The 112669-nt window shown below is 64.8% G+C and carries 102 protein-coding genes and 1 other RNA gene (1 of these 103 cut by a window edge); 38 read left to right on the plus strand and 65 right to left on the minus strand.

Annotated elements, in window-relative coordinates; all coding sequences use genetic code 11:
• Nucleotides 1–28: 28 nt before the first annotated feature.
• The 5 genes from ACR9YP_RS00005 to tolQ all read right to left on the minus strand — a co-directional run bounded on the left by ACR9YP_RS00005 (nucleotide 29) and on the right by tolQ (nucleotide 6172).
• Entirely contained in the window at nucleotides 29–2359 is a 2331-nt protein-coding gene (locus tag ACR9YP_RS00005; RefSeq protein ID WP_474218771.1) for a putative bifunctional diguanylate cyclase/phosphodiesterase, read from the minus strand.
• A 236-nt stretch (nucleotides 2360–2595) separates the two neighbouring features.
• Nucleotides 2596–3942, minus strand: coding sequence for a Tol-Pal system beta propeller repeat protein TolB (gene tolB, locus ACR9YP_RS00010; RefSeq protein ID WP_370990491.1), 1347 nt, complete (start codon nucleotides 3940–3942; stop codon nucleotides 2596–2598).
• Nucleotides 3943–3983: 41 nt separating this feature from the next.
• On the minus strand, nucleotides 3984–4943 hold the full coding sequence (locus tag ACR9YP_RS00015; protein ID WP_438104764.1) for a protein TolA: 960 nt from the start codon (nucleotides 4941–4943) through the stop codon (nucleotides 3984–3986).
• Between the two features lie 4 nt (nucleotides 4944–4947).
• Complete coding sequence (gene tolR, locus ACR9YP_RS00020) at nucleotides 4948–5400, minus strand: protein TolR (RefSeq protein ID WP_438104762.1); 453 nt, start codon at nucleotides 5398–5400, stop codon at nucleotides 4948–4950.
• A 55-nt stretch (nucleotides 5401–5455) separates the two neighbouring features.
• Complete coding sequence (gene tolQ, locus ACR9YP_RS00025; protein WP_028180156.1) at nucleotides 5456–6172, minus strand: protein TolQ; 717 nt, start codon at nucleotides 6170–6172, stop codon at nucleotides 5456–5458.
• Nucleotides 6173–6630: 458 nt separating this feature from the next.
• Between tolQ and ACR9YP_RS00030 the strand changes: the two genes are divergently transcribed.
• Both ACR9YP_RS00030 and ACR9YP_RS00035 read left to right on the plus strand, forming a co-directional pair.
• Entirely contained in the window at nucleotides 6631–7149 is a 519-nt protein-coding gene (locus ACR9YP_RS00030; protein ID WP_474218772.1) for a DUF2231 domain-containing protein, read from the plus strand.
• Nucleotides 7150–7401: 252 nt separating this feature from the next.
• Nucleotides 7402–8565, plus strand: a complete 1164-nt coding sequence (locus ACR9YP_RS00035; protein WP_438104757.1) for an acyl-CoA desaturase — start codon at nucleotides 7402–7404, stop codon at nucleotides 8563–8565.
• Between the two features lie 58 nt (nucleotides 8566–8623).
• Here the strand turns inward: ACR9YP_RS00035 and ACR9YP_RS00040 are convergent, their stop codons facing one another.
• From ACR9YP_RS00040 to ACR9YP_RS00070, 7 genes are all read right to left on the minus strand, one after another.
• The gene (locus tag ACR9YP_RS00040) at nucleotides 8624–10351 is read right to left on the minus strand and encodes an outer membrane protein (RefSeq protein ID WP_438104755.1); all 1728 of its coding nucleotides are present in this window, start codon (nucleotides 10349–10351) and stop codon (nucleotides 8624–8626) included.
• Between the two features lie 170 nt (nucleotides 10352–10521).
• Nucleotides 10522–11454, minus strand: a complete 933-nt coding sequence (locus ACR9YP_RS00045; protein WP_474218773.1) for an AraC family transcriptional regulator — start codon at nucleotides 11452–11454, stop codon at nucleotides 10522–10524.
• Between the two features lie 317 nt (nucleotides 11455–11771).
• The gene (locus ACR9YP_RS00050; protein ID WP_164934733.1) at nucleotides 11772–11948 is read right to left on the minus strand and encodes a hypothetical protein; all 177 of its coding nucleotides are present in this window, start codon (nucleotides 11946–11948) and stop codon (nucleotides 11772–11774) included.
• A 384-nt stretch (nucleotides 11949–12332) separates the two neighbouring features.
• Nucleotides 12333–12824 carry a DUF2852 domain-containing protein gene (locus ACR9YP_RS00055; RefSeq protein ID WP_091880452.1) on the minus strand — a complete coding sequence of 164 codons (492 nt, stop codon included), beginning with the start codon at nucleotides 12822–12824 and terminating at the stop codon, nucleotides 12333–12335.
• Nucleotides 12825–12944: 120 nt separating this feature from the next.
• The gene (locus ACR9YP_RS00060) at nucleotides 12945–13685 is read right to left on the minus strand and encodes a TetR/AcrR family transcriptional regulator (protein ID WP_091880455.1); all 741 of its coding nucleotides are present in this window, start codon (nucleotides 13683–13685) and stop codon (nucleotides 12945–12947) included.
• A 127-nt stretch (nucleotides 13686–13812) separates the two neighbouring features.
• Nucleotides 13813–14178, minus strand: a complete 366-nt coding sequence (locus ACR9YP_RS00065) for a YciI family protein (RefSeq protein ID WP_438104751.1) — start codon at nucleotides 14176–14178, stop codon at nucleotides 13813–13815.
• Nucleotides 14179–14238: 60 nt separating this feature from the next.
• A complete protein-coding gene (locus ACR9YP_RS00070) occupies nucleotides 14239–14643 on the minus strand; it encodes a YciI family protein (protein ID WP_438104749.1) in 405 nt (134 codons plus the stop codon).
• 263 nt (nucleotides 14644–14906) lie between these two features.
• On the opposite strand from ACR9YP_RS00070, the gene ACR9YP_RS00075 reads away from it, so the two are divergent.
• The 3 genes from ACR9YP_RS00075 to ACR9YP_RS00085 all read left to right on the plus strand — a co-directional run bounded on the left by ACR9YP_RS00075 (nucleotide 14907) and on the right by ACR9YP_RS00085 (nucleotide 17128).
• On the plus strand, nucleotides 14907–15695 hold the full coding sequence (locus ACR9YP_RS00075; protein ID WP_438104747.1) for an SDR family NAD(P)-dependent oxidoreductase: 789 nt from the start codon (nucleotides 14907–14909) through the stop codon (nucleotides 15693–15695).
• 129 nt (nucleotides 15696–15824) lie between these two features.
• The gene (locus ACR9YP_RS00080; protein WP_438104746.1) at nucleotides 15825–16262 is read left to right on the plus strand and encodes a hypothetical protein; all 438 of its coding nucleotides are present in this window, start codon (nucleotides 15825–15827) and stop codon (nucleotides 16260–16262) included.
• Between the two features lie 503 nt (nucleotides 16263–16765).
• Nucleotides 16766–17128: a hypothetical protein gene (locus ACR9YP_RS00085; protein WP_438110528.1), complete on the plus strand. Its 363-nt coding sequence runs from the start codon at nucleotides 16766–16768 to the stop codon at nucleotides 17126–17128.
• Nucleotides 17129–17257: 129 nt separating this feature from the next.
• Here ACR9YP_RS00085 and ACR9YP_RS00090 read toward each other — a convergent pair whose 3' ends face one another.
• The 4 genes from ACR9YP_RS00090 to ACR9YP_RS00105 form a co-directional block, all read right to left on the minus strand.
• Complete coding sequence (locus ACR9YP_RS00090; RefSeq protein WP_438104745.1) at nucleotides 17258–17668, minus strand: VOC family protein; 411 nt, start codon at nucleotides 17666–17668, stop codon at nucleotides 17258–17260.
• Nucleotides 17669–17698: 30 nt separating this feature from the next.
• The gene (locus ACR9YP_RS00095) at nucleotides 17699–18238 is read right to left on the minus strand and encodes an SRPBCC family protein (protein WP_438104743.1); all 540 of its coding nucleotides are present in this window, start codon (nucleotides 18236–18238) and stop codon (nucleotides 17699–17701) included.
• A 112-nt stretch (nucleotides 18239–18350) separates the two neighbouring features.
• Nucleotides 18351–19649 (minus strand): RNA polymerase sigma factor, encoded by a 1299-nt coding sequence (locus tag ACR9YP_RS00100; protein ID WP_474218774.1) that lies wholly within the window; start codon nucleotides 19647–19649, stop codon nucleotides 18351–18353.
• Complete coding sequence (locus tag ACR9YP_RS00105; RefSeq protein ID WP_024337611.1) at nucleotides 19646–20014, minus strand: YciI family protein; 369 nt, start codon at nucleotides 20012–20014, stop codon at nucleotides 19646–19648. Before ACR9YP_RS00105 ends, ACR9YP_RS00100 begins: the two co-directional genes overlap by 4 nt.
• A gap of 140 nt (nucleotides 20015–20154) precedes the next feature.
• Here ACR9YP_RS00105 and ACR9YP_RS00110 point away from each other — a divergent pair, with 140 nt between their 5' ends.
• Nucleotides 20155–21120, plus strand: coding sequence for a 2-hydroxyacid dehydrogenase (locus ACR9YP_RS00110; protein ID WP_474218775.1), 966 nt, complete (start codon nucleotides 20155–20157; stop codon nucleotides 21118–21120).
• A gap of 320 nt (nucleotides 21121–21440) precedes the next feature.
• Nucleotides 21441–23408 (plus strand): methyl-accepting chemotaxis protein, encoded by a 1968-nt coding sequence (locus ACR9YP_RS00115; protein WP_438104737.1) that lies wholly within the window; start codon nucleotides 21441–21443, stop codon nucleotides 23406–23408.
• Between the two features lie 305 nt (nucleotides 23409–23713).
• Here ACR9YP_RS00115 and ACR9YP_RS00120 read toward each other — a convergent pair whose 3' ends face one another.
• Nucleotides 23714–24358, minus strand: a complete 645-nt coding sequence (locus ACR9YP_RS00120) for a TetR/AcrR family transcriptional regulator (RefSeq protein WP_438104735.1) — start codon at nucleotides 24356–24358, stop codon at nucleotides 23714–23716.
• Nucleotides 24359–24463: 105 nt separating this feature from the next.
• Between ACR9YP_RS00120 and ACR9YP_RS00125 the strand changes: the two genes are divergently transcribed.
• A complete protein-coding gene (locus ACR9YP_RS00125) occupies nucleotides 24464–25108 on the plus strand; it encodes a glutathione binding-like protein (RefSeq protein WP_438104733.1) in 645 nt (214 codons plus the stop codon).
• Between the two features lie 51 nt (nucleotides 25109–25159).
• Here ACR9YP_RS00125 and ACR9YP_RS00130 read toward each other — a convergent pair whose 3' ends face one another.
• The 9 genes from ACR9YP_RS00130 to ACR9YP_RS00170 all read right to left on the minus strand — a co-directional run bounded on the left by ACR9YP_RS00130 (nucleotide 25160) and on the right by ACR9YP_RS00170 (nucleotide 37166).
• Entirely contained in the window at nucleotides 25160–26464 is a 1305-nt protein-coding gene (locus ACR9YP_RS00130) for a TRAP transporter large permease (RefSeq protein ID WP_438104732.1), read from the minus strand.
• A gap of 34 nt (nucleotides 26465–26498) precedes the next feature.
• Nucleotides 26499–27092, minus strand: a complete 594-nt coding sequence (locus tag ACR9YP_RS00135) for a TRAP transporter small permease subunit (protein ID WP_438110526.1) — start codon at nucleotides 27090–27092, stop codon at nucleotides 26499–26501.
• 10 nt (nucleotides 27093–27102) lie between these two features.
• Nucleotides 27103–28104: a TRAP transporter substrate-binding protein gene (locus ACR9YP_RS00140; RefSeq protein WP_474218776.1), complete on the minus strand. Its 1002-nt coding sequence runs from the start codon at nucleotides 28102–28104 to the stop codon at nucleotides 27103–27105.
• Nucleotides 28105–28137: 33 nt separating this feature from the next.
• The gene (locus tag ACR9YP_RS00145; RefSeq protein ID WP_438104730.1) at nucleotides 28138–29796 is read right to left on the minus strand and encodes a hydantoinase B/oxoprolinase family protein; all 1659 of its coding nucleotides are present in this window, start codon (nucleotides 29794–29796) and stop codon (nucleotides 28138–28140) included.
• Between the two features lie 2 nt (nucleotides 29797–29798).
• On the minus strand, nucleotides 29799–31883 hold the full coding sequence (locus ACR9YP_RS00150) for a hydantoinase/oxoprolinase family protein (protein ID WP_438104729.1): 2085 nt from the start codon (nucleotides 31881–31883) through the stop codon (nucleotides 29799–29801).
• 141 nt (nucleotides 31884–32024) lie between these two features.
• Nucleotides 32025–32846 carry an NAD-dependent protein deacetylase gene (locus ACR9YP_RS00155; protein ID WP_474218777.1) on the minus strand — a complete coding sequence of 274 codons (822 nt, stop codon included), beginning with the start codon at nucleotides 32844–32846 and terminating at the stop codon, nucleotides 32025–32027.
• Nucleotides 32847–32922: 76 nt separating this feature from the next.
• Nucleotides 32923–34722: a cation:proton antiporter domain-containing protein gene (locus ACR9YP_RS00160; protein WP_474218778.1), complete on the minus strand. Its 1800-nt coding sequence runs from the start codon at nucleotides 34720–34722 to the stop codon at nucleotides 32923–32925.
• Nucleotides 34723–34937: 215 nt separating this feature from the next.
• On the minus strand, nucleotides 34938–35774 hold the full coding sequence (locus ACR9YP_RS00165; protein WP_370990476.1) for an SDR family oxidoreductase: 837 nt from the start codon (nucleotides 35772–35774) through the stop codon (nucleotides 34938–34940).
• 72 nt (nucleotides 35775–35846) lie between these two features.
• Entirely contained in the window at nucleotides 35847–37166 is a 1320-nt protein-coding gene (locus tag ACR9YP_RS00170; RefSeq protein WP_438104726.1) for a solute carrier family 23 protein, read from the minus strand.
• A gap of 126 nt (nucleotides 37167–37292) precedes the next feature.
• Here ACR9YP_RS00170 and ACR9YP_RS00175 point away from each other — a divergent pair, with 126 nt between their 5' ends.
• Nucleotides 37293–38621 carry a dicarboxylate/amino acid:cation symporter gene (locus tag ACR9YP_RS00175; RefSeq protein ID WP_438104725.1) on the plus strand — a complete coding sequence of 443 codons (1329 nt, stop codon included), beginning with the start codon at nucleotides 37293–37295 and terminating at the stop codon, nucleotides 38619–38621.
• Between the two features lie 184 nt (nucleotides 38622–38805).
• Here the strand turns inward: ACR9YP_RS00175 and ACR9YP_RS00180 are convergent, their stop codons facing one another.
• The 10 genes from ACR9YP_RS00180 to ACR9YP_RS00225 all read right to left on the minus strand — a co-directional run bounded on the left by ACR9YP_RS00180 (nucleotide 38806) and on the right by ACR9YP_RS00225 (nucleotide 48739).
• Nucleotides 38806–40419: an ABC-F family ATP-binding cassette domain-containing protein gene (locus ACR9YP_RS00180; protein WP_438104723.1), complete on the minus strand. Its 1614-nt coding sequence runs from the start codon at nucleotides 40417–40419 to the stop codon at nucleotides 38806–38808.
• Nucleotides 40420–40589: 170 nt separating this feature from the next.
• Nucleotides 40590–40937, minus strand: coding sequence for a RidA family protein (locus tag ACR9YP_RS00185; RefSeq protein WP_438104721.1), 348 nt, complete (start codon nucleotides 40935–40937; stop codon nucleotides 40590–40592).
• 15 nt (nucleotides 40938–40952) lie between these two features.
• Entirely contained in the window at nucleotides 40953–42074 is a 1122-nt protein-coding gene (locus ACR9YP_RS00190) for an NAD(P)/FAD-dependent oxidoreductase (protein ID WP_438104720.1), read from the minus strand.
• Nucleotides 42071–43489, minus strand: a complete 1419-nt coding sequence (locus tag ACR9YP_RS00195) for an FAD/NAD(P)-dependent oxidoreductase (protein ID WP_474218779.1) — start codon at nucleotides 43487–43489, stop codon at nucleotides 42071–42073. Before ACR9YP_RS00195 ends, ACR9YP_RS00190 begins: the two co-directional genes overlap by 4 nt.
• On the minus strand, nucleotides 43486–43782 hold the full coding sequence (locus tag ACR9YP_RS00200; protein WP_438104716.1) for a (2Fe-2S)-binding protein: 297 nt from the start codon (nucleotides 43780–43782) through the stop codon (nucleotides 43486–43488). Before ACR9YP_RS00200 ends, ACR9YP_RS00195 begins: the two co-directional genes overlap by 4 nt.
• 31 nt (nucleotides 43783–43813) lie before the next feature.
• A complete protein-coding gene (locus ACR9YP_RS00205; protein ID WP_438104715.1) occupies nucleotides 43814–44950 on the minus strand; it encodes an NAD(P)/FAD-dependent oxidoreductase in 1137 nt (378 codons plus the stop codon).
• 12 nt (nucleotides 44951–44962) lie between these two features.
• Nucleotides 44963–45769 (minus strand): ABC transporter permease, encoded by an 807-nt coding sequence (locus ACR9YP_RS00210; protein ID WP_438104713.1) that lies wholly within the window; start codon nucleotides 45767–45769, stop codon nucleotides 44963–44965.
• Nucleotides 45766–46641: an ABC transporter permease gene (locus tag ACR9YP_RS00215; protein WP_474218780.1), complete on the minus strand. Its 876-nt coding sequence runs from the start codon at nucleotides 46639–46641 to the stop codon at nucleotides 45766–45768. Before ACR9YP_RS00215 ends, ACR9YP_RS00210 begins: the two co-directional genes overlap by 4 nt.
• Nucleotides 46638–47678, minus strand: a complete 1041-nt coding sequence (locus tag ACR9YP_RS00220; RefSeq protein ID WP_474218781.1) for an ABC transporter ATP-binding protein — start codon at nucleotides 47676–47678, stop codon at nucleotides 46638–46640. The genes ACR9YP_RS00215 and ACR9YP_RS00220 overlap by 4 nt, the downstream gene beginning before the upstream one ends.
• Before the next feature lie 26 nt (nucleotides 47679–47704).
• Nucleotides 47705–48739, minus strand: coding sequence for an ABC transporter substrate-binding protein (locus ACR9YP_RS00225; RefSeq protein WP_474218782.1), 1035 nt, complete (start codon nucleotides 48737–48739; stop codon nucleotides 47705–47707).
• Nucleotides 48740–49012: 273 nt separating this feature from the next.
• On the opposite strand from ACR9YP_RS00225, the gene ACR9YP_RS00230 reads away from it, so the two are divergent.
• The gene (locus ACR9YP_RS00230; protein WP_438104711.1) at nucleotides 49013–49939 is read left to right on the plus strand and encodes a LysR substrate-binding domain-containing protein; all 927 of its coding nucleotides are present in this window, start codon (nucleotides 49013–49015) and stop codon (nucleotides 49937–49939) included.
• Nucleotides 49940–49992: 53 nt separating this feature from the next.
• Complete coding sequence (locus ACR9YP_RS00235; RefSeq protein ID WP_438104710.1) at nucleotides 49993–50697, plus strand: type 1 glutamine amidotransferase; 705 nt, start codon at nucleotides 49993–49995, stop codon at nucleotides 50695–50697.
• 173 nt (nucleotides 50698–50870) lie between these two features.
• Here ACR9YP_RS00235 and ACR9YP_RS00240 read toward each other — a convergent pair whose 3' ends face one another.
• The 8 genes from ACR9YP_RS00240 to ACR9YP_RS00275 form a co-directional block, all read right to left on the minus strand.
• Complete coding sequence (locus ACR9YP_RS00240) at nucleotides 50871–51338, minus strand: nuclear transport factor 2 family protein (protein ID WP_091880555.1); 468 nt, start codon at nucleotides 51336–51338, stop codon at nucleotides 50871–50873.
• Between the two features lie 78 nt (nucleotides 51339–51416).
• Complete coding sequence (gene ybgC, locus ACR9YP_RS00245; RefSeq protein ID WP_438104709.1) at nucleotides 51417–51866, minus strand: tol-pal system-associated acyl-CoA thioesterase; 450 nt, start codon at nucleotides 51864–51866, stop codon at nucleotides 51417–51419.
• Between the two features lie 131 nt (nucleotides 51867–51997).
• Nucleotides 51998–52918 carry a metallophosphoesterase gene (locus ACR9YP_RS00250; protein WP_438104708.1) on the minus strand — a complete coding sequence of 307 codons (921 nt, stop codon included), beginning with the start codon at nucleotides 52916–52918 and terminating at the stop codon, nucleotides 51998–52000.
• Nucleotides 52919–53023: 105 nt separating this feature from the next.
• Nucleotides 53024–53173: a DUF6869 domain-containing protein gene (locus tag ACR9YP_RS00255; protein WP_438104707.1), complete on the minus strand. Its 150-nt coding sequence runs from the start codon at nucleotides 53171–53173 to the stop codon at nucleotides 53024–53026.
• A 239-nt stretch (nucleotides 53174–53412) separates the two neighbouring features.
• On the minus strand, nucleotides 53413–54447 hold the full coding sequence (gene ruvB, locus ACR9YP_RS00260) for a Holliday junction branch migration DNA helicase RuvB (RefSeq protein ID WP_438110524.1): 1035 nt from the start codon (nucleotides 54445–54447) through the stop codon (nucleotides 53413–53415).
• Between the two features lie 155 nt (nucleotides 54448–54602).
• Nucleotides 54603–55220: a Holliday junction branch migration protein RuvA gene (gene ruvA / locus ACR9YP_RS00265; protein ID WP_128940083.1), complete on the minus strand. Its 618-nt coding sequence runs from the start codon at nucleotides 55218–55220 to the stop codon at nucleotides 54603–54605.
• Nucleotides 55217–55744, minus strand: coding sequence for a crossover junction endodeoxyribonuclease RuvC (ruvC, locus tag ACR9YP_RS00270; RefSeq protein ID WP_438104705.1), 528 nt, complete (start codon nucleotides 55742–55744; stop codon nucleotides 55217–55219). Before ruvC ends, ruvA begins: the two co-directional genes overlap by 4 nt.
• Nucleotides 55745–55982: 238 nt before the next feature.
• A complete protein-coding gene (locus ACR9YP_RS00275) occupies nucleotides 55983–56729 on the minus strand; it encodes a YebC/PmpR family DNA-binding transcriptional regulator (protein WP_091881484.1) in 747 nt (248 codons plus the stop codon).
• Nucleotides 56730–56952: 223 nt separating this feature from the next.
• Between ACR9YP_RS00275 and ACR9YP_RS00280 the strand changes: the two genes are divergently transcribed.
• On the plus strand, nucleotides 56953–58692 hold the full coding sequence (locus tag ACR9YP_RS00280; RefSeq protein WP_474218783.1) for a methyl-accepting chemotaxis protein: 1740 nt from the start codon (nucleotides 56953–56955) through the stop codon (nucleotides 58690–58692).
• Nucleotides 58693–58879: 187 nt separating this feature from the next.
• Nucleotides 58880–60304, plus strand: coding sequence for a methyl-accepting chemotaxis protein (locus ACR9YP_RS00285; protein WP_438104702.1), 1425 nt, complete (start codon nucleotides 58880–58882; stop codon nucleotides 60302–60304).
• A 347-nt stretch (nucleotides 60305–60651) separates the two neighbouring features.
• Here the strand turns inward: ACR9YP_RS00285 and ACR9YP_RS00290 are convergent, their stop codons facing one another.
• From ACR9YP_RS00290 to ACR9YP_RS00320, 7 genes are all read right to left on the minus strand, one after another.
• Nucleotides 60652–61215: a hypothetical protein gene (locus tag ACR9YP_RS00290; protein ID WP_474218784.1), complete on the minus strand. Its 564-nt coding sequence runs from the start codon at nucleotides 61213–61215 to the stop codon at nucleotides 60652–60654.
• A 40-nt stretch (nucleotides 61216–61255) separates the two neighbouring features.
• Nucleotides 61256–62857: a tetratricopeptide repeat protein gene (locus tag ACR9YP_RS00295; protein WP_438104698.1), complete on the minus strand. Its 1602-nt coding sequence runs from the start codon at nucleotides 62855–62857 to the stop codon at nucleotides 61256–61258.
• Between the two features lie 358 nt (nucleotides 62858–63215).
• Nucleotides 63216–64040 carry a TIGR00282 family metallophosphoesterase gene (locus tag ACR9YP_RS00300; RefSeq protein WP_370990542.1) on the minus strand — a complete coding sequence of 275 codons (825 nt, stop codon included), beginning with the start codon at nucleotides 64038–64040 and terminating at the stop codon, nucleotides 63216–63218.
• The gene (locus tag ACR9YP_RS00305) at nucleotides 64018–64614 is read right to left on the minus strand and encodes a 5-formyltetrahydrofolate cyclo-ligase (protein WP_438104696.1); all 597 of its coding nucleotides are present in this window, start codon (nucleotides 64612–64614) and stop codon (nucleotides 64018–64020) included. The genes ACR9YP_RS00300 and ACR9YP_RS00305 overlap by 23 nt, the downstream gene beginning before the upstream one ends.
• A 172-nt stretch (nucleotides 64615–64786) precedes the next feature.
• A non-coding RNA gene (gene ssrS, locus ACR9YP_RS00310) (6S RNA) lies at nucleotides 64787–64947 on the minus strand.
• Nucleotides 64948–65225: 278 nt separating this feature from the next.
• Entirely contained in the window at nucleotides 65226–65609 is a 384-nt protein-coding gene (locus tag ACR9YP_RS00315; protein WP_091881461.1) for a cell division protein ZapA, read from the minus strand.
• Complete coding sequence (locus ACR9YP_RS00320; protein WP_014439722.1) at nucleotides 65606–65926, minus strand: DUF4164 domain-containing protein; 321 nt, start codon at nucleotides 65924–65926, stop codon at nucleotides 65606–65608. The genes ACR9YP_RS00315 and ACR9YP_RS00320 overlap by 4 nt, the downstream gene beginning before the upstream one ends.
• A gap of 299 nt (nucleotides 65927–66225) precedes the next feature.
• On the opposite strand from ACR9YP_RS00320, the gene tkt reads away from it, so the two are divergent.
• From tkt to ACR9YP_RS00360, 8 genes are all read left to right on the plus strand, one after another.
• Nucleotides 66226–68241, plus strand: a complete 2016-nt coding sequence (gene tkt / locus ACR9YP_RS00325; protein WP_370990539.1) for a transketolase — start codon at nucleotides 66226–66228, stop codon at nucleotides 68239–68241.
• Nucleotides 68242–68389: 148 nt separating this feature from the next.
• Nucleotides 68390–69397: a type I glyceraldehyde-3-phosphate dehydrogenase gene (gene gap / locus ACR9YP_RS00330; RefSeq protein WP_474218785.1), complete on the plus strand. Its 1008-nt coding sequence runs from the start codon at nucleotides 68390–68392 to the stop codon at nucleotides 69395–69397.
• Between the two features lie 167 nt (nucleotides 69398–69564).
• On the plus strand, nucleotides 69565–70758 hold the full coding sequence (locus tag ACR9YP_RS00335) for a phosphoglycerate kinase (RefSeq protein ID WP_438104693.1): 1194 nt from the start codon (nucleotides 69565–69567) through the stop codon (nucleotides 70756–70758).
• Nucleotides 70759–70814: 56 nt separating this feature from the next.
• On the plus strand, nucleotides 70815–71882 hold the full coding sequence (fba, locus tag ACR9YP_RS00340; RefSeq protein ID WP_438104692.1) for a class II fructose-bisphosphate aldolase: 1068 nt from the start codon (nucleotides 70815–70817) through the stop codon (nucleotides 71880–71882).
• A gap of 278 nt (nucleotides 71883–72160) precedes the next feature.
• Entirely contained in the window at nucleotides 72161–73186 is a 1026-nt protein-coding gene (locus ACR9YP_RS00345) for a class I fructose-bisphosphate aldolase (RefSeq protein WP_474218786.1), read from the plus strand.
• A gap of 3 nt (nucleotides 73187–73189) precedes the next feature.
• Entirely contained in the window at nucleotides 73190–73864 is a 675-nt protein-coding gene (locus ACR9YP_RS00350) for a thiamine phosphate synthase (protein ID WP_438104688.1), read from the plus strand.
• An 8-nt stretch (nucleotides 73865–73872) separates the two neighbouring features.
• Complete coding sequence (locus ACR9YP_RS00355) at nucleotides 73873–74955, plus strand: tetratricopeptide repeat protein (protein WP_474218787.1); 1083 nt, start codon at nucleotides 73873–73875, stop codon at nucleotides 74953–74955.
• Between the two features lie 83 nt (nucleotides 74956–75038).
• Nucleotides 75039–75830, plus strand: a complete 792-nt coding sequence (locus tag ACR9YP_RS00360) for an inositol monophosphatase family protein (protein ID WP_474218788.1) — start codon at nucleotides 75039–75041, stop codon at nucleotides 75828–75830.
• Nucleotides 75831–75985: 155 nt separating this feature from the next.
• Here ACR9YP_RS00360 and ACR9YP_RS00365 read toward each other — a convergent pair whose 3' ends face one another.
• The 3 genes from ACR9YP_RS00365 to ACR9YP_RS00375 form a co-directional block, all read right to left on the minus strand.
• Entirely contained in the window at nucleotides 75986–79138 is a 3153-nt protein-coding gene (locus ACR9YP_RS00365; RefSeq protein ID WP_474218789.1) for a multidrug efflux RND transporter permease subunit, read from the minus strand.
• A gap of 6 nt (nucleotides 79139–79144) precedes the next feature.
• Nucleotides 79145–80338, minus strand: a complete 1194-nt coding sequence (locus tag ACR9YP_RS00370) for an efflux RND transporter periplasmic adaptor subunit (RefSeq protein WP_128936579.1) — start codon at nucleotides 80336–80338, stop codon at nucleotides 79145–79147.
• Nucleotides 80339–80569: 231 nt separating this feature from the next.
• Entirely contained in the window at nucleotides 80570–81595 is a 1026-nt protein-coding gene (locus ACR9YP_RS00375; protein WP_474218790.1) for an SAM-dependent methyltransferase, read from the minus strand.
• A 165-nt stretch (nucleotides 81596–81760) separates the two neighbouring features.
• Here ACR9YP_RS00375 and ACR9YP_RS00380 point away from each other — a divergent pair, with 165 nt between their 5' ends.
• From ACR9YP_RS00380 to ACR9YP_RS00395, 4 genes are all read left to right on the plus strand, one after another.
• Nucleotides 81761–82777, plus strand: coding sequence for a flagellar motor protein MotA (locus ACR9YP_RS00380; protein ID WP_091882061.1), 1017 nt, complete (start codon nucleotides 81761–81763; stop codon nucleotides 82775–82777).
• A 157-nt stretch (nucleotides 82778–82934) separates the two neighbouring features.
• Nucleotides 82935–83963 (plus strand): peptidoglycan -binding protein, encoded by a 1029-nt coding sequence (locus ACR9YP_RS00385; protein WP_438104681.1) that lies wholly within the window; start codon nucleotides 82935–82937, stop codon nucleotides 83961–83963.
• Nucleotides 83963–84409, plus strand: a complete 447-nt coding sequence (locus tag ACR9YP_RS00390) for a GNAT family N-acetyltransferase (protein ID WP_438104679.1) — start codon at nucleotides 83963–83965, stop codon at nucleotides 84407–84409. The genes ACR9YP_RS00385 and ACR9YP_RS00390 overlap by 1 nt, the downstream gene beginning before the upstream one ends.
• Before the next feature lie 79 nt (nucleotides 84410–84488).
• Nucleotides 84489–84695, plus strand: coding sequence for a hypothetical protein (locus ACR9YP_RS00395; RefSeq protein WP_474218791.1), 207 nt, complete (start codon nucleotides 84489–84491; stop codon nucleotides 84693–84695).
• A 178-nt stretch (nucleotides 84696–84873) separates the two neighbouring features.
• Here ACR9YP_RS00395 and ACR9YP_RS00400 read toward each other — a convergent pair whose 3' ends face one another.
• Entirely contained in the window at nucleotides 84874–86733 is a 1860-nt protein-coding gene (locus ACR9YP_RS00400; protein ID WP_474218792.1) for an ABC transporter ATP-binding protein/permease, read from the minus strand.
• Between the two features lie 197 nt (nucleotides 86734–86930).
• Here ACR9YP_RS00400 and rpmE point away from each other — a divergent pair, with 197 nt between their 5' ends.
• Nucleotides 86931–87158, plus strand: coding sequence for a 50S ribosomal protein L31 (gene rpmE / locus ACR9YP_RS00405; RefSeq protein ID WP_025034016.1), 228 nt, complete (start codon nucleotides 86931–86933; stop codon nucleotides 87156–87158).
• A 162-nt stretch (nucleotides 87159–87320) separates the two neighbouring features.
• On the opposite strand, the gene rcdA is transcribed toward rpmE, so the two are convergent.
• Nucleotides 87321–87830: a protease adaptor protein RcdA gene (gene rcdA, locus ACR9YP_RS00410; protein WP_091881399.1), complete on the minus strand. Its 510-nt coding sequence runs from the start codon at nucleotides 87828–87830 to the stop codon at nucleotides 87321–87323.
• Nucleotides 87831–88349: 519 nt separating this feature from the next.
• Nucleotides 88350–88541, minus strand: a complete 192-nt coding sequence (locus ACR9YP_RS00415; protein ID WP_474218793.1) for a DUF1192 domain-containing protein — start codon at nucleotides 88539–88541, stop codon at nucleotides 88350–88352.
• A 110-nt stretch (nucleotides 88542–88651) separates the two neighbouring features.
• Here ACR9YP_RS00415 and ACR9YP_RS00420 point away from each other — a divergent pair, with 110 nt between their 5' ends.
• Nucleotides 88652–89650: an NAD(P)H-quinone oxidoreductase gene (locus ACR9YP_RS00420; RefSeq protein WP_474218794.1), complete on the plus strand. Its 999-nt coding sequence runs from the start codon at nucleotides 88652–88654 to the stop codon at nucleotides 89648–89650.
• Between the two features lie 140 nt (nucleotides 89651–89790).
• On the plus strand, nucleotides 89791–92667 hold the full coding sequence (locus ACR9YP_RS00425; protein WP_176945377.1) for an EAL domain-containing protein: 2877 nt from the start codon (nucleotides 89791–89793) through the stop codon (nucleotides 92665–92667).
• Between the two features lie 183 nt (nucleotides 92668–92850).
• Here ACR9YP_RS00425 and ACR9YP_RS00430 read toward each other — a convergent pair whose 3' ends face one another.
• Nucleotides 92851–93114: a DUF7662 domain-containing protein gene (locus tag ACR9YP_RS00430; RefSeq protein ID WP_474218795.1), complete on the minus strand. Its 264-nt coding sequence runs from the start codon at nucleotides 93112–93114 to the stop codon at nucleotides 92851–92853.
• A 142-nt stretch (nucleotides 93115–93256) separates the two neighbouring features.
• Here ACR9YP_RS00430 and ACR9YP_RS00435 point away from each other — a divergent pair, with 142 nt between their 5' ends.
• Nucleotides 93257–94753 carry a sensor domain-containing diguanylate cyclase gene (locus ACR9YP_RS00435; RefSeq protein WP_474218796.1) on the plus strand — a complete coding sequence of 499 codons (1497 nt, stop codon included), beginning with the start codon at nucleotides 93257–93259 and terminating at the stop codon, nucleotides 94751–94753.
• A gap of 202 nt (nucleotides 94754–94955) precedes the next feature.
• Here ACR9YP_RS00435 and ACR9YP_RS00440 read toward each other — a convergent pair whose 3' ends face one another.
• Nucleotides 94956–95831, minus strand: coding sequence for a UTP--glucose-1-phosphate uridylyltransferase (locus tag ACR9YP_RS00440; protein ID WP_128936592.1), 876 nt, complete (start codon nucleotides 95829–95831; stop codon nucleotides 94956–94958).
• Between the two features lie 200 nt (nucleotides 95832–96031).
• Here ACR9YP_RS00440 and ACR9YP_RS00445 point away from each other — a divergent pair, with 200 nt between their 5' ends.
• Nucleotides 96032–97417 (plus strand): lytic murein transglycosylase, encoded by a 1386-nt coding sequence (locus tag ACR9YP_RS00445; protein ID WP_474218797.1) that lies wholly within the window; start codon nucleotides 96032–96034, stop codon nucleotides 97415–97417.
• 169 nt (nucleotides 97418–97586) lie between these two features.
• Nucleotides 97587–99287 carry an SGNH/GDSL hydrolase family protein gene (locus tag ACR9YP_RS00450; RefSeq protein ID WP_438104669.1) on the plus strand — a complete coding sequence of 567 codons (1701 nt, stop codon included), beginning with the start codon at nucleotides 97587–97589 and terminating at the stop codon, nucleotides 99285–99287.
• Between the two features lie 70 nt (nucleotides 99288–99357).
• Here the strand turns inward: ACR9YP_RS00450 and ACR9YP_RS00455 are convergent, their stop codons facing one another.
• Nucleotides 99358–99732 carry a CsbD family protein gene (locus tag ACR9YP_RS00455; protein WP_091881369.1) on the minus strand — a complete coding sequence of 125 codons (375 nt, stop codon included), beginning with the start codon at nucleotides 99730–99732 and terminating at the stop codon, nucleotides 99358–99360.
• 151 nt (nucleotides 99733–99883) lie between these two features.
• The gene (locus ACR9YP_RS00460) at nucleotides 99884–100618 is read right to left on the minus strand and encodes an SDR family NAD(P)-dependent oxidoreductase (RefSeq protein ID WP_474218798.1); all 735 of its coding nucleotides are present in this window, start codon (nucleotides 100616–100618) and stop codon (nucleotides 99884–99886) included.
• A 96-nt stretch (nucleotides 100619–100714) separates the two neighbouring features.
• On the opposite strand from ACR9YP_RS00460, the gene ACR9YP_RS00465 reads away from it, so the two are divergent.
• From ACR9YP_RS00465 to ACR9YP_RS00480, 4 genes are all read left to right on the plus strand, one after another.
• Nucleotides 100715–101494 (plus strand): SDR family NAD(P)-dependent oxidoreductase, encoded by a 780-nt coding sequence (locus ACR9YP_RS00465; protein WP_438104667.1) that lies wholly within the window; start codon nucleotides 100715–100717, stop codon nucleotides 101492–101494.
• A gap of 96 nt (nucleotides 101495–101590) precedes the next feature.
• On the plus strand, nucleotides 101591–102481 hold the full coding sequence (locus ACR9YP_RS00470; RefSeq protein WP_474218799.1) for a TauD/TfdA dioxygenase family protein: 891 nt from the start codon (nucleotides 101591–101593) through the stop codon (nucleotides 102479–102481).
• Between the two features lie 232 nt (nucleotides 102482–102713).
• Nucleotides 102714–104084 carry an IS4 family transposase gene (locus ACR9YP_RS00475; protein ID WP_474218800.1) on the plus strand — a complete coding sequence of 457 codons (1371 nt, stop codon included), beginning with the start codon at nucleotides 102714–102716 and terminating at the stop codon, nucleotides 104082–104084.
• Between the two features lie 214 nt (nucleotides 104085–104298).
• Complete coding sequence (locus ACR9YP_RS00480; RefSeq protein ID WP_438103448.1) at nucleotides 104299–105588, plus strand: IS4 family transposase; 1290 nt, start codon at nucleotides 104299–104301, stop codon at nucleotides 105586–105588.
• Between the two features lie 198 nt (nucleotides 105589–105786).
• Here the strand turns inward: ACR9YP_RS00480 and ACR9YP_RS00485 are convergent, their stop codons facing one another.
• Nucleotides 105787–106431: a YqgE/AlgH family protein gene (locus ACR9YP_RS00485; protein WP_091881355.1), complete on the minus strand. Its 645-nt coding sequence runs from the start codon at nucleotides 106429–106431 to the stop codon at nucleotides 105787–105789.
• A gap of 141 nt (nucleotides 106432–106572) precedes the next feature.
• On the opposite strand from ACR9YP_RS00485, the gene ACR9YP_RS00490 reads away from it, so the two are divergent.
• From ACR9YP_RS00490 to ACR9YP_RS00500, 3 genes are all read left to right on the plus strand, one after another.
• Nucleotides 106573–107415: a protein-disulfide reductase DsbD domain-containing protein gene (locus ACR9YP_RS00490; protein WP_438104663.1), complete on the plus strand. Its 843-nt coding sequence runs from the start codon at nucleotides 106573–106575 to the stop codon at nucleotides 107413–107415.
• Nucleotides 107416–107699: 284 nt separating this feature from the next.
• Entirely contained in the window at nucleotides 107700–109067 is a 1368-nt protein-coding gene (locus tag ACR9YP_RS00495; RefSeq protein ID WP_474218801.1) for an oligosaccharide flippase family protein, read from the plus strand.
• Between the two features lie 187 nt (nucleotides 109068–109254).
• Nucleotides 109255–110079 (plus strand): sulfite exporter TauE/SafE family protein, encoded by an 825-nt coding sequence (locus tag ACR9YP_RS00500; protein ID WP_438104659.1) that lies wholly within the window; start codon nucleotides 109255–109257, stop codon nucleotides 110077–110079.
• Nucleotides 110080–110212: 133 nt separating this feature from the next.
• Here ACR9YP_RS00500 and ACR9YP_RS00505 read toward each other — a convergent pair whose 3' ends face one another.
• The 3 genes from ACR9YP_RS00505 to ACR9YP_RS00515 form a co-directional block, all read right to left on the minus strand.
• Nucleotides 110213–111001 carry a 3-hydroxybutyrate dehydrogenase gene (locus ACR9YP_RS00505; protein WP_438104658.1) on the minus strand — a complete coding sequence of 263 codons (789 nt, stop codon included), beginning with the start codon at nucleotides 110999–111001 and terminating at the stop codon, nucleotides 110213–110215.
• A gap of 1 nt (nucleotide 111002) precedes the next feature.
• Nucleotides 111003–112178 (minus strand): DUF3734 domain-containing protein, encoded by a 1176-nt coding sequence (locus ACR9YP_RS00510; protein WP_438104656.1) that lies wholly within the window; start codon nucleotides 112176–112178, stop codon nucleotides 111003–111005.
• 78 nt (nucleotides 112179–112256) lie between these two features.
• A protein-coding gene (locus tag ACR9YP_RS00515; RefSeq protein WP_128936603.1) for a CAP domain-containing protein crosses the window boundary here: on the minus strand, nucleotides 112257–112669 show its 3' portion. 91 nt of this gene lie beyond the right edge of the window; the window shows 413 of its 504 coding nt (coding positions 92–504); its start codon lies off the right edge, out of view; it ends in the stop codon at nucleotides 112257–112259.

Raw genomic sequence — 112669 nt, forward strand, 5'->3', positions numbered from 1 at the left:
TCGACAGGAAATTCTTTGAGAGGCGGTCTTAAGCGAAGGAGCGCGAGAAGGCGACCTGGAGCGCGCTGTCACCCCGGCGTCCATGCGAGGCGTTGAGGAGCTGGCGCATCCGCACCGCGGGCACCGGGCGGCTAAACAGATAGCCCTGCCCCTCGGAGACGGTGCCGTCGGCGCTGATCAGCTCGAGCTGCTCGTTGGTCTCGATGCCCTCGACCACGACGGACATGCCGAGGTCGGCGGACAGCCGCGCTACGCCGCGCAGCAGCGTCAGCGGCCGGTCGGTGTCGATGCCTTCGAGGAAGGAGCGGTCGATCTTCACCTTCTGCATCGGGAAATTGTGCAGATAGCTGAGGCTGGAATAGCCGGTGCCGAAATCGTCGAGCGAGATGCGCACGCCGAGCGCATGCAGTTGCGACAGGATGTCGTGCGTGAGCTGGGTGTTGCGCAGCAGCGAGGATTCCGTGATCTCGATCTCCAGGCGATGGGCCGGAAGCCCCGAGACCTCCAACGCGTAGCGGATTTCGCTCAGCACGTCGCGCTGGTGGAATTGCTGCGGCGAGAAGTTGACGGCGACGCTGACGCCCTCCGGCCACTTCATGCATTCCATGCAGGCGCGGCGCAGGATCCAGCGGCCGAGATCGACGATCAGGCCCATGTCCTCGGCGACCGGGATGATGTCGACCGGCGAGACGGTGCCGCGCACCGGATGATTCCAACGCAGCAGCGCTTCGCAGGTGGTGATCTTGCCGGACTTCAGATTGACCAGCGGCTGATAGAACAGCTCGAACTCCTCGTTGGCGAGCGCCTTGCGCAGGTCGAGCTCGAGGATGCGGCGGGCCTCGACGGTCGCCGCCATCTCGTCGCGGAAGAAGCAGAAGGTGCCGCGGCCGTCGGCCTTGGCGCGGTACAGCGCCATGTCGGCGTTCTTGAGCAGCGTAGCGGCGCTGGTGCCATCGGGCGAGGTCAGCGCGATGCCGACGCTGGCGCCGATCTCGACCAGATGATTGTCGATGCGATAGCGCTCGCTCAGCCGCTCGACGATGCGGCGGGCGAGACTAGCTGCGTCTTCGGGCGAGGAGATGTTCTGCTGGAACACGACGAATTCGTCGCCGCCGAAGCGGGCGACGAAATCCTCCGGCCGCAACATCTCGCGCAGGCGGTTGGCGACCGCACACAGCAGCTGGTCGCCGCAGGGATGGCCGAGCGTGTCGTTAACCTGCTTGAATTGATCGAGGTCGACGAACAGCAGCGCCGAGAGCCGTTCGGAATGACGCGAATGCGCCAGCAGCCGCTCGATCTCGTCGCGGAAGCTGACGCGGTTGGGCAGCGCCGTGAGCTCGTCATAGCGGGCGAGATGGCTGATCCGAGCTTCGGCGCTGGTGCGTTCGGTGATGTCTTCCAGCAGCAATACCGTGCCGCCGCCGGTCATCGGCTGGAACGTCCAGGCCAGCGTGCGGCCGCGCGCCTGATCCGGATCGGCGGTGACGATCTCGCAGATTCGCGCCTTCTCGATCTCGGACAAGATCTGATTGCCGCTCTCCGGCGAGATCGACCCGGCAGCGACGCAGGCCGAGGCGATGTCGGCGGCCGTGGCGCCGCGCTTGACGAGGTCCTCGGGCAGCGCCATCAGCTCGCTGAAGCGGTGGTTCATCACGGCGAGGCGCCGATCGGCGCGAAACATGCACAAGCCGTGCGGCATGTTGTTGAGCGCGGTGTCGAACTGGCTGGCCAGCGCGGATTCGCGGAAGCTCGAGGTCAGCGCCTTGACGAAGATCGCGTGCAGGCTGAGGTTGATGTTCTTCAGCGCGATGAAGAACAGCACGAGCAGGATCGCAAGTCCGATATAGTAGAATCCGCCGTGCAGCAGCAAGGCGAGCGACATCGGACCGCAGGCGAGCGCGACGTGCCACTGTACGACCCTGGGCTGGCCGTAATTGCGGGCGGCGCCGCCGGCGGTGTAGCCGACCGTGACGGCGACGCAGAGCATGTTCGCGACCGCGTCGTCGTTGTTGAAGATCACGACGAAGCACCACACGCCGATGACCGCGGCGTAGACGAGCGCGCCGAACCAATAGCGCGGCTCCAGATGCTTGGCCTGCTGGAACGTCAAGCCCGGCACGCGGTTTTCGTAGGGGCGCATCTGAAACGCGCGCCCGGTGCCGATGGCAATGATCAGAAACGCGATCGGCCACAGCAACACGTCGCCGGTCTTCAGCGCAGTCATCACCGCGGCCACGGCCGCGGAGGCCGAGCCGAGGAAGATCGCCCAGAAATTCTGCACCATAGAGTTGATGAGAGCGGCGTAGAGTATCGGCTCCAGCTCGTCTCGATCGCTCTGCTTCTGGTCGGCCAGCTGCATTGAGTTGCTACGCGTCCTGTTTGGCGCGTAGTCTTACCCAGACCAGATGAAGCCTTTCTGAGGGAACATCGTTAAAGTCGAGTTGTTTTTCGGCAATAGCGAATCTGTTTCTGCTGATATTTCAAGCAGCTAGGCAAGCCTTGCCGAGCGCAAGGTGAAGGAAAGCTTGCTTTCCTCACCGAACCCGAAAAAAACTGCACGCTTTTTCGATAACATCGCGCGTCCAGAGGCGCGATCTATTGACCTGCCGTCGAGGACAGTAGCGGCGACCATGCCGGGTCGGAGGCGAAGCCCGGCGTCGGCACCTTCAGCTCGTTGCGGCCGGAGATGTCGACGGTGTACAGCGACGGTCCGGCATTGCCGCCGGGATCACGGAAGAACATCAGCACGCGGCCGTTCGGCGAGAAGGTCGGCCCCTCGTTGTGGAACCCGGAGGTGAGCAGCCGCTCGCCGCTGCCGTCCGGCTTCATGACGCCGATCGAGAACTGCCCGCCGCCCTGCCTGGTGAAGGCGATGTAGTCGCCGCGCGGCGACCACACCGGCGTCGAATAGGTGGCGTTGGTGTCGTCCTTGGAGAACGAGATGCGCTGCGCCTGCCCACCACCCGCGGCCATCACGTAGATCTGCGACCTGCCGCCGCGATCGGATTCGAAGCAGATGCGGGCGCCATCTGGAGAATAAGAAGGAGAAGTGTCGATCGCCGGCGTGTCGGTGAGGCGCGTGGTCGAGCGCGAGCGCAGATCCATCACGAACAGGTTGGAATTGCCGCCCTGCTGCAAGCTCATGATGACGCGCTGGCCGTCCGGCGAGAACCGCGGCGCAAAGGTCATGCCCGGGAAATTGCCGACGATCTCGCGCTGGCCGGTCTCGATGTTGAACAGATAGACCTTCGGATCGCCCTGGCCGAACTCCATATAAGTGATCTCTTGCGAGTTCGGCGAGAAGCGCGGCGTCAGCACGAGGTCGGAGCCGCGCGTCAGATAGCGCACATTAGCGCCGTCCTGGTCCATCATCGCGAGCCGCTTGACGCGGCGCTCCTTCGGCCCGCTCTCGTCCACGAACACCACGCGGCTGTCGAAATAGCCCTTCTCGCCGGTCATCCGCTCGTAGATCTGGTCGGAGATGATGTGGGCGATGCGCCGCCAGTATTCCGGCGAGGTGAAATATTGCTGGCCGGCGAGCTGCTGGCCGGAGACCACGTCCCAGAGGCGAAATTCAGCCTTGAGGCGGCCGTCCGGCTGCCGCGTCATGCGACCGGTGACGAGGGCCTGCGCGTTGATGGTCTTCCAGTTCTGGAATTGCGGCGCGACGTCGATGTTGCTGATGCGCTCGATGAAGGCGGCCTGGTCGATCGGCGCGAACAGGCCTGAGCGCTTCAGATTGTTGGTGATCACTTGCGTGACGCCGTTGCCGACGTCGCCGTCGGACGGCGAGCCCGGCAGGAAATTGGTGATGGCGATCGGGACCGGCTGGAATTCGGTAGGATCGATGCGAAGCCGCGGCTGCCCCTGGGCCAAAGCGTGTCCACCCCCGAGCATCGCGAGTGCCGATCCGGTGACGGTCATGAAGCGGCGGCGGTTCATCGAACGGGCATCATTCATCGCAAAATTCTTTTGTTCGGATGTCACAACATATCTTTCAGACCGAAAGTCATCGGAATGAGCTTCCAGCTCTCGTACTGCTGCTTCGGCATGAACGAATAGACCTGGCACTGCACGATGGCGCGCTTGGCGCTCTCCGCCACCGCCTGGGCGATCGACCGCGACGGTCCTCGCACCGCGACGACGATCGGCTCGGCCGCCAGCGATCCGTCGATCTTCATGGGAATGTCGATGTCGGCTTCATACTGGTCGGCGTCTTGCCCGTTATAGGTCGGCGTGAAGCAGCGCTTGACCGCGCCCTGGAATGCACCGCGCCAGGTCGCGACGTTGTTTGCGGCGGTCCCGGTCGCCGCTCCTAGCGATGCCGACGCATTCAGGGCCGAGCCGGCGAGCTCATGCCGGGTCGCGGCGCGCTTGTCGAGATCGCGCTGGATCTGCGCGGGGTCGAAGGTACGCTCCTTCGGCTTCGGCTGCTGCTGAGGCTGCACCGCCGCGACCTTCTGCTCGACGGGCTTCGGCGGCGGCTTCTTCGTCTCCAGCTTCTTCTGGAGCTCGGCGATCGGATCTTCCTTGGCCGGATCAGGCTTCTTTTCCTGCGGCTTCGGCTCTTCCTTCGGCTTGGTCTCGGCCACGGGCTTGGGCGGCTCGGGCTTCTTCTCCACCGGTTTCTCGACCGGCTTCGGCGGCGGCTCCGGCTGCGAATTGGTCTTGATCAGCTCTTTCTTCTCGGTGACCTTGCCGACGGCGTCTTCCTCCGGCTTGGGCTCCGCGATCTTCTCGACCTTCGGCTTCAGCTCTTCCTTCTTGCCGGTCTTCTGCCCCGCCATCATCTTCGCGAGCTGATCGGTGGAGATGATGTCGACCGGAAGCGACTCCTCCGGCGCGATGTAGGCCTTGCTGCTAAAGGTGACGAGCCCCCATCCCAGCACGAGGACATGGAGGGCGATCGACGCAACGAGTGTCTTGTCGACGTTCACCTTCACTGGCCTAGGACCCCTGATCCGCTTCCGTGACGAGCGCCAGCTTCTTGAATCCGGCGCCGGACAACAGGCCCATCACCTTGGCCACCGTGCCGTAATCCGCTTTCTTGTCGGCACGCAGATAGATGCGTTCCTCGAGCCCGCCGCGGGCGTCCGTGATCGCCTTGAGCTTCGGCACAAGCTCGTTGATCGCGATCTCGGCGTCGTTGATGAACACCTTGCCCTTGATATCGACCGACATCTGGATCGGTTTCTGGTCGTTCTGCTCAAGGCTCTTGGCCTGGGTCTGCGGCAGATCGAGCGGCACGCCGACGGTGAGCAGCGGCGCCGACACCATGAAGATGATGAGCAGCACCAGCATCACGTCGACCATGGGGGTGACGTTGATCTCGGCCATGACCGGCTTGCGCCGGCTGCGGCGCCCGCCGCCTCCGGACGAACTCGCGACGTTCATGCCCATGGTCTGGTGCCCAAATTGCCCTTCACACTATACATGCCGTCATACATGCCCTCCGTCAGCCCCGCTCGTCGATCTGACGTGACAGAATGGCGGAAAATTCATCGGCGAAGCCTTCGAGCCGCTGGGCCTGCCGATTCACCTCGGACGTGAACTTATTGTAGAAAATAGTGGCAGGAATGGCGGCGATGAGACCGACGGCGGTCGCAAACAGGGCCTCCGCGATACCGGGGGCCACCACCGCCAGAGAGGTGTTTTTCGACGCCGCGATCGACTGGAAGCTCGACATGATGCCCCAGACGGTGCCGAACAGGCCGACGAAGGGGCCGGCGGAGCCGACGGTCGCGAGCACCAGCAGCCGGCGTTCCAGCCGCTCGACCTCGCGCGCGATCGAGACGTTCATCACCTTGTCGATGCGCATCTGCAAGCCCGCGACCGAGCGGGCATGGCTCTCGAAGGAACGCTTCCATTCGCGCATCGCCGCCACGAAGCAGGCCGCCATGGAATGGGTCGGCTTGGCCGAAAGCGTGCGATAGAGCTCCTCGATCGACTCGCCGGACCAGAAGGCCTGCTCGAAACGATCCATCGAGCGCCGTGTGCGCGCGTAAAGAAAGATCTTGTCGATGGCGATCGCCCAGACCCAGACCGAGCAGGACAGAAGTCCCAGCATCACCGCCTTCACGATCCAGTGAGCCTGCCAGAACAGCGCAATCAGCGACACGTCGGCGGAGGCAGCAACCGGAAGGGCTGACTGAGCCACGTCGGCCGGATTCATAAGCAGTATCCTCTCAAGGCGATCGTTACCTAATGTCCTTCGGCCAGCAAATGGCGGCCGGTGTCCTCTAACAGCCGCGCTAGAACCGGCGCGGCCGGCAAGCCCGCTCAAAGCCTTGGTTTTTTGGGGTGCAGGGCTCGTCCAAAAGGCTCTCCAAAGCCGGCCGCCTGCATTCCCCGCCAAGATGTCAAAACTATGGGCCTCGACACGGCTTCGGGCGCGACTGTCCGCAATTACCAGAGCCCGGCGTTGGTTAATGCGGGGTTACCGCGGACGAATTTGGCTGCGGGAAAGGCAGGCAGCGCAGGGGGATGGGGGTGGACAGGGTCCGCTGCGTCCGGGACACGAGAGTTCCGCTTCCTCCCCGCACATGGGATGAGGAGCGCCCCCGTGCCTGCAGGAACCAGCCCTCGCCCGGAAAAGTTGTCCCGGAAATTCATCTTTGGCGAGGTTTTGCCATGAGCATCAACCCCAAAACGACCGCCGCGATCGGCGATCACCCCCTGCACCCCATGCTGATTCCGTTCCCCGTCGCCTTCCTGGTCGCTGCGCCGATCGCCGACTTGGCCTTCATCGGAACCGGCGATGCCTTCTGGGCTCGCGCCGCGATCTGGCTGATCGGGGCCGGCATCGTCATGGCGCTCGTTGCTGCCGTAGCCGGTTTTACCGACTTCTTGAGCGAGCCCCGGATCCGCAGCCTCGAAGATGCCTGGTATCACATGGTCGGCAATCTCGCGGCGGTCGTGCTGGCGCTGGTCAACTTCTATCTCCGTTACGCGCAAGGCACTGAAGCTGCGGTCAAGCCGTGGGGTGTGGTGCTGTCGCTCATCGTCGTCGGCATCCTCCTGTTCACGGGGTGGAAGGGCTGGGAGATGGTGCACCGGTATCACGTCGCGGTGCTGGACGCGCCAGGCCAGACCAGCTCGGAGCCGGTCATGCCGCCTCATGGCGGCGAGAGCGACCGGCGGGCCGCCTGAGCGAGGCGCGCATCAAGCGGTCAGCGCCGCAGCGCCGCTTTCCGTGAGACTACGTGCTTGCATAGCAGGCATTCAGGACCATATGCTCAGTTATCGAGCTTCGGCCGACTGCTTTGGCCGAAATCTCCCGGCAAAGCATCTCATTCACGACCCCGCGGTGGCACGCCATCAGCGGGGTTTTTCGCAGGCGGCCGACTTCAGCTCCGCCGGAGCGAATCCCGCATCCTCTTGGTTCAAGGTCCTTCCGAAAACATGTCGCCCAATACCGCCGCCGACGACCAGCACGACGACATCATGTATCCCTCCGCCCTGCCGTTTCTCCTGGTCCATCTCGGCTGTGTTGCGGCGATCTGGTCAGGCATCGATTGGCAGGCCGTCGCGATCTGCGTCTCACTCTATTGCGTGCGGATGTTTGCGATCGGAGCCGGCTACCACCGCTACTTCTCACATCGGGCGTTTGCGACCAGCCGGGTGTTTCAGTTCATCCTGGCCTGCCTCGCGCAGAGCAGCGCGCAGAAGAGCGTTTTGTGGTGGGCGGCCAAGCATCGGCACCATCACCTGCATTCCGATACCGAGACCGACGTGCATTCGCCGCGTCACCGCGGCTTCCTCTACAGCCATCTCGGCTGGATTTTTTCGCGGCAACACGACACGACCGATCTCGTGAAGGTCGGCGATCTCGCCGCCTATCCGGAGCTGATGTGGCTGCATCGGCTGGAGCTGCTGCCGGCTTTCGCGCTTGCAACGCTCTGCTTCCTGGCGGCGGGCTGGTCCGGCCTGGTGGTTGGCTTCCTCTGGAGCACGGTGCTGCTCTATCACGCGACCTTCTGCATCAATTCCCTCGCCCATGTGCATGGACGCAAGCGGTATGTGACGGGCGATGACTCCCGCAACAACTGGCTGCTGGCGCTGTTCACGCTGGGTGAGGGCTGGCACAACAATCACCACGCCTACCAGAGCAGCGTGCGACAAGGCTTCCGCTGGTGGGAGATCGACGTGACCTATTACGTCCTGAAAGTCTTGTCGTGGATCGGCGTCGTCTGGAACATGAAGGCACCGCCCGAACAGGTGCTGCGCAACGAGCAGCCGCTCGGCGCACGGGTCATCAATCGGGCGGCCCGCGAGCTTGCCGGACGGTTCGATGCGCAGACGCTCGCGCATGCGATCTCGTCGGCGCGGCGCCGGGCCGACCTCGCCCAGCTGCAACTGCCGACCCTGCACGACATCCTCAATCGCGCGCATGAAGGCGTCGATGCGCTGACGCATCTGCATCTGCCGAAGATACCGACCCGGGACGAGTTTCTCGCCGAGGCCAAGGCGATGTTCGCGCGAACACGATCGCTCAACGAGATCGTGGACCACGCCTACGAACACTTCCTGGCGTCGGTGCGCGCGCAGCTCGCGACCACGACCTGAACGTCGCGGCTGACCGCCGCGCGCGTTGCATCCGCGCGGCGGAGATGTCTTGACGCTCTCAGTTGAACCTGTAAGCGATGCCGAACGTCGCCATGTGGCTCTGCAACCGTACGGAGTTTGTGGTGCTCTGGGTTCCTAAGCAATTGATGGTCGCCACACCGAAAGCGGGGTCGTTGATCGTGGCGCTTCCGGCGCAATCGCGGGTCTGCGAAAAACGAGCGGTTCCAAAGTCGGCATAGCGATACTCGCCGCGCAGTATCCAGTTGTCCGTGAGCTTCATCTCGCCGCCGCCGCCGACTGTGAAGCCGGAGCGGACCGTGGACTGCTTGATCACGGGCGGCGAGAGCAGACCGGGAGTACAGTTGCCGACTTCGGCACCGATAAAGCCGGGCGCCGGGAACAGCGGCTTCAAGGCCGTATCGCAGGTCGACGTCTGCTCCACGCTCATCCAGGCGGCGCCGCCGGTGAGATAAGCCAGGAAAGCGGGATTGACGACGTAGCCGACGCGGGCCCGGATGCTCGCATCCCATTTGGTACGGAGGCTGTAGCTGTCGTTCAATCCGCTGCTTCCGCCAACGATGCCGCCGGGGAGATACCTGCCAGACACCGAACTCTGACGATTGGCGATGCCGAAATCGCCTTCGAGACCCAGCAGCCATTTCGGATTGACCTGCCAATTGTAGCCGACATAGGGGCTGATCCGAGCAGCGGTCGTATCAAAATGGTCGTCCAAGAAGCAGTCGCCGCACCCGGCCAGGAAATTGATCGCCGAGAAGCCTGTCCGCGTAAACGAGGCTGCATCGACGCTGGAGCTGGCGTGGTTGGCGCGAATGCCTGCGCCAACGCCGAGATAGGCGCCGCTCCACGACGCAGTCGAGGGCGCCGCCGCATAGGCTGCCAGGGCGGCCACGCCCGGCGCGTTGGCATTGCCGAACTTGTAGGCTAGGCCGAACGTCGCCGTGTGGGTCTTTACCGACGTGTCGTAGCTTGCCGTCTGTATTCCCGTTGCGGCGGCCCGGATGTCGGTGTTGGAGAAATGTCCGTAGTCGGCAAAACGATACTCGGCCCGGGCAATCCAGTTCGGCCACAACATCGCCTCGATGCCACCACCGACCGTGTAGCCAAGCTGGGCTCGGCTGTTGCTTATGCTCGCGGGCGCAAATCCGAGGCCGGGCACGCAGCGGCCATCGGCGCTCAGAAGCGTGCTGCAGTTCGATGTAGTCTCGACATGGATCCAGGAGGGACCGGCCGTTCCATAGAGCAGCACGGCGGGATTGACCAGATAGCCGGCACGGCCGCGAATGCTCGCGTCCCACGTCGTCTTGAGCGCGAAGGAATTGGACGTCGAGGCGCCGCGGTCAAATGGCGTTGCCGGATAGGCGGCGCCAAAGATCGTCGTGGTCTGGTCGGCGAAGGCGAAATCGCCTTCCAGGCCAAGAACGGTATGCCCGATCTGCCAGTTGTAGCCGAGATAAGGGCTGATGCGGAACGCGGTGCCGTTGAAGGACCGTCCTGTCACACACGGAAAGCCCGCGAAGCAATCGACTGCGACGAACATGTTCTGAAGCACCGCAGGTGCCGTCGTGTCGGTCGCGGAATTGACATTGACGCTGGAGTCGCTGGCGCGAAACCCGAGGCCCGCCCCGATGTAGAAGCCGCCCCAGGCTTCGACCGCGGCGGGCGCCTTGAAGAGAGGCGCCTTGACCGGCAGATCGGCAGCATTGGCCGCAGCAACGACCAGCAGTCCCAGGGCAACAGACAGGGTCAGACGTAGAAGTCGTGTCATTGCATTCCTCATTCCGACGCGGGGCGTGAGACTCCGCATTGAAGCTGTACATGGACGGGGAAAGCAGGACTTGGAGAGGACAAGACTTCGCCCTGGGACTGGACGCGACTCGACGTGCTATTTTGAGCTGTGTTGCGCGCTTGACACAGCCGAGCCCCGGCCGGTCGCTTCTATTCGGCCGACGAATGTGTCCTGCGGTGCTCGGAGGGAGACAGGCCGTAGCGGCGCCGGAAGCAGCGATTGAAGTAGGAAATGTCGCCGAAGCCCGCGGCGAGCGCGAGACGGGCAATACTTTCATGAGCCCTGAGAGAACCCGTGAGACCGGCATGCACTTGTGCCAGCCGCTCCTCCAGGACGAAGTCGTGGAAGGACGTGCCCGCCTCGCGGAAAAGCTTCCGGATATAGTCGGCCGAGACCTGCTGCAGCGCTCCGATGCTTTCCGCCGACAGATCGCCGTGCCCGAGCCGCGATTTGATGGCGAGCTTGGCAAGCTTCAGGCGCGCCGCGCGCGGACCATCACCCTGGGCGGCAACCTCGTCCTCCGGCACCCCGCAGATCAAGGCGATGAGATCGCGCAGATGCTGGGCGGCCAGCCGCCGCATATCCGCGCCGACCGATTCACCCATCGCCATCGCGCCGAGCACATAGCCGCGCAGCAGGTTCATCGCGGGCGCGCCCGGATCGATCGGTTGCAGCAATCGATCTTCGAAATTGCGGACAAAGGGTGCGAGCGCCTGCCGGGGCAGTTGCACGCTGAGATGACGACCGCGGTCGAGCAGCGTATGACGGCCGACGTCGCAGGTCGTCATCAGCACGGCGCCGCCTTGCGGGACCTCCACCTCACGCCCGAGCTGGGAGGCCTCGGCGCGGCCGCGCAGAACCACCGCGAGGACAATGTTGTCAGAGGCAGTCGCGAGCAACGGGCGCGTGATGCGGAAATGCGCCGGCGTGCGCCAGCCCGACGACAGTCCAGCGTCCGGCAGGCGACGCAATTCGGTTCTTGCCTCGAAAGGGAAACCTGGGATCGGGTCGATCTCGATGTTGAACAACAGGCGACCATAGACCTCCCGCCAAACCGCAAGGCGATCGCGCTCGGGCAGCATCGCGGTGTCGAGCGAGAGGTGCTTGGGCTGGGACATTCGCAACGGGCATTTACGGGGGAAGCCGAAGTCTCTCTGTCGCCGGGTGCCGATGGGCGGTTCGGCGCGTCAAGGCTGAGTGCGCTATTTTGTCGCACACTACGCGCCATTGGGGGCCCGACGATCTGGCTCCGACAATCGCGGACCCGATGGCAGCTCTTGCGACAAGTTGCTGTAAGCACAGCTTCGTCCGCCCTGCTTCCCGGCATCGGTCATGGTGATACCTGCCCACGCGGAAAACGCGTTGTCAGGACTTGGTCGCGCCTCCCACGGCCCGGGTCCTACGGCACCTTCTGGTCCTGCACGTGCCCGTAGACCACACCGCAGAACGAGCGCTGGCCCGGACACCGGCCAAAATGGCAATCCGGATCAAGCGCGCAGCCGCCGTAGACGAGGCCGATATAGCCCAACACCGCGAACGCGGTGATGCCGAGCAGCAATCGGGTGTGGCGGTCCATGAACTTCGTCCTGGAATAACCTGCGCCCATCGGCGAAGCGACACATCTTAGTGTCGATAGACCCACCGTTCGAGGACCGGCGCTGACATTTTCGCAACGTCATGACCGGGCTTGGCGCCTTCGCTGAAGTTTCGGCGGCCGACCACGTTTGTGGGCCCGGCGCAGCCTTGGCGGACCTGAGTCCCGGCCGTTCACACCTTGCCCCGCGGTGCAAGAACGTGGATGCCAGGGGACAAGCCTGGGCATGACAATCCCTCGCAGGCCCGGCGGACGAGGAAGGTACCAAAAACCAAACCGCCCGCCTGCGGGTTGCGCAGGCGGGCGGCTCGGGCCATCAGGACTTTGGGGGCATGCGCCTGAAGGCTTTGAGAGGTGTCATCAGGATCAGCCCTGCTGCTGGTCGTTGGGCGGCGGGGTCGGACGCGTCTTGTGCTGCGCCATGAACTGGTCGAACTCTTCCTTGTCCTTGGCGTGACGCAGCCGGCTCAGGAAATCCTTGAACTCGCGCTGCTCTTCCTCGAGCCGCTGCAGCGTCTCGGCGCGATATTCGTCGAAGGCGCGGTTGCCGGATGACGGCGGGCCGAAGCCAAAACCGAAGCCACGGCGCTCCATGCGATCGCGCATGCGGTCCATCTTGTACTGCATCCTCTCCATCTTGTTCTGCCAGCGATCCTGGTGGCTCCAGCACGACATTCTTCTGCTCCCGAGTGTGAAAAAGAGAAGGGCAAGTCCGATCGGCCACCAGATGATGAAGCCGAGAATGGTCACGGCGATCCAGCCGGGATGCCAGGGCGTCTCGAGCATGTGAGGACGTTGGTACTGTTGGTATTGGTCCGAGGGGCCGCGCCATCGATTGACATCAGCGGTGTAGGCCATTTCCCATCTCCATCACGGCATCAGCGCCGTTGTGAATGTAAATAACATTTACATAGCTAGACCATCCCGCGATTTTGTCAAGCCGACCACAAGACAGGCCCGCGGAATATTTGCGCAATTTTATTTCGGCTTGCCCCAAGGACCGCCGGGCGGCACGCCAGAACCGGAGGACGCCTCCGGTGGTACCGGCGGTGGCTCGGCGCTCTTCGCTGGCGGACGGCGGTCGGTCGGGAAGCCGAGGCCACGCAGATAAATCAGCACCTCGGCTTCGAGCAGTTCGTCCGGCGACATCGGCAGTTTTCGCCGTGCGGCATCGCCGCGGGAAAACAAGGAGGCCACGCCGTGCGCCATCGACCAGATGTGCAGCGCCATCATCATCGCCGGCGGCCGCGGCGTGCCCGGCGGCGTTAGCGCCGCAAGCCGTTCGGCCGCGGCGCGAATGATGTTGAAGGCACGTTCGCTCGCGGCCTGAAGCGCCGGATTGGCATCGACCGGCACGCCCGATTCGAACATCGCATTATAGAAAGCGGGCTCCTCGCGGGCGAAGGCGAGATAGGTCTTGCCGACGCGCTCGAACGCGGTGACCGTATCAGGACGCCCGTCGTCCCAGGCCGCGGCCAAACGTGCCTCGAACTGCTCGAAGCCGCGCTGGGCGATCGAGGACAACAGCTCGTCGCGGTCGCGGAAATGCCGGTAGGGCGCCGCCGCGCTGACCCCGGCCATGCGCGCGGCATCGGCAAAGGTGAAGCCGGCCGCGCCCTTCTCGGCGATCAGGCCTAGAGCGGCCTGCAACAGGGCTTCTTTCAGATTGCCGTGGTGATAGCCGCGCTCGGCGCGGCGTTGCTCCTTGCGCCAGCTCATGTGAACGACTTTTACATGAGCCGGACGTGAAGGTCACTAGCGGCGATGCGGCGTAATTAACCCCCTACTTTCACGTCGTGCCGGGCCGATGCGTCGGCATCGAGCCCGGAAACGAGTTCGCCCGAGGCTACATCTGCGGAATCGGCAGCACGGGCATGACTTCGATCGCCTCGCCCGGGAAGATCGCAAAATGCGGATGGTTCTCGAACAGCTTGGCAGCTTCTTCTTGCGAGGCGGCCCGCACCACCGTGAAGCCGGTCAGCGCATTGCTGATCTCTGTAACGCCGCTTCCGTCGATCCTGCGGGTCTTGCCGAGCGGGCCGCCGATCTCGACGATGACGGCCTTGTGCTTCTCGACCCAGCCGTGCCAGGCGGCCATGCCCTGCTGTTCCCTTGCTTTCCGTTCGGCCTCGGGCAGCGCGCGCCAGGCCGCCATCTTCGGGCCGTTCATGCTGCCGAGATAGACGGCGAGGAATTTGTGTTCGGTATTCATCGGTTCTCTCCTTGTTGATCGATTGAACGTCAGCCACGATTTCATCGCGACCCGCCGTGGCTACCTCTTCAAGTCGTCGAATCCGGCGGCGGCCTGCTGCACATCGGGCGGAAAGTCGCCCATCTCCTGCACCTGCCGGATCTCGATGATTTCGTTGGGCGAAGCCGGGCACTTCTTCGCCCAGGCGATCGCCTCGGCGCGCGAGGTGACCTCGATCATCCAATAACCACCGAGGACCTCCTTGGCCTGAGGAAAGGGCCCGTCGGTCACGACAGGCACGCCGGTCGCAAACGAGACACGCGCGCCCATCGAGGGCGGATGCAGGCCGTCGAGCGTGATCAGCACGCCGGCATCCTTCAGCGCCTCGTTGTAGCGCATCATCGCGGCAACGCGTTCCGGATCGAGCTGCACATCCGGCGGCGCGCTCTCGTAACCGAGCGGAATCATGAGCATCATGAATCGCATGGGGTTCCTTGTTGCTCCTGGTCATTCCGGGGCGCGACGAAGTCCAGCCGGCCCGCATTCCCCTGTAAGACGAACGACCTCTCGCCGCCCCGACAGCGGCGCAGAAAATATTTGGAGGCCGCGCCAGTGCGGCTGCGGCAGGCGCATTCGGGCCGGATCGGGATCGATCGGTTCGGCCCGAGGCCTTTCTTGCCGGAACGAAAGCGAAGTAAAAGGAGCCCGCGCTCACGCGCCCCTCTCCCGGACACAGGACAGATCAGCCAATGCCGCAAGCCCCGCAAAAAGTCGCCCTCGTCACCGGAGCCGCGCGCGGCATCGGGCTTGCGACCGCGAAGAAGTTCCTCGCCGAGGGTTGGCGCGTGGCGCTGCTCGACATCGAGGGCGAGCTGCTCGGCCGCGCGGTCGCCGAGATCGGCCAAAGCGAGGCGACGCAGGCGCTGACCTGCGACGTCTCGGACAAGGCAGCGGTCGGCGCGGCGATGACCGCGGTCGAACGGCGGTTCGGCCGGCTGGATGCGCTGGTCAACAATGCCGGCATTGCCGTGTTCGCGCCGCTGATGGAGACGTCGGAGGCTGACTGGCGCCGCGTGCTCGAGGTCAACCTCACCGGCCCGTTCCTCTGCACCAAGGCTGCGGTGCCCTTGATGCGCGACGGCAATGGCGGCGCCATCGTCAACATCACCTCGATCTCGGCGGTGCGCGCCTCGACGCTGCGCTCGGCCTACGGCACCAGCAAGGCGGGGCTGGCGCACCTCACCAAGCAGCTCGCGGTCGAGCTCGCCTCGCTCAATATCCGCGTCAACGCGGTCGCGCCGGGGCCTGTCGACACCGCGATGGCGAAGCAGGTTCACAGCAAGGAGATCCGCGCCGACTATCACGACGCCATTCCGCTCAACCGTTACGGCCTGGAAGAGGAACTCGCGGAAGCGATCTACTTCCTGTGCTCGGCAAATGCGAGCTACATCACCGGCCAAATTTTGGCCGTTGATGGCGGCTTCGATGCGGCGGGTATCGGCCTGCCGACGCTGCGCGGCCAGCGGCGCAACGGGTAGGCGCGGATTTGTAGGGGTGGGCAAAGGCGCGAAAGCGCCGTGCCCATCATCGTTCCGGACCAGCGTTGCCAATGGTGGGCACGCTACGCTTTGCCCGCCCTACGATGTCAACCGTGCGGAGAGAGCACCATGCGACGCCTTGCTTTCGTCCAAGTCTTGATGCTCGCATCTGCGCTGCTCGCCACCGTACCGGTGCAAGCCGAAATCCGCATCATCCAGTCGCCGGGCGGAGCGGTCGGGCCGTTCCTCGACCTGTTCGAGAAGGTGCGCGAGAGCGGCGAGCGCGTGGTGATCGACGGTCCTTGCCTGTCAGCCTGCACGCTGGTCTTGAGCATCGTGCCGGGCGAGCGCATCTGTGTCACCAAACGTGCGGTGCTCGGCTTCCATGCCGCGCGCTCGGTCGACGGGCGCGGGCGCTTCTATGCCGAGCCGGAAGCATCGGTCGCGGTGCTTGCCGCCTATCCTGGCCCGGTGCGCGACTGGATCAGCCGCCGTGGCGGCCTCACCTCGCGGTTGCTCTTGCTGAAGGGGCGTGATCTCGCCGCGATCTATCCGCGCTGCCGCTGACGAACTTGGCAGCCGCCGCTCTAATGGCCTTTGGCTTGGCTGGTTCGAGGCCATACGGCGGGTTCCCTGTGCTCGCACGCTATGTGCGCACGGGGGTTATTCGCCATCACGCGCTGGCTGGCTTCAAAAGAGAGTCTGGATCACCGGCACCAGCTTCATGCTGGCGCAAATGAGCATCCCCCAAAGAGCAAAGTTGATCTGTAGCGCCGCCGCCATCGGTCGCTCCCCTTCCAAGTGACGTCCATCCCAGTTTGTAGTTTTTATGACTCACAAATACCGATTCTGGCGTGCAGATCACAGCCCAATATTGCGTCAATTGTTGTGCGATGCAGTCGGCATCGTTTCACGAAGCGGCCGCACTGCTCGCGCAGAGTGATGCGAATCGTAAGTTCATTGCTCGGCCATGCCGGCCAACTGGTTTGCCTTAAGTTCCATTTGACCGACGCGATGCAAGTTTCCCCACGCGGATCTTGCCCATCGCGCGCCGAACTTTGGGTCCCGGCATGATGCGACTTGGCTTGATCTTGCTCACTTTCTGCACAACGCTGCTTGGATGTGCAGTCGCACCGGCGCAGGAGCGTCGGCCGATCGCATGGGACGGCCTCGGCCAAGACCCCAACAAAGGCCCGAACCGCCCTCATGTCACGAAGCGGCGCGCAACGACCCTCGCGCCCGCGGCAAGTGATCCCAATCAGGAGCGGGAGCGAGTGCTCGGCACCCTGCGGCCGTACTCCGACGCGTGGTGGGCGATCCATGACGAGATCGAAGCGGAAAACGACAGGCAGCTCGGCACCAAGCTCGTGATCTGCCCTCGCTGCGTGCAACCGGCGCCGCCGGACGGGGACGTGACGGGATCAAGCCGGTGAGAGGCAAGCGGCCGATCCGCGCGTGACGGAACGACTCTACGCTCCGTACGAGTCATTATGTGTCCCCTCTCCCGCGGGTTTGGAGAGAGGGGATCACATTTCAATCAATCCTGTGGGCGGTCGCGCCCGTCACATTCCTTCCGGGCAGTTCACCATCCAGGGGATGCCGAACTTGTCGACGCACATGCCAAAGCCCTTGGCCCAGAACGTCTTGCTGAAGGGCATGGTGACGCTGCCGCCGTCGGCGAGCGCGTTGAACTTGCGCTCGCCATCCGCGGGATCCTTGACCGTGATCGAGATCGAGAAGCCCTGCGGCTTGTGAAAATGCTCGGGCGGCGCATCGGACCCCATCAATACGCTGCCGTCGGGCAGCGACATCCGCGCATGCATGATCATCTTCTCGCGGCCCGGCGAGGCCGGCATCTCCGGCGGCGCATCCGATGCGCGCATCATTGCATCAATCTTGCCGCCGAGAACCTTGGCGTAATGGTTGAATGCCGCTTCGCAGGTGTCCTGATAGAACAGATAGGGATTGAGCATCGTTTCTCTCCTCTTCGTGTGTAGTAACGCCTATTGCTTCTCCGTGAGCTTCTTCAGGCTGGCGAGTCCGGCCTCGAAATCCTTGCCGATCATGCTGTCCATGTTGATGAACACCTGCATCACCTTGGACAGGAACGGGGCCGGACCGGACATCGCCCATGTGACCAGTGTGGCATCGCCTTGCGGCACAAAGGTGAACTCGGCGCTGTTATGGCCTTCGAACGGGCGCTCGAAATCGAGCTTGATGCGGAGCCTCGAGGGCGCGTTGGCCTCGAGGATCTCCATGTGGCCGGCGCCGACATTGTTGTTCCCGTCCCAGGCATAGGTCGCGCCCTTGCCTTCCGCGGTTCCTCCGAAGGTCCGCTTCATGGAGGAATCGCGGCCCTCATAGGGTGACCAGGCGGTCCAGCGGCGGAAATCGGCCACCACCGGATAGATCGCATCGGCCGGCGCTTTCACGGCGAGACTGCGCTCGACGCGGAATGTGTCGGGTTTCGTCAGGGCAAAGACGAGCACGGCCGCAATTCCGGCCGCGAGAACGATGGCGATGACGGCAATGGCTTTCAGCATGGATAGCTCCCGGGATACGGGCGTAGGACGAACGAGGGAGACCGCGGTCGACAAGACCGAAACGAAATTTTTCGTGAGTTCTCTCACCTGTCATTCCGGGGCCCGGAGCGCGTCACTTCGCCTTGGCGCTTTCCTTGGCGCTTTCCTTCGGCTTCGGCTGGCTGTCCCGGATCAGGCGGTCGAGATGCATGCGGATATGGGCGGCTTCCGCGGAGGTGTTGGCGAGCGCGATGGCGCGGTCGAAGGCGATGCGGGCCTCGTCGTTGCGACCGAGCTGCATCAGGAAGGCGCCGCGCACGCCGTAGAAATGGAAGTAGTTGGCAAGCTTCGGCGCCAGCGGCTCGATCAGCTCGAGTGCGGCCTGCGGTCCGCGCACCTTGGAGACCGCGACCGCGCGGTTGAGCGTCACCACCGGCGAGGGCTGCACCAGTTCGAGCGCGCCGTAGAGCAAGTCGATCTGCGTCCAGTCGGTCTCCTCCGGCGCCGATGCGCGCGCATGCAGCGCGGCGATCGCGGCCTGGATCTGATAGGGCCCGCTGCGGCGGTGGCGCATCGCCTTGTCGATCAGGGCGAGGCCCTCCGCGATCATGGTGCCGTTCCAGAGCGAACGGTCCTGGTCCTCCAGCAGGATCAGCGACCCGTCCGCGGCAAAGCGCGCGGCGCTGCGCGCATGTTGCAACAGGATCAGCGCCGTCAGGCCCATGATCTCCGGCTCGCTCTGGAACAGCCGCAGCAGCAGCCGCGCCAGGCGGATCGCTTCCTCGCACAGCGGCTTGCGAAGCTCCGCGGTATCGCCACTCGCCGAATAGCCTTCGTTGAAGATCAGGTAGATCATCGCCGCGACGCCGGCTAGCCGCTCGGAACGCTCGACCGCGCCGGGCGCTTCGAAGGGTACTCCGGCCTCAGCGACCTTCGCCTTGGCGCGGGTGATGCGCTGCTCCATCGCGGCTTCCGAGACCAGAAAGGCGCGCGCGATCTGCTTCACCGTGAGGCCGGAGACGATGCGCAGCGCCAGCGCGATCTGCTGCGTCGCCGGCAGCTGCGGATGGCAGCAGATGAACATCAGCCGCAAGATATCGTCGCGATAATGCGAGCCGTCGAGCCGCTCGGCAAGCGCGCCTTCGGCGTCGTCGAGATCGGAGATCGCCTGGTCGTCCTCGGGCAGCGGCTGCTGCTTACGGACGCGGCGGACCTCGTCGATCGCGACGTTGCGGCCGACCATGATCAGCCAGGCCGCGGGATCGCGCGGCGGACCGTTCTGCGGCCAGGTTTTCAGCGCGCGCAGGCAGGCGTTCTGAAAAGCCTCTTCGGCGGTGTCGAGATCGCGGAAATAACGCAGCAGCGCGCCGACCGCCTGGGGGCGCGCCGAGGTCAGCGCTGTCTCAATCCAGGCGGTGTCGGCCTCGCTCACGTCAGATTTCCTCCGGGCCTGAACACGCCGACAGGACGCACCTCATAGGCGCCGCCGGGATTGGCGGCTCCGAGTTCGCGCGCGACGTCGAGCGCGTCGTCGAGGTTCTTGCAGTCGACGATATAGAAGCCGAGCAGCTGCTCCTTGGTCTCCGCATAGGGGCCGTCGAGCACCAGCGGCGGGTCTTCCTTGCGCAGCGTCGCCGCCGCGGTGGTCGGCAACAGCCGCGCCACCGGCCCGAGCCGGCCCTGTTTGGTGAGCTTCTCCTGCACCACGGCGAGCTTCTTCATCACGGCCTCGTCCTGGTCCTTGCTCCAGGAGCCGACGAAGTCCTCATCGTGATAGCAAAGAATGGCATAAAGCATGGGCGACACTTTCCTCGTCTGTTCTAAAGACGCGCCAATATGCCCCGCCCCGACAGGGCTGCGGAAAAAATTTGCAAGAAAAATCCGGCAGATCGTGCCAAGGAGGGCCTTCTCAAGCGGAACTCGACGAGGCACTTCGAATGACCAAAGGCACACTGGCCGTCCTGATCAACAGCACGCAGCAGAACTGGCTGCCGGAGCGCTGGAAGGCCCGGTTCGACGCGGTCTGCGGCGGCCGGCGCGTGGTGCTGCTGCCCGATTCCGCCCTTGATCCGGCCGAGGTGCACTATGCCGCCGTGTGGAAACCGGTGCCGGGCGATCTCGGTGCGTTCCCCAATCTGCGTGCGATCTTCAATCTCGGCGCCGGCGTCGACGCGCTGATGGCCGACAAGAGCCTGCCCGATGTGCCGCTGGTGCGCGTCGCCGTGCCCGACCTGACCAACCGCATGACCGAATATGTCGTGCTGCATGTGCTGATGCACCATCGCCAGGAGCTCTATTTGCGCCAGTGCCAGCGCGAGAAGCGCTGGGAGCCAACATATCAATGGCCGGCGAGCGCGATCACCGTTGGCGTCATGGGGCTCGGCACGCTGGGCACTGATGCGGCCGATGTGCTGCGCCGGCTCGGCTTCCGCGTTACCGGCTGGAGCCGCAGCCCGCGCACGATCGAGGGCGTCAAATGCTTCCATGGCACGGACGGAATCGACGCATTCCTGCGCGCGACCGACATCCTGGTCTGCCTGTTGCCGCTGACCCCGGACACGCATGGCATCCTCAATCGCGACGTTTTCACCAAGCTCAACCGCAACAGCCCGCTCGGCGCGCCGGTGCTGATCAATGCCGGCCGCGGCGGCTTGCAAAACGAAGCCGACATCCTGGCCTGCCTCGACGACGGCACACTCGGCGCCGTCTCGCTCGACGTCTTCGTGCAGGAGCCGCAGCCGGCAAACAGCCGGTTCTGGACCCATCCCAAGGTGCTGCTGACCCCGCACAACGCAGCCGACACCGACGCGGACGCGATCTCGGCCTACGTCGCCGAGCAGATCGCGCGGCTCGAAGCGGGCGGCGTGCTGGAGAACGTGGTGGATCGGGCCAGGGGGTATTGAGGCCTCGCCTGGTTGGAAGAGGCACGACTGCGCCTCACTTTCGATGTCGTCCTGGCGAAAGCCAGGACCCATTACCACAGGGAGAAGTTGCGGCGCGAAGTCGTAATCGGAGTCTTCGCCAAACCACTTCCTGGGGTAATGGGTCCTGGATCTGCGCTCCGCCCTGGACAACGCTACGCGTTGCCAAGAGCTGCGCTTGTCCAGGACGACAGCTTTGTTGGGCTCGTCGCCCCGCCCCTCCCCACCAGCATCCCCGTTCACCCTCTCTTAGCGAGAAGTTGATAGACGTTGTTAATCAACGCTCAACGAATGGGTCGAACATGCGAGCGAACCTCGGCCTCAGGATGCGGATCACGGTTGCGCTGGCGGTGACGGCGGCGGCGACTGCCCTGTTTGCAGTGCTCGGGGCGATGTGGATCATCGCCGGGATCATCGACCGGGCCGACCAGCGCGAGCTGCGCAGCCATTACGATGCGCTGCAATCGCGCATCGCCGAGGAATCGCATCGCGCCGCCGCGATGAGCGCCGTAGTCGCGTCGATGCCGGCGACGCAAGAGGCCATGGCGAAGCAGGATCGCGAGGCGCTGGAGCGCCTGTTCGGACCGGTCTTTGCCGCGACCAAGTCGGACTACGGCGTCGATCAGTTCCAGTTCCATGTGGCGCCGGCGACCTCGTTCCTGCGCGTGCACCAGCCGGCGAAATTCGGCGACGACCTCTCCGGCTTTCGCAGGACGGTCGTCGTCGCCAACCAGGACCGCAAGGTCGTCGTCGGTCTCGAGGGCGGTGTGGCCGGACTCGGCATCCGCGGCGTGGTGCCGATCGCGCAAGCCGGCAGGCATCTCGGCACGGTCGAATTCGGCCTGACCTTCGGCCAACCTTTCTTCGACGACTTCAAGGCCAACCGCCATGTCGACGTCGCCTTCCATCTCGCCGACGGTTCAAGCTTCAAGCTGTTCGGTGGCACGCTGAAGGGCAAGAGTTTCTTCGATGCGGCCGATTACGGCCGCGCCACCGGCGGCGACTTCACGGTGCGGCAGGCCAAGCTCGACGCGACGCCGGTCGCCGCGTTGCTCGGACCGATCAAGGATTTTTCCGGCAAACCGCTCGGCGCGGTCGAGCTGGTGATGGACAATGCCGACTACGAGGCCTCGGCCGACCGCGCCTGGATGGTCGCAATCGGGATCGCCGCGCTCGGGCTCGTGCTGGCCGCGATAGTGGGCTATCTCATCGCCCGCAGCATTTCGCGCCCGATCATCTCCATCACGAGCGTGATGCGCGAGCTCGCAGATGGCCGGCTCGACGTCGCCATTCCCGCCAGCAAGGCGAATGACGAGGTCGGCGCAATGGTGAAGGCCGTCGCGGTGTTCCGCGACAATGCGGTGAGCTTTAGCAAACTCCAGGCCGAGCAGCTCGAGGCCAAGGCGCAGTCCGAAGCGGAGAAGCGGCGCGCCTTCGCCGCACTCGCCGACAATTTCGAAGCCAGCATCCGCGACGTCGTCACCACGGTGTCCTCGGCCGCGGTCGAGATGGAGCACACCGCGCGCTCGATGTCCGAGATCGTCGAGCAGTCGCGGCAACAGACCCGCACCGTGTCTTCGGCCTCGGCGCTGGCCTCGGAGAACGTCCAGACGGTAGCGGCCGCCGCGGAAGAACTGTCCTCGTCCATGACCGAGATCAGCCGCCGCCTCGCCCATGCGACCGAGGTCGTCGGCAAGGCTGCGAGCGACGGGCAGCGGTCGAATGCGCGCGTGCAGAGCCTTGCCGACGCCGCGCAAAAGATCGGCGACGTCGTCTCCTTCATCAGCGGCATTGCGGGACAGACCAATCTGCTCGCGCTGAACGCGACGATCGAGGCGGCGCGCGCGGGCGAAGCCGGCCGCGGCTTTGCCGTGGTCGCCTCCGAGGTGAAAGCGCTGGCGACCCAGACCGCAAAGGCGACGGAGGAGATCGGCGCGCAGGTGACGGCGGTACAGGGAGAGACCAACGGTGCTGTCGACGGCATCCAGTCGATCTGTGCGACGATCCGCGAGGTCGACGAAATCTCGGCCGCGATTGCGGCAGCCGTCGGTCAGCAAGGCACGGCGACGCAAGAGATCGCGCAGAACGTCCAGCAGGCCGCGGCCCGCACCGGCGAGGTCTCGCAAAACATCTCCGGCGTCACCGCCGGCATCGCGGCGACCGGCACTGCTGCCGAGGAAGTGCTGGGATCGGCGATCGAGCTGTCAAAACAGTCGCAGCGGCTGCGGGACGAAGTGGACCGCTTCCTCGCGCATATCCGCGCGGCGTAGCTGCGGCTGCAAATTGGATGTCGTCCTGGCGAAAGCCAGGACCCATTACCCCAGGGAGAAGCTGCGGCACGACGTTCTAACCCCGAGCTTTCGCCAAATTGCATTCGGTGGCTATGGGTCCTGGCTTTCGCCAGGACGACGTCGGGGAAATAGCTCGCGCTACAAATTCGGTGTCGTCCCGGCGGAGGCCGGGACCCATACCGCGTGATTCATCGATTGTGCGCGGTGAGAGTAGACTCGTCATCAAGAGTCTTCGCCGAACCACTGCCTGTGGTTATGGGTCCCGGCCTGCGCCGGGACGACAGCTAGGGTTTAGGCCCCACCATCACGTCGATCGCGCCGCTGACGATCGCCTCCAGCTCCTTGCGCGGGACGCGGGCGCGGGAACGGATGGCGATCGTGTGCACGGTGGCGGATGCGACCTGCGCCAGCACCGACGGGTCGGCGCTATCAGGCAGTTCGCCCTTCTCCTTGGCGCGGCGGAAGCAATTGGCAAAGGCCTTGTCGAGTTCGGTGAGACCTTCGAGCACCATGGCGCGGATCTCAGGATCACTCACCGCCTCGGAGGCCGCAGTCACCACCGTGAAGCAGCCCCGCGGACCAGTGTCACCCGAGAGATAGATGTTCAGCGCGGAGGCAAAGATGCGCTCCAGCCGCTGGCGCACCGGCATCTCCTGGCGAAAGATCTCCACCATCGATGCGCGCGCTTCCTCCCGGTAGCGCTGGTAGCTCTTGATGTAGAGCTCGCGCTTGTCGCCGAAGGCGCCATAGAGGCTCGGGCGGTTCATGCCGGTGGCTTCGCTGAGATCGTCGAGCGAGGTCGCGGCAAAGCCCTGCTTGCGGAACAGGTCGAGCGCCCTGCCAAGCGCGACATCGGGCTCATAGGCACGCGGCCGGCCACGGCGCTTGGGTCCATTGGCAGCAGCTGGCGGTTTCGATTTTTGTACCATTTCGCAAAATAATCCTTGACCGACCCCATATTATGCAAGACAGTACAAAAATCAATCTGGCCAGGTTGAGCGACACCCAGAAGGAATTGCCCAAGGAGGCTACAGATGGATCTCTATTTCTCGCCGCTCGCCTGCTCGATGGCGACCCGCGTGGCGCTGTATGAAGTTGGCGCCGAAGCGAACTATCTCGAAGTCGATCCGCCGACGAAGACAGTGCTGAGTGACGGCTCCGACTTCCGCAGCGTGAACCCGATTGGCCTCGTGCCGACGCTGCGCACCGACGAGGGCGTGGTGCTGACCGAGAACGCCGCGATCCTGCAATATGTCGCCGACCGTTTTCCGCAATCCGGCCTCGGCGCCGCCGCAGGCATCGAGCGCACGCGGCTGCATCAATGGCTCTGCTTCATCGGCACCGAGCTGCACAAGGCCCTGTTCGTCCCCGTGCTCGACCGCAAGGCGCCGCAGGAGGCCAAGGCCTATGCGCTGGAGAAGAACCTGTCGCGGCTCGACTACCTCGACAATCATCTCAAGGGACGCGAATTCCTGCTCGACCATTTCAGCGTCGCCGACGCCTATCTCGTCACGGTCATCAACTGGACCATGGCGACGCCGCCGATCGAGCTCGCGAAATGGCCGAACCTGAAGGCCTATTACGAGCGCCTGCGCCAGCGGCCCTCGATCGCGAAGGCGATCGCGGAGGAGTTCGAGCTGTACAAGGCCGAGCAGGCGCGGAAGAAGGCGGCGGCGTAAGCCTGAAGCATCGAAATGCCGTCCCGGCCGCTCAGCCGGGACGGCGCAAATCTATCCGTACAGCACCCGCGGCAGGATCGTGACGATGCCGGGCCACAATGTGAGCAGCAGCACGAAGCCGATCATGATCATGAGATACGGCATCGTCACGCGCGCGATGTAGCCGAGGCCGTCTTCGGTCAGGCCCTGGATCACGAATAGATTGAAGCCGACCGGCGGGGTAATCTGCGCCATCTCGACGGCGAGCACCAGGAAGACGCCGAACCAGACCTCGTCGAAGCCCGCCGCCTTGACGATCGGCAGCACGATCGGCAGCGTCATCACGATCATCGAGAAGCCGTCGAGGAAGCAGCCGAGGACGAGATAGAAGACGACCAGCGCCACGATCAGCATGAAAGGCGACAGGCCAAGCCCCTTGACGAAGGCCGCCACCGCCTGCGGGATGCCGAGGAAGGCCGCCGCGTTGCCGAGGATCGAGGCGCCGAGCACGATCAGTGCGATCATCGAGCAGGTCACGACCGAGCCGATCAGCACGTCCCGCATCACTTGCTGCGACATCGCTCCTTGCGCCCAGGCGACCAGCGCCGCGCCGAGCACGCCGACAGCCGCGGCCTCCGACGGGGTCGCGAGCCCGCCATACATCGAGCCGAGCACGCAGGCGATCAGGAACAGCGCCGGCGCGAGGTCCTTCAGCGCCGCGAAGCGCTCGCTCCACGGTACCTGCGAGAGCTTTGCTTCCGTTTCCGGCACCATGGTGCCGTTGAGGCTGGTGTGCAGCATCACCCAGGCCATGAAGGTGGCGGCCAGCAGCAGGCCGGGCAACACGCCCGCCGTGAACAGCTTCAGGATCGAGACGTCGCCGAGCACGCCATAGATGATCATGATGTTGGACGGCGGAATCAAAAAGCCGAGCGTGCCGGCACCGGCGAGCGAGCCGATCGCGATGTCGCGGGAATAGCCGCGGCGCAGCAGCTCGTTCAGCGACATGCGGCCGATCACCTGCGTGGTCGCGGCCGACGAGCCCGAGATCGCCGCGAAAATGGTGCAGCCGATCACGTTCACATGCAGCAGGCGGCCGGGCAAAAGCCCGGCCCAGGGCGCGAGCCCCTGAAACAGCGAGCGCGACAGGCGGGTGCGAAACAGCAGCTCGCCCATCAGGATGAAGAGCGGCAACGCCAGCAGCTCCTGCGTGGTCAGGATGTTCCAGGCATATTGCGGCAACAGCTTGTCGAGCGGGATCGAGCGGAACATCGCGAGCAGCAGCGTCGCGGTGAGCGCCAGCGTCAGGCCGATCCAGACGCCGCAAGCCAGCAGCGCGAACAGGATCGCAAACAGGGCGACGACTTCGATGGTCATGGGATCCGCTGTCCGGGGATTGGCGCGTGGGCGATCATTCGACGGGCGAGGCCTTCATGCGGTGATCCTCCAGCGGCAGGCCGAGCATGGCCTGGATCGCACGCGCCAGGAACTGAAGCGTCAGCAGCAGCATGCCAAAGGTGACGACGGCTTGCGGAAACCACAGCGGCGTATCGCTCGAGGTCGAGACCTGGCCGCGCACATAGGCGCCGAAGGCGAACTTTGCCATCGCCGAGGTCAGGAACGCCATGAAGGCGAAGCCGGCCGCCGCCGACAGGATCTCGAGTGCACGCTGCACCAAGGCCGGCGCGTTCTTGAGCAGCAGCAAGACACGGATGTGACCGCCGACACGCAACGTCATGGCGGCGCCGAAGGTGAAGGACGCCGCCATCAGATAGGACGAGTATTCCCAGGCGATCGAGATCGACGGCGGGAAGAATGAAAAGAAGTTCGAGAGGAAGCGCGTTGCGACCTCGCACAGCATCAGCAGCGTCAGCATCAACAAGCAGCCGCCGCCGATCCAGCCGTCGAGCCGGCCGAGGCGGTCGATGCAGTCGAGCAGGATGCGCAGCGGCGCCGGCGCCGCTGCATTGAGACTCTGCGGAGCTTCGGGCGAGACGCTCACCACGACGTCACCCTCAGCCACGCTTCATTTCGGCGAGATAGGCCCGCACCGGCTTGTCGGCTGCCGGCACGCGCTTGAGGAACGCATCGAGCTGCGGGGCGGTCTTGCTGCGGATGGCCGTCATCATCGCGTCCGAGACCGGCACCACCTCCATGCCGCCCTCTTTGAGACGGTTGAGGCTGTCAACGTCGGCCTTGAGCGAATTGGCCCAGAATGCCGGCTCCATCTTCGCCGCGACATCCGCAACGAGCTTCTGTTGATCACTGGAGAGCGCCTTCCAGGAATCGAGATTGACGGTGAGCATCTGCGACGACCAGACGTGGTTGGTCGGGTAGATGTATTTCAGGAATTCCCAGAATTTTCCGTCGACCCCCGAGACCGCCGAGGTGGAAACGCCCGAGACCGCACCCGATGCCAGCGCGGGAATCGTCTCGCCCCAGGGAATCATCACCGGCGCCATGCCGACCACGGCCAGCATGTCGACGGCGTTCTTGTCGGGCACGCGGATCTTGATGTTCTTCAGGCCCTCGACGTCGGCGACCTTGACCTTGAGGTGCAGATATTGCGTCGGCCACGGCACGATGTAGAGAATCTTCTGGTTGTTACGAGCGGCGACCTTCTCGTATTCGGGCCGCACATATTTGTGCAGCACCTTCAGTTCGTCCATCGAGCCGCACAGGAAGGGAATGCTCTCGACGCCCATGAAGGGCTCGTCGCCGACCTGCTGGATGTTGAGGACGTCAGCGAGCGGCACCAGGCCGTCGCGCACGGCGCGCAGATGCTCGGGGCCCTTGAAGCCGAGCTGGCCGCCGGCCTTCACGGTGATCGCGACCAAGCCGCTACTCTGCTTCTTCACCTCTTCCGCGAAGGCAAAAGCGTTCTGGGTGTGGAAATTGCCGTCGGGCCAGACCGTCGACATGTCCCAGTTCACGCTCGCCGCCCGCGCGCGGGTGGAGATGTGGCCGGCCGCCAGCAGCGTCGCTGCACCCGCGGTGAAATTCCTTCGCGTGATCATTGCTCCCCTCCGTTTACCAAGCGTACTGACGCGTCACCGCGCGTAGCCATAAACTGCAACTGCATTGTCCGAGGACACGAAACCACTCTCGACGTCGTCCTTGACCGCCGCGCGCTCGCGCTTGCCGGGATCGCCAATGCCGGCGCCGCCCGGCGTCAGCACCACCAGCCGGTCGTCCGGCGGCACCTGCTGAAAGCCTTTTCCACGCAGCTTCTTGCCGGATTTGAGGCCGACATAGCCGGCCTCGCCGTCCCGGCCGCCATCGCGCCCGCGCGGCGGATGATCGATGCGATCAAACGCCGCCAGGATGTCGAACGGCGCATCGACGCCGCTGCCGACCTCGATGATCTGACCGAGCCCGCCGCGGGTGCGCCCTGCCCCGCCGGAATCCGGACGCAGCTCCTTGCGCCAGAAGATCAAAGGCGTCTGCGTCTCTGCGATCTCGACCGGCGTGCCGCGCACGCCGCTGGGATAAGCGGTGGCCGACAGGCCGTCCTTGCCGAAGCGCGCACCGGTGCCGCCATTGGAGGTCACCGCCATCGAGAACCCGTAATTGCCGCCGGCGCCGCTTCGCGTCTGTCCGCGGACATTGAGATTCCACAGGCACGACGTGCCTTCCGCCGGCACGCGATCGGGAATGATCTGGCGCAAACAGCCGAACACGACGTCGGGCAGCATCTGGCCGATGACGTGACGCGAGGCGACCGGCGCAGGCTTCGGCGCATTGAGGATCGCACCCGCCGGCGCCGACACCGTCAGCGGCGAGAGCGAGCCGGCATTGTTCGGGATGTGCGAGGCGACGACGCAGCCGAGGCCGAACACGGTATAGGCCGTGGTGTAGGACAAGGGCACGTTGATGCCGAAGTTGGAGGCGGCCGAGGTGCCGTCGAAATCGACGTGGATGCCTTCGTCCGAGATCGTCAGCGTCGCTGCGAGCGTCACCGGCGCGTCGTAGCCGTCGACGATCATGGTGTTGCGCCAGCTTCCCTTTGGCAGTTTTGCGACCTCGGCAAGCACGGCCTCGCGCGAGCGGTCGCAGATGTAGTCGCCGAGCTCGTCGAGCGTGTCGATGCCGAACTCGTTCATCATCTCGACCAGGCGCTCGCAGCCGACATCGTTGCAGCCGGCCAGCGAATAGGTGTCGCCTTCGGTGTCGATCGGCAGCCGCGTGTTGGTGCGGATCATCGCCATCAGCGTCTCGTTGACGACGCCCTGGTCGATCAGCTTCAGCATGGGGATGTAGAGCCCCTCCATGAACACGTCGGTAGCATCGGGCCCGAAGCCGATGCCGCCGATGTCCATGAGATGGCTGGTGCAGGAGAACAGCGCGACAGGCTTGCCGTCCTTGAAGCAGGGCGTGGTGACGACGAAGTCGTTGAGGTGGCCGGTGCCCATCCAGGGATCGTTGGTGATGTAGGCATCGCCCTCCTTCATCGTCTCGATCGGAAAATGAGCGATGAAATGCTTGACCGATTCCGCCATCGAGTTGACGTGGCCGGGCGTGCCGGTCACCGCCTGCGCCAGCATCCGGCCCTTGAGGTCGAACACGCCGGCGGAGAGATCGCCGCATTCGCGCACGATTGGACTGAATGCGGTGCGGAGCAGCACCTGCGCCTGCTCCTCGACCACGGCGATCAGCCGGTGCCACATGATCTGGAGATCGATCAGGCTCGCGCCGCTTGCCTTGCTCATGATCAGGCCGCCTTTCGTTCCATGACGATGCTGCCGGCACCGTCGATATGAGCATCAAAACTGGTCGAGACGAAGGTGGAGGTCTCGTCCTCGGCGATTACGGCCGGGCCCGCAATGGTCGCGCCCGGCGTCATGTCTTCGCGGCGATAGAGCGGGATCTCGATCACCTCGCCGGCGCGGCCGTCGAAGAACTTGCGGCTGCCGACTGCCTTTCCGGCGGACTTGCGCGCGACGGCCGCGACCGCGGGTGGATTGCGCGCCTCAGTGGTCGCGAGCACCGACCAGCTCAACACCTCGATCGCGGCACCCGGGATCGGCCGCTCGAACATCGCGGCATAATCCGCCTCGAACTCCTGGCGCAGACCGGCGAGATCGGCGGTCGCCAGCCGCCGGTTCGGCAGCTCGACCGAGATCTCATGGCCCTGACCGACATAGCGCATGAAGGCGGCGCGGCGCTCCCGCACCGGCGCGCCGGCGGCGCCGGGCTCGACCAGCGCGCGCGCTTCGGTCGCCATCTCCTGCAGGAGATCGGAGACCGCTTCGGTGTCGAAATCATCGAGCCGGACGTGACGGCTGCGCACCAGCTCGTAAGCGATGGGCGCCGCCAGGAATCCGACGGCCGATCCGACACCGGCATTCGAGGGCACGATCACCCGGGAGACGCCGATCTTCTCGGCAACGCGCGCCGCATGCAACGGCGCAGCGCCACCGAAGGCGATCAGCGTGTGCTGGCCGACCACGGCACCGCGCTCGACCGCATGCACGCGCGCCGCGCTCGCCATGTTCTCACAGACGACCTCGTGCACGGCATAGGCCGCGGTTTCCGCCGACAGGCCGAGCGGCTCGCCGACGTCGCGCAACAGCGCCTGCTTCGAAAGTTCCGGATCGAGCTTGATCGTGCCCGCCGCAAACGCGTCGGGATCGATCATGCCGAGCGCAACGTCCGCATCCGTCACGGCCGGACGCTGGCCGCCGCGGCCGTAGCAGGCCGGTCCCGGCTCGGACGAGGCGCTCTCGGGACCGACGGTGACACGCTTCATCGCGTCCACATGGGCAATCGAGCCGCCGCCGGCGCCGATCTCGACCATCTCGATCACGGGGATGCGCACCGGCAGGCCGGAGCCTTTGAGGAAGCGCGCGGCACGGTCGACCTCGAACACGCGCGAGGTCTCGGGCTGGTACTTCTCGATGAGACAGATCTTTGCAGTGGTGCCGCCCATGTCGAAGGACAGCACTTTGGTCTCGCCAAGACGCGCCGCAATCTGCGCCGCGAAGATCGCGCCGCCGGCCGGACCGGATTCGACGAGACGCACCGGAAAGCGCCGCGCCGTCTCGATCGAGGTAACGCCGCCGCCGGAGGTGACGAGATAGATGGCGCCGCGGAACTGCTCGACCTGCAAGGCATCGGCCATGCGGGCGAGATAGCCGTCAATCAGCGGTTGCACATAGGCGTTCGCCACCGCGGTGGAGGTGCGCTCATATTCGCGAATTTCCGGACACACTGCCGACGACACCGTCACGGAGATGCCGGGCATCTCCTCGCCCAGGATCGCTGCGGCGCGGCGCTCGTGTTCGGGATTGGCGTAGGAGTGCAGGAAGGCGATCGCGACGCTCTCGACGCCTCGCTCGCGCAATTTTGGCGCGAGTGCGCGCACCGACGCTTCGTCCAGCGGGAGGCGGACGGCGCCGTGCGCGTCGATGCGCTCGGGCACGGTGAAGCGCAGGCTGCGCGGCGCCAGCGGCTTCGGCTTGTCGATGCTGAGGTCATATTGGTCGTAACGGCTCTCGGTGCCGATATCGAGCACGTCGCGAAAGCCGTCCGTCGCGATCAGCGCCGTCTTGGCGCCTCGGCGCTCGATGATGGCGTTGGTGGCGAGCGTGGTGCCGTGAATGAAGACGTCGATGTCGCTGATATGGGCGCGCGCGTCGGCGAGAATGAGGCGCATCCCGTCCAGCACCGCCTGCTCCGGCCGCTGCGGCGTCGTCAGCACCTTGCGCGTCTTGCGCGCCTCGCCCACGTCCAGCACGATGTCGGTGAATGTGCCTCCGATATCGACGGCAAGCCGCACCTCGGCTCCCTCAAGCATTCCAAATTCTCCGCGCTGATCGTCAAGACTGAGGTCGAAAGCGCAGCAATTTCCATGCCATGGACGACGAGGGCAACGCCGCGCCCGGCTATTCTGCTTGGCACCTATGCAATAGGCAAGACGTGTTCGCGGCCGGCGCGATCAGAGCAGGAATGCGAGCGCCGACTCGCAGCGCTCCTCGACCTTCAGCGTCAGGAGATCGTCGGCGCGGGTGCGGCCGAGATTGACCGCCGCGATCGGAATATTGCGCTGCGCAGCAGCCTGGACGAAGCGGAAACCGGAATAGACCATCAGCGAGGAGCCGACGATCAGCATGGCGTCGGCCTGCGCCAGATGATCCTGCGCGGTGGCGACGATGTCGCGGGGGACGTTCTCGCCGAAGAACACGACGTCAGGCTTGAGGATGCCGCCACAGGCCTCGCAGACCGGCACTTCGAACGACGAAAAATCCTCGTGGTCCAGATCAGCGTCGCCATCAGGTGCATCGGCGGCATCGAGCGTCAGCCAGGCTGCATTGGCGCGACCAAGTGCGCGCTGAAACTCATCGCGCGGCGTCTTGCCGCCGCAGCCCATGCAGCGGACCAGATCGAGCCGGCCATGCAGGTCGATAACCTGGCGGTGGCCGGCGGACTGATGCAGCCGATCGACGTTCTGGGTGAGCAGCATCCCGCACCGGCCGTTCGCCTCGAGCCGGGCCAGCGCATGATGCGCATCATTCGGCTTCGCCTGGCCGAACCGCCGCCATCCGATCAGACTGCGCGCCCAATAGCGCCGGCGCGTATGCTCGTCCGACATGAAAGCCTGGAAGTTGACCGGCTGGGTCCGCTTCCAATTGCCGTGGCTGTCGCGATAGTCGGGAATGCCCGAATTGGTGCTACAGCCGGCGCCGGTCAGCACGAACAGACGTTCGTGCCGGCCGATGAAATCCTGGAGCGGAGGGTTTGCCCGCGGAGCATTTGTCATGGCGCAGATGTAGTCCGCGCGGGCGGGTTTTGCCAGATCACGATAGTCCGCAGCGCACGGCCGCCCGGATAGGCGGCTATCTCGGGGACCGGCGCCCTGTGCTATCGAGGAGACGAGTTTTCTCTTCTGCTGCAATGCGGGCGGCTTGCTGCAATGTCAGCCGAAATTCGTCCCGCTTCTCGTGCACCAAGGCGATCGCATGCCCGACCGCGACTCCGAGGCCGATCAGTGCGGCTTCGGAAAGTTGCAGGCTTGCCTCGATGGTTTCCGGCACCGCATCGGTTGCGCCGATCGCATAGAGGTGGCGGGCATGATCGGCGTCCCGCGCACGTGAGACGATCAGCACGTCCGGCCGCACTGCGCGAATCCGCTCGACGACGGCATCGATCGCTGCTCGCGACTGAATGGTAATGATCACACCGGTCGTCTGCATCAGGCCGCAGGCTTCGAGAAAGCCCGGTTCTGTCGCATCACCAAAATAGACCTTATGACCATCGCGGCGGTCGCGCGCCACGGCGACTGCTTCGTTATCGATCGCGATGTAGTTTAGGCCGTGGCTGGTCAGCAGCGAGCAGACGACTTTTCCAACGCGGCCGTAGCCGACCACGATGGCCTGCGCCCGGTCGCCGGGCGGCCGAACCGTCAGTTCGGGATCGAGGGTGCGCTCGCTCCCCAGTTTCGCGGCCAATCGTCGTCCGAGCACGCCCAAAAGCGGCGTCAATGCCATCGTCACGGCGGTGATGGCGACGGCAAAGCTCGACGCGCGAGGTTCGATCAGGCCGAGCGCCGCCGCCATCCCGATGCTTACGAAGGCGAATTCGCCGACTGGACCCAGCAGGAAGCCGATCTCGATCGCCGACGGCCACGAGAGCCTGAAGAGGCGGCCCAGGATGATGAGCACGATCGCCTTGCCGGCCAATACGCCGACAACGGCGGCCAGCAGCCAACCAGGCTCGCGCATGAACACGCGGAAGTCGATGGCCATACCGACGGTGAAGAAAAAGATGCCGAGCAGCAGGCCCTTGAATGGATCGACGGTGGCCTCAATGGCCTTGCCGTACTCCGTTTCAGCCAGCATCAGTCCTGCAACGAATGCTCCGAGCGCCATCGACAGGCCGGCTTGGTGCGCGGCAAGGCCTGCGCCGACGATGACGAACAAGGTCGCCGCGACGAAGAGCTCCGTCGAATGGGTGCCCGCAACCATCTGGAACAGCGGACGCATCAGCAGCCGTCCGATCAGAATGAGAAAAGCTACCGCTACTCCGGCCTTCAAGATCGCACTGGAGATGTGCGCCACGACGGAGCCGCCGCTGCCTGCGCCAAGCACCGAGACGAGCACCAGAATGGGAATCACTGCAAGGTCCTGAGCCAACAACACCGAGAAGCTGGCGCGCCCCGCAGTGGTCGCAAGCCGTCTCTCGGTGGACAGAAGCTCGAGCACGATCGCCGTCGAGGACAGCGCAAGGCTCGCGCCGAGGATCACGGCTGTATCGGAATCCTGCCCCGCGAGAAGCGTCGCGCTGAAAATGATCGCGGACGTCGCCAGCACCTGCAGGCCGCCAAGCCCGAACACCAGGCGTCGCATCGTCACGAGCCGCCTGAAAGACAGCTCGAGCCCGATCAGGAACAGCAGGAACACGACGCCGAGATTGGCGATGCCTTCGACGTTCTGCGCGTCCGCCACGGTGAACCAGTACAGGAACGGGAGTTCTCGAACGAGCGAGCCGAGTCCAAGCGGGCCGAGAATGGCGCCGGCACCGAGATAGCCCAGCACCGGATTGATGCCCCAATGGCGAACAATTGGCACCACCACGCCGGCAGTGCCGAGGACCACCAGCGCGTCACTGTAGGCATTGATGTTTATGGTTGTGGTCACGAGCCCATCATGTGTCGGCGCCTGCCAATAGCGGCAGCGTCGTCCACGGTCGATAGCACACGGCGCCGCAGACCCCTACCCGGCCGCAAACCGCCACTCCTGCGCGGTGCATCGGTGTCCAGGTAGGCCCAGTGAGAAGGCTGGCCTCGCGACCATGATCTAATCGTTGCAACCCGGTCGGGCCGTCGCAGATGCGCACGCTTCCAAGTTGACGTTCAGCTCGCCCAATTGTCCCGGAATTCGGGGAACAGCGTCAGGCCTCCGCAGGCATAGATGGTCTGTCCGGTGATGTAGCTCGCGTCATCCGAGGCGAGGAAGGCGAACACGGCGGCGATCTCTTCGGGGGTGCCGACGCGGCCGAGCGGAATGTGGGAGGTGACGACGCCGCGCTTCTCGGGATCGCCGGTCCAGGCCGCGTTGATCGGCGTATCGATCGCACCGGGACCTACCGCATTGACGCGGATGCCTTGGCCGGCAAATTCGAGCGCCAGCGTTCGCGTCAGGTTGGCCATGCCGCCCTTGCTGATCGAATAAGCGAGATAGCCGGGCTTTGGGATGATCTGGTGGACGCTGGAGCAATTGATGATGCTGCCGCCTCCGCCGCGGGCGACGAAATGCGCGAGCGCCTTCTGGGCGCAAAGCACGGCGCCATTCAGATTGACGTCGATGATGCGGCGATAGGTTTCGACGTCGAGCGCTTCGCTCGGCGATTCCCGCTGGAAGCCGGCATTGTTGACGAGACAGTCGAGGCGCTTCCAACGCGCCAGGATCGTCTCGAACATCGCGACGATGTCCTGCTCGTTGCCGACATCGGCCTTGACGATGATGTGATCGAGCCTGCCGTGGCCACGATCGCCCGATGCCGTCCGCGCCAACGCGAGCGTCTCCTCGGCGCTTTGGGGGTGATCGAAATAATTGATGGCGACGGTCGCGCCTTCCTGGGCGAGCCGGATGGCGACAGCGCGGCCGATGCCTTGTGAAGCGCCGGTCACCAGCGCGTATTGGCCCACGAGGCGCGAGGGAAAGAAGGTTGAGCGATTGGTTTGTGGCATGAGTTCTCTCCGGGATGCCTGATCATCGACGGAACCCGCCCTTTGTTCCATCTCTCAACGCATTGCTGTGATTCATTTGGCGTGGCGGGCGAGCGGCGAGGTCAGGATCTGGTAGAGGATGATGGCACCGAAGGTCGCGGTGCCGATTCCGCCGATTGTGAACGCACCGAATTTGAGCGTGAGATCGCCGGCGCCTGCGGTGAGCGCCACCGCGACGGTCATCAGGTTTGCGGGATTTGCGAAGTCGACCTTGTTCTCGACCCAGATCCGTCCCGCCATCGCCGCGATCAACCCGAACAGCACGATCGAGAGGCCGCCGATGACGGGGCCGGGGATCGACAGGATGAGCGCGCCGAATTTCGGCGAGAAGCCGAGCAGGATCGACACCGTGGCTGCGAACGCGAACAACAAGGTGGAATAGACCTTCGTCGCCGCCATGACGCCGATGTTCTCGGCATAGGTGGTGACGCCGGTGCCGCCGCCGCAGGCCGCCACAATGGTCGCGAGACTGTCGGCAAACAGGGCGCGACCGAGATAGGCATCGAGGCTCCGGCCCGTCATCGCGCCGACGGCCTTGATGTGACCGAGATTCTCGGCGACGAGAATGATCGCAACCGGCGCGATCAGGAAGATTGCATCGGCATGGAAGCTCGGCGCGGTGAAGTTGGGCACGCCGAACCACGGCGCGGCCGAAAGTTGCGCGAAGTCGATCGGCTTGCCGAAACCGAGTCCGTTCGCGAACAGCAGGTACAAAAGATATCCGCCGATGGCACCGACAATGATCGGCAGCCGGCGCCACAGGCTTGGTGCGGCAACGGCGACCACGCCGATGATCAGAACGGTCGCAAGCCCGATCCAGGTGTCGAACGCGCCTCCGCTCACCGCCTTCACAGCCACAGGCGCGAGATTGAGACCGATCGCGGCGACCACGGCGCCGGTGACGGCCGGCGGCAGCAACCTCTCGACCCAGCCGACGCCCGACCACATCACGATCAGAGCAATCAGGCCGTACAGCACTCCGGCTCCGACGATGCCGCCGAGCGCAACTGACAGGTTCGGGTTTGGCCCCTGCCCCGCATAACCGGTGGCAGCGATGACGACGGCGATGAATGCGAAGCTCGAGCCGAGATAGCTCGGCACGCGCCCTGCGACGATGACGAAGAAGATCAGCGTGCCGATGCCGGAGAACAGGACCGCAACATTGGGATCGAACCCCATCAGCAGCGGCGCGATGATCGTTGATCCCGACATTGCGACGCAATGCTGGAGACTGGAGACAATGGTCTGGCTCCAGGACAGCCGCTCCTCCGGCATGATCACGCCCGAGGTCTTCAGTTTCCAACGCGGAAAATAGCCTTGCGTTTGCTCGTCGGAGCCTGTTGCAATCGACATGTTTCCCCCGAGTTGCGATGCAGTGATCGATCTTCGTGCGATCCGACAAAAATGTGATTGTCGCTTCCGCAGCGGCCATCACATGATGCAAATCAAGCAAGATCAATACGTTCCGGGGCCTACAATATGACACAAGTCGCGATCCAGCCAGCCGTCCTCCGCCGGCACCAGCCCTGGTACAAGATCCTCTACGTCCAGGTGCTGATCGCGATCGCGCTCGGCGTGCTCATTGGCTATTTCTATCCCGATCTCGGCAAGGCCTTGAAGCCGCTCGGCGACGGTTTCATTGCGCTGATCAAGATGATGATCGCACCGGTGATCTTCTGCACCGTGGTGCACGGCATCTCCTCGATGGGCGATCTGAAGCGCGTCGGCCGCGTCGGGCTGAAGTCGCTGATCTATTTCGAGACGGTCTCGACCGTCGCGCTCGCGGTCGGTCTGCTCGTCGGCGAGATTCTCCAGCCCGGGCACGGCTTCAACATCGATCCCGCCACGATCGATCCGAATTCGGTGGCGACCTACGTCACCAAGGCCAAGGAAGAGGGCATCGTCGCCCATCTGATGGCGATCATCCCCGACAGCTATCTGGGCGCCATCGCGCGGGGCGATCTGCTTCAGGTGCTGTTGATCTCGATTCTGTCGGGCTTCGCCATCGCTTTCCTCGGCAAGGCCGGCGAGCCCATCGCGGACGCGATCGATAAGGCCGCAAAAATGTTCTTCGGCATCATCCGCATCATCGTGCGCGTGGCGCCGATCGGCGCCTTCGGCGCGATGGCCTTCACCGTCGGCGCCTACGGTCTCGGCTCGCTGCTCAACCTCGCCGCCCTGATCGGCACGTTCTACCTGACCAGCATCCTGTTCGTGCTGATCGTGCTGGGTGCGATCGCCCGGCTCGCCGGCTTCTCGATCCTGCGCTTCATCGCCTACATCAAGGACGAGCTGCTGATCGTGCTCGGTACCTCGTCCTCGGAGACGGTGCTGCCACAGATGATCCAGAAGATGGAGCATCTCGGTGCCTCGCGCTCGGTGGTCGGCCTCGTCATCCCGACCGGTTACAGCTTCAATCTCGACGGCACCAACATCTACATGACGCTGGCGACGCTGTTCCTGGCGCAGGCCACCAACACCCATCTGACCATCTGGCAGGAGCTCGGCATTTTGGGCATCGCCATGATCACCTCGAAGGGTGCGTCGGGCGTCACCGGCGCCGGCTTCATCACGCTCGCCGCGACACTCTCGATCGTGCCTGATATCCCGATCCAGTCGATCGCGATCCTGGTCGGCATCGACAAGTTCATGAGCGAATGCCGTGCGCTGACCAATCTGATCGGCAATGGAGTCGCCTGCGTCGTCATCAGCCTCTCCGAAGGCGAGCTCGACCGCGACGCCCTGCACGAGACCATGGCCCATCCGCTGGAGATCGGCGAGGCGCTGGAACCGGGCGGCAGTGCATAGCACCACGCCCGGTTCCGACGCGGTAGTTTCCCGGAATGGAAAAACGGTGAGATACGCGTCACAACAATGGCGTTGGGATCACCGATTGATAGTCAATCTTTCAGCCCGACGCGCTGGGGGCAGGGCGTCGGGCTTTTGAAAATCTCCGCCAGGACTAGCCGCTATATCGTGACGTAAGGCGGGATCAGATGATCCCGCCATTGACGCGAAGCGCCTTGCCGGCAAGTTCGAGCCGGCGCGTGATCCCGATCGCCTGCAAGAATGCCTCGTCGTGACTGACGACGAGCAGCGCGCCGTCATAAGCCCTCAGGCCCGCTTCGACCGCTTCGATGGACTCGATGTCGAGATGATTGGTCGGCTCGTCCAGGATCAGCAGGGACGGCGGCTTTGAGCCGCCCAGCACGCAGGCAAGGCCCGCGCGAAACATTTGTCCGCCGCTCAGGCTTCCCACGATCTGCAAGGCAGCATCGGCGCGAAACATGAAACGAGCCAGGGCGGCATGGCACTCGTTCGCACCTGCCGTTGGATTGAGACGGCCGAAATTGTCCAGGATGGAGATCGCGGGATCAAGCAGGCTGACTTTCTGGTCGAACAGCGCGAAGTCGGGCCTGACCCGCACCGCACCCGAGACTGGGCGCAACTCGCCGGCAATGAGTTTCAGCAGCGTTGTCTTGCCGGAGCCGTTCGGCCCGACGACCGCAACGCGCTCCGGCCCGACGATCGCGAGCGAGAGATCGCGCAAGACCGGCTGCTGCGGTCGATAGCCGGCGCTGACGCCGTCGAGCCAAACCACCTCCCTGCTCGCCGGCAGGCCAGTCGCGGGCAGTTTCACCGACAACGGCTGAATTATCTCGACGCGCCGGCGCGCGGTGTCGACGGCCGCGAGCGCCTCCGCGCGCCGCCGCTCGGCGATTTGCGCGGTCTTGCCGCCGCTATCTTCGCTGCGATCCTTGCGCGCGCCGGCCAGGATGCGCGGCATGTCGCCCTTGGCGCGCTTCTTCCTGCCGCCGCTGTCCTTGCGCGCCTTCCGTTCCGTAGCCTCTTGCGCCTTCCCGTCAATTTCGGCGAGACGCTTCTCAGCATCCGCGAGATCGTGCCTAACCGCCGCGAGCTCGACGGCCTTCTGCGCGCGAAAACTGCTCCAATTGCCGCCATATCGGGTTGACCCGAGCGACGTCAGCTCGACGATCGCGTCCATCGTTTCGAGTAAGTTCCGGTCATGGCTGACGACGATCGCGCCGCCGCGCCAGGCAGCGACGAGCGCGGTCACCGCCTCGCGTCCGTCCTGGTCGAGATTGTTGGTGGGCTCGTCCAGCAGCAGGAAGTCGGGCTCAGCGAAGATCAGTGCAGCAAGACGAACCCGCGTGATCTGGCCGCCGGACAGTCGGGACAGCTCAGTCTCGGGAGACGGATCGAACCTGAGGCGCGCCAGCGCGGCCTGAAGCCGCGCTTCGAGCGTCCAGTCGATCGTGGCGATCTCGTCGGCCGAGGCATGCCCGCGCTCGGCACGGCGCAGCAGCTCCAGCGCCGACCGCACGCCAAACAGATCAGCCACGGTCGCGCCCGCGGAGACCTGCACGTCCTGGCGCAGCAGGCCGATACTGCCGTTGACAACAATGCGCCCGGACTGCGGAACATGCTCGCCCAAAATCGATGCAAGCAGCGTTGTTTTCCCGACGCCATTGCGGCCGACGAGACCGGTCCGCTCGGCCGCAAATGTCAGATCGATGTTGGAAAGAAGCGAACGGCCGTCAGGCGTGGACAGCGACAGGTTCGACAGGACGATCGAAGCAGGCATGGAATTCCCCGTGAGCAAGGCGGATGGGCTTTGCGGTCGGGGTAAAATCCATGGCTGCGAAGTTCCTGGTTGAGAACTCTCTAACTAGTGCGGCAGAAGTGCAAGATCAAGCCGCAGTTCGAGGAGACGACAGCGCAGAGAAGCGCTGACGTCCCTATCCATCTGCGCGATCAGCCCTTGAGCGCGGTCACCACCACCTCGATCAGCGCATTGCCGCCGAGGTCGGCGACGCCGACGGTTGCGCGGGTCGGCAGATTGTCGCCGAAGAACTCGGTCCAGGCCGCGTCCATCTCCTTCTTCTTGGAGAGATCCGTGACGAAGATCGAGGCGCTGACCACGCGCGACTTGTCGGTGCCGGCTTCCTTCAGATAGCCGGCGATCTTGCCGAGGATGTTGCGCGTCTGCTCGCCCATCGAGACCGAGGTGTCGTCAGCGATGATGCCGCCGAGGAAAACGAAGCCGTTGGCCTCGACGGCGCGGTGCATGATCGGCGTGCGGATGCTGCGGGTGATGCTCATGATGTCCTCTTGTTCCTAGATCGTGGAAGGATGAAAGCGGTCGATGCCGAGATCACTGACGCGGGTCTGGGTGCCGCCGTTGACGATCAGCTCGGCCATCACGGCGCCGGCGCCGGGACCAAGCTGGAAGCCGTGCAGCGAGAAGCCGAACTGGTGATAGAGGCCCTGGTGACGCGAGCTCGGCCCGAACACGGGGATGTCGTCCTTCATCTTCGCCTCGATGCCGGCCCAGGCCCGCACGATCGTCGCGCTGCGCATCACCGGAAACAGCTCGAACACGGTGCGCGCGCTGATGGCCAGGCTCTTCCAGTCGAGCACCGTCTCGTTGCGGTCCTGGTAGGGCGTTGCCAGATGGCCGCCGCCGATCAGCACGGTGCCGTTGGAGAATTGCTTGAAGGACAATTTGCGGCCGCGCAGGATTACGACGGGATCGATGAAGTGCGGCACGCGCGAGGTGATCATCAGCATCGGCGCGACGGTTTCGACCGGCACGGGCTCGCCGAGCGCAGCGGCGATCTTGCCGGCCCAGGCGCCCGCCGCGTTGACCAGCACCGGTGCGGCATAGGTGTCCGAGCCGACGTCGACATGCCAGAGACCGTCATTCCGCCGGATGTTGCCGGCGGCCTCGCCCTCGCGCACCGTCGCGCCGAGCTGCTCGGCCTTGCGGCGGAACGCGGTCGTCGTCTGCGCCGGATTGGCAGCCCCATCGCGACGCGAGACCACGCCGCCGGGACAGGTCTCGGCGACCGCGGGCACAAGCCGCCGCAGCTCGGCCGCATCGATCAGCTCTTCATGGGTGAAGCCGAGCGCATTGAGCTCGGCCACGCGCGCGCGGCAGACCGCAAGCTCCTCCTCGTTCTCCGCGACGAGCACCTGGCCATGGCTTTCAAAGCTGCAATCGTCGTCGACGAGCTCGGTGATCTTCTCCCAAATCCCCATCGAACGGATCGAGAGCGGAATCTCGGGGATGTGCCGGGCGAGTTGGCGCACGCCGCCGGCGTTGACGCCGGACGCGTGCCGGCCGGCATAATCCTTCTCGATCAGCACCGGCTTCATGCCGGCAAGGCACAGATGCAGCGCGGTCGAGCATCCGTGGATGCCGCCACCGACGACGATCGCATCCACGTTTTTGGTCATCCGCGCACCACCGCCTTGACGTCGGCCTCGCTCTTGGGGACGGCGGCGAGCTCGGCGAGCGTGATCGGCTTCACCGGCGCGCGCAGCCGGTAATAGCCGATCTCCTGCGGCGCCTTCCCGCGCGCCTGCGCCATCAGCTCGGTGACGGTGAGGCCGCAGAGCCGGCCCTGGCACGGCCCCATGCCGGTGCGGCGATAGGCCTTGAGCTGGTTCGGCCCCGTCGCGCCGATCGCGACGGAGTCGAGAACGTCCTTTGCGGTGACTTCCTCGCAGCGGCAGACGATGGTGTCGCCTGCGGGAATGCGGAACTGTTGCGCGGGGCGGAACAGCGTATCGAGGAAGACGCGGCCACGCTCGGCCTTGGCAAGATCGGCACGAAGCGCTGCCATCGATGTGAGCTTCGCGGCAGCCGCTGGCGCCAGCGCTTCCACCGCCGCGCGCGCCGCGATGCGGCCGCGCACCACGGCCGCGTTCGCGCCGCCGATGCCGCCACCGTCGCCGGCGATCGCGATGCCCGCGACCGACGAAGCCCCGTTCGCATCGAGCACCGGCGACCAGCACAATTGCAAATCATCCCAGCGATGCTCGATGCCGGCCGCCATCGCCAGATTGACGTTGGGCACGACGCCCTGATGCAGCAGCAACAGATCGGCAGGAATGGTCTCGCGCTTGCCGCCGGCGACATAGCTCACGCTCGCGAGCTGACCGTCGCCGGACGCAGCAAGCTCGGTGACACCGGAGACGACCTGCACCTTCGCTTTCACCTCACGCATCATCGACAGGCCTTTGGTGAAATAGGGCGAGGTCAGGAAGGCGAAGGCGTGCGGCAGCGCGGCGAAATAATTGCCGCGCTCGGTGGTGTCGAGAATGCGGTCGATCCGACCGCCGAGGCGCAGGATCTGCGCGGCGAGCAGCCAGAGCAACGGCCCCTGCCCTGCGATCACCGTGCGGCCATCAGGCACCAGCGCCGACGATTTCAGCATCGTCTGCGCCGCGCCCGCCGTCATCACGCCCGGCAACGTCCAGCCGGGAATTGGAAACGGCCGCTCCAGCGCGCCGGTCGCGAGGATCACGCGCTGCGCCTTGACGAAGGCAGAGGCGCCACCGATCGAGACAGCAATCTCGAGATTGCGGTCGAGGCTCCAGACGGTCGCACGATGGATGACCTCGGCGCTACTCGCGCACAGCGCCTGCACGAGGTCGGCACCAACCCAATAATCGGCGCCGAGCTGACTACGTTCAGTCACTGGCGTGGAGGAGATGGCGCGAAACACCTGGCCACCGGGGCCGATGTTCTCGTCGAGCAGCAGCGTGGACAGCCCGGCTTCGGCGGATGTCGCAGCGGCCGCGAGGCCGGCGGGACCGGCGCCGATTACCACGACGTCGTAGGCTTCGCGCTTGGGAGCCACAGTCATTTTCCGATCTCCCGCTTGCCCTTCTGGATCTCGACCTGCATGCCCTCGGCGACAGGCACGAGACAGCCCTGCCGGTTGCCGACGCCGTCAATGGTGACGAGGCAATCGAAGCACACTCCCATCATGCAGTAAGGCAGACGCGGCGCGCCGCTGACCGCAGTGGAGCGCCGTGCGTCGCAGCCGGAGGCCAGCAGCGCCGCGGAGACGGTGTCGCCCTGACGTGCCGCGACGGCGACGCCGTCGACGAAGATCTGCACGTTTGGGCGCTTGTCCTGTTCGGATCGTCTAAACATGGGGATGCCTCTTGGCTCCTTCCTTGGATCTTTAATAGCCGCTGTTGTTCGCAGCACCGGCGCCGCCAAAACGGCTGGCCGAGAACGCGCCGACCAGCTCGGGCTCGAGCGCGCCTTGCGCCACCATGCGCGCGATCTCGAAGGCGTGGTTGGAGGCGAGCGTCACGCCGGAATGACAGCAGGCGACGAAGGCGCCGGGATGCGTCTCCGACTGGTCGTAGATCGGAAAGCCGTCCTGCGGCATGACGCGGATGCCGGCCCAGCTTCTGACGACATTGAGCCGCGACAGATGCGGGAACATCCGCTGGGCGCGATCGGTCATCACGGCGCTGATGGAATGTTTCAGCGCGCGGTCATCGAGCTCGTCCTCCTTGCTGTCTCCGATCATCACCGTGCCTTCGTCGGTCTGGCGGATCGTGGTCAGCGGGTGCGGCAGGAACGGCATGGTGCGCTCGGTCACCACGATCTGGCCGCGGGTCGGGCCCATCGGCGCGTAGAGTCCGACCATCGGCGCCAGCGTCTGGTTGGCATTGCCGGCGGCGAGCACGATTTTGGCGGCGCGCAGCTCGCCTTTCGGCGTGGTCAGGCGGAATTCGCCGCCGCTCTTGCTGATCGCCGAGACCGGCCGTTCCGGAAAATAGTCGATGCCGAACGCAATGAAGCCGGTGTGAAAGGCGCGGAACGTGCGCAGCGAATTGACGTGGCCGTCCAGCGGGCAATAGCTGCCGCCTGAGACTTCCGGGCCGATCAGCGGCAGCGACTTCTTCACGTCGGATGCGGAGAGCATCTCCATCTTGTAGTCGGCCGCACCGACCTGGTTGTGCATGCGCTTGACCAGTTCCGTGCGCTGGCCGAATTCGTCCTCGCCGAGCGTGAGGTGGAAGCCGCCATTTTGCTGAAGAGAGACGTCGAGCCCGGTCTGCTGCTTCAGCTCCGACGCCAGCCGGCCCCACGCCTGCGACGCCTGCACGGTCCACACCGTATAGGCGGGCATGCCGAGTCCCTTGCTCTGCACCCAGACCAGCGCAAAATTCGCGCGCGAAGCGCGCTTGGTGATGTCGCCTTCGTCGAGCACGGCCACGCGCTTGCCGAGCCGGCCGAGGCCCCAGGCAATGGCGGAGCCGAGCAAGCCGCCGCCGACCACGGCGACGTCGTAATCTCCTGACATAGGGTTCTTCTCCTATCGTCCCGTATCGCCCTTGCCAGCGAGCACACGGTCGAGCCCGTAGAAGCGGTCGAGCAGAATGAGGGCGGTCATGGTGATCGCGATCACGCAGGCCGAGACCGACGTCACCAGCGGATCGATGTTGTCCTGGATGTAAAGGAACATGCGCACCGGCAACGTCTCGGTACCGGGCGCCGCGAGGAAGACGGTCATGGTGAGATCGTCGAAGGACTGGATGAAGGCGAGTGCCCAGCCGCTGATGACGCCGGGCAGGATCAGCGGCAAGGTCACACGGCCGAACAGCGTCCAGCCGCCCGCGCCGAGCGAGACCGCCGCCATCTCGACCGAGAGATCCATCCCTGTCGCCGCCGCCAGCGTTAGCCGCAGCGCGAACGGAAACACGATGATGACATGCGCGATGATCAGCGCCGCAAAGCTGCCGCCAAGTCCGGCCGAGGTAAAGAAGCGCAGGAAGGCGATGCCGAGCACGACATGCGGGATCATCAGCGGCGACAGGAACAGCGCCGCCAGCGCATCGCGGCCGCGGAAGCGGTAGCGCGCAATCGCCAGCGCCGCAGGCACCGCGAACAGCAAAGCCACCAAGGACGACAGCGCCCCGAGGCCGAGGCTGACCCAGAAGGCGTGGATGAATTCGGGGTAGTTCGCGATCGTCCTGAACCAGCGCAGCGAAAAACCGTTGGTCGGCAGCGACAGGAAGCCCTCGGGTGTGAACGCGACGAGGCAGACGACCAGGATCGGTGCCACCATGACGATGACGAAGAGGGTGTGGAAGATCAGCGCGAGCGGGCCGTTCCGTCTCATCGGAACACCTCCGCGTAACGGCGTTCGATCAGCGCGTTGCTGCCGACGACGATCAGCACCAGTGCGACCAGCAGCAGCGTCGCGACCGCAGCCCCCAGCGGCCAGTTCAGCGTGTTGAGGAATTCGTCATACGCGAGCGTCGCGGCGACCTTGAGCCGACGGCCGCCGATGATCGCCGGCGTCGCGAAGGCGCTGGCCGAGAGCGAGAACACGATGATCGCGCCCGAGAGCACGCCCGGCATGATCTGGGGCATGATGATGCGGCGGATGATGGTCGCAGGGCTCGCGCCGAGCGACATTGCGGCATTCTCGATCTGCGGATCGAGCCGCTGCAGCGCGGCCCATACCGACAGTACCATGAACGGCATCATCACATGCGCGAGCGCAACCACCATTCCTGTTTCGGTGAACATGAAGGGAATGGGGGAGCGGATCACCCCGAGCGACATCAAGAGCTTGTTGACGAGTTCGTTATTGCCGCCGAACAGCAGCGCCCAGCCGAGCGTGCGCGCCACCACGGAGATCAGCAGCGGCCCGAGGATGATCAGCAGGAAGAAGCTCTTCCATCGGCCGCTCATGCGGTTGAGGATGTAGGCTTCAGGTGCGCCGAGCACGGCGGTGAGGAATGTGGTCAGGATCGCGATCCGAAACGTCCGCCAGAACATCTCGGCGTAATAGGGATCGGTCGCGATCTCGTGCCAATTCTTGAGGATGAAGACCGGCTCGATGCCTTTGTATTGGCCCCAATCGTGGAATGACAGCATCACGGTCATCGCCAGCGGGATCAGCAGCACGCCGACGAATAGCATCAAGGCAGGCGCCGTCAGGGCCCATGGCGCACGCGCGCTGCGTTCCTCGGCGGCCGCGCTCATGCGACGCCCCTCGCGCGCACGCTCATGTCCTCCGGTCGCCAGGCGAAATGAACGGCCTCGCCTTCGGTTGGCTGGGCGTTGCCATCATTCTGGCGGATCACGATCGCCGGGCCGCATTCGCTGTCGCACTGGAACAGCCAGTGGTTACCCTGGAAGATGCGGGTGACGATTTTTGCGCTGAGGCCGGCAGCGCCAAAACCGATGCGCTCGGGGCGGATGCTGATGGTTACCGGGCCATTGAGGCCGGCCGGTGCCGGCGCACTCCAGGAGCCCGCTGTCAGCCGCGCCGGCGTGACGGTCCGATCGATCGTCGCCGCAAAGTCGTTGGTCTTGCCGAGGAACTGTGAGACGAAGGCCGAGGCCGGCATCTCATAGGTCTCCTGCGGCGTGCCGATCTGCTCGATGCGGCCCTGGCTCATCACCACGATGCGATCGGATAGCGACATCGCCTCGTTCTGGTCGTGGGTGACGAGGATCGTGGTGGTGCCGATGGTGCGCTGGATCTGGCGCAGCTCGATCTGCATCTCCTCGCGCAGCTTTGCGTCGAGATTAGACAGCGGTTCGTCGAGCAACAGCACGCTCGGCTTGATCACCAGCGCACGGGCCAGCGCTACGCGCTGCTGCTGGCCGCCGGACATTCGGCGCGGGTGACGGTCCTCGTAACCGGCAAGGCCGACCATTGCGAGCGCGGCACGGACGCGCTCGGCTCGCTCATTGCGCGACACGTTGCGCATCTCGAGACCGAACGCGACGTTCTCCGCCGCCGTCATGTGCGGAAACAGCGCGTAGCTCTGGAACACGATGCCGAGCCCACGCTTGGCCGGATGAATCGCGGTCAGATCCTTGTCCTCCAGGCGGATCGCGCCGCGCGTGGGATCAAGGAAGCCTGCGATCATCTGCAACGTCGTGGTCTTGCCGCAGCCGGACGGGCCAAGGAAGGAGATGAACTCCCCCTTCCCCACCGACAGACTGAAGTCATCGACCACAGTCTGCGTGCCGAACTGTTTTGCGACCCGATCGAGCTCGAGATAGGCCATGCGCTGTCTCCGCTGTGACGATCAGATCAGCGCTCGACCTCGCGGTTCCAGCGCTTGGTCCACTCCTCGCGCTTCTCGTTGATGACGGTCCAGTCCGGATTATAGAGCTTGGCCGCGCGCTCGCCGATCGGCGCCATCTTGCCGAGCTCGGGCGGGATCACCAGCGATTTCAGCACCGGGCCATAACCGTAGTCCTTCAGCATCACGAGCTGGATCTTGGGATCGAGCAGCATCTTGACGAAGCTCGCGGCCAGCGGCGAAGCGTTGGGCTTGTTGATCGGACAGGCTGTCGTCAGCAGCGTCGCAGCGCCTTCCTTCGGGTAGACGAAGTCGACAGGGAAGCCGGTGTTGGCAAAGCTCTGCACCCGGCCGGTGCCCCACACCGCGATCACGGCCTGGCCGGACTGGAACAGCTCGGTCATCTTGCCGGGCGACGGCTCGTAGGCGAGCACATTCGGATTGATCTGCTCCTTGAAGATCTTGAAGCCGGAATCGACGTTGGTCTCGCCACCGCCGTTCATCTTCGACAGCATCACCAGCGCTTCGAGGCCATAGGTGTTGTTGATCGGCGGGATCACGAGCTGCTTGGCGTATTTCGCGTCCTTCAGGTCGTTCCAGGAGGTCGGCGGCGCCCAGCCTTTCTCCTTGAACACTTTGGTGTTGTACATCAGGCCAGTGGCGACGATGCCGATCGCGACCGCACGATCATCCTTGAAACGCGCGGTGTCGTAGAGTTCGGCCGGCAGTCCCCCGAGCTTGCCGCAGAAGCCGAGCTGGATCGCCTGGTACATCGGACCGTCGTCGACGATGGCGACGTCGATCTGTTGGTTGCCCTTCTGCGCCTGGAGCTTGGCCAGCGTGTCGGTGGAATTGCCGGCGACGTATTCGACCTTGACGCCGTTTTCCTTCTCGAAGGTCGGGATCACCTCGTCGCGGATCGTCTTCTCGAACGAGCCGCCGTAGCCGGCGACGTAAAGCGTCTGTTGCTGGGCCGAGGCGGCCGACGAGGCGGCCATGAGCGCCGCGATGCTAAGCGCAGTCAGAAGGCGAGAAGTCTTCATGTGGACCGATCTCCATACCGGAATGAGGTGACGTGCCGACAAGTCTCCGGCCGAAGCGCCTTCCGCATTTCCTTCCGCGCAAATTCCTCGCCGATCAGGGCTCCGGCCCCTGTTCGGCGGGTTTTGGCGCGATCTGAAGGGTGGAATCCCTCCAATCTGCCGAAAAAGCGGGCTGGCTCCAGCTCTGATGAAAAAGATCGCAGACGTATACTTCCATCGTCCAATGAATAATGGCACCCTCTGCATGCCGAGATGTTATGAATGGATTGCGGGATGGTGCGGATCAATTCGCGGCAGGTGGAGGCTTTCCGGGCGACGATGCTGACCGGGAGCGTCACCGAGGCAGCGAAGCTGATGGTGGTGACGCAGCCCGCCGTCAGCCGCTTGCTGCGCGACTTCCAGGCGCTGTTGAAGATGGAGCTGTTCGAACGACGGGGCACCGGCCTCGTGCCGACCGCGGCGGCGATGGCGCTTTACACGGAAGTCGAGCGCTCGTTCGTCGGTCTCGAACGCATCACCGCGGCCGCCGAAGAAATCCGCGGCCGCCGCACCGGCTCGCTGCGCATTGCCGCGCTGCCGGCATTGGCAAACGGCTATTTGCCGCGGCTCGCCGGACACTTTTTGAAGGAGCGGCCCAACCTCAACCTCGCTTTCTTCGGCGTGATCTCGCCGATCGTGGTCGACTGGGTGCTGAACAACCAGTGCGACATCGGCTTTGCCGAGGTGCCGATCGCCCATTCCGGCCTGCCAAGCTTGCGGCTGCCGGCGCTGGCGCGTGTCGCGGTGCTGCCGACCGGACATCATCTGGCGGAGAAAGAAGTGCTGCAGCCACGTGATTTCGAGGGCGAGAACTTCATCTCGCTCTCGGCGGGATCGTCGAGCCGGCACCTCGTCGACCAGGCCTTCCACCGCCACGATGTCCGCCGCGTGCTCAGGGTCGAGACCACGCTGTCGGAGATCATGTGCGGCATGGTGTCATCGGGACTTGGGGTATCGATCTGCGATCCCTTCACCGCGCAGGAATTTGCCACGCGCGGCGTCGTCGTGCGCCGCTTCCTGCCGCGCATCGACTTCGAGTTCTCGGCCGTCTTCCCCGCGCAGCGCAGCCCCTCGCCGGTGGCGCTGGATCTGGTCGAGACCATGCGCAAGGCGCTCACTGAGCTCGAGGACCAGTCCGCACACGGTTTTGCGCCCGGCTGACTTGGACGTCGTGCAGGTCCTGCTGTATCTTCCCTGTCTCCGCAGGGCAGCACATGGCACGCATCACCATCATCGAGACCGGGCTCGTTCCTCAAAAGCATCGCGAGCGCCACGGCTCGTTTCCGGACATGTTCGAGCGCATGATCCGCGCCGAGGACCCGACGGCTACAGTCGACATCGTCAGCATTCCGAATGGTGATGCGCTGCCCGATCCGCGCGGCGTGGAGGCCGTGCTGATCACCGGCGCGGCGGCCGGCGTCTATGACGGGCTCGACTGGATCGCACCGCTGGAAGATTTCGTGCGCACGGCTTACGCCAACAAGACACCGATGGTCGGCGTCTGCTTCGGCCATCAGCTGATCGCGCAGGCGCTCGGCGGCACCGTGCGCAAGTCGGAGAAGGGCTGGGGCATCGGCCGTCACGTCTATCAGGTGCTGCCGGAGAACGGCGTGGTCGACGGCGAAGCGGTCGCGATCGCCGCCTCGCACCAGGACCAGGTGATCGAACCGCCGATCGATGCGCTGACGATCCTCTCGTCGGAATTCACCCCGCATGCCGGCCTGCTCTACGCCAACGGCACCACGCTGACCGTGCAGCCGCATCCGGAATTCGACGTCGAATTCGCGCAAGTCTGCTGCGATCTACGCGACGGCAAGGCACCGGATGATGTCGTCGCCACGGCGCGGGAGTCGCTGGCGCAGCCGATGGACAATGCGAAGCTCGGCGGGGCGATTACGAGGTTCTTGGCGCGGCGGTGATTCACCTCGCCCCGCTTGCGGGGAGAGGTCGGATTGCTTTGGCGCGCAATTGCGCGCCTGAGCAATCCGGGTGAGGGGGACTCCCCGCGAGTCCGTCTGCCATCGAATTTGCTGAAGCAGCCCCTCACCCCAACCCTCTCCCCGTAAGAACGGGGAGAGGGAGAGAAAGCACCTCAGAACGGATCGCTTCCAAGCCCCGCCACATCCGCCGGCCGCGGCCCCGGCGCGGGCCAGTGAAACCGGCGGTCCTTCTCGCCGATCGCAATATCGTTGATCGAGGCCTCTCGCCGCTTCATCAGGCCGTGCTCGTCGAACTCCCACTGCTCGTTGCCGTAGGAGCGATACCACTGGCCGCCGGCATCGTGCCATTCGTACTGGAAGCGCACCGCGATGCGGTTGCCGTCGAAGGCCCAGAGGTCTTTGATCAGGCGATAGTCCTGCTCCTTCTCCCATTTGCGGGTGAGGAAGGCGACGATGGCCTCGCGACCCTGAAATACCTCCGAGCGATTGCGCCAGCGGCTGTCCTCGGTATAGGCGAGCGCGACGCGCGCCGGATCGCGCGAATTCCAGGCGTCCTCGGCCATGCGCGCTTTTTGCGCAGCGGTCTCTCGGGTGAAAGGCGGAAGCGGCGGGCGCGACATGATGGCCTCATCGGTTGGTTGGGGCCGCAATCTATCGCTGCAATTGGCGGAGTCGATAGGCCATTACAAATCAGGCGATCACGAAATCAGATCGGCCTTCATCAAGGTCCGGATCGATTTCGGAATCGGCTGCGCGCGGCCGCCGCTGATGAAGGCTACGCGCACCTCCGCTTTCACCAGCACGTCCTCACCACGCCTCACCTCCTGCCCCAGCATGATGGAGGCGCCCTTCACCGCGATCGGCCAGGTCACGACGTCGAGCACGTCGTCCATCCGCGCGGGCTTGAGGAAGTCCAGATGCATCGAGCGCACCACGAAGGCGAAGCCGGCGCCTTCCGTCTCGGGCTGCTCGAACAGCGCCTGCTGCTCGGCGCCCATCAGCCGCAGGTGATTGGTCCGCCCGCGCTCCATGTAGCGCAGATAGTTGGCGTGATAAACGATGCCCGAAAAATCCGTGTCCTCGTAATAGACACGGACCTGCATGTGGTGGCGGCCGTCGCGGATCTCGCCGTCGAGATGAGCTGTCACGTCGCGAGCCTCTTCGCTTCTCTGTAACCCGCCCGTTTTGCGCAAAAACAGGCGGTCGCGCAAGCGTGGTGGTTTTTTTGTTTGTCGCGTTTTCTTGACGCGAACCGGTGTCCACTTCGCTCGAAAACGCTTTAGGACACAACCGGTGCGGTTCGCCCCAGCGTCACCTCGACGATCTCAGGCGGCACGCCGACGCGGAGCGGCATGATGCTGCAACCGAGGCCGCCGGAGATGATGACGTCGCATTTCAGCCGGACATGGCCATAGGCGAGCCGGATGCCATGCTGCGCCGGAACCGCCGGCGACCAGCCGAGCAGGCGGACCTGGCCGCCATGGGTGTGGCCGGACAGTTGCAGCGCGACGCGCGCGGGCACACGCGGCGCGATGTTGGGTTCATGCGCGAGCAGGATGATTGGCGCGTCGTCCGTGACCTTGGCGAGCGTTGCGTTGAGATCGTCGGCACCGAAATGCACCATGCTGCGAAAGCGTCGCGCCGGCAGGAAGGCGAGCTGATCGCCGAGACCGGCGAGCCAGAACGGTCGGCCGTCCTTGGTGAGGCGCACGACATCGTTCTCGTAGACGGGGATGCCGGCGGCTTCCAGTGCGCGATGCGCGATGGTCGGGCCAAGTCCGGCCCGCTGCACGGTCTTGTCGTCCCAATAATCGTGGTTGCCCATGACGGCGTGGACGCCGAGCGGCGCCTTGAGGCCGGCCAGCACTCTGGCCCATTCGCTCGACGGGATGATACGCGTGACCTGGTGCAGGCCGGCGACATAGTCGCCGAGCAGCACGATGATATCAGCCTTCAGCGCGTTGGTGCGGTCGACGACGGCCTCGATCCGGTCCAGCGGCATCCAGGGATCGCAGGCATGGATGTCGGCGATGACAGCGATCTTCAGCGGAAGATCCGCCGGCCACTGCCGCGGCATCGGATGGTAGCGGGTAACGCGGAGCCGCAGCATCGGCTCGACGCCGACACCATAGGCCGCAGTCGAGGCGCCGAGGGCGGACAGGGCGCCAATGGAACGGATGAGATGGCGGCGAGTGATCATGGACGCTCGATGGTGATGCTGCTTCTCGATGCGACCCGATTGAAGCGGAATTGGGGTGCGTTCATGCAGACCGTCTGCATCCTGGTGCAAACGCCTGCACAGAAATTACCAGCGGCTCTCGCCAATCAGCGCATCCAGCCGCGTCCTCACATCGCCGGGCGCGCGGTAGTACCAGACGCCGCCGAGCAGATCGCGAAAACGTTCATTGACACGCGCCTCACGCTCGATGCGGCCGATCGTCCCCGCGCTGATCACGTCTTCGAGGGGACCCCACGGCCAGCAGGGATAGCAGCACCGGATTGGCTTCGATCTTCAAGATCTCCAGGATGAGCTCGACCTGATCGCGGCGCGGCCGCGATGACCTCGAGCAATCCGGTGTCGTTCGTCGGCTCCATTTCTTCCCACTCCAATCCGTGTGCGTGAGCGGCGATGCCGTTCGCCGCGCGTTCGGATTAGTGATGGGATTGAACCGGAGGGTTCACCGTCTCAGGCAATCAGTCGTCTTCGGACTGGTCGGTGCCGAACAGGCCAAATTGTGCCGCATCGCGCGAGGGCTCGGCGAGACCGAGATGGCGGAAGGCGTGCGAGGTGAGCAGACGGCCGCGCGGCGTGCGCTGGAGATAGCCGCACTGGATCAGATAGGGCTCGATGATGTCCTCGATCGCGTCGCGCGGCTCGGACAATGCGGCGGCCATGGTCTCGACACCGACCGGCCCGCCGCCATAGTTAAGCGCGATGGTCGTGAGATAGCGGCGATCCATGGCATCGAGGCCCGCGGCGTCGACTTCGAGCGCGCTGAGCGCGTGGTCGGCAATCTTGCGGTCGATCTTGTCGGCATCGGCGGCCGAAGCGAAATCGCGCACCCGGCGGAGCAGCCGCCCTGCGATACGCGGCGTGCCGCGGGCGCGGCGCGCGATCTCGTTGGCGCCGTCCGCGCTCATGCCGACATTGAGCACGCGCGCGCCGCGGCTGACGATGCTCTCGAGTTCTTCAATGGTGTAGAAATTGAGCCGGACCGGAATGCCGAAGCGGTCGCGCAGCGGATTCGTCAGCAGGCCCGCGCGCGTGGTGGCGCCGACGAGCGTGAATTTCGACAGCTCGATCTTCACCGAGCGCGCCGCGGGCCCTTCGCCGATGATGAGGTCGAGCTGAAAGTCCTCCATCGCGGGATAGAGCACTTCCTCCACCGCGGGGCTCAGACGATGAATCTCGTCGATGAAGAGCACGTCGCGCTCTTCGAGATTGGTGAGCAGCGCAGCGAGATCGCCGGCCTTGGCGATCACGGGACCCGACGTGGCGCGAAAGCCGACGCCGAGCTCCTTGGCCACGATCTGCGCCAGCGTGGTCTTGCCGAGGCCGGGCGGCCCGACGAACAGCACGTGATCCAGCGCCTCGCCGCGCTTGCGCGCCGCTTCAATGAAGATCGAGAGATTCTTGCGCGCCTGCTGCTGGCCGACGAAGTCGGACAGCGACTGCGGCCGCAGCGCGGTGTCGCCGACATCATCGCTGCGGCGCTCGGGCGAGACCATGCGGTTGGCCTTGGGGTCGCTCACTCAGCGAACTCCATCAGATCGTAGGGTGGGCAAAGGCGCCCTTCGCGCCGTGCCCACCATGTTTCCAATCGCTCCAAAGGTGGTGGGCACGCTGCGCTTTGCCCACCCTACGAGACTAACCATTGACGCGCTCACTTCGCGAGCTCCTTCAGGCCGAGGCGAATGAGCTGCGCCGTCTCAGCGCCTTCACCGGCACTGCGCGACGCGGACGCAATCGCCGCAGCCGCCTGCGGCTGGCCGTAGCCGAGATTGACCAGCGCCGAGATCGCATCCGCCACGGGGCGCGGCGCGCGCTGGTCGTCGACGGCGCCGGCGAGATGCACGACGGCTGGATCGACATTGGCAAAGGCCGGCGCCTTGTCCTTCAACTCGGTGACGATGCGCTCGGCGACCTTGGGGCCAACGCCCGGCGTGCGGGATACGGCGGCCTTATCGCGCAGCGCAATGGCATTGGCGAGGTCGGCTGGCGCCAGCGTGCCGAGCACAGCCAGCGAGACCTTGGCGCCGACGCCCTGCACGGTCTGAAGCAGGCGAAACCATTCGCGCTCCTGGTCGGTGCGGAAGCCGAACAGTTTGATCTGATCTTCGCGGACATAGGTCTCGATCGACAGCACGGCCGCTTCGCCCGGCGACGGCAGATGCTGCAGCGTGCGCGACGAGCAATGCACCTGATAGCCTACGCCGCCGACGTCGAGGATGACGAAATCCTCGCCGTAGGAATCGATCAGGCCCTTGAGCTTGCCGATCATATCCCCACCACTTTCAGCCTGAGCGCGGTGCTCTGGCGGTGATGGGCGTGGGTGATGGCGATGGCGAGTGCGTCGGCGGCGTCCGCTGACGGCGGCTCGGCTTTGGGCAGCAAAATCTTCAGCATCATCGCGATCTGTTGCTTGTCGGCGTGACCGGCGCCGACCACCGTCTTCTTGACCTGGTTCGGCGCATATTCGGCGACACTGATGCCGAACATCGCGGGCGCCAGCATGGCAACGCCGCGGGCCTGGCCGAGCTTCAGCGTCGCAACGCCGTCCTTATTCACAAAAGTCTGCTCGACCGCGGCCTCCATCGGCTTGTGATCGGACAGAACGGAAGCGAGCCCCTCATGAATCGCGAGCAGACGGCTCGACAGCGACAAATCGTCCGGCGGTTCCACCGAACCGCAGGCGACATAAATCAGGCGATTGCCTTCAGCCTCGATCACGCCCCAACCGGTGCGGCGCAGGCCGGGGTCGATGCCGATGATGCGAACGGGGCCACGAATCGGAAGCGCAGTCATGCGCCAGTGATAGCGGCTGGCTGCTGGAAGCGAAACAGAAACAGAACGGAAGTAACAGGGGAAGTGGGGTGTGGTGATGGTCGGAAGGTGGCCCGCCCTGCATTCCGTCGTCATACCCCGCGAAAGCGGGGTATCCAGTACGCCGCAGCTTCTCCGTATCCTTCGAACGTCTCTGGAATACTGGGTCGCCCGGTCAAGCCGGGCGACGACAGCGGAGCACGGGGCAGACGAACGGCCCCTACCCGCCCATCTTCGCCATCAGCGCGTCCGACACCTCGAAATTGGCGTAGACGTTCTGGACGTCGTCGTGCTCGTTCAGCAGGTCCATCAGCTTCAAGAGCTTCTCGCCGGTCTCATCGTCGACCGCGACCGTGTTCTGCGGCTTCCAGATCAGCGCTGCCTTGCGCGGCTCGCCGAACTTGGCTTCCAGCGCCTTGGCGACGTCGCGGTAGCCTTCGGTCGAGGCGTAGATCTCGTGGCCGCTCTCGCTCGAGATCACGTCGTCGGCGCCGGCCTCGATCGCGGCGTCCAGCACGGCGTCGTCGGAGGCGACGCTGCGGTCGTACTCGATGATTCCGGTGCGGTCGAACATGAACGAGACCGAGCCGGTTTCGCCGAGATTGCCGCCGGACTTGGTGAAGAAGGAGCGGATGTCGGAAGCGGCGCGGTTGCGGTTGTCAGTCAGCGCCTCGACGATGACGGCGACGCCACCGGGGCCGTAGCCCTCGTAGCGGATTTCGTCATAGTTCTCGCCATCGCTGCCGAGCGCCTTCTTGATGGCGCGCTCGATATTGTCCTTCGGCATGTTCTCCTGGCGCGCGGCGATCACGGCGGCGCGCAGGCGCGGGTTCATGGCGGGGTCAGGGGTGCCGAGCTTGGCCGCGACGGTGATTTCCCGCGCCAGCTTGCCGAACAGCTTCGACTTCTGGGCATCCTGCCGCCCCTTGCGGTGCATGATGTTCTTGAATTGGGAATGTCCGGCCATGCGTGGTCTCTTGAATGGTCTTTGGAATCGTTCGCCGATGGGGTGGGAAGCGCGGCGTTATAGGCCGCCAACCCGCCGGAATCAAAGGGCTCTGGTACTTTAAGGTAGCACTGTAGAGGTAGCCACCGTAATGGTCCGTGCCTAGAGGTCGGGCATCGTTAACCCTGATTTCATTTCGGCCTGCGAAAATAGCGTCCGCCCGTTCCCCGACAAGAGAGACGTGATGGCGTTCGGACTATTTCGGAAGCGTCTGCCGGAGATGGCTGCGCCCGCGGCAGCCCCGCAGCCGGTGGCCAATTTCGAGCCCGCCCCCGCCACGGACGGCGATTCCGCCAGGGAGATCCTGGAATTGCTGGAACTCGAGCTGGGCGCCATGATCCGCCAGCTCGAGCGCGCCGCCAATTCGGTGGCCGGCGGCGCCGAGGCGACCGCCGCAACCCTTGCCGCCATTCGCGACCGCACCGACGCCCTGACCGGCCGCACCAACGCGGCGCAATCGACCGCCTCCACCTTCGCCCATGCCGCCGACAAGTTCACGCAGTCCGCGCTGGGAATCGGGGCACAGGTCCGCGAGGCCGGCAAGCTCGCCGACGAGGCCAGCGCCGCGGCGCAGGAAGCCCGCGCCAACGTCGACCGCTTGCGCGAATCCTCCGCCGCCATCGGCAATGTCGTCAATCTGATCGCGCAGATCGCGCGGCAGACGACGCTGCTCGCGCTCAACTCGACCATCGAAGCCGCCCGTGCCGGCGCTGCGGGCAAGGGCTTCGCGGTCGTCGCCACCGAGGTCAAGGCCCTCGCGGTGCAGACTCAGAGCGCGACCGAAGAGATCACCCGGAAGATCGACGCGCTCCAGCGCGACGCCGCCGGCTCCGCGGATGCGGTGCATCGCATCTCGCAGGCGATCGAGGCGATCCGCCCGGTGTTCGCGACCGTCAACGGCGCGGTCGCCGAGCAGAACGCCACCACCAGCGAAGTCTCCGGCAATGCGACAAGCGCGTCGGAATTCATCGTCTCGGTCGGCGAGAGCGCGGCCGAGATCGATGCCGCGACCAAGGCGGCCGAGACCCATGGCGAGAACGTCGCCAGCGCCGGACGCGCCGTCACCACTTTCGCGCAGAAGCTGAAATCGCGCTGCGCCGTGCTGCTCCGCCAGAGCGAGCACGACGACCGCCGCAAGACCGAGCGCTTGCCCTGCCATCTCAAGTTCGAAACCGCGCGCGGCGTGATGCCGGTCTATGAAATCGCGATGGACGGCGTGCTGATCGGCAGCGCAGACGCAGGCCGGCTTGCGCCACAAGCGCTGATCGAAGGCATCCTCGAACACGTCGGCGCCTGCCGCCTGCGCGTGGTCGAGCAATCCAAGGCCGGCGCCCGCGCGCAATTCGTCAATCCCAATACCGAGCTCCGCGAGAAGATCGAAGACAGGTTGTGGTCGATCCATGAGGAGAACACGGAGTTCGTCACCCGCGCCATGGAAGCCGGCAACACGCTGACCAGGATATTCGAGCAGGCGGTCGCGCGCGGCGAGGTCAGGATCGACGACCTCTTCGACACCGATTATGTGGAAATTGCCGCGACCAATCCGCAGCAATATCGCACGAAGTATCTCGACTGGGCGGACCGGGCGCTGCCGCCGTTCCAGGAAGCCTTTCTGGCGAAGGAGCCGCGCATGGCGTTCTGCGCCATGGTCGACCGCAACGGCTTCCTGCCGGTACACAACAAGATCTATTCGCATCCGCAGCAGCCGGGCGATGTCGCCTGGAACACGGCCAACAGCCGCAACCGGCGGATATTCAACGATCCGGCCGGATTGGCCGCGGCGCGCAACCTGCGCTCGTACCTGGTCCAGAGCTATGCACGCGACATGGGCAACGGGAACACGGTGATGATGCGGGAGATCGACGTCCCGATCCGCGTGCAGGGCCGGCACTGGGGTGGATTCCGCACTGCTTACAAGCTCTAGGGCGTGATCGGAAAAGTTGTGCAGCCGTCTTTCTACAAGACCATGCTCCAACCAAAGAATTAAGGCGAATTGGCCCTCGTGCACGCTCAGGCAAGACGGCGGCGGCGAATCATCCCTTAAAGTCATCATTGGAATGGGAATGCCGCCGCGAGCCGGCGAACGGCTCTGACTGGAGGATTCATCGAACATGTCCGTCGCACAAGTTGCAGTCATGGACACCGGCTCCAACCGGACGCTGGCCGAACGGCTGATCGACCAGCTCGCCGATCGCATCGGCGGCCTCGGCGTGGAGCTCGCCGACATCGCCGGTAATGTCCAGGAAGTCGCAAACCGCGTCGCGAACCAGTCGGAACGGTTCCACCACCTCCAGAAGACGGCCGAGACGATGGTCTCGGCCAATCACGACATCGCCAATGCATCGCAGGCGGTGCAGACGACGACGTCCGCGGCGGTCGGCGAGATCGTGCAGTCGCGCAGCGCAGTCGACACCGCCGTCAGCCACATTTCCGAGCTCGTCGCCGCGGTGGAGCGTATCGAAGCACGCTTGAGTGCCGTCGGCTCGGCGCTGGCGCAGGTGGCGAAGGTATCAGGCTCGATCGAGGCGATCGCGAAACAGACCAATCTGCTCGCGCTGAATGCCACCATCGAAGCGGCGCGCGCCGGCAATGCCGGCCGCGGCTTCGCCGTGGTCGCGAGCGAAGTGAAGAACCTCGCGGAAGCCACTCGCCAGGCCACACATCAGATCTCCGACACCGTGCGCGACCTCGACGGCCAGATCGAGGGCCTGATCGGCGAGAGCAGCGACGCCTCGCAGCGCGCGAAGACCGCAGGCGAAGGTGCCCAGCAGATCTCCGGCATCATCTCACGCGTCCAGCAGGGCTTTGCCTCCGTGGAAGCGGAGATCGACAGCGTCACACGCGCGGCGACCTCCAATCTCGGACATTGCGACACCGTCATCAGCGAGCTCAACGAGCTCGCCAAGGGCGTCGATCTGTCCTCGCGCGATCTCAAGAACGCCGACGAGCGGGTCGCAAAGCTGCTCGACACTTCCGAAGGCCTGATCGCGCTGATCGCCGACAGCGGGGTGGAGACGTCGGATGCGCCGCTGATCCGCGTCGTCGTCGAGACCGCCAAGCGAATCTCCGCCGAGTTCGAAGCTGCGATCGATCGCGGCGATATCACGCTCGACCAGCTCATGGACGAGACGTACCGCGAAATTCCCGGCACCGATCCGAAACAATACCTCACCAAATACGTCGAGTTCACCGATCGCTTGCTGCCCGCGATCCAGGATCCGATTCAGAAATCCGATCCCCGCATCGTGTTCTGCGTCGCCTGGGCCAAGGGCGGCTATCTGCCGACCCATAATCCGAACTACCGTCTGCCGCAGGGCAAGGACCCGGTCTGGAACAACGCCAATTGCCGCAATCGCCGCCTGTTCACCGATCGCGCGGTGAAGAAGGTCGCGGCGAACACCAAGCCGTTCCTGCTCCAGACCTACCGCCGCGACATGGGCGGCGGGCAGTTCGTGCTGATGAAGGATCTGTCCTCGCCGATCATGGTCCGAGGCAAGCACTGGGGCGCCTTCCGGATGGGTTTTCACCAGAGCTGACGGCCCGCGAGGCGCCTTGCGCGACGGCGCTCCGGTGCCCTCAAATCAAAAGCTGAAAAACAACCCCATGCACAGTAGCCGGGACCAGCGAAATCAAAGGCTTACGCGAGCAGGCCCGAAGAAGCGGCGACGCGGTTGACGCGTCGGGCAAAACAGGGGCATAATGCGATTATTCCGAAATCGCGCAATTGCGCCTTTTGCGGCCTCGTGGGAGACGGTCGCGTAGCCGGCTGCGACCCCATTCATCTCGCGCGGAGAGCCCTCACACGCTCGCACATGACCTTAATGCTAACGTTGCGCAGGCCAAGCGGAGAAGATCCTGCAATCAGAAGCCGAATTGCTCTGAGTTACAAGCCAAGCGCGATCTCGGCCCATTTCAACATGCGGTCGCTATTGAGGAACGCCAGCACCGCCGGTTCCAGTGACGCGGGCGCGCCCGGTCCAACCAAAGCCGTGGCGGCCACCATGTCGCAGCGCTGATTGAAGGCGAGTGAGAGCGCGTTGCGATTTCCCTCGACGCGATAGGGCCGGCTGCGGCCGCGCATCGGACCGACGATGATCTCTCGACCGGCACCGATCGGCGTTGCCTTGCCAATCAGCGCCAGGTCGCCCATTTTGTCGAGGTCGTCATCGTCGGCGACGCCGGTGGCGCAATTGCAAAACCCGAGCTTGGCGCGAACGTAGAGCTGGACCTCGCCGCCGCAATCCTCGGCTTTGCAGCGGAATGCCTTTCCTTTCCCCCAGGGATCTGCGCTGAAAGGCCAGTCGGTTTCTGACCACACCGGGCGGACCTCGCCGAGTGCCGCTGTAGCGCGTGCCGGTTCGCCGGATCGCAATGTCCAGACCGCAGCGACTGCGCAGAGCAGTGCGGTGGCTACGCCGATCGCAACGAATTTGCTTGTCACGCGCATGAAGCTGCCACGGCACTTTTGTTAATTCTCAGCCATTTTGCTAATTCTGAGCCATGAACTTTCGTGCGGCCGCGAGGTCCTCGCGCGAGGAGTCGCCATTGCGCGCCATGTCGACGACTTTCGCGTAGTACTGACGTGCCTTCACGGCGTCACCCGCTTTCTCGGCGGCGTGAGCGGCGCCGATCGTCGCGCCAAAGCGGTTCGGCTCCTTGCGCATGGTGCTTTCAAACGCGGCCAATGCCTCCGTCGCCATGCTGCGTTCGAGCAGCATGGTCCCGTAAAGCTCGCGTGCCGGAGCAAGCGGTCCCGGCGTCACGATGGATTTTTCGGTCTTGTCTTCGGCGTCGGCGGCAAGGCGCATCGCTTCCAACGCGTCCGCCTGTTTTCCCTGGGCATTGAGCTGCCAGGCTGTGGCGACCTGCCGCTGAATGTCGACGATCTCGGCCCAATACGCATCCTTGTCCTGCTGCAGCTTGTCCCGCAGCTCCGCCAGCTTGGCGATATCAGCCGTCGCGGCGTCTGCATTGCCGGAGCGCGCGGCGCCAAGGGCGCGGGCGAAATAGGTGATCGCATCGACATAGGCAAACCGGCTCGGCTCAACCTTCAGCGCGGCGGCGCCCTTCCAATCGCCGCGCTCGACCATATAGCGCGCCTGGCTGGCCGCTATCGCGTAGGGACCGGCGCGGACGGCCGGCGCATAACCCGTGGTCGCAACCATGTCCGCGATGACGTCGCGAGCTCGGCTGTCCTGCGCAAGCTGGAGCAGGGCGTAGACCATATAGTCGTCGGCATGCAGCTGCTCGCTGGGGTCCTTGCCCTCCTTGGCAGCCTTGGCGGAACGGCTATTGGCCTCGATGGATTCGTTCCAGTAGCCGACGCGCGTGAAGATGTGCGACGGCATATGCAAAGCGTGCGGCGCCGCCGGCGCGATCTCGGAATAGCGCTTGGCAGCGTCGAGACCTTGCTCGGCGATCGCCGGATAGTCGTAGAGGTGGATCAGGTAATGCGCGACGCCGGGGTGGCGCGGCTGCCGCTTGAAGATCGGCTCCAGGATGGCAGCGCCCTTGAGCTGGTTAGCATAGGTCTTGTCGTTTGGTGAGGCCGTGACATTCAGCGTAATGGCGTAGGCGATCTGCGCCTCGTCATCATCGGGATAGCGCGCGGCGACGGCTTCGGTTGCCTTGAGATAGGCCTGCGCGCGTTGGCCAAACGTCGTCTTTTCGTCGCCCGAATAGAAGGCCAGCAGCGCATCGATATAGTCGCGTTCGCGTTCGCTCTTGGCGCCGAGTGCCTTGGCCTTCTGCAGCGCGGCGAGGCCCGCGGTGAGGTTTTCCTTCGGCGCGGGAAAATGCGGATTATACAGCAGGCTCAGGGCAATCCCCCAATAGGCGATCGCGCATTCCGGATCGGCCTGCAACGTCTCCTCGAAAATCTCTTTCGCGGGCCGGTACCAGAACGAGTGCTGATAGCGCATCCCGCGGTCAAAGCGGCGCTGCGCCAATTCGTTGCAGGAGGTCTGGAAGTGAACCTTGCCAAACTGCTCGTCGGTCCCGTCCTCCGCGCGTGCGGCAGGCGTGGCAGAGATCGAGCCCAGGATAGTGAGGGTAAGAAGAGAGACGGTTCTCAAGGCGAGCGCGCGCATCGGCCCCTCCGTTTCTATTCAGAAAATTGAGTCGGATAGCGCCGATAAAGTCCGAGGCGCCGAAGTTCGTAGTGCTGAAATTGGCGATGGCAATTGCGTTGTTGGAAGGATTTGCCCATTCGCGATGCGAGTCAATAGGAGCGGACAAATTGCATTAGGGAAGCACGCCTGTCAGGCTCCATCCGCGCGTGAGCGAAATCGTAAGGCGGATAGCGAAGCGTAGTCGCCATTTCACGGACGCCGATCTGCCGCCGGAATATTGGCAGACGCTCCTCGGCGATCCACGCGCTGAGGCCTGGTCACTCCGGAGGCACGCAGACCTCATACGAAGTGCAGCGCAAGTCTATGAGTACGCGCCCTAACTCAACCAGAATTTCGGCGTGGTCGGCTCGAGCCTGCCGCCGACGCGCACCGGCGCGATCCGCAATGCGAGGCCCGTCGCGTCATCCGTCTCCACGGCGACGGCGCTCAACGTCGCCGTCCCCGCGGCCGGCTCGAAGCGACCCGAGGGAATCCCCGAGGTGAATCTGCGCAGCGGCTCTTCCTTCTGCATGCCGATGATGGAATCGTAATCGCCGGTCATGCCGGCATCGGTCATGTAGGCGGTGCCGCCTGACAGGATCTGGTGGTCGGCGGTGGGCACGTGGGTGTGTGTGCCGACGACGAGGCTGGCGCGGCCGTCGCAGAAGAAGCCGATGCCCTGCTTCTCGCTGGACGCCTCGCAATGGAAGTCGACGACGATGGCATCGGCCGCGACGCCGAGCGGGCAGGCGCCGAGTTCGCGCTCCAGCGCCGCGAAGGGATCGTCGAACGGGGTCATGAAGACGCGCCCCAAAGCGTTGACGACGAGCGCATGCTTGCCGTTCTTGGTCTCGATCAGCGCGGCGCCGCGGCCCGGCGTGCCGCGCGGATAGTTCGCCGGCCGCACCAGGCGCTCGGCGCGCTCGATGAAAACCAAGGCTTCACGCTGGTCCCAGGAGTGATTGCCGAGCGTCACCGCATCGGCGCCGGCGTCGAGAAACTCCTGATAGATCGCTTCCGTGATGCCGAAGCCGCCGGCGGCATTCTCGCCGTTGACGACGACCAAATCGAGCGACCAGTCCTTGACCATGCCGGGCAGATGGTCGGCGATGGCGGTGCGTCCCGCACGGCCGACGACGTCACCCACGAAGAGAATGCGCAACTTCAGAACTCCGGAAATCGAACACGTCCGATTCCGTTAGCACATAATCCAGCGCGACGTCGTGCGATAGTGCCGGAACCGCCTCGATCTCCTGCGCTGCAAAGGCAAGCCCGATCCCGACGATATGCTTGGTTTTGCGCAAATGCGCGAAGGTGAAATCGTAATGCCCAGCACCATAGCCGATCCGGTGGCCGAGACGGTCGAAGGCGGCGAGCGGCGTCAGCATGATGTCGGGGATGATTTCGCTTGCTGCCGGCGACGGCTCGGGAATGCCGAGCGGGCCGAGCATCAGGCGATCGTTCGGATGAAACAGACGAAAGATCAGCGACTGGCCGCGCGCGGTGACGCAAGGCAGCGCCAGCTTTGCGCCTTCCTCGGCGAGCTTTCTCATCAGTGGTAGCGGATCGATCTCGCTGCGGATCGGCGAATAGCCGGAGACGATGCTGCCGGGCAGGAGCTTGAACGGCAGCCCGCGCTTGGCGAGCTTTGCAGCGGCGGTGGTGCGCTTCTTCTCGCTCAGCGCCTCGCGCGCCGCCAGCGCTTTGGCACGGAGTTCGGCTTTGGAGTTGGACATGCGCTTTGGTCCCCCACGTCATCACCCGCGAATGCGGGTGATCCAGTATTCCAGAGGCGGTGATGCTCACACTCGAACGCCGCGGCGTACTGGATGCCCCGGTCAAGCCGGGGCATGACACCTACTGAACTGGCCGCAGTAATTTCGACAGACACGAACCAGAAGCAAACAGTGCGAAGCCGCGTACGCCGTTGAAGCACTCGATCCCGGAGTTCCCTACGAAAGTAGGTGGGCACCATATGTCCGGGCCCACGGGCCCGGCCAGGGACAGTTCCCTAAAGGATCGATAAGGCCCCGGGGATATATGGCTCCTGACGCACGTCGCAGCCTCGCTCGCGCAATCTAACAACGATACTGACGAATCGCCAGCCCGGCGGCAGCCTCGCTTTCGCCGCCCTCACGGTGCCACCCTCCCCTGGAGGGGGAGGGTCGCTACGCATGCAGCTGAGCGAAATGCGTAGCGGGGTGGGGTGGCGGTCACTCAACCTCCAACAGCGTCCGTGTGGAGAGATCACCCCACCCCGCTCGCGCTACGCGCGATCGACCCTCCCCCTCCAGGGGAGGGTAAGGCGCGCGGACACATCGAGCAAACCAGCTGCGATCCGTAGACGCTACCCGATCGCGATGCCGTTGCCGACGGTGCGGTTCAGGATCTGGGTCGACTTCTCGATGCGTTCGGCGGCGGCGTTCAGCGCGTTCACCACTGCGGTCTGTGTCATCCGGGCGCGCTCGACGGCGGCGTTGCGGAAATCCCTGAGCTCGGTCAACTCCTGCTCCAGGGTGCGGACGCGGTTGCCGATGTCGACCAGCTCGTCGCACACCGTCAGCGCCGCCATCACGGTGAGCCGTGCATCGCCGATCTCGCCGAATTTTCCGCGCAGCGACTGGATGCGCGTCTCCAGGCTTTCGGCGAGCTTGAGCAGCCGCACCTCCTGGCCCTCCTCGCAGGCCATGCGGTATTGCCGGCCGTTGATGGTGACGTTGATGTGGCTCATCCGTCCTCTCCGGTATCGAGCACCGAACGTATCGTGACGATTGCGGAATCCAGCCGGTCGGAGATCTCACGATTGGTGCGCTCGAGCTTGCGCGCCTTCACCAGCGCGCCGTCGAGCTCGTCGGCAAGGCGCGAGCGGTCGGCGCCGAGCGCCTGAATCCGTGCCGCGAGCTCGTTCTCGTCGCGATCGGCATCGCGCCGCCGCTCCACCGCGCTTTCGAGCGCGTCGAGCGCAGCCGTGAGCCTGCGGGTCGCGATCTCGATCTCGACGGCGGATGACTCCGTCATGGCAGAGCTGTTGGACACGCGATCGTTCATGCAGTCAGCGGCGGAACCTATGGCCTTTCCCCAGTGGCCTTATTCCTGGGGCTCGCCGTCCGGCAAAAGACTCGGTTCGGCAAGCGGTTAGAAGCAGAAATTTACGTGGCAAGCTAGCCCAGCGCAACGTCGCCGCGAAACTATGCACCGATAAGCAATTTTTGCGGCCAAACCGGCGTTTGATTGCCTTGGACTCCCGAAACCGAGATGCTATCCAGCCCCAGCTCCCGTGGCCGCTAGGCTCGACCCCGCGCGGCGTGCACGGCCATCAAGCACCTCATTTCAGACGGATTTTCATCATGATGCAGTTCGATGCCACCCGTATGGCGAATACGCAGGTCGATCACACCCGTATGGCCAACGCGATCCGCGGGCTCTCGATGGACGCCGTCGAGAAGGCCAAATCGGGCCATCCGGGCCTGCCGATGGGTGCGGCCGACATCGCCACGGTGCTGTTCACGCAGTTCCTGAAATTCGACGCTGCCGCGCCCGCCTGGCCCGATCGCGACCGCTTCGTGCTCTCGGCCGGCCACGGCTCGATGCTGCTCTATTCGCTGCTGTACCTGACCGGCAATTCCGAGATGACGCTGGACCAGATCAAGCAGTTCCGCCAGGTCGACTCGCTCACCCCGGGACACCCCGAGAATTTCCGCACCAAAGGCATCGAGACCACCACCGGCCCGCTCGGCCAGGGCATCTCCACCGCGGTCGGCATGGCACTGGCCGAGAAGATGCTGGCCGCCGAGTTCGGCAAGAAGATCGTCGACCACCACACTTATGTGCTCGCCTCCGACGGCGACCTGATGGAAGGCGTGTCGCAGGAAGCGATCGCGATGGCCGGGCACTGGAAGCTCAACAAGTTGATCGTGCTCTACGACGACAACGGCATCTCGATCGACGGCCCGACCTCGCTCGCCGATTCCGTCGACCAGGTGAAGCGCTTCAAGTCCGCGGGCTGGGCCGCCGAGAAGATCGACGGCCAAGACAAGGTTGCAATTGCTGATGCCATCACGCGCGCGAAGAAATCGAACAAGCCGACGCTGATCGCCTGCCGCACCACCATCGGTTTCGGCGCGCCGCATAAGGCCGGCACGTCGAAGGTGCACGGCGAGGCGTTAGGGGCCGACGAGCTCAAGGCCGCCAAGGAAAATCTCGGCATCTCGCTCGAGCCGTTCTCCGTGCCTGATGACGTGCTGAAGGCGTGGCGCGCAGCCGGCAGCCGCGGCGCTGTGGCGCGGCTGGAATGGGAAGGACGGCTTGGTGAGCTCGGCAGCCGCAAGCGTGCCGAGTTCGAGCGCCGCCTGCGCCATGAGCGTCCGGCGTCGCTGGCGAAGGCGCTGCGCGCGCACAAGAAGGAACTGCTGGAGAAGCCGCTGACGGCCGCGACCCGCAAATCGTCGGAAGCGGCGATCGAGGCGATTGCGGCCGCGATGCCGATGGAATTCCTGGCCGGCTCCGCCGACCTCACCGGCTCCAACAACAACAAGGCGAAGTCGGCGACCGCCTTCTCCGCCAAGACGCCGAAGGGCCGCTTCATCCATTACGGCATCCGCGAGCACGGCATGGCCGCCGCGATGAACGGCATCTTCCTGCACGGCGGCTTCGCGCCGAACGGCGCGACCTTCCTGGTGTTCACCGACTACGCCCGGCCCGCGATGCGCCTTGCCGCGCTGATGGGCTCCGGCGTCGTCTATGTGATGACGCACGATTCCATCGGTCTCGGCGAAGACGGTCCGACCCATCAGCCGGTCGAGCATCTCGCCGCGCTTCGCGCCATTCCCAACATGCGCGTGTTCCGTCCCTGCGATGCCATCGAGGTCGCCGAGTGCTGGGAGCTCGCGCTCAACCGCATCGACGGGCCGACCGTGCTGGCGCTGACGCGCCAGAACCTGCCGCAGCTCCGCACCACCGCACCGAATGACAATCCCTGCGCAGCCGGCGCCTATGAGCTGGTCGCAGCCCAGGGCGAAGCCAAGGTGACGCTGTTCGCCTCCGGCTCCGAGGTCGAGATCGCGGTCGCCGCCCAGAAGCAGCTCGCCGAGCGCGGCATCGCGTCACGGGTGGTTTCTGTTCCTTCGCTCGAGCTGTTGTTAGCGCAACCAGAGGCGAAACGCGCCGCAATCATCGGTAACGCACCGGTGAAGATTGCGATCGAGGCCGCCGTGCGTTGGGGCTGGGATGCCGTGATCGGCCAGGATGGCGAATTCATCGGCATGCATTCCTTCGGCGAAAGCGGTCCTGCCAAGGAGCTTTACAAGCATTTCGGCATTACTACCGAGGCCACGGTTAACGCTGTGCTGAAGCGCGTTTCCTGAGAGTTGAGCTTGCCGCAAAAAAGGACTACGTAATCTCTCATATGATCACGCACCGCCCGGCCGAACCGGGCGCCCGCCCCTAAAAAACCCTCGCAGGCGCGCAAAGCGCGTTGTGCGGGATGACAACGGTCATTGAAGGAGACGAAACATGGCAGTCCGCGTCGCAATTAACGGTTTTGGTCGCATCGGCCGCAATGTGCTGCGGGCTATCGCCGAGTCAGGCCGCAAGGACATCGTGGTCGTCGGCATCAACGACCTCGGCCCGGTCGAGACCAACGCCCATCTGCTCCGTTTCGATAGCGTCCATGGCCGTTTCCCTGGCACCGTCACCGTCGACGGTGACTCGATCAGCCTCGGCAGCGGCAAGATCAAGGTGACCGCCGAGCGCGATCCTTCGAAGCTGCCTTGGAAGGATCTCGGCGTCGATGTCGCGCTGGAATGCACCGGCATCTTCACCTCGAAGGACAAGGCCTCCGCGCATCTGACCGCCGGCGCCAAGCGCGTGCTGGTCTCCGCGCCCGCCGACGGCGCCGATGCCACCATCGTCTACGGCGTCAACCACGACACGCTGACCAAGGACCATCTGGTCGTCTCCAACGGCTCCTGCACCACCAACTGCCTCGCGCCGGTCGCCAAGGTGCTGAACGATCTCGTCGGCATCGAGACCGGCTTCATGACCACGATCCATGCCTATACCGGCGACCAGCCGACGCTGGACACGCTGCACAAGGATCTCTACCGCGGCCGTGCGGCTGCGATGTCGATGATCCCGACCTCGACCGGCGCCGCCAAGGCGATCGGCCTCGTGCTGCCCGAGCTGAAGGGCAAGCTCGACGGCGTCGCGATCCGCGTGCCGACGCCGAACGTCTCGGTCGTGGACCTCAAGATCGTCGCCAAGCGCGCCACCGACGCCAAGGAGGTCAACGCGGCGATGAAGCGCGCCTCCGAGCAGCAGCTCAAGGGCATCCTCGGCTACACCAGCGCGCCCAACGTCTCGATCGACTTCAACCACGATCCGCACTCCTCGACCTTCCACGAGGACCAGACCAAGGTGCAGAACGGCACGCTGGTGCGCGTGATGTCCTGGTACGACAACGAGTGGGGCTTCTCGAACCGCATGGCGGACACCGCCGTCGCGATCGCGAAGGTGATCTAAGGGGAGCGCAATGCTTCCTGCCTGGATTGGCATCCCTGGCGCCATATTGCTGATCGCGTTGATCGCGTACGGTATGCGCCAGGGAGGCAAGATAACGACCAGGCAGGAAGGCGATCCACCCGAGCGCGATGCGCCGTAGCGTCGCCAGCTAACGAGTGATTCAGGACATGGCCAAATTCCGCACCCTCGACGACGTCGACGTGAAGGGCAAACGCGTATTGCTGCGTGTCGACCTCAACGTACCCATGGAGAATGGGCGCGTCAGTGACGCAACGCGGCTCGAGCGCGTTGCACCGACCATCAGCGAGATCTCCGACAAGGGCGGCAAGGTCATCCTGCTCGCGCATTTCGGCCGGCCGAAGGGCCGCGATGCCAAGGACTCGCTCAAGCCCGTCGCGGAAGCGCTGTCCAAGGTCGTGAAGAAGCCCGTCGCCTTCGCGGACGATTGCGTCGGCGAGCCTGCGGCCACGGCCGTCGCCGGCTTGAAGGATGGCGACATCCTCTGCCTGGAAAACACCCGCTTCCACAAGGAAGAGGAAAAGAACGATCCGGCCTTCGTCGCGGAGCTGGCAAAGCTCGGCGACATCTGGGTCAATGACGCCTTCTCGGCCGCGCATCGCGCCCATGCTTCGACCGAGGGCCTCGGCCACAAGCTGCCTGCCTATGCCGGCCGCACCATGCAGGCCGAGCTCGACGCGCTGGAGAAGGCGCTGGGCTCGCCGACCAAGCCGGTCATCGCGATCATCGGCGGCGCAAAAGTCTCGACCAAGATCGATCTGCTCGAAAACCTCGTGAACAAGGTCGACGCGCTCGTGATCGGCGGCGGCATGGCCAACACCTTCCTGCACGCCCAGGGCGTCGCGGTCGGCAAGTCGCTGGCCGAGAAGGATCTCGCCGCCACCGCGCTGCGCATCATGGAGAAGGCGAGCGCCGCCAACTGCGCGATCATCCTCCCCGTCGACGCCACCGTCGCCTACCATTTCGCCGCCAACGCGCCGTCGCACGCCTATGGGCTCGACGCGATCCCCGCCGACGGCATGATCCTCGACGTCGGCCCGCAATCGGTCGCGCGCGTCCACGCCGCGATCGACGACGCCGCGACGCTGGTCTGGAACGGACCGCTCGGGGCCTTCGAGATGCAGCCGTTCGATCGCGGCACGGTCGCGGCCGCCAGGCACGCCGCCGAGCGCACCAAGGACAAGAAGCTGATCTCGATCGCCGGTGGCGGCGACACCGTCGCCGCGCTCAACCAGGCCGGCGTCGCCGGCAGTTTCACCTATGTCTCGACCGCCGGTGGCGCGTTCCTTGAATGGATGGAAGGCAAGCCCTTGCCCGGCGTCGAGGTGCTGCGCGTCAGTTAAGCTTAAGTCGGCAAACATTGAGCGGCCTTGCAGGCCCAAACGGGAGAAAAAGACAGATGGCTCGGATCACGTTACGTCAATTGCTCGACCACGCGGCGGAGAACGATTACGGCGTACCGGCCTTCAATATCAACAACATGGAGCAGGCGCTGGCGATCATGGACGCGGCCAACCAGGTCGACGCGCCCGTCATCATCCAGGCCTCGCGCGGTGCGCGCTCCTACGCCAACGACGTCATGCTCAAGCACATGATGGACGCGGTGACCGAGATCTATCCGCATATTCCGGTCTGCGTGCATCTCGACCACGGCAACGAGCCGGCGACCTGCATGACCGCGATCCAGTCCGGCTTCACCTCGGTGATGATGGACGGCTCGCTCAAGGCCGACGGCAAGACCCCCGGCGACTGGGGCTACAATGTCGGCGTCACCAAGACCGTGACCGACATGGCCCATCTCGGCGGCATCTCGGTGGAAGGCGAACTCGGCGTGCTCGGCTCGCTCGAGACCGGCATGGGCGACAAGGAAGACGGCCACGGTGCCGAAGGCAAGCTCAGCCACGACCAGCTGCTGACCAATCCGGACGAGGCGGTGAAGTTCGTGCTGGAGACCAGGGTCGACGCGCTTGCGATCGCGATGGGCACCTCGCACGGTGCCTACAAGTTCACCCGCAAGCCCGACGGCGACATCCTCGCCATGAACGTGATCGAGGAGATCCACCGCAAGCTGCCGAACACGCATCTCGTGATGCATGGTTCGTCCTCGGTGCCGCAGGACCTCCAGGACATCATCAACGCCTATGGCGGCAAGATGAAGCCGACCTGGGGCGTCCCGGTCGCCGAGATCCAGCGCGGCATCAAGAACGGCGTGCGCAAGATCAACATCGACACCGACAACCGCATGGCGATGACTGGCCAGATCCGGAAAGTGCTCAAGGACAATCCGGAAGAGTTCGATCCGCGCAAGTACCTGAAGCCGGCGATGGAGGCGATGACCAAGCTGTGCAAGCAGCGGCTCCAGGAGTTCAATACCGCCGGCCAGGCCTCGAAGATCAAGAAGGTCCTGACCACCGCCGAAATGGCCAAGCGCTACGCCAAGGGCGAGCTCGACCCCCGCGTCGCATAGCTATCGCGGTGGCGTGATCTATCTTCCCCTGCCTCCGCGAACTCGGATCACCTCTCCCCATTGGGGAGAGGTCGATTTGCGCAAGCAAATCGGGTGAGGGCTCAGGTCCCTCGATAGGGCGCCCCCCACCCGGCGCTTCGCGCCGACCTCTCCCTATGGGAGAGGTGTGGACCCAACCGCCTCCCCCCTTTACCCTGCGACGAACGTTAACTCGGCAATTGCCCGAGAACGGTCTATTTTCACGGGCAAGGGCAGAATCGTTTTGGGAGGACCTCTCGATGAATCTGACTGAGCTCAACAGGATCGCGACTGCCATGGTCGCCCCCGGCAAGGGCATCCTCGCCGCCGACGAATCCTCCGGCACCATCAAGAAGCGCTTCGACGCGATCGGCGTCGAATCGACCGAAGCGAACCGCCGCGACTATCGCGAGATGCTGTTCCGCTCCAGGGAGGCCATGAGCCAGTATATCTCCGGGGTGATCCTCTATGACGAGACGATCTGGCAGGATGCCAAGGACGGCACGCCGCTGATCAGGCTGATCGAGGAGACCGGCGCCATTCCCGGCATCAAGGTCGACGAAGGCACCCAAGCCCTGCCGATGTGCCCGGGCGAGCTTGTGACCGTCGGGCTCGATAAGCTCGCTGAACGGTTGAAGAAATATTACGAGCGCGGCGCGCGCTTCGCCAAATGGCGCGCGGTGATCGACATCGGTAGCGGCATTCCCTCGATGACGGCGATCAGCGTCAACGCGCACGCGCTGGCGCGCTACGCCGCGCTGTGCCAGGCCGCGCAGATTGTGCCGATCGTCGAGCCGGAGGTGCTGATGGATGGTGATCACGACATCGAGCGCTGCTATGAGGTGACGCAACGCGTGCTCAACAAGACGTTCCAGGAATTGCGCGAGCAGCGCGTCGCGCTCGAAGGCATGGTGCTGAAGCCGAACATGGCGATCTCAGGCAAGAAGTGCGCGAAGCAGGCTTCCGTCGAGGGAGTCGCGGAGAAGACGATCCGGCTGCTGAAGGCCTGCGTGCCGGCGGCCGTGCCGGGCATCGCCTTCCTCTCCGGCGGCCAGTCCGACGAGGAGGCGACCGCGCATCTCAACGCCATGCACAAGCTCGGCCCGCTGCCCTGGGGCCTGACCTTCTCCTACGGCCGCGCGCTGCAAGCCGCGCCGCAGAAGGCCTGGTCCGGCAAGGCCGAGAACGTCGCGGCCGGACAGCGTGCCTTCAGCCACCGCGCGCGGATGAACGGCCTCGCGTCCAAGGGCGAATGGCAAAGCAGCCTGGAAAAGAAAGCAGCCTAGATCTTGTCGAACAAACCGCCACCGCCGCGCCCGGCGCCGCGTCTCTATCTCGCGACGCCGGTCGTCGATGACCCCGCTTCTCTTGTGGCCGAGCTGCCTGCGCTGCTCGCCTCTGCCGATGTCGCGGCCGTGCTGCTGCGGCTGAAGGAGACCGACCAGCGCACGATGATCTCGCGCATCAAGGCCTTCGCGCCGCCGGTGCAGAAGGCGGGCGCCGCGCTGCTGATCGACGGCCATGCCGAACTGGTGGCGCGCGGCGGCGCCGATGGTGCGCATCTCACGGGCCTCGCCGCGCTGGAAGAGGCGGTGCCCTCGCTCAAGCCGGATCGCATTGCCGGCGTCGGCGGGCTCGCCACGCGCCACGATTCCATGAGCGCGGGCGAGATGGGCGCCGACTACGTGCTGTTCGGCGAGCCCGACGCCAACGGCCAGCGGCCGTCGTCGCAGGCGATCGCCGAGCGGCTGGACTGGTGGGCCGAGCTGTTCGAGCCGCCCTGCGTCGGCTTTGCCACCTCGCTCGAGGAGGCCTACGATTTCGCCGCCAGCGGCGCCGATTTCGTGCTGGCCGGCGAGTTCATCTGGGCCGATCCGCGCGGGCCCAAGGCCGCGCTGGTCGAGGCCGATGCTGCAATCAAGAAGGCCCATGCGACGGCGCCGGCTGGCCAGGAGCACGGCTAGCGCCCGACATGAAGCTCCCGCGCATCACCATTTTGGCCACGCTGCTGCTGACGGCGCCCGCGGCCGCGCAGCTCCAGATCACCCCGCCGGCCACAACGCCGAGCCCGCCCGCCGAGAAGCCGAAGCCCAAGCCGCACGCGCTCACCAACAAGAAGGAGGCCGCACCGGCGCCGAAGCCTTCGGCCTCGCCCAAGCCGGCCCCCTCCTCCAAGCCGGCCCCGGCCGCGACCGTGATCCCCGCGCCGCCGACCGACAATTCCAACGTCGATCTGGTGTTCGGCGCCTATCAGCGCGGCCAGTATAAGACGGCGTTCGAGCTCGCCACCGCCCGCGCGCAAGGAGGCGATCCCAAGGCGATGACCATGCTCGGCGAGCTCTATTCCAACGCCATGGGCATTCGCCGCGACTACGCCAAAGCGCAGGAATGGTACAAGCGCGCCGCGGATGCCGGCGACCGCGAGGCGATGTTCGCGCTCGCCATGCTGCGCATGTCGGGCCGCGGCGGCCCGGTCGACAAGGGCGAAGCGGTGAAACTGATGGCCTCTGCCGCCAAGCTGGGCGAGCCCAAGGCGGCCTATAACCTCGCTCTGCTTTACCTGGACGGCCAGACCCTGCCGCAGGACGTCAAGCGGTCCGCCGAGCTGTTGCGCCAGGCCGCCGATGGCGGCCTGCCCGAGGCGCAATACGCGCTCGCGACCTTCTACAAGGAAGGCACCGGTGTGCCGAAGGACCCCGAACGCGCGGTGCGGCTGCTCCAGGCCGCGACGCTGGCCGACAATGTCGATGCCGAGGTCGAATACGCCATCGCGCTGTTCAACGGCACCGGCACGCCGAAGAACCAGCCGGCCGCTGTGGCGTTGCTCCGCAAGGCATCGCGCCAGGGCAGCGCGATCGCGCAGAACCGGCTGGCCTGGGTGCTGATCAACGGCATGGGCACGGCGGTGGACAAGGTCGAGGGCTTCAAATGGCATCTGGTGGCCAAGACCGCCGGCAAGGGCGACCCGGAGCTCGACAAGCAATTGTCCGATCTGCCGGCCGAGGACCGGGCCAAGGCGGAAGCCGCCGCAAAGAAATGGCTCGGGACCAAATGACTTGACCTTGGCGCCCTCGCAGGGCACCCCATCCCTCAAACAGGCGCGATTTCGCGCCATTTCCCCCGATCAAGACAGAGCTCATGCTGTACTCCGCAACTATCAATGTCATGGTCAAGGCCGCGCGCCGCGCCGGCCGCAGCCTCAAGCGCGATCTCGGCGAGATCGAGCATCTCCAGGTTTCGCTGAAGGGCCCGGCGAATTTCGTCTCGCTCGCCGACAAGCGCGCCGAGGAGATCCTCTACCAGGACCTCGCCAAGGCCCGGCCCGGCTACGGCTTCATCGGCGAAGAGGGCGGCACCCGCGAAGGCAGCGACAAGAGCCACACCTGGATCGTCGATCCCTTGGACGGCACCACCAACTTCCTGCACGGCATCCCGCAATTCGCGATCTCGATCGGCCTCGCGCGCGAGGGCACCGTGATCGCGGGCGTAATCTACAACCCCGCCAATGACGAGCTCTACATCGCCGAGCGCGGTAAGGGCGCCTTCCTCAACGACCAGCGGCTGCGCGTGGCCGGCCGCCGCCAGCTCAACGAATGCGTGGTGGCCTGCGGCCTGCCCCATATCGGCCGCGGCGACCACGAGGAATTTCGCCGCGAGATGACGGCGATCCAGGACCGCGTCGCGGGCCTGCGCCGCTTCGGCGCCGCCTCGCTCGACCTCGCCTTCGTCGCCGCCGGCCGCCTCGACGGCTATTGGGAGCGGAATCTGTCGCCCTGGGACATCGCGGCCGGCCAGATCATGGTGAAGGAAGCCGGCGGCACAGTGAGCGACATCAACACGCCCGGCGATGCGCTGGCGACGGGGCACGTGGTGTGCGGCAACGAGTTCGTGCACGGAGAGTTGGTGAAGATTTTGCGGAAGGCGGCGTAAGGCAAAGGCTCGCGCTCCGCATGCCGCTGTCATCACCCGCCTTGTGCGCAATTGCGCACTGGAGCGGGTGATCCAGTATTCCAGAGACATCAGTTGGATACGGAGATGCCGCGGCGTACTGGATGCCCCGCCTGCGCGGGGCATGACAGTGTGCCCTACGGCTTCACCGGCGCCGGCGGCCCGTAGGCCTCGTCTTCCTTCGCCATCTTCGTCTCCCGATCCCCGCCCAGCACGCGCTGCACCGAGACGAAGAACACCGGCACCATCAAGAGCGCCAGGATCACCACCGCGATCATACCGCCCATCACAACACTGCCGAGCGCCTGCTGGCTGGCGCCGCCGGCGCCGTGGGCGATCGCCATCGGCAGCACGCCGCAGATGAAGGCAAGGCCGGTCATCAGGATCGGGCGGAAGCGCAGGCGGCAGGCCTCGATGGTGGCTTCCACCAGCGGCTTGCCTTCCTTGCGCAGATCTTTCGCGAACTCGATGATCAGGATCGCGTCCTTTGCCGCGAGGCCGATGATGGTGATCAGGCCGACGGTGAAATAGACGTCGTTGGGCAGGCCCCGCAGCATCGCCGCGCTCACTGCCCCGACGATGCCGAGCGGTACGGTCAGCAGCACCGCGAGCGGAATGGTCCAGCTTTCATAGAGTGCGGCAAGGCACAGGAACACCACGAACACCGACAGCGCCAGCAGGAATGGCGCCTGCGAGCCCGAGAGCTTCTCCTGGAGCGACTGCCCCGTCCATTCATAGCCGAAGCCGCGCGGCAATTTGCCGGCGAGCCGCTCCATCTCGGCGATCGCGTCGCCCGAGGTGAAGCCGGGTTTCGCTTCGCCGGAGATGCGCACCGCCGGATAGTAGTTGAAGCCGGCGATCTGGGTCGGCCCGCGCGCCCATTCCACCGTGGCAAAGGACGAGAACGGCACCAGCTGGCCGCGGCTGTTCTTGACGTTGTAGTTGAGGATGTCCTCGGTCCGCATGCGGTCGCGGCTATCTGCCTGCACCACGACGCGCTGCATGCGGCCGCGGTTCGGGAAGTCGTTGATGTAGTTCGAGCCGAGATTGGTCGAGATCGTGTTGTTGATGTCCTCGAAGGTGACGCCGAAGGCGCCGGCCTTCTCGCGGTCGATCACGAGATTGACCACGCCGGCCTCGGGCAGGCCTTCGATATAGACCTTCTGCAGCACCAGGCTCGCATTGGCCTCCGCGATCAGCTGATCGGCGGCGCGCATGAGCGCCGGATAGCCCTTCTGGCCGCGGTCCTGGAGGCGGAACGAGAAGCCCGAGGAATTGCCGAGATTGTCGATCGGCGGCGGCTGGAGGGCTGAGATCTTGGCATCGCGGATCGAGGACAGATCGCGGTTGATGTCGTTGACGATCGCCGCGGCCGAATCCTTCGGTCCGCGCTCGGACCAGTCCTTCAAGGTGATGAAGGCCTGCGCGGTGTTCATGCCCTGGCCGGAGAAGCTGAAGCCGGTGAGGAAAGTGACGTTGTCGACACCGGGCCGCTGCGCCAGGTATTTTTCCACCTTCTCGATCACCGCCTCGGTGCGGGCATAGGACGAATCCGACGGCGTCTGCACGTCGGTGGTGACGAAGCCCTGATCGTCGACGGGCAGGAAGCCGCCAGGCAGGTTGACGAAGGCCCAGGACAGGCCGACCAGCAACGCGACATAAACCAGCATCAGGCGGCCGGTGCGCTTCAGCGAGAAGCCGACGGTTCGGGAATAGCCCTCCTTGCCGCCTTCGAGCATGCGGTTGAACCAGCCGAACACGCCCTTCCCGGCGTGGCCGTGACCGGCCGCGACAGGCTTGAGCAGGGTCGCGCACAGCGCCGGCGTCAGCGACAGCGCCAGGAAGGCGGAGAAGCCGATCGCCGCGACCATGGTCACGGAGAACTGGCGGTAGATGATGCCGACCGAGCCCGGGAAGAACGCCATCGGCACGAACACCGCCATCAGCACCAAGGTGATACCGATGATGGCGCCGGTGATCTGCGACATCGCCTTGCGGGTCGCTTCCTTCGGCGGCAGGCCTTCCTCGGCCATGATGCGCTCGACGTTCTCGACCACGACGATGGCGTCGTCGACGAGGATGCCGACCGCGAGCACCATGCCGAACATCGAGAGCATGTTGATGGAGTAGCCGGCGAGCAGCAGCGTGGAACAGGCCCCCAACAGCGCCACCGGCACCACAATGGTCGGAATGATGGTGTAGCGGATGTTCTGGAGGAACAAGAACATCACCACGAACACCAGCACCACGGCCTCGACCAGCGTCGACAGCACCTTCTTAATCGAAGCCTCGACCACGGGCGTGATGTTGTAGGGGATCTCGTAGGTGATGTTGGCCGGGAAGAAGCGCGACAGCTCCTTCATCTTCTCTTCGACGGCACTCGCGGTCGCCAGCGCATTGCCGGTGGGCGACATCAGCACGGACAGACCGGCAGTCGGCTTGCCGTCGAGGCGCGTGTTGAACTGGTAGCTGAGTCCGCCGACCTCGATGCGCGCGACGTCGCGCAGGCGCACGGTCGAACCGTCGGCGTTGGCGCGCAGGATGATGGCACCGAACTCGTCCGGGGACGAGAGCTGGCCTTTGACCAGCACCAGCGAGGAGGTGCGTTGGCTCGACGTCGACGGCTCGGCGCCGATGCTGCCCGAGGCGACCTGCGCGTTCTGCGCGGCGATGGCCTTGTTGACGTCGTCGGCGGTCAGCCCATAGCCGACCAGCTTGGCCGGATCGACCCAGACGCGCAAGCTGCGCTCGGTCGAGTAGAGCGTGGCGCGGCCGACGCCGGGAATGCGGCGGATCTCGCCGAGCACGTTGCGGATCATGAAGTCGCCGAGGCCGACCTCATCGAGGCTGCCGTCGGTCGAGTTCAGTGTGATGATCTGAAGCACCGCGCTGGAGGCTTCCTCGATCAGGATGCCCTGCTGCATCACCGCGCGCGGCAGGCGCGCCTCGACGCGCTTGATGCGGTTCTGCACCTCGACCGAGGCGGCGCTGGTATCGGTGCCCGGCTGGAAGTTGGCGATGATCTCGACCTGGCCGAGCGAATCGCTGGTCGATTCGAAATTGAGGATGCCGGAGGCGCCGTTGAGCTCCTCCTCGATCAGCCGCGTGACGCTGTTGTAGAGGTTTTCCGGCGAGGCGCCGGGATAGCTGGTCGAGACCGAGATCGAGGGCGGCGCGATGATCGGATATTGCGCGATCGGCAGCAGCGGAACCGCAATCGCACCGATCAAGCAGATGAATAGCGCGACCACCCAGGCAAAGATCGGCCTGTCGATGAAGAAACTCGGCATGGCGCGTTACCGCGTGAGCTTCTGGGCGTGCCGGTTGTCCGCAGTCGCGTCCGCCTCCGACCATGATTGCGGTTTGACCTTGTCGCCGGCCGCGAATTTCTGGAAGCCTTCGACCACGACCTTGTCACCGGCCTTCAGGCCTTCGGTGATGAACCAGAATCCGTCCTGCACCGAACCGGTGCGCACGGCCTGCACCGCGATGTGGTTGTCGTCCTTGACGACGAAGACCTCGCTGCCGCCGCCGCCATTGCGCTGAATCGCCTGCTGCGGCACCGCGATCGCGTCGGCGTCCAGACCCTGGTCGATGCGGACGCGGACATACATGCCCGGCAGGAGCTCGCGCTTGGGATTGCGGAATTCGCCGCGCAGTGTCACCTGGCCGGTGTGGGCATCGACCTTGGCGTCGGAGAACAGCAGCTTGCCGTCGAGCGAATAGGTGGTGTTGTCATCGAGCACGAGTCGCACCTTGGCGGCGTCGGGCGCGATACGCTCGAGATCGCCGGTTTCGAAGGCGCGGCGGAGCTGGTTGAGCTCGGTCACCGATTGGGTGAAGTCGGCATAGATCGGATCGAGCTGCTGGATGCTGGCGAGATTGGTCTCGTTCTGCACAACGAGCGCGCCTTCGCTGACCAGCGCCGCACCGACGACACCGTCGATCGGCGCGCGCACGGTAGCGTAATCGAGATTGAGTTTTGCGCGCGCGAGGTCCGCCTTGCGTCCCTCGACCTCGGCCTGGGCCTGCCGCTCGGCGGCGATGGCCTTTTCGTTCTCGGCTTCCGGCGCGGCGCGATCCTTGGTGAGCGTGGCGATGCGGCGTGCCTGCTGGTGCGCCTGCATCGCAGCAGCTTCGGCCTTGGCGACCGCGGCCTCGTTGGCCAACACCTCGACCTCGAACGGGCGAGGATCGATGCGGTAGAGCGGATCGCCCGCCTTCACCTCGCTGCCCTGGCGGAACAGGCGCTCGACCACGATGCCGGAGACGCGCGGCCGCACGTCGGAGACGCGCGTCGGCGCGATACGGCCCGGCAGCTCCCGCACCACGGCGCGCGGCTGCGGCTTGATGACGACGATGCTGACGTCAGGGTCGGACGGCGGAGCGGCGGATACGGCGGAGCTGGACTCGTCGCAGCCCACCAGCAGCGGCGCTAAGGCCGCGAGCATCATTGCAACGCATGCCGATCGCGCACGAAGTCCAGACATGAAGTGAGTCGCCCCGATTTTGTTGTAACTGATCACGCTCCGCGCGGGCCCGTTCTGGGCTCTTTGCACGCGGCCGATGCCGCCAAAATAGAATGCGCCTGCTGCGATGCAACGCATGACGCGGGCGGCTCATTGTCACACGGCGTATCGTGTTGAATCTTGATGGTTTTTGTGGACTCACTTGATTGTGAGTCGGGCTCCATCGCCGCGTGCTGCGACGGAACATCGCAATCAGGCGGCGGCTTTCATCCGGTAATGGCTGACGCCCCATTCGGTTCCGTCGGCGTAGCCGAACAGCCCGGACGTCGCCAGCAGGAACCAGCGCCAGCGCCGCATCCAAAGTGCGGTCTCCTTGCCATAGGCCTTGCGCAATGAGGTCTCGATGGCGGCGCGATGCGCATCGAAATTGGCGAGCCAGTCGTTCGCGGTGTGCTGGTAATGCGTGCCGCTCCAGCACCATTCCTTCTCGATTGCGAAGATGTCGTCGAATTGCCTGACGAGGTGATGGCTCGGCATCATCCCGCCCGTGAAGGCGTGCTGCGCGATCCAGTCCTCGCGATTGGCCGGGTCGAACAGATGGGACCCGGAGCGATGGGAGACCACATGCATGAAGAAGCGCCCGTCGGGCGCGAGCCACGCGCGCAGGCGCGTCATCAGCTTGCGCCAGTTCATCATGTGCTCGAACGTCTCGACCGAAACGATGCGGTCGAACTGCCCCTCGGGCGCGAACACGTTCATGTCGGCGATGACGACCCGCAGGTTCAACAGCCCGCGCCGCCGCGCCTCCTCCTCGACATAAGCGCGCTGCGCCTGCGAGGCCGACACGGCCGTCACTTTCGCGTGCGGAAACTGCCGCGCGATCCACAGCGACAGCGAGCCCCAGCCGCAGCCGAGCTCGAGGATGGTCTGCCCGTCGGCAAGACCGGCATGCTCGACGGTCTGGCGCAGCGCCTCCTCCTCCGCCTCCTGCAAGTTGGTCGCATCGGTCTTGTAGAAACAGCACGAATATTTCCGGTTGGGGCCGAGCACCTGCGCGAAGAAGGAAGCGGGCACCTCGTCATGCCGGCCGCGGGCAGCATCCGCGTCCTCGATCGGCCGCAGCATCATCCGCCCGGCGAAGGCGGCATCGTCGGCCGCCCCCAGCTTGGACAGGCGTGTCGCCGTGCGCGAGCACAGGCGCTGGATCGCGGCACGCATCACCACGTCCGGCAACGGCACACGTTCGGCAGTCCCGATGATCGCGGAAACGACGCTCATGCGGCCCCCGAATGGCGAGCTCTTGCAGACACCGGCCTATCAAAGCGCGGCTTTCGGTCCAAGTTCCCCAGGCTGTCCCCGAAATCGGCGCATCCGGCGCTTTTTTTGGGCCGGCGCTGTGCCATAGTGCGCCCGCAAGCAAGCTTCGTAATGGATGATACCGGCATGCGGTCTGGCACTTCCCGCTCCACCATGGATATCGAGTACACCAAACTGTCCTCGCCCAGCGTCTTCCTGGTGCGGATGCTGGTCTTCCTGGTGCTGTGTGCGCTGGTGGGCGTGGTGCTCTACAAGCAGATCATCCAGGCCTTCTTCGCCAATCCCGGCCTCAACGCCCTGATCGGGGCGGTGCTGTTCATCGGCATCGTGCTGGCCTTCCGCCAGGTCATCCGGCTCTACCCTGAGGTGTCCTGGGTCAATAATTTCCGCATCGCCGATCCCGGCCTGGCGCCAGCCCGGCACCCGAAGCTGCTGGCGCCGATGGCGGCGATTCTCGGCGGCGAGCGCTCGGGGCGGATGTCGATCACCCAGACCACGATGCGGCATCTGCTCGATTCGATTGCGACCCGCCTGGACGAGGCCCGCGACATCTCCCGCTACATGACCGGCCTGCTCGTCTTCCTCGGCCTGCTCGGCACCTTCTGGGGCCTGATCGAGACGGTCGGCTCGGTCGGCAAGGTGATCGACGGGCTCAAGGTCGGCAGTGATTCCGGCGCCCTGTTCGACACGCTGAAAGAGGGGCTGGCCGCCCCGCTCGGCGGCATGGGCATCTCGTTCTCGAGCTCGCTGTTCGGCCTCGCCGGCTCGCTGATCCTCGGCTTTCTCGATTTGCAATCGAGCCAGGCACAGAACCGCTTCTACACCGACCTCGAAGACTGGCTCGCCACCACCGTGCGCGAATATGGCAGCGGCGAAGTGGCGGTCGCTTCCGGCGGCGGTGGCGTGGCCAGCGGCGAGCTCCAGGCCGCGGTCGAACGGCTGCGCTCCGTGCTCGAGGAAGGCAGCTCGAACCGCGGCACCACCGCGGCGATGGCGAGCCTCGCCGAAGCCATCCAGGCGCTGGTCTCGCACATGCGCACCGAGCAGCAGATGATCCGCGAATGGGCCGACGGCCAGGGCGAACAGAACCGCGAGATCCGGCGCCTGTTGGAGCGCATTGCGCGCCAGCCCGAGAAGAGTTGAGAACAGGACGAAAGATCTCGTGCCCCGGACGCGATGCAGCACGAAGTGATGCGTCGCTGATCCGGGGTCCATTCGACGAGTGATTCTGGGTCCCGGCTCTGCGCAGCAGCGTTTTACGCTGCAGCGCGTCCGGGACACGAATGAAACGGAGACGATCATGGCTCTTGCCCGCGGCCGCCGCAATGAAGGCGCCTTCAACTACTGGCCCGGCTTCGTCGACGCGCTGTCGACGCTGGTGTTGTCGATCGTGTTCCTGCTGTCGGTGTTTTTGGTCGTGCAGTTCTTCCTGTCGCAGGAGGTGACCGGCAAGGACAAGGCGCTGGAACAGCTCAACGCCAAGATCGCGCAGCTCAACGAGCTCTTGTCGCTGGAGAAGCTCGGCAAGCTCTCGCTCGACGACCAGGTGTCGCAACTGCGGGCCGGCCTTGCCTCGGCCGAATCCGAACGCGACCGCATGAAGGGCCTGTATGAAGGTCTCGCCAATGCCGGGAGCGACGCGCAAGGCAAGACCGCCGAGCTCGGCAAGGCGCTGGACTCCGAGAAAGCGGTCTCGGCGCGGGCACTGGCGCAGATCGAGGTGCTGAACCAGCAGATCAGCGCGCTGCGCCGGCAATTGGCGGCGCTGGAAGAGGCGCTGGATGCCTCCGAGAAGCGCGACAAGGAATCGCAGAACCGGATCGCCGATCTCGGCTCGCGCCTAAACGTGGCGCTGGCGCAGCGCGTGCAGGAATTGTCGCGCTACCGCTCGGAGTTCTTCGGCCGCCTGCGCGCCATCCTCGGCAACCGCCCCGACATCCGCATCGTCGGCGACCGCTTCGTGTTCCAGTCCGAAGTGTTCTTCGACACCGGACAGGCGACCTTGCTGCCCGAGGGTCGCGCCGAGCTCGACACCTTGGCGACCGCGCTGATCGACCTCGACAAGAAGATCCCGAGCGAGATTCCCTGGGTGCTGCGCGTCGACGGCCATACCGACGTGCGCCCGGTCAACGGCCCGAACTTCAAGTCGAACTGGGACCTCTCCGCCGCCCGCTCCATCTCGGTGGTGCAATACCTGATCTCGCTCGGCGTGCCCGCCCAGCGCCTCGTCGCCGCCGGTTTTGGTGAATTCCAGCCGCTCGATACCGGCAACACGGAAGAGGCCTACAAGCGCAACCGCCGCATCGAGCTGAAGCTGACGGAGCGGTAGTGAGCGCCCTCCACCTCCGCCCCTACCGACCCGAGGACGAGGCCGCCACCATCGACCTCTGGCATCGCACGTGGCAGCAGGCCTATCCGCAGATCGACTTCGCCGCCCGCCTCGATTGGTGGCGCGAACGGTGGCGCAAGGACCTGGTGCCGAAGGCGTCCATCGTGGTCGCGGAAGCGGACGGCGCGCTCACCGGCTTCGTGACCATCGACGGTGACGGCTATCTCGACCAGCTCGTGGTCGATCCCGCCCATTGGGGCTCGGACGCAGCAAGGCTGCTGGTGGATGAGGCCAAGCGGCTGTCACCCTCAGGTGTCACGCTGCTCGTCAACAAGGACAACGCCCGCGCCATCCGCTTCTACGAGCGCAACGGCTTTGCCCATGCCGGCGACGATGTGAACCCGACCTCGGGGCGGCCAGTGCTGAAGATGGCATGGCGGGCGTGAGGCCTGTCACGTCGGGATCCCGCGACGTCTGTTAGTCGTTGTAGCCAGAGCAGCGACGACAAGCGGATGGAGACGATCGATGAAGCTGCGCGATCTGGCCAAGGGTTCCTCGGTCTTTCTGGGCGTCATCGTCGCCGGATATCTATCGACGACCTATGTCGACCAGCGCTTTGCGACGCAACTCGATACGAGCGGCCCTGCAGCATCGGCCTGCGTCGGCGAGGACGGCAGCTGGAAGAACTGGCCGTGGCCGAATGTGCCGACGCTCTCGCCGAAGTGCCGGTGATGTCCGCTGGGACGCTCTCCCAGTTGTGGTGCGCAGCTCCCTCCCCACGTCATTGCGAGGAGCTCTTGCGACGAAGCAATCCAGAGTCTCTCCGCGGAGACATTCTGGATTGCTTCGCTTCGCTCGCAATGACGAGATTGTAGGACGCGCTCGCAACACTCTCACGAACGCCTCCGCCTCACGCCCCCTCAAACTGCAACCGCGCCAGCCGCGCATAGAGGCCGTTCGCGGCGACCAGCTCGGCATGCGTGCCCTGTTCGACGATCCTGCCCTGGTCCATCACCAGGATGCGGTCGCAGGACAGCACGGTGGCGAGGCGATGCGCGATCACCAGCGTGGTGCGGTGGCGCATCAGCTCTTCCAGCGCGGTCTGCACCAGCGTCTCGCTTTCGGCATCGAGCGCGGAGGTGGCTTCATCGAGCAGCAGCAGCGGCGCATCGCGCAGGATGGCGCGAGCGATGGCGATGCGCTGGCGCTGGCCGCCAGAGAGCGTCACGCCGCGCTCGCCGAGCGCCGTCTCGAAACCTTCGGGCAGGCGGCGGATGAACTCGGCGGCATGCGCGAGCTCGGCGGCGCGCTCGACCTCGGCATCGGTGGCATCGGGACGACCGAACCGGATGTTCTCGCGAGCGGATGCCGCGAACACTACGGATTCCTGCGGCACCAGCGCGATGCGAGCGCGGACATCGCGCGGGTCGGCGGACCTGACCGGCACGCCGTCGAGCGCGATCGCGCCGCTGCGCGGATCGTAGAAGCGCAGCAGCAGATGAAAGATCGTGCTCTTGCCGGCGCCGGAGGGGCCGACGATGGCGACCTTCTCGCCGGGGCGCACGGTGAACGACACCGCGTCAAGCACCTTGACGTCGGGCCGCGCCGGATAGGCGAAGCTGACCCGATCGAACCCGACCTCGCCGCGCGCCGGCACCGGCAGTGCGCGCGGCGACGCAGGCGCGGTGATCTCGGGACTGACATGCAAGATCTCGAACAGGCGCTCGGCCGCGCCCGAGGCCGCCGATACCTCGCCCCAGACCTCGCTGAGCTGGCCGAGGCCCGCCGCGGCGAACACCGCATAGAGCACGAACTGACCGAGCCGGCCCGGCGTGATCGCACCGGTGAGCACGTCATGCGAGCCGATCCAGAGGATCGCGACCACGCTTGCGAATACGATGAAGATGATGATGGCGGTGAGCACGGCGCGGGCCTGGGTCGAGGTGCGCGCCGCCTCATAGGCCTGCTCGACATTGCCACCGAAGCGCTTTTCGGCGAACTGCTCGCTGGTATAGGCCTGCACGGTGCGGATCGCGCCGACCAGCTCGCCCGCATAGGCGGAGGCGTCGGCGAGCGTGTCCTGCGCATTGCGCGACAGCCGCCGCACCCAGCGCCCGAACGCGACCAGCGGCAGCACGATCAAGGGTATCGCCAGCAGCACGAAGCCCGACAATTTCGGGCTGGTGATCACCATCATCGCGGCGGCGCCGAGGAACATCATGAGATTGCGCAGCGCGATCGATACCGAGGCGCCGACGGCGGATTTGATCTGGGTGGTGTCGGCGGTGAGGCGCGAGATCAGCTCGCCGCTGCGCGCGGAGTCGAAGAAGGTCGGCGAGAGCGACAACAGATGGCCGAAGACATCGCGCCTGAGGTCGGCGACGATGCGCTCGCCGATCGTCATCACGAGGTAGTAGCGCGCGGCGCTCGCCAGCGCCAGCACGGCGACCACCGCGAGCATCACGGAGAAGTAGCTGTTGATCAGCTCGATGCCCTCGGGCGTCAGGCCGAAATCGATCATCCGGCGCACCGCGACCGGCACCAGCAGCGTGGTCAGTGCCGCGATCGTCAGCGCGACGAAGGCCAGTGCGGCGCGGCCGCGATAGCGGCTCACATAAGGCGCGAGCGCGAGCAGCGGCCGGAGTTTGGCGCGGCCCTTGGCGGGCTGCTCGATCAGATCGGCCTCGATCGACGGGGTATCGGCGGAATTCACTTGGGAATTCATTTCGGGCTGAACATACTGTTCATCAAGCCGTTCCACTGCGCTCATGAGATCCGACCCATTGCATTCGTTTGCTCCCAATAGGCTGGTGCAACGGTAGTGGCAAATCCGGGATGTCCCTTAGGGGCAAGCCCGGTTCACCAGCCGGCATATGGCTTGTTTTGCGGGGGTTCGTGAGGTATAGAGCCGGCCAAATCCGTCATTCGCTAGCCACCCAAGAGGCGCCCGGGCGCCGAGGAATTGCCATGAAAGCCGAAATTCACCCGAACTATCATACGATTAAGGTCGTCATGACCGACGGAACCGAGTACCTGACCCGCTCGACCTGGGGCAAGGAAGGCGACACGCTGAACCTCGACATCGACCCGAAATCGCACCCGGCCTGGACCGGCGGCAACGCCCAGATCATGGACCGCGGCGGCCGCGTCTCGCGCTTCCAGAAGAAGTTTTCGGGCTTCCTCAAAAAGGATTGATCCGGCCGCAAGGCTGCGACGAAAAACGCCCCTGGGAGACCAGGGGCGTTTTTGTTTTGGGGCCGTCATTGCGAGGAGCTCTTGCGACGAAGCAATCCAGACTGTCTCCGCGGAGGGATTCTGGATTGCTTCGCTTCGCTCGCAATGACGCGGGCGGAGACTCTACCGCTCGAACGCGGCCTTCAGCGCGTTCAGGTGCGGCACCAGCGGGTTGCCGATCGGGACGTGCTCGGCCGGCGGGGTGTGGATGGTGGTGTCGAGACGGCGCACGCGGGTCTGGAGGCTCATCGAGCGGTGGATCAGATCCTGGAGCTGCGAGGGCAGCTTCTCGATGGTGTCGGCGGGGCCGGGATCGGCGGCGGAGAGCTTGACCTTGGTCTTCTCGCGATTGGCCTGGCTCAGTGTCATCTCGCCTTCCTTCACCGCGCGGTGCAGCAGCAGCCACGAGGCGAGCTGCATCAGGCGCGTGGTGAGACGCATGCTTTCGGTCGCATAAGTCAGGCTGACGGCACGGTCGAGTGCCTTGGCCTCCGTGCGGCCGGCGCCGTCGAGATAGGCGGCGGTTTCCTCGACGAGGTCCATGCCCTCGCGGAACAGGACGCTGAACGCCGCAGAATTGGTGAACCGCTCGCTGAGTTGAACGAGAGCGCCGTCGGCCTGCAAACGTTCCATGGTTAACGCCCCTTACGCAACTGTCTGACTCTCCGGCTTGGCGCCGGCTTATGATGAACAAATCATTGCGCGCTGGGAGCGCGGAGTCCAGCGACAAGCGCGGATATGGTTTCCGCGGGTCATTGCCAGGAATTCAACCGGAAGGAGACGCAAAAAAGCGGGAGTGGACGCAAAAAAAGAGCCGCCGGAGACCGGCGGCTTTGAAAGTTGATAACAGGGAGGCGTCAAACAGAGTGGACAGGAGCCACTCGGTGTCCAAACGAGGACGGTTCCAGTCATAAACCCGAAAGCTTAATCGACCGTAAACGAGCTAAATTTTTGAGAGTTCGTTAGCCATCTCGGCCAGTGGCCGAGTGTGCGGGGGAACAAATTCTCCACCTCGTCCAGGCGAAGGCCGGGACCCATAACCACAGGGAGTGGTTGTCGCGCGAGCTGGTAACTCCGAGTCTCCGCCAAACTGCTTGCACGGAGTATGGGTCCCGGCCTTCGCCGGGACGACCGCTGTTGGTGTGGCGGCAACTACGACTTGAAAAAACTGTTCGCCGCATCGCGCGAGGCGCGCTTCTTGGTGGCGGCTTCTTCCAGTCTTGCGATCTCGGTTTTCAGAACCGTCACGCGCTCGGTCAGCTCCTCCACCGACAACAGTGAGAGATCCTGTCCGATTTCATGGCTGATCTTCTTGCGCGGGCGGTCGTCGTCTTCCGTCGGCATCGTCGTTCCTCCTGCGTTCGCGCGATCTACCAGGCCGAGGTTGCCAGCGTGGAGCGCGCTGGCTAAGCAATGGCCTCATTCCATTCCGCACCTTTGCTCAAGGACACATCATGGACAAGCTGCCCGCGCAAATGACCGTGGTCGCCATCTCCCGGCACGGCGGACCGGAGGTGCTGGTGCCGGAACAACGCACCGTGCCGCAGCCCGGGCCCGACGAGATCCTGGTCAAGGTCGAGGCCGCCGGCGTCAACCGGCCGGACGTCGCGCAGCGCTCCGGCGCCTATCCGCCGCCGCCCGGCGCCAGCGACCTGCCGGGCCTGGAGATTGCCGGCGAAGTGGTGGCCGTGGGCAGCAATGCCAAGCGGCACAAGATCGGCGACAAGGTGATGTCGCTCGTCGCCGGCGGCGGCTATGCGCAGTACTGCATCGCCCAGGACGCCCAGGCCATGAGCGTGCCGCCGGCGCTGTCGATCAAGGAAGCCGGCGCGCTGCCGGAAACCCTGATGACGGTCTGGCACAACGTGTTCGAGCGCGGCGGTCTCAAGGCGGGCGAGACGCTGCTGATCCATGGCGGCTCCTCAGGCATCGGCACCATGGCGATCCAGCTTGCCAAAGCGTTCGGCGCGAAGGTGTTCGTCACGGTGGGATCGCAGGACAAGATCGATGCCTGCCTCAAGCTGGGTGCCGACCGCGCCATCAACTACAAGACGGAAGACTTCGTCTCCGTGGTCAAGGAAGAGACCAACAAGGTCGGCGTCAACCTGATCCTCGACATGGTCGCCGGCGACTATGTCGATCGCAACTATGATGCCGCCGCGGTCGACGGCCGCATCGTCCAGATCGCGACGCTCAACGGCCCCAAGGTCAACGTCAACATTGCCAAGGTGATGGTGAAGCGCCTGACCCATACCGGCTCGACGCTGCGCCCCCGTAGTAATGCGGACAAGGCGGCGATGGTGGCCGCGATTGAGGCGAAAGTGATGCCGCTTTTGCGTGAAGGCCGCATCAAGCCGCTGATGGATAGCACTTTCCCGCTGGAAAAGGCAGCCGACGCCCACCGGCGCATGGAGACCAGCGCACATATTGGCAAAATTGTGTTGGAGGTGTAGGCCGCCGGCCCACAGGGACAGGGCGGAAACCCTTTGATTTTCCTCGCTTTCGTGGCATCTATCGCGACGCACCGAACCCGTTCCGTCCGGTCTGAAATCGCCTTGCACTCGAAGTTTGCGTCGAACGCGGAGAACTGACCTTGCGTCTGCTCAGGTGCCTCGCGCCCATCGCGCTGGGCCTCATGATGCTCGTTGCCGCGTCCCCTGCACGCGCGCTCGACGCTGTCAGCGTTCGCAGTGACGCGCCCGCGATCGACCTCACCGGCGTGCTCGAGCATCAGCGCAGCGATGCCGACCGCATCCAGGTCTCGACCGCGCCCGGCACCGACGGCATCGTCCGCCGCATCGAGGTGCGCGCCCGCGAAGGTGGCCAGAACTGGGTGGTGTTCGCGCTCGCCAACAACACCGACGACCAGCTCGACCGCCTGATCGTCGCCCCGCATTACCGCATCGTCTCGTCAGGGCTGCTGTGGCCCGACCTCGGCCTGTCGCGTATCGCCACCATCACGCCTTCGATCGGCGACCGGCCCGAACGTCAGGAAAGCGCAACCGCGGACGTGTTCCGCATCACGCTCGATCCCGGCGCCGTCGTCACCTTCGTCGCGGAGCTGCGCACCGACAAGCTGCCGCAGCTCTATCTGTGGGAGCCGGAAGCCTACAAGGACAAGGTCAACTCCTTCACGCTCTATCAGGGCATCGTGATCGGCATCTCCGGCTTGCTCGCACTGGTGCTGACCATCCTGTTCGTGGTGAAGGGCAGCATCATGTTCCCGGCCGCCGCGGCGCTGGCCTGGGCGGTGCTGGTCTATATCGGCGTCGATTTCGGCTTCTGGGGCAAGGTGCTCGACATGTCGAACAACGCCGAGCGCATCTGGCGCGCGGCGGGTGAAGCGATCCTGGCGGCGACGCTATTGGTATTCCTGTTTGCGTATCTGAACCTCAGCCGCTGGCATGTGCGCTATTCGCACATCACGGTCGGCTGGCTGGCCTTCCTTGGCTCGCTCGTCGCGCTCGCGCTGTTCGATCCCGCAGTGGCCTCCGGCATCGCGCGCATCTCGCTGGTGCTGATCGCCTTCGCCGGCTTTGCGCTGATCGTCTATCTCTCCACCCACGGCTTCGACCGCGCGGTGCTGCTGATCCCGACCTGGTTCCTGCTGGTGGTGTGGGTGGTCGCGGCCGGCATGACGGTCGCCGGCTCCGTCACCAACGACATCGTCGGCCCGGCCCTGCTCGGCGGCCTCGTGCTGATCGTGATGCTGATCGGCTTCACGGTGATGCAGCACGCCTTCGCCGGCGGCGGCGCCTCGACGGGCGTCGTCTCCGACATCGAGCGCCGCGCACTGGCGCTGGCCGGCTCCGGCGATCTGATCTGGGACTGGGACGTGTCCGCCGACAAGGTCTTCACCAGCCCCGAGACCGAGGCCTTGCTCGGCCTCAAGCGCGGCACGCTGGAAGGCCCGGCCGCGTCCTGGCTCGAAGTGCTGCATCCGCTCGACCAGGACCGTTTCCGCGCCGCGCTCGACAGCGTGCTCGACCAGCGCCGCGGCCGCCTGGTGCAGGATTTCCGCCTGCGCACCCCGGACGGCCACTTCATGTGGTTCGCGCTGAAGGCGCGCCCGGTGGTCGGCTCCGACGGCGAGGTCTCGCGCGTGGTCGGCACCCTCACCGACGTCACCGAGCTGCGCAACGCGGAAGAACGTCTGCTGCACGATTCCGTGCATGACAACCTCACCGGCCTGCCCAACCGCAAACTGTTCATGGACCGGCTGGGGGCGGTGGCGCACTTCGCCAAGACCATGCCGACGCTGCGGCCGACGCTGATGGTGATCGACCTCGACCGCTTCAAGCAGGTCAACGATTCCGTCGGCATCGCGGTCGGCGATTCCATCCTGCTGACGCTGGCGCGCCGCCTCACCCGCATCCTGAAGCCGCAGGACACGCTGGCCCGGCTCGCCGGTGACCAGTTCGGCCTGATCCTGCTGTCGGAGCAGGACCCTGCCCGCATCACCGCCTTCGCCGAGACCATCCGCAAGACCATCCGCGCGCCGATCGCGTTCAACGACCGCGAGATATTCCTCACGGCTTCGATCGGCCTCGCTTTGTCTGATCCGCAGACCCAACTGACGGACGAGATCATCAAGGACGCCGAGCTTGCGATGTATCACTCCAAGCGCATCGGCGGCGACCGCATCGACGTCTACAAGCCGGCGATGCGTGCGCGGAAGACCGACCGGCTGACGCTGGAGAGCGAATTGCGCCGCGCCATCGAGCGGAAGGAGATCACGATCCTGTACCAGCCGATCGTGCGGCTGGAGGATCGTTCGATCGCGGGCTTCGAGGCCTTGGCGCGCTGGGACCATCCGAAGCTCGGGCGCATGGCGCCGTCGGAATTCATCACCATCGCAGAAGAGACTGGGCTGATCGTCGACCTCGGCATGTTCGTGCTCGACCAGACCGCAAAGCAGCTCGCGGTGTGGCAGCGCGCGATGCGCTCGCGCGAGCCGATCTTCGCCTCCGTCAACGTGTCGTCGCGGCAATTGCTGCGCCACGATCTGATCCACGACATCCGCACCGTGCTCTCACGCTCCTCGGTGGCGCGCGGCACGCTCAAGCTGGAACTGACGGAATCGCTGGTGATGGAGAATCCGGAGCACGCAGCGCAAATGCTGACGCGGATCCGCGAGCTCGGCACCGGGCTCTCGCTCGACGATTTCGGCACCGGCCATTCCTCGCTGGCCTATCTGCAGCGCTTCCCGTTCGACACCATCAAGATCGACCAGTCGTTCGTGCGCACCACCAGCCGCGGCACCCGCCCGGTGATTCTGAAATCGATCATCGCGCTCGCGCACGATCTCGGCATGGACGTGGTGGCCGAGGGCGCCGAGACCGATTCCGACGCGGTCGAGCTCTACCAGATGGGCTGCGAATACGCCCAAGGCTTCGCCTTCGGCGAGCCGATGGACGCGGATGCCGCGATGCGGCTGCTGACGGAAGTGCGGCTGGAAGCGGCGAGCTAGGCTCTCTTACCCTCTCCTGGAGGGGGAGGGTCGATCGCGCGGAGCGCGAGCGGGGTGGGGTGATCTCTCCACTCGGGCACTGCATCGGTGGAGAGACCGTCACCCCACCCCGACTCACATTTCGCTGCGCTCAATGTGAGCCGACCCTCCCCCTCCAGGGGAGGGTGGCAGCGTGCCGCCGCACTATCGCCGCCGGTCGCTCTTCTGCTTCCTGAACCGCACGCTCTGGCCGTCGGGCATGCGCGTCGCCACGAACCCGGCGGCGAGGCAGGCTTCGCGTTGCGGCATCTGGATGTCGGGGCTGCGCAGGCTGTCCCACCAGGAGGCGCGATGCGCCGCGCGCGGCAGGGCCGCGCCAATGATCTCCTCGATCTGCTCGAAGCTCAGCACCAACTCGTCCTGCTTCTGCCGCATCAGATAGTCGCGCAACGCGTCGTAGTCGTTCACAATCGTCCTCTCGTCCCGCTCGCATGAGGCTGCCCAAAACCGTGCGCCGCATAAACCGATTCTTAACTCATTGCGGCAGCGCCGTCCCGCCTTAAACACTACTCAAGCTTTCGGGCGCATCCACTAGGATCGGGAGCGAGCGATGCTGTCTGGATGGCGCGAAGTCACGGCCCGCCGGCCGTGGCGGATTTCGGCGAAGCTGCTGATCATCTCGTCCGTGGTGACGGTGATCGGCTTCTCCGCCATTTGCGTCAACGTGATGCTGGACATGCGCCGCGGCGAGGAGGCGCTCGCCCGCCAGACGCTGGAGAATTTGGCGACGACCATCGAGTCCGACGTCAACCGCAACATCGAGATCTACGACCTGTCACTGAAGGCGGTCGCCAGCAGCATGTTGCTGCCGGAGCTCGCAACGGTGTCGAAGCCGATCCGTCAACTGATCCTGTTCGACCATGCGATAACCGCCAAGCATTTCGGCGCCATCCAGGTGTTCGATACCGAGGGCCGGCTGACCATCGACGCCTCCACGCTCGATCCGCTGCCGGAGGTCAGGAGCGAGGAGGACTATTTCAGGGTTCATCGCGACAATCCCGACATCGGGCTCTTCATCAGCCGTCCGATGCTGTTTCGCGGCGCCTATTCCATCGTGCTGAGCCGGCGCATCAGCGATACCGACGGCGGCTTCATGGGCGTCGTCGCCGGCTCGATCCGGTTCAGCTATTTCCACGAATTGTTCGAGCGGCTGAACCTCGACCGCGACGACACCATCACCGTGCTGAAGCGCGACCGCACCATCATGATGCGGCGGCCGTTCGATCTCGAAATCATCGGCAGGAATTTGAACGAGCGCCAGAACTGGAAGGCCGACAATCTCAAGGCCGGCGGATCCTACGCCGGCCAGGGTCCGGTGGACCCGACCCCGCGTCTCTACGTGCGCAGCACCGGCACGGGTCCGATGTTCGTGGTGGCAGGCAAGCCGCTGACCGCCGTGTTCGAGCTTTGGCAGAAGGAAGCCTATCGCATCGGCGCCGTGGTGCTGGCGCTGATCCTGTTCATGCTGGCCTCGACGCTGGTGCTCGCGCGCGAGATCGGCCGGCGCGCCGAGGCCGAGGGCAAGCTCGAGGAGATGGCGACGACGGACGCGCTCACCGGCCTGAAGAACCGTCGCAAGTTCGATTCCGTCATCGACGTCGAATGGCGCCGCGCCATGCGCCAGAAGACGCCGGTCGCGCTGTTGATGATCGATGCCGATCACTTCAAGGCCTACAACGACACGTTCGGCCATCAGGCTGGCGACCAGGTGCTGGTCGGCATCGCCATCTGCATCTCCGACTCGGTGAGCCGCGCCGGCGACTGCGCCGCGCGCTATGGTGGCGAGGAATTCGCCGTGCTGCTGCCGAACATTTCGGTCACCGACGCCTTCAAGGTCGCCGAGACGATCCGCCTCAAGGTGCAGGGCTGGTCCGACGATCAGGTGAGCACGACGGTCTCCTGCGGCATCGCCAGCCTGGTCCCCACCGCCGGCATGGACCCGTCGATCCTGGTCGCCGCCGCCGACAAGGCGCTCTATGCCGCGAAAGCTGGCGGGCGCAATCAGTCGGTGGTCGCGAGCCTGCCGCAGCTGTCGCTGGTGGCGTGAGGCGACTGTCATCGGCGGCGAGTAGCGTGCCTAATTCTCGTGTCGTCCTGGCCTAGTGCGCAATTGCGCACGAGGGGCCAGGACCCATTACCCCAAGAAGGAGTCGTGGCGCGAGCTGATCACCACGCGTCTTCGCCAAACGCCGTCTTGGGGTAATGGGTCCTGGATCGGCGCTGCGCTTGTCCAGGACGACGCGGAGCAGCTACTGCCCCAGATACTTTTTCATCTCGGCGATCAGCCCATCGCGCAGCTCCGGGCGCTTCATGCCGTAGGCGATGTTGGCGCGGAGGAAGCCGGGCTTGGAGCCGCAATCGTGGCGTTCGCCCTCGAACTCGACGCCGTAGAATTTTTGCGACCTGGCGAGGCCGATCATGGCGTCGGTGAGCTGGATCTCACCGCCGGCGCCACGCTCCTGGGTTTCCAGGATCTTGAAGATCTCCGGCTGGAGGATGTAGCGGCCGGTGATCGAGAGGTTGGAGGGCGCGGTGCCCTTGGCCGGCTTCTCGACCATGCCGTCGACCTCGAACATCTTGCCGGTGCGTTTACCGACGCCGCAGATGCCGTATTGATGGGTGAGATGGTCGGGCACCGCCTCGACCGCGACCAAATTGGATTTCTCGCCGAGCGAAGCCGCCATCTCGATCATCTGCTTCAGGCAGCCGGGCGTGTTGAGCACGAGCTCGTCGGGCAGCACGACCGCGAACGGCTCGTTGCCGACGATGTCGCGCGCGCACCAGACCGCATGGCCGAGGCCGAGCGGCGCTTGCTGGCGGGTGAAGCTGACGGCGCCGGCATCGGGCTGGTTCTGCGCCAGGATCTCCTGCTCGCCCTTCTTGCCGCGCGCAGCCAGCGTCGCGTCGAGCTCGAACATCCGGTCGAAATGATCCTCGATGACATTCTTGTTGCGGCCGGTGACGAAGATGAAGTGCTCGATGCCGGCCTCCCTCGCCTCGTCATAGACGTATTGGATCAGCGGCTTGTCGACGATGGTCAGCATTTCCTTCGGCATCGCCTTGGTGGCGGGCAGGACGCGGGTGCCGAGGCCGGCGACGGGGAATACGGCTTTGCGAATTTTCATGGGATCGATCGAATACCTGAGGACGTGAACGGAGCAATGGCATCTTGCTAGCCTGTTTGCAGCCGCCAACAAAGGCGGATGTGGGGCCTCGCCCTGACAGAGTTAAGAAAAACGCCGTCACCAAAATTTCACCTTTGTTAAGCTATTGGCAACGCCTACCAGGCCTCCTGATGGCGGAATTTCAGGCCGACGGGTGAGAGATGATGCAATCAGTGGCACGACTGGCAGGACGGGTTGGCTCCGTGACCGCCGCGACGATGATTGCGGCGGCCTTGCTGCTGCCGGCTTGCGCGCACGCGCAAGCGCAGAACGGCCTCTCCAATCTGTTCGGCGGCATCTTCTCCGGCCCCAGTCCCGCCCCCTCGCAAGCCCCGCCCGGCAATGGCGGTGCGCAACCTTGGAGCGGCGAAGACGGCGCCTCCGGCCATCCGCTGATGACGGCGGCCGCGATCCGCGAGGCCGCCGGCAATTTCAACAATTGCGTCGCCGCGATGTGGCCCGATGCCGCACGGCGCGGCATCACGCAGGAGAATTTCCAGCGCTTCACCGCAGGTCTCAGCCCCGATTTGCGCATCATGGACCTCATGGATTCGCAGCCGGAGTTCACCAAATCGATCTGGGACTATCTCGACATCCTCGTGAACGACAACCGCCTCGCCAGGGGCCGCGAGATCCTCGCCACATACAAGGCGCAGTTCGACGCCACCGAAAAGGCCACCGGCGTCGACCGCTACATCATCGCCTCGATCTGGGGCATCGAGTCCAACTACTCGACGCAGATGGGCGACCGCAGCGTGCTGCAATCGACCGCGACGCTCGCCTGCATCGGACGTCGCCAGGCCTATTTCAAGGACGAATTCCTCTCCGCGCTGGAGATCCTCAACCGCGGCGATCTCAGGCCTGAGCAGATGCGCGGCTCCTGGGCCGGCGCCTTCGGCCCGACCCAGTTCATGCCGACCGCATTCAAACGATTTGCCGTCGATGGCGATGGCGATGGCCGGCGCGACGTCGTCGACAATCCGACCGACCTGATCGCCTCGACCGCCAACAATCTGAAGAAGGACGGCTGGCAGGCCGGCCAGACCTGGGGCTTTGAAGTCGTTTTGCCTGAGGGATTCAACTACATGCTGGCCGATCGCGCCAAGGCGATGACGATCGCGCAGTGGGAGAAGCTCGAACTCAAGCGCCCGAACAACCAGTCCTTCCCGCATCCGGCGGAGAAGGCCTATCTGCTCGCGCCGGCCGGCGCGCAGGGACCGGGCTTCCTGATGCTGCAGAATTACCGCGTCATCATGAAGTACAACCCGGCCGAGGCCTATGCGCTGGCGATCGGCCATTTCGCCGATCGCCTGCGCGGGGGGCAGCCTTTCGTGCAGCCCTGGCCGCGCCAGGAGCGGGAGCTGTCGCGCACCGAGCGGCTGGAACTGCAGCAGCTGCTGGCCCAGCGCGGCTTTTACAAGGGCACCCCGGATGGCCAGTTCGGCGGCCAGACCCGGGAGGCCCTGCGCAACTTCCAGGCCTCGATCGGGGTGCCCGCCGACGGATTTGCGTCGTCCGACGTGCTGGACCGGCTGCGCGGGCGGTAAATCGCGCCGAAAGTAACCCTGAACAGGGATTTTGGCAGGCAGCCTTGACCTGGGTGACTGTTCCCCGGTGTATGGCGGAAGAATCTGCGAGAGAATCTGCCCGTTTGGCGCCTGATTCCGTTATTATATCCAAGCCACTTCCAATCCTGTTGCGCGTGTCCGAGATCGCATGTCGAAGAAGTCCCTGTTCAAGGCGCTGACCGAGACCGGCCCGCTGATCGCGCTGGGGACGGCGCTTGCGATCCTGGTGTCGGTCGCGGGCCCGGCCTCGGCGCAGTTCTTCAACTTCCCCGGCTTCGGCGGCCCGCCGCAGCGCGCGGCCCCGCCGCCACCACGGGGCGGCGGTGGAGGTGGCTGGTTCGGCGGCGACTTCTTCGCACCATTCCAGCAGCAACAGCCGCAGGCGCCGCGCCAGGATTTCTCGCGCGCGCCGGCGCCGGCCAAGCGCGACACCATCCCCGACAAGAACGTGCTGGTGATCGGCGACGCCATGGCCGACTGGCTCGCCTATGGTCTCGAGGACGCCTACACCGAGCAGCCCGACATGGGCGTGATCCGAAAGCACAAGACCACCTCGGGCCTGATCAAGTACCAGCCGAAGGGTGAGCCGTCGGATTGGGCGGCTGCGGCGAAAGGCATCCTCGAAACCGAAAAGCCCGAAATCATCGTCGTCATGCTCGGCCTCAACGACCGCAGCGCGATCCGCGAGCCTGCGGCCGACAAGTCGGACAAGGCTTCTGACAAGGACAAGAAGAACGACAAGGGCGCGCGCGGCAAGCCAGCGGGCAAGCCCGGCGACGCCAAGCCCGACACCGCCGCCAAGCCTGAGGACAAACCCGCAGCGGATCCTGACCTGCCGCAGGATGATGCCGACAACGCCGATACGCCGGCGGCCGCCGCGCCGGAGAAGACGGCGCGCAACCCGAACGGTCTCTACGAATTCCGCGACGAGCGCTGGATCGAGCTCTACGGCAAGAAGATCGAAGAGCTGGCCAACGTCCTCAAGGCCAAGGGCGTTCCGGTGCTCTGGGTCGGCCTACCCGCCATCCGCGGGCAGAAGGGCACGGCGGACATGCTGTTCCTGGATTCCCTCTACCGTGAAGGCGCAGCCAAGGCCGGCATCACCTATGTTGATGTCTGGGACGGTTTTGTCGATGAAGCCGGCCGCTTCCTTCAGAAGGGTCCTGACTTCGAGGGCCAGATTCGCCAGCTCCGCAGCTCTGATGGCGTCTATTTCACAAAACCCGGCGCGCGCAAGCTCGCGCACTATGTCGAGCGCGAGATCACGCGCCTGCTTGCGGGCCGCTCCGGCCCGATCGCGCTGCCGAGCGAGCCGGCGACGCCCGACACCAGCGCCGAGCCCGGCAAGCCCGCGCCGCGGCCGCTGGCCGGCCCGATCGTGCCGCTGGTTGCGGCCTCGATCTCGACCGATCAATTGCTGGGCGGGCCGGGCTCGCGTCCCGCCGCCGTCGATGCGCTCGCTGCGAAGACGATGGTGAAAGGCGAGCCGCTGACGGCTCCGGCCGGCCGTGCCGATGATTATGCCTGGCCGCGCCGCGAAGTCGGCCGCGAGCAGGCCAAGGGCGATACGCCGATGGCGGCGACAACGCCTGACGGCAGCGTTGCTGCTCACGGCTCACCGGGAACGGCCGCCGCGGTCGCGCCGCCAAAACTCGCGCCGAAGAAGCCGCAGCTCCCGCCGCAGCAGCCGGCACAGGCAGCGCCGTCATTCCGGGATTTCTTCGGCTTCGGTTCGCCGCAGCCACCGCGTCAACTCGCGCCGCCCCCGGGCCCTCGCAATCCGAATATGAACCCCGCGATCCCGCGGCCGCCGGTTAATGTCGGGCGATCGGCCGAAATGTTCCGGTAATTTTTCTCTTTTGATTTGAGATGTCATTCCGGAGCGCGTAGCGCGCGCCCCGGAATGATTGGCTTGGCTGTTAGCCGTAATAGCGCCAGCGCGGCGGCGGGCGGCGCGCGGGGCGCGACATCAGAAGCGCGAGCGCGAAGCCGATGCCGCCGGCAATCAGCAGCGCGCCGAGCGGGTTGTCATGCACCTTCCGCGCAATCGCCTGCGAGCCGTCGCGGAACGTATCGCCGCTCGCCTCATAGGCATCCTTGGCGTAGCTGGTGGCCGTGTCCGCGGCTTCGCGCGCTGCGTCCTTCGCCTGGCCGTATAGATTCTGCACTGTCCCCGCGGCTTCCCGTGCCTTGCCTGAGGCCTGCGTTTTTGCGTCTCCCGCCATCTCGCCCACGGTGCCTTCCACGCCGCCCGCCATTTCCTTGGCTGATCCAATGATCCGATCCGCGTCCATGATAATCCTCCTCGGTGATCAGCCGAAGTAACCGATCAGAAGCAGCGCAGTTCCTTGCGCTTAGGAAAGTGTAGAACGCGTAGCCCGGGTGAGCGCAGCGATACCCGGGAACGCGCAAGCAAAGTCCCGGATGTCGCTTCGCTCATCCAGGCTACAAGATAAGGCCGCCATCGACGACCAACGTCTGGCCGACGATGTAGGACGACAGCGGCGAAGCCAGGAACAGCGCCGCGCCCGCCATGTCGGCCGGCGTGCCCAATCGCCGCAGCGGAATGCGCGCCAGCGCGCCTTCGAGCCGCTTGGGATTGTCGGTGGTCACCTTCGTCATCTTGGTGTCGACGAGCCCGGGCGCGATGCCGTTGACGCGGATGCCGTCCTCGGCCCAGGCCTCGCCCAGCGTGCGCGTCAATCCGACCGCGCCGGTCTTCGAGGCGTTGTAGGCGGGATTGCCCATGGTGGAATGATAGGCGGCGGTCGAGGACACCATGATCAGTGAGCCCTTCGCATCCCGCAGCATGGAATGAAACCGCGTCGCGCACGCCATCAGGCTCATCAGATTGACCTCGACGACCTTGCGAAAACCCGCCATCTCGAATTCGCCGCGGCGATAGATCACTGCGCCCTGCGCGAGCACCAGGATGTCGAGCCGTTCGAAGGGCGGCTTGAACGCTTCGATCGCACCGGCATCGCTGACGTCGAGCTGCGCGTAGGCGAGACCCGTGAGATCGGAGCCTTCCTCGGTGGAATAGTCCGCAGGCCGAGCACGCGTGCCGCAAACCGCGACATGCGCACCCCTGGCGCGAAAGGCCTGCGCGATGCCGTTGCCGATGCCGCTGGAACCGCCGACCACCAGCACCTGCTTGCCTGAGAAATCGAGCTCGTTCATTGCGGCCTCCCTCTTGTTTTGCTTGTTTGACCTGTCTGCGGATCGATGCCAGCCTTGTCAATCATAACAAATACAAGCTGGGCGCGAGGAAGCAGCATGTCCGAATTCAAACAGCTCAGCCGGTCCGTGAAGGGCCTGACCGTCCTCGTCACCGGCGCGGCCAGCGGCATGGGACGCGCGACCGCGCGCGTGTTCGCCGCTGAGGGTGCGAACGTCGCCGTCACCGATTATGGCGAGCGCGGCGCCGATGCGGTCGCCAAGGAGATCTCGGCAAGCAGCGGGACAGCGAAGGCGTGGAAGCTCGATGTTGCCGATGCCGGCGAGATCAAGCGCGTGGTCGGCGATGTCGCGGCGCATTTCGGCGGGCTCGACATCGTCGTCAACAATGCCGGCATCTCCGTGCGTGTCGCGATCGACGACGAGACCTATGAGGACGCATGGGCCAAGGGCCTCGCCGTGATGCTGACGGCGCATCCGCGCGTCATCCGCGCAGCGCTGCCGCACCTGCGCAAGTCGAAGAGCCCGCGCATCGTCAACATCGCCTCGACCGAAGCGCTCGGCGCCACTGCATTGCATAGCCCCTATTCGGCGGCGAAGGGCGGCGTTGCGAGCCTCACCCGTTCGCTGGCCGTGGAGCTCGGCCGCGAGGGCATCACCGTCAACTGCATCTGTCCCGGTCCGATCCGCACGGCAATCACCGATCGCATCTCCGAGGAGCACAAGACGATCTACGCCAAGCGCCGCACTGCGCTCGGCCGTTACGGCGATCCTGAAGAGGTTGCGCATATGACGCTCAGCCTGTGCCTGCCGGCCGCCTCTTTCCTCACCGGCGCGGTGATCCCGGTCGACGGCGGGCTGATGGCGCGCAACGCGTAAGAGCCATGCGCGCGGCGCGTTGACATCGCCGGACGCGAGAGTCATTTTTTCGCAAACGGAGCGGGGAAACCGCTCGCAGATGCGGGAGAAAACGCCATGACGATCGCCATCCGGCAGCTTCAGAAGCATTTCGTCGGTGAGGTGTCGGGCCTCGACCTGCGAAAGCCGCTCACGCCGGAGGAGGCGCGCGAAGTCGAATCCGCCATGGACAAATACGCGGTGCTGGTCTTCCACGACCAGGACATCACCGACGAGCAGCAGATGGCGTTCGCGCTGAATTTCGGCCAGCGCGAGGATGCGCGCGGCGGCACCGTTACCAAGGAGAAGGATTATCGGCTGCAATCCGGCCTGAACGATGTCTCGAACCTCGGCAAGGACGGCAAGCCGCTGGCGAAGGACAGCCGCACGCATCTGTTCAACCTCGGCAATTGCCTGTGGCATTCCGACAGCTCGTTCCGTCCCATTCCGGCAAAGTTCTCGCTGCTGTCGGCGCGCGTGGTGAACCCGAAGGGCGGCAACACCGAATTCGCCGACATGCGCGCCGCCTATGACGCGCTCGACGACGAGACCAAGGCGGAGATCGAGGACTTCGTCTGCGAGCACTCGCTGATGTATTCGCGGGGATCGCTCGGCTTCACCGAATATACCGACGACGAGAAGGAGATGTTCAAGCCGGTGCTGCAACGTCTGGTGCGCACGCACCCCGTGCATCGCCGCAAATCGCTGTATCTCTCATCGCATGCCGGCAAGGTCGTCGGCATGAGCGTGCCGGAGGGCCGGCTGCTGCTGCGCGATCTGAACGAACACGCGACGCAAGCAGAGTTCGTCTACGTCCACAGATGGAAGCTGCATGATCTCGTGATGTGGGACAACCGCCAGACCATGCACCGCGTCCGCCGCTACGACCAGTCGCAACCGCGCGACATGCGCCGCGCGACGGTAGCCGGCACCGAGCCGACGGTGCAGCAGCAGCAGGCGGCAGAGTAGCGCGTCACACACCACTGTCGTCCCGGCGTAGGCCCTAGGGCATGCACATATCTGGTGCGGCGGATTGACTCGGATCGGCCTGGGAGGATTCCAGAATCAGAGTTCTGTGTGATTCGTATTGCGGCACTCCATGATTTGGACGGGGTGCCGCGATGTTGTCACGGATTGACTGGACGCTGGGCCGGTTCGGGGATCGTCGTCTCGATAAAGGGGGGCGGCGTTCGTCGAACGCATGGTTGTGGGCAAAACTGTCTGCCTTCGGCAGCTCTCCAGGGGGAACCGCGCGCTGGAAGTGCGGTTCAACCGCTTTCTTGGCCATGACAAGGTGACGGTGGAGCGGATCATCGAAAGCTGGAGCGAAAGCACGGTCGCTGCGGTAGAGGGCCGCCACGTGCTGGCCATCCAGGACACCAGCGAGATCCACTTCAACACCACACCGCAACGCCGGCGCGGGCTCGGAGAAATCGGCAAAGGCAATAACCACGGCGTGCTGCTGCATCCGCTGCTGGCTGTGGATGCCGATGACGGCAACTGTCTTGGACTTTTGAGCGGGCAGATATGGACGCGCACAGGTCGCCGCACGACCTCGCACGACGATCGGGAGTTATCGGACAAGGAATCGCAGCGCTGGATATCCACTGCCATGGCGGCCAAGCCGCTCCTCACCAAGGCCACAGCGGTGACGGTGCTGGGTGACCGCGAGAGCGATATTTTTGCCCTTTATGCCAGCTCGGCCGAGCAACACTTCCACGTCATCGCGCGCAGCATGCATGATCGCAAGCTTGCCGACCGCAGCGGCTTGTATGAGGTCAGCGATGCCATGGCCGCGGTGGATCGGCGTGCGATCCAATTGCCTGCGCGCGCCGCGCGGCCCGCCCGCCTGGCTCACCTCGAACTTCGCTTTGGCGCAATCGAGCTCGCCCGCCCACAGAGTAAGTTCCTGCGCCATCTGCCGGAAAGCTTGCCATTGGCGGTGGTCGATGTGCGCGAGATCAATGCCGAAACCGGGGTAGAGCCGCTGCACTGGCGGCTTCTCACCTCTCACGAGGTTACCGGCATCGAGGACGCCTGGCGCATCGTCCAATGGTACAAGCAACGCTGGATCATCGAGCAGTTCTTCCGCATCCTGAAGACACAAGGCTTCAAGCTCGAAGACAGCCAGATCGGAACCGCCGATCGCCTTCTCAAGCTGGTCGCGATTGCCGCTAAGGCGGCCGTCATCACAATCCAACTTCTGCAGGCCCGCAATGGCAGTCGCCAACCCATTCTCGCTGCCTTCGACAACGGCCAAATTAACGTGCTCACCGCCCTCAACCGTCAACTCGAAGCCGGGAGCAAGCGATTAAAGAACCCACATCCGCCCGATAGCCTCGCTTGGGCCGCCTGGATCATTGGTCGCCTCGGCGGCTGGGACGGCTACCCATCGTCCAAGCCGCCGGGCCCGATCACCTTCAAGAACGGCCTCGAATACTTCCACGCCGTCGCAGCAGGATGGAGCCTCAGAGATATGTGCATGCGTAGGCCGGGACCCATAGCCACAGGATGCGATTTGGCGAAGACTGGTCATTGCCAGCCCGCTTCGACAATTCCTGTCTCGGAGTAGGGTCCCGGCCTTCGCCCTAGGGCATGCACATATCTGGTGCGGCGGATTGACTCGGATCGGCCTGGGAGGATTCCAGAATCAGAGTTCTGTGTGATTCGTATTGCGGCACTCCATGATTTGGACGGGGTGCCGCGATGTTGTCACGGATTGACTGGACGCTGGGCCGGTTCGGGGATCGTCGTCTCGATAAAGGGGGGCGGCGTTCGTCGAACGCATGGTTGTGGGCAAAACTGTCTGCCTTCGGCAGCTCTCCAGGGGGAACCGCGCGCTGGAAGTGCGGTTCAACCGCTTTCTTGGCCATGACAAGGTGACGGTGGAGCGGATCATCGAAAGCTGGAGCGAAAGCACGGTCGCTGCGGTAGAGGGCCGCCACGTGCTGGCCATCCAGGACACCAGCGAGATCCACTTCAACACCACACCGCAACGCCGGCGCGGGCTCGGAGAAATCGGCAAAGGCAATAACCACGGCGTGCTGCTGCATCCGCTGCTGGCTGTGGATGCCGATGACGGCAACTGTCTTGGACTTTTGAGCGGGCAGATATGGACGCGCACAGGTCGCCGCACGACCTCGCACGACGATCGGGAGTTATCGGACAAGGAATCGCAGCGCTGGATATCCACTGCCATGGCGGCCAAGCCGCTCCTCACCAAGGCCACAGCGGTGACGGTGCTGGGTGACCGCGAGAGCGATATTTTTGCCCTTTATGCCAGCTCGGCCGAGCAACACTTCCACGTCATCGCGCGCAGCATGCATGATCGCAAGCTTGCCGACCGCAGCGGCTTGTATGAGGTCAGCGATGCCATGGCCGCGGTGGATCGGCGTGCGATCCAATTGCCTGCGCGCGCCGCGCGGCCCGCCCGCCTGGCTCACCTCGAACTTCGCTTTGGCGCAATCGAGCTCGCCCGCCCACAGAGTAAGTTCCTGCGCCATCTGCCGGAAAGCTTGCCATTGGCGGTGGTCGATGTGCGCGAGATCAATGCCGAAACCGGGGTAGAGCCGCTGCACTGGCGGCTTCTCACCTCTCACGAGGTTACCGGCATCGAGGACGCCTGGCGCATCGTCCAATGGTACAAGCAACGCTGGATCATCGAGCAGTTCTTCCGCATCCTGAAGACACAAGGCTTCAAGCTCGAAGACAGCCAGATCGGAACCGCCGATCGCCTTCTCAAGCTGGTCGCGATTGCCGCTAAGGCGGCCGTCATCACAATCCAACTTCTGCAGGCCCGCAATGGCAGTCGCCAACCCATTCTCGCTGCCTTCGACAACGGCCAAATTAACGTGCTCACCGCCCTCAACCGTCAACTCGAAGCCGGGAGCAAGCGATTAAAGAACCCACATCCGCCCGATAGCCTCGCTTGGGCCGCCTGGATCATTGGTCGCCTCGGCGGCTGGGACGGCTACCCATCGTCCAAGCCGCCGGGCCCGATCACCTTCAAGAACGGCCTCGAATACTTCCACGCCGTCGCAGCAGGATGGAGCCTCAGAGATATGTGCATGCCCTAGGGCCTTCGCCGGGACGACGCTGGAGGGTGAAGCGACGGCGTCAATCACCATCGTCGTCCTGGACCAGCGAGCGGAGCGAGCGCGGATCCAGGACCCATTGCCACCGAGCGCAGTTTGACGAAGGCTGGTGGTTGCCAGCCTTCTTCAGCAACTACAGCCTGTGGTAATGGGTCCTGGCTTTCGCCAGGACGACGAGAACTACGCGTGCCCGGCCTCGTTGGAGAGCATGCCGGGATCGATGCCGATCTTCTGCAAGGCGCGGTTGTATTTGTCGTCGACGTCGTCGCCGAAGATCAAGTCAGTGTCGGCGTCGCAATGCAGCCAGCCATTGCTCTGGATCTCGGTCTCGAGCTGACCCGGCGCCCAGCCGGCATAGCCGAGCGCGAGGATGGCGTGCTTGGGGCCGGAGCCGTTGGCGATCGCGCGCAGGATGTCGACGGTCGCGGTGAGGCAGACGCCCTCGTCGATCCGCAGCGTCGCGTTCTCAATGTAGAAGTCGCTGGAATGCAGCACGAAGCCACGCCCGGTGTCGACCGGGCCGCCGCGCAGCACTTTCATGCTTTCGGCGTTTTCCGGCAGCTTGATGTGCTCGCCCTTCTTGATGATGCCGAGCTGCATCAGGAGCTCGGGGAAGTCGATGGAGCCGGCGGGGTGATTGACGATGATGCCCATCGCGCCTTCGGCAGAATGGGCACAGAGATAGATCACGGAGCGCTCGAAACGGGGATCGCCCATCACGGGCATCGCAATTAGGAGCCGGCCGTCGAGATAACCGGCCGAATTGGGGAGCGCGGGGCCTGCGCTGCGGGTGCTCTCGCCCGTCCTTTTGCCTGTAGGAGCCATGGTGAAGCACTCCGGGTTCAATTCCTATCCTGATGTCGGGCCCGACGGCTGTCAAATCAAGGCTTGCAGAGACTTGATTCAGATGCATCCATCACAAGCAATTCAATGGTTTGCCCCGGGGCCACCCTGTAAAGACGTGCCATGTCCAGCATAGTTCCCTTGCGTGCGGCGATTGGCGTCGCGACAACCCTGCTTGCGTCGTCGCTGGCCATCGCAGCCCGTGCCGACGACGCTTCGCCCTGGCAACGCGACGGACATTCCGCAGTGCGGCTGGTCGCGGGGTCACGTAGCGGCGCCGTCCTGCTTGGCGGTATCGCCTTCCAGCTCCAGCCAGGCTGGAAGACCTACTGGCGTACGCCCGGCGACTCCGGCGTTCCGCCGCGGTTCGACTTCTCCAAGTCGGACAATGTCGAGGCGGTGACGGTCATGTGGCCGGCGCCGCTGAAGTTCGACGACGGCGCGGGCGGTCATTCGATCGGCTATCGCGACCAGATCGTGCTGCCCCTGCGCATCGTCGCCAAGGCCGCCGACAAGCCGGTGACCTTGCGCGCCGAGATCAACTATGCCGTGTGCGAGAAGCTCTGCATCCCCGTCGAGGCCCGCGCCGAGCTTGGCTTCAACAGCGTCGCCTCGACCGAGGACGCCAATCTGCGCGCAGCGCTCGACACCGTGCCCAAGCCCGCCAATATCGGCGACCCCAACCCGCTCACCATCCGCGACGTCAAGCGTAACGGCGCCACCAAGGTGGTCGTCGACGTGGTCGCGCCGGCGGACGCGCGCAACGTCAATCTGTTCGTGGAAGGGCCGACGCCCGATTGGGCGCTGCCGATTCCGGCCCCGGTCCAGCCCAGCCCGGCAGATGTAAAGCGATTCTCCTTCGAGCTCGAGGGGCTGCCGCCGGGCGCCAAGCCCGACGGTGCGGCGCTGAAGTTCACGCTGATCGGGCCGGACAAGTCGTACGAGTTCAATACGAATTTGGAGTGAGCCGTCGTCCCAACCCCAGCGGTCGTCCTGGACAAGCGCAGCTCTTGGCAACGCGTAGCGTTGTCCAGGCGGAGCGCAGATCCAGGACCCATTACCCCAGGGAGTAGTGGTGGCGCGAACTCATAGCCCCGAGCCTTCGTCCAACTTCTCCCTGGGGTAATGGGTCCTGGCTTTCGCCAGGACGACGTTGGGGTTGCGACAGCACTCCCACCCAACCGAATCTTAACGAATGGTTGCTAATTCCCGGGCAGGCCGCAGCAAGCGGAACCCCCGGGGATCTCGAATTGGCCGTGATGGATGCACAACCCGCAACGACCGGACCGGCCGGGTTGATCGCGCGGCTGCGCGGCAGGCTGACGGGCGGCTCGAGCGAGGCCTCGCTGACGCGGCGGCTGGCCGGCACCATCTTCATCATCCGCGTCGTCAGCGCAGGCCTCGCCTATGTCTCGCAGGTGCTGCTCGCGCGCTGGATGGGCACGTCCGACTACGGCGTCTATGTCTATGTCTGGACCTGGGTGCTGCTGCTCGGCAGCATGATGGATTTCGGCATCTCCGCTTCCGCGCAAAAGATCATTCCGGAGTACCGCGCCCGCGGCGAGCATGCGTTGCTGCGCGGCTTTCTCTCCGGCAGCCGCTGGCTGACCTTTGCCGTCTCCGCGCTGGTGTCGCTCGGCCTCGCCGGCATCGTCAGGCTGCTTTCGCCCTGGATCGATCCGGCCGAGGTGCTGCCGCTCTATATCGGCTGCATGACGCTGCCGGCCTTCGTCGTCGCCAACACCCAGGACGGCATCGCGCGCTCGCACGACTGGATGCAGCTCGGGCTGATGCCGCAATTCATCATCCGCCAGGCGCTGATCATCGGCATCACGGCCTCTGCCTTCCTGCTCGGCTATCATCTCGGGGCGGTCGCCGCGATGATCGCGAGCCTAGGTGCCGTGTGGATCGCGATGGCCGGGCAGATGGTGGTGCTGAACCGCAAGCTCGCCGATCACATCGAGCCGGGCTCCAAGGCCTACGACATCGGCGGCTGGCTCGCCATCTCGCTGCCGATCCTGCTGGTCGAGAGCTTTTACCTGCTGCTGTCCTACACCGACGTACTGGTGCTCCAGCAGTTCCGCCCCTCCGACGAGGTCGGCGTCTATTTTGCCGTGGTCAAGACGCTGGCGCTGGTCTCCTTCATCCACTACGCGATGTCGGCGACGACCGCGCATCGCTTCGCCGAATACAACGCAAGCGGCGACAAGGCGCGGCTGTCGGCCTATGTGGCGCACGCCATCAGCTGGACGTTCTGGCCGTCGCTGGCGGCGACCATCGTGCTGCTTGCGCTCGGCAAGCCGCTGCTCTGGCTGTTCGGGCCGCAATTTGTGGTCGGCTACGACATCATGTTCGTTGCCGCGATCGGGCTGGTGGTGCGCTCCGCGATAGGGCCGGTCGAGCGGCTGCTCAACATGCTCGGCCAGCAAAGAATCTGCGCGCTCGCTTATGCGCTGGCCTTCGTGATGAACGTCGTGCTCTGCATCGCGCTGGTACCGCGCTACGGTGGCCACGGCGCCGCGGCCGCGACCTCGATCTCGCTCAGCTTCGAGACGGTGCTGCTGTTCTGGATCGTGCGGCAGCGCCTCGGCCTGCACGTGCTGGCGTTTGGAAAATAGGCCATGCGGCTATCTGCCCGTTGGGGAACGGCGGTTTCGCAAGACGCCGGTGAACAGGGCAAAATGGCTATGCATCTCCCACCTGCAGCATGATTTTTCTTATTTGATCCAAACAGTTGCATGCCGGAGAAAGTTCATTCTACGTCGTATTGCCCAACCGACGAGACCAACCTAAGATTCCCCGGACATGTTTGATCCACTCTACGTCGCCTCTGGCTTCGGCGTCGGCCTGCTGGTCGGGATGACCGGCGTAGGCGGCGGCTCGTTGATGACGCCGCTCCTGATCCTGCTGTTCGGCGTTCATCCCTCCACGGCGGTCGGGACCGACCTGCTCTATGCCGCCGCCACCAAGACCGGCGGCAGCGTGGTCCATGGCTGGTCGCGCAGCGTGCACTGGCCGGCGGTGCTGCGGCTCGCCTGCGGCAGCATTCCGGCGAGCGCGGTGACGCTGCTGGTGCTGTGGAAGCTCGACCTCAAGAGCGATACCGAGCGCAGCCTGGTCAATCTGGTGCTGTGCTTTGCGCTGATCCTGACTGCGACGTCGCTGATCTTCCGCCAGTCGATCATGGATCGCTACCGGAAACGCCTCGAGCGGATCGACGAGCGCACCACTGCAATCGCGACAGTGATCACCGGAATCGTGCTCGGCGTGCTGGTCTCGATCTCGTCGGTCGGCGCCGGTGCGGTCGGCGTCACCGTATTGCTGCTGCTCTACCCGCGCCTGCCGATGGCGACCATCGTCGGCTCCGACATCGCCCATGCCGTGCCGCTGACGCTGGTTGCCGGCATCGGACACTGGGGGCTCGGTGACGTGGACTGGGCGCTGATGGGCGTGCTGCTGATGGGCTCGCTGCCCGGCATCATCGTCGGCAGTTTCAGCGCGACGCGCGTCCCTGAAACGGTGCTGCGCCTGACGCTTGCCAGCGTGCTGTTCGTGGTCGCCGGCAAGATCATGTTTGCGGAGCTGAATTTGTCGACGGCCTTCGTGACGGCGCTGGCCTGGACGCATTGAGCGAGAGGCTGCCGCTCCGTTCTCACTTTCGTAGGGTGGGCAAAGCGAAAGCGTGCCCACCACTTCTTTCAAGCGTGGAAAAATGGTGGGCACGGCGCTGACGCGCCTTTGCCCACCCTACGGCATCGAGCGCTTACTCCGCGGTCCAGCCGCCATCGATCGAGAGATTGGTACCGGTGATCTGCGCGGCATCGTCGCTGCACAGGAACAGGGCGAGCGCGGCGACCTGATCGGAGGTGACGAACTCCTTGGTCGGCTGCGCATCGAGCAGCACGTCGTTGATGACCTGCTCGCGCGTCAGATTGCGCGCCTTCATCGTGTCGGGGATCTGCTTCTCGACCAGCGGCGTCCAGACATAGCCGGGGCTGATGCAGTTGCAGGTGATCTTGTGGGTCGCAACTTCCAGCGCCACGGTCTTGGTGAGACCGGCGATGCCGTGCTTGGCCGAGACATAGGCCGACTTGAAGGGCGAGGCAACGAGCGAGTGCGCCGACGCCGTGTTGATGATGCGGCCCCAGCCCTTCTTCTTCATGCCGGGCACGGCAGCACGGATGGCATGGAAGGCCGAGGACAGGTTGATGGCGATGATCTGGTCCCACTTCTCGAGCGGAAACTCCTCGATCGGCGAGACGAACTGGATGCCGGCATTGTTGACGAGGATATCGACCGAACCGAGCGTCTTCTCGCCGAGCGCGATCATCCCGGCGACCTCGGCGGGCTTGGTCATGTCGGCGGGCGAGTAGATCGCCTTGACCTTGAAATCGGACTCGATCTTGGCGCGTTCCTTCTCGATGTCCTCGGGCGAGCCGAAGCCGTTGATGACCACGTTGGCGCCGGCGGCGGCGAAGGCGCGTGCGTAAGCGAGCCCGATGCCGCTGGTCGATCCGGTCACGACGGCGTTCTTGCCTGACAGACTACCCATTTCATTCGCTCCTTTTTGCCGGGGGTGCGGTGACGTCCCCCGTGAGATCGTAGGTCACCATGGTCTCGCCGGACTGCGGCTTCTCGAGCCAGTCCTTGTGGCGCATCGACAGATGCACGTCGCGCACACCGGCTTCCCAATGCTCGACCATGGCGACATGCGAGAAGTCGTAGTCCTTGGACGAGGATTCGTAGTTCTTGCTGCGGTAGATCAGGTGCACCACCGTGACGGTGCTTTCGCGCGCCGCTTTCGCGAGGAATTCGACGGAGGGATCGTTCTTGAGATAATCCGGCAACTTGCTGATGAGATCGCGCACCGCCCGGCGGGCGTTGTGCAGCTGCTTGTTCTTGTCGGTGTTCATCCGCGTGCGGCTGGAATAGCGGATGTCCTTCTCGCGCTCGGCGGCCTCGAGCAGCGAGGTCGGCAAATCGCCGCGCGCGGAAAACAAATCGACCTGGAAGATCAGCATGTCGCGGGCGAGCTCGGCATCGAGCACGTAATCGAGCGGCGTGTTGGAGGCGATACCGCCGTCCCAATAGTGCTCGCCATCGATGATCACGGACGGAAAGCCCGGCGGCAGCGCGCCGGACGCCATGATGTGCTCGGGGCCGATTCTCTTGCCGAGCTTCTTGAACTCGTAATTGTCGAAATATTTGAAGTTGCCGGAGGTGACGCCGACCGCACCGATCGACAGACGCGTCTTCACATCGTTGATGCGGTCGAAATCGACCAGACGCTCCAGCGTCTTCTTCAGCGGCGCGGTGTCGTAATAGCTCTCCGCCTCAGGGTGGCCCGGCGGCCACAGCGGCGCCGGTGGAACGCGCGGCACGAAGAAACCGGGCACGCCGAAGGTCGCGATCAGCGCTGCGCTCGTCGAGTTGAACAGCTCGCGGCTGTGATCGCTCTTGCCGATCGGCTTCCACGGCACCGGCGCCGACACCATCTCCCAGAATTCCTTCAGCCGCTCGACGCGGGTGCGGCCCTCGTTGCCGGCGATGATGGCGGCGTTAATCGCTCCGATGGAGATGCCGGCGACCCATTCCGGCTCGAAGCCGTGGCCGCACAGCGCCTGGAAGGCGCCGGCCTGGTACGAGCCGAGCGCACCACCGCCCTGGAGGACCAGGACGCGTTGCGCATTCGCGGGGATGCTGGCGGAGTCCGGACTATGATCTGTCATGAGGGAACAATAGCAAAAGGCGAGCCACCGTGGCGACAGTCCGCCGCGGCGTCAATGCATCCCGGGATCAAGTCTGGCTTATCGCGGGTCCGTCGAAGCCAGGATCATGGTCCAGAACACCTTGTATTTGGTGCCGGGAGCATAGCCCGCCGCAATGCCCAATTTTGTGACACCGCCCTTGAGCATGTTGGCGCGGTGGGGCGGCGAGTCGCGCCAGCCGGAAAACGCTTCCGCCAGCGTGTGATAGCCGGCCGAGACGTTCTCGACCGCCACGGTCGCGGGATAGCCACCGCCGGCGAGCCGCTTGGCGAGTGGCGCGCGAACGTCATGGTCCATCTTGTTGGCGGCCGCCATGGCCTGGGACTGGGATTCGGCGAGCAGCATCAAATCGGGATCGATCATGACGGTACCGAGCCCGTTGTTCTGGCGGTATTGCGAGATCATCACGGCGGCCGCCTGCGCATCGAGCTTGGCGCCCGGGACCGCCATGT

This window comes from Bradyrhizobium sp. BR14999, from assembly GCF_056106085.1.

What these genes read in the sequence shown, in the direction of transcription:
- ACR9YP_RS00005 (WP_474218771.1), bottom strand. Translation starts at nt 2,359, where the DNA reads ATGCAGCTGGCCGACCAGAAGCAGAGCGATCGAGACGAGCTGGAGCCG.
- tolB (WP_370990491.1), bottom strand. Translation starts at nt 3,942, where the DNA reads ATGAACCGCCGCCGCTTCATGACCGTCACCGGATCGGCACTCGCGATG.
- tolR (WP_438104762.1), bottom strand. Translation starts at nt 5,400, where the DNA reads ATGGGCATGAACGTCGCGAGTTCGTCCGGAGGCGGCGGGCGCCGCAGC.
- tolQ (WP_028180156.1), bottom strand. Translation starts at nt 6,172, where the DNA reads ATGAATCCGGCCGACGTGGCTCAGTCAGCCCTTCCGGTTGCTGCCTCC.
- ACR9YP_RS00030 (WP_474218772.1), top strand. Translation starts at nt 6,631, where the DNA reads ATGAGCATCAACCCCAAAACGACCGCCGCGATCGGCGATCACCCCCTG.
- ACR9YP_RS00035 (WP_438104757.1), top strand. Translation starts at nt 7,402, where the DNA reads ATGTCGCCCAATACCGCCGCCGACGACCAGCACGACGACATCATGTAT.
- ACR9YP_RS00040 (WP_438104755.1), bottom strand. Translation starts at nt 10,351, where the DNA reads ATGACACGACTTCTACGTCTGACCCTGTCTGTTGCCCTGGGACTGCTG.
- ACR9YP_RS00045 (WP_474218773.1), bottom strand. Translation starts at nt 11,454, where the DNA reads ATGCTGCCCGAGCGCGATCGCCTTGCGGTTTGGCGGGAGGTCTATGGT.
- ACR9YP_RS00050 (WP_164934733.1), bottom strand. Translation starts at nt 11,948, where the DNA reads ATGGACCGCCACACCCGATTGCTGCTCGGCATCACCGCGTTCGCGGTG.
- ACR9YP_RS00055 (WP_091880452.1), bottom strand. Translation starts at nt 12,824, where the DNA reads ATGGCCTACACCGCTGATGTCAATCGATGGCGCGGCCCCTCGGACCAA.
- ACR9YP_RS00060 (WP_091880455.1), bottom strand. Translation starts at nt 13,685, where the DNA reads ATGAGCTGGCGCAAGGAGCAACGCCGCGCCGAGCGCGGCTATCACCAC.
- ACR9YP_RS00065 (WP_438104751.1), bottom strand. Translation starts at nt 14,178, where the DNA reads ATGAATACCGAACACAAATTCCTCGCCGTCTATCTCGGCAGCATGAAC.
- ACR9YP_RS00070 (WP_438104749.1), bottom strand. Translation starts at nt 14,643, where the DNA reads ATGCGATTCATGATGCTCATGATTCCGCTCGGTTACGAGAGCGCGCCG.
- ACR9YP_RS00075 (WP_438104747.1), top strand. Translation starts at nt 14,907, where the DNA reads ATGCCGCAAGCCCCGCAAAAAGTCGCCCTCGTCACCGGAGCCGCGCGC.
- ACR9YP_RS00080 (WP_438104746.1), top strand. Translation starts at nt 15,825, where the DNA reads ATGCGACGCCTTGCTTTCGTCCAAGTCTTGATGCTCGCATCTGCGCTG.
- ACR9YP_RS00085 (WP_438110528.1), top strand. Translation starts at nt 16,766, where the DNA reads ATGATGCGACTTGGCTTGATCTTGCTCACTTTCTGCACAACGCTGCTT.
- ACR9YP_RS00090 (WP_438104745.1), bottom strand. Translation starts at nt 17,668, where the DNA reads ATGCTCAATCCCTATCTGTTCTATCAGGACACCTGCGAAGCGGCATTC.
- ACR9YP_RS00095 (WP_438104743.1), bottom strand. Translation starts at nt 18,238, where the DNA reads ATGCTGAAAGCCATTGCCGTCATCGCCATCGTTCTCGCGGCCGGAATT.
- ACR9YP_RS00105 (WP_024337611.1), bottom strand. Translation starts at nt 20,014, where the DNA reads ATGCTTTATGCCATTCTTTGCTATCACGATGAGGACTTCGTCGGCTCC.
- ACR9YP_RS00110 (WP_474218775.1), top strand. Translation starts at nt 20,155, where the DNA reads ATGACCAAAGGCACACTGGCCGTCCTGATCAACAGCACGCAGCAGAAC.
- ACR9YP_RS00115 (WP_438104737.1), top strand. Translation starts at nt 21,441, where the DNA reads ATGCGAGCGAACCTCGGCCTCAGGATGCGGATCACGGTTGCGCTGGCG.
- ACR9YP_RS00120 (WP_438104735.1), bottom strand. Translation starts at nt 24,358, where the DNA reads ATGGTACAAAAATCGAAACCGCCAGCTGCTGCCAATGGACCCAAGCGC.
- ACR9YP_RS00125 (WP_438104733.1), top strand. Translation starts at nt 24,464, where the DNA reads ATGGATCTCTATTTCTCGCCGCTCGCCTGCTCGATGGCGACCCGCGTG.
- ACR9YP_RS00130 (WP_438104732.1), bottom strand. Translation starts at nt 26,464, where the DNA reads ATGACCATCGAAGTCGTCGCCCTGTTTGCGATCCTGTTCGCGCTGCTG.
- ACR9YP_RS00140 (WP_474218776.1), bottom strand. Translation starts at nt 28,104, where the DNA reads ATGATCACGCGAAGGAATTTCACCGCGGGTGCAGCGACGCTGCTGGCG.
- ACR9YP_RS00145 (WP_438104730.1), bottom strand. Translation starts at nt 29,796, where the DNA reads ATGAGCAAGGCAAGCGGCGCGAGCCTGATCGATCTCCAGATCATGTGG.
- ACR9YP_RS00150 (WP_438104729.1), bottom strand. Translation starts at nt 31,883, where the DNA reads ATGCTTGAGGGAGCCGAGGTGCGGCTTGCCGTCGATATCGGAGGCACA.
- ACR9YP_RS00155 (WP_474218777.1), bottom strand. Translation starts at nt 32,846, where the DNA reads ATGACAAATGCTCCGCGGGCAAACCCTCCGCTCCAGGATTTCATCGGC.
- ACR9YP_RS00165 (WP_370990476.1), bottom strand. Translation starts at nt 35,774, where the DNA reads ATGCCACAAACCAATCGCTCAACCTTCTTTCCCTCGCGCCTCGTGGGC.
- ACR9YP_RS00170 (WP_438104726.1), bottom strand. Translation starts at nt 37,166, where the DNA reads ATGTCGATTGCAACAGGCTCCGACGAGCAAACGCAAGGCTATTTTCCG.
- ACR9YP_RS00175 (WP_438104725.1), top strand. Translation starts at nt 37,293, where the DNA reads ATGACACAAGTCGCGATCCAGCCAGCCGTCCTCCGCCGGCACCAGCCC.
- ACR9YP_RS00180 (WP_438104723.1), bottom strand. Translation starts at nt 40,419, where the DNA reads ATGCCTGCTTCGATCGTCCTGTCGAACCTGTCGCTGTCCACGCCTGAC.
- ACR9YP_RS00185 (WP_438104721.1), bottom strand. Translation starts at nt 40,937, where the DNA reads ATGAGCATCACCCGCAGCATCCGCACGCCGATCATGCACCGCGCCGTC.
- ACR9YP_RS00190 (WP_438104720.1), bottom strand. Translation starts at nt 42,074, where the DNA reads ATGACCAAAAACGTGGATGCGATCGTCGTCGGTGGCGGCATCCACGGA.
- ACR9YP_RS00195 (WP_474218779.1), bottom strand. Translation starts at nt 43,489, where the DNA reads ATGACTGTGGCTCCCAAGCGCGAAGCCTACGACGTCGTGGTAATCGGC.
- ACR9YP_RS00200 (WP_438104716.1), bottom strand. Translation starts at nt 43,782, where the DNA reads ATGTTTAGACGATCCGAACAGGACAAGCGCCCAAACGTGCAGATCTTC.
- ACR9YP_RS00205 (WP_438104715.1), bottom strand. Translation starts at nt 44,950, where the DNA reads ATGTCAGGAGATTACGACGTCGCCGTGGTCGGCGGCGGCTTGCTCGGC.
- ACR9YP_RS00210 (WP_438104713.1), bottom strand. Translation starts at nt 45,769, where the DNA reads ATGAGACGGAACGGCCCGCTCGCGCTGATCTTCCACACCCTCTTCGTC.
- ACR9YP_RS00215 (WP_474218780.1), bottom strand. Translation starts at nt 46,641, where the DNA reads ATGAGCGCGGCCGCCGAGGAACGCAGCGCGCGTGCGCCATGGGCCCTG.
- ACR9YP_RS00220 (WP_474218781.1), bottom strand. Translation starts at nt 47,678, where the DNA reads ATGGCCTATCTCGAGCTCGATCGGGTCGCAAAACAGTTCGGCACGCAG.
- ACR9YP_RS00225 (WP_474218782.1), bottom strand. Translation starts at nt 48,739, where the DNA reads ATGAAGACTTCTCGCCTTCTGACTGCGCTTAGCATCGCGGCGCTCATG.
- ACR9YP_RS00230 (WP_438104711.1), top strand. Translation starts at nt 49,013, where the DNA reads ATGGTGCGGATCAATTCGCGGCAGGTGGAGGCTTTCCGGGCGACGATG.
- ACR9YP_RS00235 (WP_438104710.1), top strand. Translation starts at nt 49,993, where the DNA reads ATGGCACGCATCACCATCATCGAGACCGGGCTCGTTCCTCAAAAGCAT.
- ACR9YP_RS00240 (WP_091880555.1), bottom strand. Translation starts at nt 51,338, where the DNA reads ATGTCGCGCCCGCCGCTTCCGCCTTTCACCCGAGAGACCGCTGCGCAA.
- ACR9YP_RS00250 (WP_438104708.1), bottom strand. Translation starts at nt 52,918, where the DNA reads ATGATCACTCGCCGCCATCTCATCCGTTCCATTGGCGCCCTGTCCGCC.
- ruvB (WP_438110524.1), bottom strand. Translation starts at nt 54,447, where the DNA reads ATGGTCTCGCCCGAGCGCCGCAGCGATGATGTCGGCGACACCGCGCTG.
- ruvA (WP_128940083.1), bottom strand. Translation starts at nt 55,220, where the DNA reads ATGATCGGCAAGCTCAAGGGCCTGATCGATTCCTACGGCGAGGATTTC.
- ruvC (WP_438104705.1), bottom strand. Translation starts at nt 55,744, where the DNA reads ATGACTGCGCTTCCGATTCGTGGCCCCGTTCGCATCATCGGCATCGAC.
- ACR9YP_RS00275 (WP_091881484.1), bottom strand. Translation starts at nt 56,729, where the DNA reads ATGGCCGGACATTCCCAATTCAAGAACATCATGCACCGCAAGGGGCGG.
- ACR9YP_RS00280 (WP_474218783.1), top strand. Translation starts at nt 56,953, where the DNA reads ATGGCGTTCGGACTATTTCGGAAGCGTCTGCCGGAGATGGCTGCGCCC.
- ACR9YP_RS00285 (WP_438104702.1), top strand. Translation starts at nt 58,880, where the DNA reads ATGTCCGTCGCACAAGTTGCAGTCATGGACACCGGCTCCAACCGGACG.
- ACR9YP_RS00290 (WP_474218784.1), bottom strand. Translation starts at nt 61,215, where the DNA reads ATGCGCGTGACAAGCAAATTCGTTGCGATCGGCGTAGCCACCGCACTG.
- ACR9YP_RS00295 (WP_438104698.1), bottom strand. Translation starts at nt 62,857, where the DNA reads ATGCGCGCGCTCGCCTTGAGAACCGTCTCTCTTCTTACCCTCACTATC.
- ACR9YP_RS00305 (WP_438104696.1), bottom strand. Translation starts at nt 64,614, where the DNA reads ATGTCCAACTCCAAAGCCGAACTCCGTGCCAAAGCGCTGGCGGCGCGC.
- ACR9YP_RS00315 (WP_091881461.1), bottom strand. Translation starts at nt 65,609, where the DNA reads ATGAGCCACATCAACGTCACCATCAACGGCCGGCAATACCGCATGGCC.
- ACR9YP_RS00320 (WP_014439722.1), bottom strand. Translation starts at nt 65,926, where the DNA reads ATGAACGATCGCGTGTCCAACAGCTCTGCCATGACGGAGTCATCCGCC.
- tkt (WP_370990539.1), top strand. Translation starts at nt 66,226, where the DNA reads ATGATGCAGTTCGATGCCACCCGTATGGCGAATACGCAGGTCGATCAC.
- gap (WP_474218785.1), top strand. Translation starts at nt 68,390, where the DNA reads ATGGCAGTCCGCGTCGCAATTAACGGTTTTGGTCGCATCGGCCGCAAT.
- ACR9YP_RS00335 (WP_438104693.1), top strand. Translation starts at nt 69,565, where the DNA reads ATGGCCAAATTCCGCACCCTCGACGACGTCGACGTGAAGGGCAAACGC.
- fba (WP_438104692.1), top strand. Translation starts at nt 70,815, where the DNA reads ATGGCTCGGATCACGTTACGTCAATTGCTCGACCACGCGGCGGAGAAC.
- ACR9YP_RS00345 (WP_474218786.1), top strand. Translation starts at nt 72,161, where the DNA reads ATGAATCTGACTGAGCTCAACAGGATCGCGACTGCCATGGTCGCCCCC.
- ACR9YP_RS00355 (WP_474218787.1), top strand. Translation starts at nt 73,873, where the DNA reads ATGAAGCTCCCGCGCATCACCATTTTGGCCACGCTGCTGCTGACGGCG.
- ACR9YP_RS00360 (WP_474218788.1), top strand. Translation starts at nt 75,039, where the DNA reads ATGCTGTACTCCGCAACTATCAATGTCATGGTCAAGGCCGCGCGCCGC.
- ACR9YP_RS00365 (WP_474218789.1), bottom strand. Translation starts at nt 79,138, where the DNA reads ATGCCGAGTTTCTTCATCGACAGGCCGATCTTTGCCTGGGTGGTCGCG.
- ACR9YP_RS00370 (WP_128936579.1), bottom strand. Translation starts at nt 80,338, where the DNA reads ATGTCTGGACTTCGTGCGCGATCGGCATGCGTTGCAATGATGCTCGCG.
- ACR9YP_RS00375 (WP_474218790.1), bottom strand. Translation starts at nt 81,595, where the DNA reads ATGAGCGTCGTTTCCGCGATCATCGGGACTGCCGAACGTGTGCCGTTG.
- ACR9YP_RS00380 (WP_091882061.1), top strand. Translation starts at nt 81,761, where the DNA reads ATGCGGTCTGGCACTTCCCGCTCCACCATGGATATCGAGTACACCAAA.
- ACR9YP_RS00385 (WP_438104681.1), top strand. Translation starts at nt 82,935, where the DNA reads ATGGCTCTTGCCCGCGGCCGCCGCAATGAAGGCGCCTTCAACTACTGG.
- ACR9YP_RS00395 (WP_474218791.1), top strand. Translation starts at nt 84,489, where the DNA reads ATGAAGCTGCGCGATCTGGCCAAGGGTTCCTCGGTCTTTCTGGGCGTC.
- ACR9YP_RS00400 (WP_474218792.1), bottom strand. Translation starts at nt 86,733, where the DNA reads ATGAGCGCAGTGGAACGGCTTGATGAACAGTATGTTCAGCCCGAAATG.
- rpmE (WP_025034016.1), top strand. Translation starts at nt 86,931, where the DNA reads ATGAAAGCCGAAATTCACCCGAACTATCATACGATTAAGGTCGTCATG.
- rcdA (WP_091881399.1), bottom strand. Translation starts at nt 87,830, where the DNA reads ATGGAACGTTTGCAGGCCGACGGCGCTCTCGTTCAACTCAGCGAGCGG.
- ACR9YP_RS00415 (WP_474218793.1), bottom strand. Translation starts at nt 88,541, where the DNA reads ATGCCGACGGAAGACGACGACCGCCCGCGCAAGAAGATCAGCCATGAA.
- ACR9YP_RS00420 (WP_474218794.1), top strand. Translation starts at nt 88,652, where the DNA reads ATGGACAAGCTGCCCGCGCAAATGACCGTGGTCGCCATCTCCCGGCAC.
- ACR9YP_RS00435 (WP_474218796.1), top strand. Translation starts at nt 93,257, where the DNA reads ATGCTGTCTGGATGGCGCGAAGTCACGGCCCGCCGGCCGTGGCGGATT.
- ACR9YP_RS00440 (WP_128936592.1), bottom strand. Translation starts at nt 95,831, where the DNA reads ATGAAAATTCGCAAAGCCGTATTCCCCGTCGCCGGCCTCGGCACCCGC.
- ACR9YP_RS00445 (WP_474218797.1), top strand. Translation starts at nt 96,032, where the DNA reads ATGATGCAATCAGTGGCACGACTGGCAGGACGGGTTGGCTCCGTGACC.
- ACR9YP_RS00450 (WP_438104669.1), top strand. Translation starts at nt 97,587, where the DNA reads ATGTCGAAGAAGTCCCTGTTCAAGGCGCTGACCGAGACCGGCCCGCTG.
- ACR9YP_RS00455 (WP_091881369.1), bottom strand. Translation starts at nt 99,732, where the DNA reads ATGGACGCGGATCGGATCATTGGATCAGCCAAGGAAATGGCGGGCGGC.
- ACR9YP_RS00460 (WP_474218798.1), bottom strand. Translation starts at nt 100,618, where the DNA reads ATGAACGAGCTCGATTTCTCAGGCAAGCAGGTGCTGGTGGTCGGCGGT.
- ACR9YP_RS00465 (WP_438104667.1), top strand. Translation starts at nt 100,715, where the DNA reads ATGTCCGAATTCAAACAGCTCAGCCGGTCCGTGAAGGGCCTGACCGTC.
- ACR9YP_RS00470 (WP_474218799.1), top strand. Translation starts at nt 101,591, where the DNA reads ATGACGATCGCCATCCGGCAGCTTCAGAAGCATTTCGTCGGTGAGGTG.
- ACR9YP_RS00475 (WP_474218800.1), top strand. Translation starts at nt 102,714, where the DNA reads ATGGTTGTGGGCAAAACTGTCTGCCTTCGGCAGCTCTCCAGGGGGAAC.
- ACR9YP_RS00480 (WP_438103448.1), top strand. Translation starts at nt 104,299, where the DNA reads ATGGTTGTGGGCAAAACTGTCTGCCTTCGGCAGCTCTCCAGGGGGAAC.
- ACR9YP_RS00485 (WP_091881355.1), bottom strand. Translation starts at nt 106,431, where the DNA reads ATGGCTCCTACAGGCAAAAGGACGGGCGAGAGCACCCGCAGCGCAGGC.
- ACR9YP_RS00490 (WP_438104663.1), top strand. Translation starts at nt 106,573, where the DNA reads ATGTCCAGCATAGTTCCCTTGCGTGCGGCGATTGGCGTCGCGACAACC.
- ACR9YP_RS00500 (WP_438104659.1), top strand. Translation starts at nt 109,255, where the DNA reads ATGTTTGATCCACTCTACGTCGCCTCTGGCTTCGGCGTCGGCCTGCTG.
- ACR9YP_RS00505 (WP_438104658.1), bottom strand. Translation starts at nt 111,001, where the DNA reads ATGGGTAGTCTGTCAGGCAAGAACGCCGTCGTGACCGGATCGACCAGC.
- ACR9YP_RS00510 (WP_438104656.1), bottom strand. Translation starts at nt 112,178, where the DNA reads ATGACAGATCATAGTCCGGACTCCGCCAGCATCCCCGCGAATGCGCAA.